This window comes from Priestia sp. AB (assembly GCF_028369225.1).
Taxonomy (GTDB): Bacteria; Bacillota; Bacilli; order Bacillales; family Bacillaceae_H; genus Priestia; species Priestia megaterium.
Genome location: NZ_JAQMYN010000009.1, coordinates 1 through 115,343 on the forward strand (window position 1 = coordinate 1; position 115,343 = coordinate 115,343).

Sequence of the window (115,343 nt, forward strand, 5' to 3'; positions counted from 1 at the left end):
TTTATCTTATCAGTTTATCTCTTTTTTGTCAACAACTTTTTTTAAGAAGTTTTTTCAAGTTTTTGATAAATTTAGTATCGCTCATTGGCGACGTATATAAATTTACCACGGATATTTTAAAGCGTCAATAGATTTTTTAAAATAAATCGTGTTTTTTTAGAAAAACCTTTTATCCAAGCTATAAAGTCATATGTCAGGGTATCTACACGTCATAACCGCACCGTATCAGATACCCTTTATCCTCTCTATCATTTCGCCACATAGTGTCTATGGTACAAACTCTTTCCTTTGGTTTCTACTTTTTTTACCATAATGATATCTTTTTCAATTAAAAACTCAAGAAGTATTCCTAAATCAATAGCATAAGGGCGTATTTCGGGATGATGAACCAGTTCATTAAACGTCCATTCCTGCTTTTCACTTTTCATAATATGAACAAGATGCTTGGCACCTAATTCAGTTTTTTTATTTACTAGAAATTCACTCGCTAAGAAAAGCAGCTCTAAACGCTTGCTAACCTCTTCTTGGCTAATAATTAGCTCTTCATAAAGACGATGAATTTCAGGTTCTATTTTTTTCACTTGGTTCCATACTGTCACTTCTGGGTGAAATCCATTTTCCAACACAGACAGTCGTGCTAAATGATGAAGAGCATGAATGACATGATTGAATGCATCTAAATAATGATTAGACGCATAAAAGTCTTTTCCTTCTTTAAATCGGCGAATCAACTTAGCAAACTCGACACCTATTCTCTTTGTCCGATCTTCTCTAGGAAAATCAATTAAGCGTTTCTTTAAGTTTTCCATATATTCGTTCCGATCAAATAGCACTTTACCATTTAAGATCCAATCAATAATACGGCGGTTCGTCCCATTCATAATCCATTCACTCATTTGCTGTTCAGAAGCCATATAAAGTGCCGCACGCTCATTTTCATATTCGTATTGTTTAATAAAAAGAGAAGTTTCTGTAGTTTTGGTCACAATAAATAAGATAGCATCCAAATTATCCGTCACTGGAGATTCTGATTTCTTTTTTTCAATCAGTAAAATACCTAGTGTCTCTTTATTGCTAGCTCTTTCTTGATATATTGGCCGTAAAACATCTTCCATTTTGAGCTCTCCTAACTGTAATAAACAAATATTTTTCAAAATTTTAAAGGCTATGGACTAAGATTTCTTTTTTTATTATATACGATGTATAACGGATATCCCACTCAGAATTATGGAAATCATTCAGAAAGCTCAAAAACCAACGATAATTTTCCGAAGATTCAATTTTTATTACCATTCATTATCTCACTCTATGATATATTGGTAACAGGGGGGATACTGATGGGGATAAAGTATTCAAATAAAATTAACAAGATTCGCACGTTTGCACTCAGTCTGATCTTTGTTGGTTTCATTGTTATGTATGGGGGAATTTTCTTTCGATCTTCAGTCTGGCTAATGACTATTTTTATGCTTTTGGGTTTGCTGTGCATCGTAGCTAGTACCGGCGTTTATTTCTGGATTGGCATGCTTTCTACAAAAGCGGTTCAAGTAACCTGCCCTACATGTCAAAAGCAAACCAAAATGCTAGGGCGCGTAGATATGTGTATGTATTGCAATGAGCCGCTTACGCTTGACCAGTCTCTTGAAGGAAAACAATTCGACGAAAAGTATAATAGAAAAAAACAAAAAGAAAGCTGATAGTATCACTACTATCAGCTTATTAATGCGCTTTTTTAGCCGTACAATCAGGACACGTTCCGTAAATTTCCATTCGGTGGTGACTAATATCAAAGTCAGTAATATGAGCAGCCAGCTTTTCTACTTCGTCTAAACCAGGATAATGAAAATCCACAATTTTTCCGCAGCTTTCGCAAATCACATGGTAATGCTCTGTTGTAACATAATCAAACCGGCTTGATGCATCACCGTATGTTAGTTCCTTTACAATACCTACTTCGCGAAATACTCTTAAATTATTGTAAACGGTCGCTACACTCATATTTGGAAACTTACCTTCCAGCGCTTTATAAATATCATCTGCTGTTGGATGTGTCATTGAATTGATTAAATACTCTAAAATAGCATGACGTTGTGGTGTGATACGAACGCCAGTACCTTTTAACGTTTCAAGGGCTTCTTGTAAATGATTTGACACGTCATGCACCCCTCTTCTGTAAGTATTATTACTTTATAATTCTTATAATTAGTCTACATGTTTTACCCACGTTTTGTCAACTTGATGCCTATTCCTATTTTATGTAATAAGTAGAAACTTTTCATATATTTTATGCAAAAAAAGAAGTGTGGAAATCAATCCACACTTTTAAATATATTAACATCTGAGGAGGTATGCCCTACACTGATATTGTATGTTCAAAGACTAAAACTGCTCTAGTTATCTGCCTGTTTTTATGTCATTTTTTCTTTAATAAATGATAAAGCTTCTTCCACATGTCCTTTCACTCGAACCTTGCGATATTCTTTTACGAGCATTCCTTCTTTATTAATGATAAAAGTGGAGCGTTCAATGCCCATATATTCTTTTCCAAAGTTTTTTTTCAGTGTCCATACTCCATACTCTTCAGCTACGCTGTGATCTTCGTCAGCTAAAAGTAAGAATGGAAGGCCGTGCTTATCAATAAACTTATGGTGTTTGTCGATTGGATCCGGACTCACTCCTAGAATCACCGCATCTAGCTCTTCAAAATTTTCATGCTGATCTCTGAAATCACAGGCTTCTGTTGTACAGCCTGGCGTCATATCTTTCGGATAAAAATACAGCACAACGTTTTTGCCTTTCATCGACGCTAGTGATACTTGCTCTCCATTTGTAGACATCAATACAAAATCGGGTGCTTTTTCTCCAACTACAGCTGTCATATTTATCTTCTCCTTTACGCTTTTCATTTTCTTTGAATAGCGTACCCAATATTAGATAAGATGACAAGTTTAAGTGCGGGTAACAGTTCGCATCACAAAGATTGCAGGCATAATATAGCCGATAAACGCTTCAAAAGTTGCAAATAATTTCCCAATTCCAACCGGATACATATCTCCGTATCCTACTGAAAATAACGTTGCTGCGCTGAAATACATGCTGTTAAACAGGGTATAAAAATAATGACCTTCATGTTCAAACCCTCCGCTTAATACTGGAATACTCCCCATCTCACACACTGTATAAATAAGGCTAAATCCCAATAAAACTGTAATATATGAATAAAACAAGACAAAGAAATGACCAATTGAGAAAAAATGAAATTCTCCAAGTTCTTTTTCAAAGAGAAACTTCATACTACCAATTACAAAAACGATGATAACGAGGATTAGAAAAATAACCATCATTCTACTCCTTTAATTTATACTCTATTACCACTATACGCGCGTTCTTGTCCATTCATTACTACTCCGAAGCCACGAAAAAGAGCAGACATTTAATTGCCTGCTCCTCTGTATTTTTTGACTCCTGTATTCCATAAGAAGATAGAGATCGTAAAAAAGATGATTCCCATAACTGGGGTTAAAAATGCATACCCGTACCATTCAGCCCTTCCTAGAAAATAAGCAGCTGGATATACGCCTACAAATGCAAAAGGAAGAATCCACGTTAAAACATAGCGGATGACATTATTGTAAATATCTACCGGGTACCTTCCGTAGTTTCCAATATTATAAATAGTAGGCATAATAGAGGTTCTTGCATCCGACCAGAAGCCTATACTTGCTAAGGCGATGAAAATTCCTGCGTATACAAGCGCTCCTCCTAAAATAAATAATAGAAAAATAAAAACATCATACCACTGGAAATGAAGATGTAAAGAAGACGCAGCGTAAGCCATTACGGCAATCCCAGTGACACCACCAAACAATGATTCTAGCTCCATTCGCTCCAAAATAACTTGAAACAAACTATAAATCGGCCGCGTTAAAATTCGGTCCATTTCTCCTTTAACAATGTAGCGCTCATTGAAATCCCAAATGTTAAAGAAAGACGAAAAAATAGCAAAAGGAACTAAAAAGAAACCATAAATAAAGATAATTTCCTCTCGTGACCATCCGTGCAGCGACTGAGTATGACCAAATACAACTAAAATAAAAATTAAGTTAACCGTTTGAAATAATAAGTCCGATATGATTTCAACTACCATGTCGGTACGATACTGAAGCCGTGTTTTCATATATTGACCGATGTACTGAAAGAAAATCGAAAAATAAAACATTTTCATAGACTACCCTCCTTGAATAACCATTTTTTTCTTCGCTATGTTCCACAAACATGCAATAGGGATGAATAGAAGTCCTGACCAAACTGCTTGTGTGATAAGAGCATTTATTACTTCCTGCCCTTTAAATCCATTTGTGAAAATCATGCTCGGAATATAACTAATGGCTTGAAAAGGGAAATAACTCATAATATGTTGCGCCCAGAAAGGATAGAAGCTGATGGGCAGAAGAAGTCCTGAAAACAAATCAATAACAACGCGCTTCGCTCGAATGAGTCCATCATTGTTAAAGAGAAAGAAAGTCGTAATACCCGTTAATAAATTAATTTGTGTATTGATAATGAAACTAAAAATTAAAGACAGTCCAAAATAAAGCCATGTTGCTGCATTTGCTGAGAACTGTACTGGAAATAAAAACGCGACAATAATCATGCCGGGCACTGAGAAAAACAGCAGCCGAAAAATCCCTTCTCCCAGTCCTTGCATCGTTTTCATACCAAGGTAGCTATAAGGCTTAATTAACTCTACAGCCACTTTGCCATCTTTAATTTCCGTTGCCATTTCACGGTCAATGTTATTAAAGTAAAAGGCTCTTGCCATCCATGAAACAGCTACATACGTTGTCATTTGAGTAATGGATAAACCTTGAATATTCTCTTTTCCTCCATAAATAGCGGACCATAAAAAATAGTAAGCACCAATATTAATTGCATAAATCAATATTCCGCTGTAATAATTCGTCCGATACGCTAGCATCATTAAAAAACGAATGCGTATCATCTCTATATATTTATCCATTCACAACACCTTCTTCATAAATGTTGCGAATAATTTCTTCCGTCGAAATTTCTTCAATGTTAATATCGCTGATTTCATGCTTTGCCACCACTTTAGCAATCAGCTGCGACATTAAGTCGCCTTTATTTTGAAGCTGTGCTGTCCACAAATATTTTTGATCACCTTCAATCCAGTTAACAGGCATTCCTTGCGTCAATAGCTTCAACTGCTCTTTATTTGGCGCAGTTCCGAATTCAAACGTAACCTGCTTAAGGTCGCCCCAGTTCGAACGCAACTTTTGTAGCGATCCGTCATAAATAATACTGCCTTCATCCAGCATTACAACGCGTTCACATAAAGCTTCAATATCTGCTAAATCATGTGTTGTAAGCAAAATTGTCGTGTTGTATTTTTCATTAATTTCTTTTAAAAATTGACGGATTTTTAATTTAACTAGTACATCTAAACCAATCGTCGGTTCATCTAAAAATAGAAGCGGCGGATTATGAATAAGAGCAGCAGCCAGCTCACAGCGCATTCTTTGACCTAAAGAAAGCTTTCGCACTGGCTTATCTAGCAGCGGCCCGATATCTAACGTTTGAATAACGTGCTCCATGTGAGCGTTATAATCTTCATCTGACACTTTGTATACTTTTTTTAACAGGCGAAAAGATTCTTGTACGGCAATATCCCACCACAGCTGAGAGCGTTGACCAAAAACAACACCAATCGTTTGGGCAAACTTTTCTCTTTCCTTATGGGGATTCATTCCATTTACGGTAATGTCGCCTGAAGTAGGAGTTAAGATTCCTGTCAGCATTTTGATTGTGGTCGATTTCCCCGCTCCGTTTTCTCCTATATACCCTACCATTTCCCCTTGTTTTACGGTAAACGATATATCGTTCACAGCTTTCATGACTCTATAATTACGGGTAAATAGATCCCGGAATGCCCCTTTAAGGCCAGAGCGGCTAGAATAGGCTTTAAATTCTTTCCGAAGTTGATTCACCTCAATAGCATTTTTCATTGTATTCCCTCCGTTACGTCGACGTATTAGTGGTTTCTTTTATTGTTTCCGGCGCCCTTGCTAGCAACTCCTCCAAGAGACCAGGAACTATTTTCTAGCAGTTAGCTCACAAATTTCTATCATACACGTTCTCGAATGTTTTTCAAGAAACAAATAAGTTTGATAGAATAAAGAAGTTGAACTTTTCATTAGGAGGCATACTATGCAATTTACAAAATCAGAACAATTACACGCTGAAGCGCTCGAGCATATTGTAGGCGGCGTTAACAGCCCTTCACGTTCATATAAAGCCGTAGGAGGCGGAGCGCCTGTTGCAATGGAGAAGGCAAGCGGAGCTTATTTCTGGGACGTTGATGGAAATAAATATATTGACTATTTAGCAGCTTACGGTCCTATTATTACGGGACACGCTCATCCTCATATCACGAAAGCTATTACAAAAGCAGCTGAAACCGGTGTTCTTTACGGTACGCCAACTGCTCATGAAGTCACATTTGCTAAAATGCTCAAAGAAGCGATGCCCGCATTAGATAAAGTGCGCTTCGTCAACTCTGGAACAGAAGCCGTTATGACAACGATCCGTGTAGCACGCGCTTATACTGGACGCGATAAAATTATTAAATTTGCAGGTTGCTACCACGGCCATTCTGACCTTGTATTAGTAGCAGCTGGATCTGGTCCTTCTACACTCGGCACTCCTGACTCTGCTGGTGTACCAAAAAGTATCGCTAACGAAGTCATCACAGTTCCTTTTAACGACATCGAGCCTTACAAGGAAGCAGTAGAAAAATGGGGCGATCAGATTGCAGCTGTTTTAGTAGAACCAATCGTTGGAAACTTCGGAATTGTTGAGCCGGAACCTGGCTTTTTAGAACAAGTTAATGAATTAACTCACGAAGCTGGAGCACTTGTTATTTACGATGAAGTTATTACAGCGTTTCGCTTTATGTACGGTGGAGCTCAAGATTTACTTGGTGTAAAACCTGATCTCACTGCATTTGGAAAAATCATCGGCGGCGGCCTTCCAATCGGAGCCTACGGCGGTAAAAAAGAAATCATGGAAAAAGTGGCGCCGCTTGGACCCGCTTATCAAGCAGGTACAATGGCAGGAAACCCAGCTTCTATTCTTTCTGGGATTGCTTGCCTAGAAGTACTAAAGCAAGAAGGTGTTTATGAACAGTTGGATAAGCTAGGGGCAATGCTCGAAGAAGGTATTTTAAAACATGCTCGTACATATAACATGCCTATTACTATCAATCGATTAAAAGGCGCTCTTACTGTCTATTTTACAACCGAAACGGTCAAAAACTATGAACAAGCAGAAAATACAGACGGCGAATTATTCGCACGCTTCTTTAAACTAATGCTCCACCAAGGTGTCAACTTAGCTCCTTCGAAATATGAAGCATGGTTCCTTACTACAGCTCATACAGAACAAGATATTACCGACACATTAGAAGCAGTCGAAAAAGCATTTAAACAATTAAGTGAAGAACGTTAATTGTTATTCTAAAGAGGCCGAAATAAAAGGATTTTAGACGAAGTGAAAAACGAACCATTGATCAAGATGTTTGATTAGTGGTTCGTTTTTTTTTGTTATGGTAAACGTAGGTTTCGTGTATGGAGGTCTTTCTAGCAGTTGATTGAAGAGCAAGTCGAAGACTACTGCGGAAATCAACTGCTGTGTCACAAGCGGTTCAGTTCATGTATCCCATTTGTTCGTCTTTAGATTGGATTTATTTCGTTATGTCTCGACCTCTTTTTCGTTTTACCTTCGGGTTTCCTTATAGAACATTCCCACCTTTCATAACCATTTCTTACGCGTCATCTCCTTTTTTTCAGCCTGTCGAAAAATCCCGAGAAATACCCTTATTTTTCTGCTTGTTTTCTCTTGATATCCATTCTTAAACCTTGTATAGTATGTTATTGTTTATATTATTTCCAACAGGTTATGTAATAAAGAAGGATTGATTTTTGCAATTTATCATTTGTTTTGGGGAACATTCTTCATAACGAAAAAACTTTTTTACAGAAAGGAACTACGAACGCACATGAAACTTGGTGCCCGCATCTTAAAAACGGGAATTGCCATTACACTTTCATTGTTATTAGGTGAATTTCTAAGTTTACCATCTCCAATATTTGCGGCAATTGCGGCAGTTTTTGCAATTCAACCGTCTATTTACAGATCTTATTTAACAATATTGGAGCAAATACAGGCGAATGTGATTGGAGCTGCTTCTGCAGTTTGTTTTGGACTTATTTTTGGTACCCATCCCATCATTATTGGTTTTACCGCTGTTGTTGTCATTGCAGTCAACTTAAAATTACGTATTAATAATACAATTGGGCTTGCGCTTGTGACAGTAATTGCAATCATGGAAAATCCAGGAGATAATTTCGTTGAATATGCACTTATACGCTTTGGTACAGTGTTACTTGGGGTATTCTCAGCATTTATTGTCAATCTTATTTTTATTCCGCCAAAGTATGAAACAAGATTGTATTATAAAATTGTAAGCACAACGGAAGAAATTATTAAATGGATTCGCATGAATCTTTATCACGCATCTGAGCACACATTGTTAAAAGAAGACATTGAAAAAATGAAAGACAATGTGGCTAAAATGAATCAAATCTTTGATTTTTACAAAGAAGAACGCACTTATTCAACCAAAAAACGTTTTGTTAAGTCACGCAAGCTCGTTTTATTTCGTCAAATGATTACCGTAACAACACGAGCTCTTACAACCTTGAAACTACTTCACCGAGTGGAAAATGATCTTCAAGTCATGCCGCAGCAATTTCAAGATTTAATCAAATCTGAAGTTGAGTGCCTGTTAATGTATCATGAGCAAGTATTATTAAAATTCATTGGGAAATTACGCGTACAGCCAACCACTACTGTACCAAACGAAGCCTGCGTTGGAAAACGAGCTTTAATCGATAAATTTATGCAGTACAAAATATACGATAATGATGAAGAGAATAAGGTTATTTATCATATCTTCCCTTTAATTTCTGTCATCATTGAGTATAGTGAAGAGTTAGAGCATCTTGATAAGCTGATTGATACGTTCCAAAACTATCACAAGGATGCTAACTCATTTGATATTAATCATCAGCGACAAGAAGATTAAAAACACCACCTATTGTTAGACAATAGGTGGTGTTTTTAAATTGTATCAAGCTGCTGAACGTTAAAGAGCTGATAGTAATGACCTTTTTTCTTAATTAACTCCTCATGAGAACCTCGTTCGACTACTCTTCCATTTTCTAAAAGTACAATTTCATCAACATGAGTAATTGTAGATAAACGATGGGCTACAATGAAAGTCGTACGGTCTTTTGCTAGTTCAGCTAATGCTTCTTGAATATAGTGCTCACTTTCCAAATCTAGAGCTGAAGTGGCTTCATCAAAAATAAGAATAGCTGGATTTTTTAAAAATACGCGCGAAATGGAAATACGCTGCTTCTGTCCTCCTGATAGCTTCATTCCCCGCTCTCCCACTTTTGTATCATATCCTTCGGGCAAATTCATAATAAAATCGTGGGCATTTGCGGCTTTTGCCGCAGCAATTACTTCTTTATCTGTCGCTCCTGGCTTTCCAAGCAGTATATTGTTTTTAACCGTGTCACTAAACAACACCGTATCCTGCAGGACGATTCCAATCTTATCTCGCAGGCTGCGTACTTTATAGGTTTTGATATCAATGTCATCAATGAGAATTTTACCCTCTGTCACATCATAAAAGCGCGGAATTAAGCTGATAAGCGTGGATTTCCCTCCTCCGCTCATTCCAACAAACGCAACGGATTTTCCTTTTTCTACATCTAAATTAATATCATGAATCACAGGTTTTTCTTCTTCTTCATAAGCAAATGAAACGTGCTCAAACTGCACCTTTCCATGAAGCTCAGTACATTCTTTTGCATCTTTCTTGTCTGTAATATCGTATTCTTCATCAATGAACTCAAACACCCGGTCCATAGATGCAACAGACTGCGTGAGCGTAGTCGATGAATTGACCAAGCGGCGGAGCGGATTATACAAGCGGTCAATATAGGCCACAAATGCTACCATCGTTCCTACGCTAAGACTTTCTGTGATGACTTGATATCCAGCAAATGTAATCACGATTAAAGGTGCCAAATCGGTAATGGTATTCACTACTGCAAATGTTTTTGCATTCCAATTCGTATGATTGATTGCTTTTTGTAGAAAATTTGAATTTTGCTTATCAAATTGCTTCTGCTCATGAGGCTCAATAGCAAAGCTGCGAATAACAGAGATCCCTTGAACCCTTTCATGTAAATGCCCCTGCACTTCCGCTAAAGCCTGCGAACGGACTCTTGTTAAATGGCGAAGACGACTGTAAAAATATTTTACAGAGAACGCATAAACCGGCAGCAAAATAATCGATACCAGTGTTAAAGGTACATTCATCGTAAACATAATCACAATGGCTATTACAATCGTCATCATATCAAGCCATACGTTCATTAAACCTGTGATAACAAAGTTTTTTGTTTGCTCTACATCATTAATGACTCGTGAAATCACTTCACCCGCTCGCGTATTTGCATAATAACGCAAGCTAAGCTTTTGAATATGGCTAAACAGCTGATCCCGTATATCATATAGTACTTTGCTGGATACCCACTGAGCATAATACTGCCTGTAATATTCAATGGGAGGTCTTAACACTAAAAATACAACAAACGAAATCCCCATAATCGTCACCATTTTATGAACTTTTTCAGAGGAGGACATGCCATGTCCATTTACGATATCGTCCAACACATATTTCAAAAGCAGCGGAATTAATAAAGGAATAGCAAATTTAATAATACCAATTAATACAGTACCGACAATTTGCCATTTGTATGGCTGTACAAACTTCATGTAGCGTCTTATACTTCCCATAAAATCTCCCCTTTCTATCTATGAGGGCAAGCTTTCTTAGTATATGTACACGCGTCGATTTTTTAGTGCTTTTATCTCTTCTAAAAGATGGTGAGCATAACGCCAAAAAGAACATTATATCAAACAGTCAGCTTTAGACGGCCTAACATAATGTTCTCTAGATCATTCATCAAGAATGCCGATATGTTAAAAAGCGCTCATACCAAATGTCAATGAAATCTGGAGCAAACGGGCCTTTTCGCTGTCGAATCCAACCTTTTAACTCCTCAACGTGATTATGTAAAATACGGTCAATCACTTCTGGATAATTCATTTCTTTTCGATGCTTCTCATATTCATCTTCATCAAGAAGGGTGTATGTCATATCTGGATAGACTTTGATATCTAAATCATAATCAATATATTTGAGCGCTTCATTGTCATCATAAATGAACGGCGAACTGATATTGCAGTAATAATAAATTCCATCTTCACGGATCATCCCAATGACATTAAACCACTGCTGAGCATGAAAATAACAAATTGCAGGCTCTCTTGTGACCCATGTTCGTCCATCTGATTCTGTAACGACCGTGCGATCATTTCCTCCAATCACTAAGTTATTGGTTGCTTTTAATACGGTTGTCCGATCCCACACGCGATGAATATGTCCATTATGCTTGTAGCTGTGTATTTGAATTGTTTCTCCTTCCACCGGAATTCCCATCTCCAATACCTACTTTCATTTTAGCACTTAAAAAAATTCATATAACGTCTCCATTTGTCTTATGTTTATTATAACGGTTTCTCTCTCATTTTAACACAAATGTGCTAACCTTCTTGAGTTCAAAAAAGTCACTCCCCCTACTTTTCCTTTGCTTGGCAGCCTTAAAAAAGAGAGGAAGTGACCCATCAATGTTCATTAAGCAAGTGTAGAGCAAGCCCCTTCACTTTTATATGTACGAATAATGTCTTCGGTTTGTGCTTCAAACGTCAATTGAATCTCTTTTAATTTTAGCTTCATTTCACTAATTTCATCTTGCACAGAATGCAGTTTTGCTTCTTCATGAAGTTTTATTAGTTCACCTTCAATTTCCTGACAGCGCTCAATCTCAGACTGCAAAAACAGAAGTTGATCCATGGTCTCCAATTGTTGAGTCACTAGCTGATCAAATTTTTTCATACGATAGCTCCTCCCTATTTGCTTTAACCATACACGCGGCACTTCTGTTAACATTCTGTTTAGGTGATCCAGATTCCTTTGACGAGCTGTGTAAAGTTTCAAGAAGTTTTGTCATACTTTGTTGCTTTTTATATAAGAAAAAGCGAACTTAACATCGCCGTATGAAAGACGTTAAGTTCGCTTTTGATATTAACCTTGGTATTTACCAGAGTTTTGGTTTTTCTTTGCTTCAGCTTGTGCGTTTTGTTGTCTCACTTCTTGAGCACTTGTTTCGCTAGCAAATTCAGTACCGAAGTTGTTTTTAGATGCTTGAGCATTTTGGCTTTTGTTTGCCGCTGCTTGAGCATTTTGTTGTTTCACTTCTTGTACATTTGTTTCGCTACCAAATTCAGTACCGAAATTGTTTTTAGATGCTTGAGCATTTTGTTGTTTCACGTGTTGTGTGCTTGTACCAGATGCTGTTTTGTTTGTTTGTTTTGCCATTGTAATCACCTCCACGAAAATTAATATGCCCGGGAGGTAAATAGGGTATGCAAACTTTTTTCAGTATTTTAAGGTGCAAGCAAAAAACACATTTACCTTACATTAAAAGTGAACGCCCTCCGTCAATAATAAGCGTTTGACCGCAAATCATATTTGCTTGATCGGACACTAAGAACATAACTGCATCTACCATGTCTTTTGGCTCCACCATACGACCAGCTGGAGTATGCTTGCGCGCATCATCTAGAAGCTCATCGCGATTTGGGAAATGTTTTAATGCTTCTGTATCCACAGCCCCTCCAGATACAGCATTTACCACAATATTCTTTGGAGCCAGCTCCACTGCTAAATAGCGGGTCAACGCTTCTACAGCAGCTTTTGACACGCCTACTGTTGTATAATTTTCTAAATAGCGAATAGACCCAAGCGAACTGATGGTAACAATCTTTCCTCCCCCTACTTTTTCCATACGTTTAGCCGCTTCTTGTGCACAGAATAAATATCCTTTACTATTGATGTCCATTGTCCAATTCCAGTGAGTTTCTTCTAATTCCATAATAGGACGTAAAACCCCTGAAGCCGCATTACTTACAAATACGTCTAAGCGACCGAATGCTTCATCAATTTGCTCAAACATTTCTTTAATTTTTTCTACTTTTCCTACGTTTGCTTTAACAACTAATGCTTCTCTGCCTAATGCTTTGATTTCTTCCGCTACTTCCTGAGCTGCACTTTTGCTTCGTGCATAGTTTAATACAATATCGTATCCTTCTTTAGCCAGACGTAAGGCAATCTCTTTACCAATACCTCTGCTGCTTCCCGTTACTAGTGCTACCTTTTGTGACATGATGTCATCTCCCTTATGTATCATATTATCTTTACATTGTACTGATTTTATCGCATAAGAAACAAGTAATATAGGGAAAATAGATAAAACTTGATAAAATGAACGAGGTGAATAGAATGTATGTAGGTAGAGACATGACGGCTCTTTCAATGATTTCTAAAAGCGAGTGGAAAGACAGCGAGCTTGCGTTTTTCCATCACTCTTTACAGCAAATGACGCCGTATTTAAATGCTGAAGGACAAAGTATTCATCAGCAAATTATTAAAGAAATTGAAGCACGGGGCGGGTTACAGCGCCACGAAGCAGATTATACACACGGCACGCATGTTTCATATGATTAAATAAAAGAAGCGCGGAGTTTATCCACGCTTCTTTTATTTAACAAGTAAATATTCTTTTAAGATTTTTTGATGGGAAACAGGAAATGCATATTGTTCTAAATCTTTTTCAGAAACTACTTTCAAGTTTTTTAATGCACTGATATCACTTACCAGCTCTGCTTCATATACTGTGACGTTCCAGACGATATGAGAAAACACGTGCTGAATTGTGGTAAACGGCGCATTAATTTTAATATCAGCTCCGTACTCATTTTGAATAAATGCCTGAAGCTGCTGATGATCTGGCGCTATACTAAGATCTACTTCTATATTTGGAAATTCCCATAGGTTAGCTAAAAGTCCTTTGCTTGGACGTTTATGAATCAGATAATTTCCATCCTCTTCTCTAATCACCGCTGCAGCAAGCTGAAGAGCACGCGGCGCTTTTTTCTTTGATTTAACAGGAAGCTCATTCTGCACTCCTTCTTCAAACGCGCGGCAGTGTTCGCGAACTGGACATAACAAACAGGAAGGAGAAGTTGGTGTACAGACAATGGCACCCAGTTCCATCATGCCTTGATTGAAATAGGAAGGATTATCTTTTGAAATAATTTCATGCACGATATCTTCAAACAGCTTTCTTGTTTTCGGTTTTGCAATATCATCCCAAACGGATAAAATGCGCGATAGCACACGCATGACATTTCCATCTACAGCAGGTTGCGGCACTCCGTATGCAATACTTAAAATAGCTCCTGTTGTATAAGGGCCTACTCCTTTTAGTTTAGAGATTTCTGCTGGCGTATTCGGAACTTCTCCCCCGTATTGTTCGTGAACTTCTCGAACGGCGGTTTGTAAATTACGGGCACGGGAATAATAGCCTAATCCTTCCCACGCTTTTAACACATCATCTTCATTTGCATAAGCTAAATCTTTAATAGTGGGAAATTTGCTAATAAAATTATTAAAATACGGAATGACCGTATCTACTCTCGTTTGTTGAAGCATAATTTCAGATACCCACACTTTATAAGGGTCCTGATCTTGACGCCAAGGTAGAATGCGTTGTTCCTGCTCAAACCAAGAGATTAAGTCATCTTGAAATGCTCGAATATCGAAATTTTGTACAATATCTTTACTTTGTTTCACGTCATAGCCTCCGAGGTATTAACTATACATATACAATGTGTTGCTTTTTGAATCTTAGTAACTTTATGATAACCTTATAACAACTACAAATATGAATAGTAAAATGAATTGTTCAAATAATGAATAAAAACAGCTAATTTGCTGCGTTAGTAATAAAGCGAGATTTTTCGCCCTGAATCCAGCTTCCATGCTGAATTAGGATAATCTAAGATTGTCATTTTACAAAGGAGGAGTTCGCTCTGGATACTGGTACACACATTGCAATGGGAATCGCTTTAGGCGGCCTTGCAACATTAGACCCCACTGTATCTGCGAATACAGCCACAATGGATGCTGTAATGATTGGCGTAATGGCCGGGTCATTAGCACCTGATTTAGACACTGTTTTAAAGTTGCGAAACAATGCACAGTATATCCGCAATCACCGTGGAATTACACACTCTATCCCGGCTGTTATTTTATGGCCTTTGCTTATCGTGCTCATTCTTTCGCTTCTGCTGCCAGGAGCTAACTTGCTGCATCTATGGATGTGGACCTTTGCAGGCGTCATTATTCATGTTTTTGTTGATATCTTTAATGCTTATGGCACGCAAGCTTTACGGCCTTTCACAAATAAATGGATTGCGCTTGGCGTAATCAACACGTTTGATTATGTGATTTTCTCAGCTCACGTACTCGCGATTTTAATCTGGTTTATTGGAGCAGAGCCAGGACCAACATTTATTACGCTGTATGTGTTATTGGCATTTTACTATGGATTGCGCTTTTATATGCGCCACCAAATTGCCAAGAAGCTTCGAAAACAGTTTCCTGATGTTATCAAGCTCAATATCTCTCCTACAATGCGTTTCACTCACTGGCACTTAGCTGTGACGACCGAAAAGTATTTTCATGTAGGAAGAGCAATCGGAGAAGAAATTTTTATTTATGATACGTTTGATAAAATTCCAATTCCCGAATCAGCCGTAATTGAAGTAGCAAAAAAAGATGAAAATTTATCTGCTTTTCTTTCATTTTCACCTATTTATAGATGGGAACTGGATGAATATAACGACCACATTGAAGTGCGCTTTATTGATTTACGCTACCGCAGCAAAGACTACTATCCATTTGTAGCCGTAGTCCAGCTTGATTACGATTTAAATATCATTTGTTCGTACACAGGTTGGATTTTCAGTGAGAAAAAATTGCGTAAAAAGCTTGATTATCTCCCGCACTAATCATAACAAGAACAAATATGAAACCCAAAAACGAACCGTCTGCTCAAGACGGTTCGTTTTTATTTAATGTTTTAAATAGTCATCGTTATTTAATAAATGCTGATATTTAGGGTTTTTAACCGCGATTTCATGAAGTTTGTCTCCGTAGCTGTTGATATACATCGTAACAACCTTTTCCGTCGCTTCTTTCCCTTTATAATCATATCCTGCTTTTGCGTAAGATGATTCAAAATCTTCCCAGAAAAGCTCGACCCACGTGCGTGCTTGAGCATATGAGAGCGAACTGTTTTTATTTAAGAGCTGATTCGTTAATCTTTCAAATATATCGTTCATAAGAACACCTCGATTACCAAAATTCTTTATGAGTATGTTTGCACTTTTAACTTACACTATAAATGCGGAGTTATTCACTCCCTCATGTACTATATCATAACCGCAACGCTTTCTGTTGTAAAAGGAGAGGTATCGATGCGCAATAAAGCAAAAGATTTTACAAACCAACATCATACTAAGCTTGAAGGCGAACCTCGAGCAAAAGCTGAGTACGCTTCAAAACGTGCAAATGGAACAATTAACACGCACCCTCAAGAACGTATGCATGCTTCTAATGAGCGCGAAGAATAACCGCTTGTTTTGTTTATTTGTTTAAAAATAAAGTAAATATAGAAATCAAACAAGCAGCACACTTCGTGCTGCTTGTTCGTCCCTTTATTTTTTCAACATGGAAATAGGCAATGCCTCTTCGTTTTGCGGCGAGCCAAGTCTAAACCCCCACGCAAAAACTCCGTTCATATAATCAATTTTAAAATACGAACCCGGATCTCCTTGAATTTCATATACTTCCCCTGCTTTAAACGTTTCGGGATCCAATAAATACGACCTAGCCATTGTTACTTTTCTTTCTAATACTGCATACTCATTGACCATGCCAAGCTGCTCAGCTTTTCGTGCTTTTTCTTGAAGAGACCCAATTTCTTGTTGAAGTTCATACGTCGTCATATCACTGTAACGTTTTTCAGACATGCTGTTTTCCCCCTTGTTTGCTTTCATTTTATTATAACAAAAGGTATAACTAAAGGGAGACTATGAAAAGGGAGTTTTGGGAATGAAAACAGTACTAATCACGGGCGGTGCGACGGGTCTTGGAAAAGAACTCGCTAAACTTTACGCAAAAGACTACAACGTCATTCTAGCTGGACGCAATCAACATAAATTAAAAGAGGCGCAGCATGAGCTAGGAGACAACGTATATACGATGTCTGTAGATATTACAAAGTATGAAGAAGTAGGAAAATCTGTAGAAAAACTGCTGATGCAGCATTCAGTAGATATCCTTATCAACAATGCAGGCATTGGACATTTTGGTCCTTTGACGGATTATACAAAACAAGCCATCGATGAAGTCATTGATACAAATGTAAAAGGAACTATTTTTTTAACACAAGCGCTTATTCCTCATCTCTTAACGAGACCTGAACCTAAAGTGATGAATATCATTTCAACTGCAGGACTTCGCGGGAAAGCTAATGAAAGCGTCTATGTAGCAAGTAAGTTTGGCGTAAGGGGATTTACAGAAAGTTTAAAAGTGGAGTATCAAGATACCAACCTTCATGTGATTGCAGCTTACATGGGAGGCATGAATACTCCTTTTTGGGATCACAACAACCACATTAAAGATAAAAGCCGATTACGCTCGGCTTCCGAAATCGCTGAGATTATTTATAAACAGCAGAATGACTCAGAAGATATTTTGTTTTAAAAAGATTGAAACATAACTGCATCAATTTAATCTAAAGATAAACACATTGTATAAATGTTCTTATAGTAATTGCTTATGACACGGCGGTTGATTTCCGTGCAGGACTTCGCTTTCCGCAGGAGTCTTCGTCTTGCCCTCCAATCAACCGCTAGAAGCAGCTAAATACATGAAGTTTACGTTTACCATCACAATAAAAAATCCGAACGAGTTGGATTCTCCATCAAGAATCTCGATTCATCGTTCGGATTTCTCTTCAACTAACATACTTTTGTCCCGCCTTTATTCCTCTTCAATGGAATCTAGAAATGATTGAATTTGGTCAATAGAGAATCCTTTTCTATAAAGAGCCTGCTTCATTTTTTGCTGATATTCCCAGCCTTCATACTTTGAAAAACGACGATGAGCTTTCATTCCTTGGTATTGCAGAGCTTCCCATGCCTCATCGCTTTCTTTTTCTGTATTCGTGCGCTGAAATGCTTCTTGAATAATAGAAAATGAATAGCCCTTCACTGCCAATGCTTGTTCCATTTTTTGTTTCATCATTACTTGAGATAATTTTTTATATTTCCCTTTTAACTTTTCAATTAATTTCACAGCAGTTTGAATTTGCTGTTCTTCGGGGTATTCACATAAACTAAGGGTAATAATGGAATCAGAAATTCCCTTTTCTTTTAATTCTCTTTGAATCACATTTGGTCCTTTTGATGTCGTGTTCATTTGAGTTAACACGAATGCTTTTGCAAACTCTTCATCATTTAAATAACGGTGGCTGACTAATTTCTGAATAACTTGTTGAATAATAGTAGAGTTAATTTCTTTTTTCTTTAAATAATCATGTACCTCTTTTTCAGAGCGCATTCGATAAGATAAGTAAGTGATCGCTAAATTATAAGCTTTTTTCTCATCATCTGCGTACTGAATTTCCGTTAATTCAAATTCATCAAGCTCACGACCTTTTTTCAAGTTATATTTGATGAGGACATTTTCGTCAACACCAAAGCCAAACTCTTCACCTTTACCATAATCTAAATACACATTATAACGTTCACCGCTATTCTTTTGCGTTGTGATCTTTGTGACAACAGGCATACACCTTCACCTCATATTTCTTATTAAATTAATGGCTGAAGAACCGCCAAACGTATCATACACATTTTTATTTATCTCAACAAAGGAGGAAGTTCGTATGAAAATTGTTATTGCTGGAGGAACTGGATTCGTAGGTAAAGCTTTAACAAAACATTTTTTAACACAAAAACATTATGTATATATTTTAACACGCAATGCAGATAAAGCTGCAAGAGATCCGAAACTTAAATATGTAGAGTGGATGCAAGAAAACAGCCAACCTGAAGAGCATGTAGAAGGAGCAGACGTTTTTATCAATTTAGCTGGCGTTTCACTTAACAGCGGCCGCTGGACGGACGAGCGCAAAAAAGCCATTGTGGAAAGTCGCCTTTCTTCTACTCAAGAAATCCTTCGTATTATGGCTGCCTTACCCGAAAAACCGTCCCTTTATGTAAATGCAAGCGCAGTTGGTTATTACGGGACATCAACTACAGAAACGTTCACAGAAGCTTCCCCATCCATCGGCACCGATTTTTTAGCTGAAACGGTAAAAAAATGGGAAAATGAAGCGCTAAAAGCGACGGAACTCAATATTCGTACTGTTTTAACAAGGTTCGGCGTTATATTAGGCAAAGATGGCGGGGCACTCCCTTCTACTGCCCTTCCTTATAAATTATTTGCGGGGGGAACAGTTGGTTCGGGAGAGCAGTGGATGTCTTGGGTGCATCTTCAAGACGTCGTCAAAATTATTGATTATTGTATTCATACCGAACAAATAGAAGGACCTGTTAACGTAACTGCCCCAAACCCCGTTCAAATGAAAGAGTTTGGAAAGACGATTGGCAAAGTGTTAAATCGCCCTCACTGGATGCCCGTACCTAGCTTTGGCTTTCAGATGCTGATGGGAGAAATGAGTATGATTATTTTGAAAGGACAGCGTGTTTTACCTGAAAAATTGATTCAACAGAATTACATTTTTACATATACTGTATTAGAAGATGCATTGCGAGATTTACTCTAGTTATTTTCTGATATTTACCTAAAACAGATGACTAAGCTGCCGATAGATAGGAGCATCCTTTATGAAAACCATTCTCTTGAAAAATGCAACGCTCTATCCTATTACGTCAAAACCTATTTATAATAATGATGTGCTCATTCAAGATGGAAAAATTGTTTTGATTGGGTCAAACTTGCAGCCTCCTCTTCAAGTAGAAGTCATTGACTGCAAACAGCGCTATTTATTCCCTGGATTTATTGATGTTCATACACATCTAGGACTATATGATGAAGGAACCGGCTGGGCCGGAAATGATGCTAACGAAACAATCGAGCCTATGACTCCCCATATCCGAGCTTTTGACAGCGTACATCCTTTAGATCCTGGGTTTAAAGATGCCATTGAAGCGGGTATTACGTCTGTACACATTATGCCTGGAAGTGCAAATGTGATCGGAGGTACAACGTCCGTTATTAAAACAGCCGGAACAAGTATTTCTCAAATGTTGATTCAAGAGACAGCTGGACTTAAGATTGCGCTAGGAGAAAATCCAAAACGAATCCACAGCCATGGCAACAAGGAATCCATTACACGAATGGGTATTATGGGGATGCTGAGAGAAGCCTTTTATCATGCAAAAAGCAGTGACAATAAAGATGATTTGCGAATCAAACCACTCATTCAAGCACTGAATAGAGAGATTCCCGTTCGAATTCATGCTCACCGAGCCGATGATATTCTATCAGCTCTGCGCTTGGCAGATGAATTTAATTTAGACGTTCGTATTGAACACTGTACAGAAGGTCACTTAATTGCTAAAGAGCTAGGCGGAAGAAACTTAAAAGTAAGCGTAGGACCAACTTTAACACGCCGCTCAAAGGTTGAACTGAAGAATAAAACATGGAAAACCTATCAAGCTCTCTGCAATGAAGGAGTAGAAGTTTCTATTACAACAGACCATCCTTATACGCCCATTCAGTACCTAAATATTTGTGCATCCATTGCCGTACGTGAAGGGCTCGAAGAACAAAAAGCATTAGAAGGCATCACGATTGCTGCTGCTCGAAATCTTCGTATTGATCAGCGAATCGGCAGTATCGAAGCAGGAAAAGACGCTGATTTAGTGCTATGGAGCCATCATCCCTTTCACTACTTAGCAAAGCCCCTTTTCACCATGATAGATGGTAAAATATTATTTAAAAAAAATTAACATTTTACCTATTTTCTTTTTTTATTTTTTTTAGTATGATACGTTTAGAAGCATGTGAATTTCACAAAAGCATAAACATCACACGTTGACTTTTTATGTTTGTTGACTTGTAATGGGAAGGCAAATGGTGCGCCACCAGGTAACTGGTTCTAGTGGGTTCGATTCCCACCCCGAAATTTTTTTAATTATTAAAAAATTTCGAGGGTGGGGACTTGATTGGAGTCTGTATATACCCTCGATCAGGAGGGAAAAGTTATGTTAAAAAAACGTGACCTAAATGACTGTCAATCTCTATACGAACTCATGGTACATCCTGATGTCTTCCCTTTTGTTCGTCATAAAGCCCATTCCTATGAAGAATTTTTATTTGTGACTAAACAAACGATGGAAGCAGAAGATCATGGAGAAATTATTTCTCGCACGATTTTAGACGAATGGGGTAACCCTATCGGCACCATTAATTTATTTGATGTACAGGACCAAGCTGGTTTTTTAGGCACTTGGCTTGGCAAACCGTTTCATGGAAAAGGATATAATCAAATTGCAAAAGAAGCGTTCTTTAATGAACTGTTCTTTGAGTTAAATATAGAGCGAATTTTTATGCGAATTCGTAAAATCAATATCAGGTCTATTAAGGCTGCAGAAAAACTGCCTTATGCAGTACTTGCAAATGAAACACACAAAGCTTTATACGATGAAATTAATCAACATGAAGACGTATATGATTTATACGAAATTCCAAAAGACTTGTATACATTATACTACTTGCGTCACGAACAAGACGTTCAAGAAGATCACCAGCTTAAAGAAGCGTAAGAGTCTCTCCGTGTAACGGAGAGCTTTTTTTATGATTAAAAACGAGAGATTCTGGAAAAAATAAGTAGCATGATCGAAAAACGTTAATTGGAGGTTTTTTTATGTCTGAAAAAAAACGAAAAGAAAACGCAAAAAATACGTTAAGTAGCGCTCAAGAAATCTATTACGGCCGCGAGTTTAAAAAAGCAGACCGTGCAGGCGGCTACACGAAAAAATAAGTGAGGCAAAACATCTCTATCCAACGCTTGATCATCTTAACGTCCTTTCTGTACAGTTTGTATCGGAAGGACGTTTTTATATTATGTAGACATAATAATACGAAGATTTTATAGATGTTATTGAAGTTTTTTTACTACTCTACTATATCCACAAAGTTTACCCACAATTATGTGGATAATGTGCATAACTTTATTGGATATGCATATTACCGCTTTCATAACTTGATATAACAGTGGGTAATTTTTATGTAAATTTTCTGAAAAAATGTGAATTGTGTGGATAAAATTGTGAATATCCTATATAATTCAGCAGTTAACTTCTTGTTAACCTGTGGATATCTTCTTTAGTACTTTCATTTATTTTAATACCATCAAGGCTTTCGATATATTATAAGTATAATAATAAAAAGTAGGGGAAACTTCCCCTACCTTTTTATTATTGGAAACAATATATCCACACTTGTTCCTTTATCTAACTGACTAGAAAACGTCATCTGCGCGTGGTGAGCTTTAATAATCCGATAGCTGACCATCAGTCCTAAACCTGTACCTTTTTCTTTTGTACTATAAAAAGGCTCACCTATCTTCGTTAACCGTTCAGGAGGAATACCCTGTCCTTCATCAGCAAGCTGCAGCCAAAGGTGGTTTTCTTTTACTTTAATCGTAATATGAATAGCGCCTCCTTCAGGCATTGCTTCGATAGAATTTTTAATAATATTAATAAATACTTGTTTTAACTGATTTTTATCTCCATACACCTTTGGTAACTGGTCGTCCCTTTCAAATATGAAAGCTACTTCATTTTCTACTGCTTCAGGTTCAAGAAGTGAGCACACTTCTTGAACAAGCGCTTGCATATTCAAAGATTCAACCTTCATTACCTGAGGTTTTCCTAACATCAAAAATTCTTCTACGATTCCATTCATTCGTTCTAATTCAGTTTCCATGATATCTATATACAAAGCATCTTTAGGATGTTGTTCTTTTAATAAGTGAACAAAACCTTTTAAAGAAGTTAAAGGATTTTTGATTTCATGAGCCACTCCAGCTGCAAGTTCTCCTACCACGGCAAGCTTCTCAGAAGTTCTAAGCTTCTCTTCTGCCTTTTTACGCTCCGTAATATCTGTCGATACACACAGCATTTGAATCACTTCCTGTTTTTCATTCATAATAGGAAGTTTTGCTGTTTCGACCCAGCGCCGGTTTCCTTTCGAATCTTTAAACTGTTCTTCTAATACCATCCCTTTTTGGGTACAGTTTGAAAACGCCCCTTTATATAAAAGATCTGATTGAAGGTTGAACTGATATTTATCAATTGATCGTCCAATTAAGTCATCAGATTTTTCACCTAAGAGCATCGCAAAAGATTCATTAACGAGAATGAATTCCCTTTTTTGATTGATAGCATAAATATAGCTTGGATTAATGTCAATAACTTGTCTTAAAAACGTTTTTTGTTCCTGCAGCTGATTTTCTTTTTGCTGTAAATTCGCTTTAGAATGGCGGATATAGCTAATCATTTCATTAAACTGTTTAGATAAAATACCGATTTCGCCCCGCTCAATTTCTCGTTCCGGAATTTTTTGATTAAAATTCCCGCGCGCTACTTGTCCCGCCAATTCATATAGTTTATGAATTGGATTCACAATTTGCCTTGCATATAACGCAGTAAAAAAAGAAAGCAGTAAAATCGTAACACCTGAAACGATCCAAAGCGTTTTTTCAAACATTTCATAAGGCCTGTAAATGTCTTCAACGGGTAATTCAGCGACAATTCCCCAATCTAAAACAGGAATATATTCGAAAGACGCAAAGAAATACTTACCTTCGGTGTTCACCACGCGCTGATATCCTGATTTATGATTCATCGTTTTCTGAACGATTTCGTTTTTCTTAGCATTTTCACCGATTCTCTGTTTCTCTGGGTGGGAAATAATTCTACCATTGCGGTCTACAATAAATGTATAGCCGTTCTCTCCTATATCGAACGTTTGAAAGATGGATTGAAAACTTTTATTTTCTTCAATTCGCAGCGCTAAATTTACGACCTTTTTTACATTTTGCTGCCCATCCAAAATAGGAATCGCCATCACTACAATGTAGTGCTTTGTATCTGCTGAAACGACATCGCTTAAATATATTTTTTTGGTTCGCAGCGCTTCTTGAAAATATTTTCTTTTACTTAAGTTCACATGTTTCATATTCTTTAAATCGTTCGGGTAATAATGCTCAACATACCCATTTACATTAAAAATGGTTCCGCTATCGATATACGGTGAAATATTAACTATTTTCTGCAATTCTTTGTCTATTTCTTGTTCATCATCCGATAAAAAAATAGGATCTTGCTGTACCTCGTCTCCTAGGCTCCAAATATCTTTAATGACGACGTTAATTTGCTCTTTCATTCTCTTGACGGTTTTATCAGTTACCTGCCGATATTGATCTTGAGAAATATTAGGCAGCATCACTCTTGAAACAATAAACATTAGCGTCAGTACGGTACAAATAAGAAGCACATTAATCGTGAAGATTTTCCAAAACGTATGAGATTTAAACCATTTCATGTTTGTTCACCTTAATCTAATGAAGTCTACCTCCATTGTACTGCAAAATGAAAGCTTTTCCATATAAATGACGGAATTCCATCTTTAGACACAGAAGAAAAGCAATTTGTTCTACATTCCTATCAGAAAACTACGAGCTTTCTCACTGTGTTTTCTGTTAGAACAAATTTTTAGTTTTCTTCTATAAACTTTGCTTCCTGCATTTTATTCATGCAGTAGAAATCAATTATTTATCCTCCACTAAAAAGACCTCATCACGAAGTGATGAAGTCAGAAATTTACTATATTCTTTTATAAAAAATTATGTTTGTTCCCTGCTGATTTTCTAGCCTTTAAAGATTTATTTTCTTTTTCCTTCTAGTCCAGTAAAAAATAAATAAGAGAATAAACCAAACGGGTGTCAACAATAAGGCTGGGCGCGTCGCGTCAGAAAACAGCATAATAACAAGAATCACCGCAAACAAAGCTAACACAACATAGTTTATGAATGGTGTTAACGGTGCTTTGAATGCTGATGCTGCATGCAGATGCGGACACTTCTTTTTATACCTTAGATGGCAAATGAGAATGATACTCCACACCCAAATAAAACAAATAGCGCTAATGGTCGTGACAATGCCGAAAGCTTGGTCTGGTATAAGTTTGCTTAAAAGAGCTCCCGCTGAGATGACCAGCGTAGATACAAACAATCCGTTGCTTGGTACGTGGTTTTTGTTCAGTTTTGCAAACTTAGATGGCCCTTGGTCATTTTTACTTAAATTATATAAGATACGGCTTGTTGAAAACATTCCGCTATTACAGGCAGAAGCGGCTGAAGTTAGTACAACAAAATTAATAATTCCAGCAGCAAGCGGAATTCCGACTAAACTAAAGGTTTTAACAAATGGGCTTTCTGCTGCATTTAATTCCATCCACGGATTAATAAACAACAGAACGATAAGCGCTCCAACATAGAAAAATAAGATTCGCAGAGGAATTTTATTAATGGCCGATGGAATATTTTTTTGGGGGTTTGATGTTTCTGCTGCCGATACCCCTACCAATTCAACCCCAACGTATGCGAATATAACCATTTGGAATGAAAGTAAGAAACCTGAAACCCCATTTGGAAACAGCCCTCCATGATTCCAAAGGTTTTGAACAGTAACGGATCCCGCGTCTGTTTTAAATCCCATTACCAGCAAAATAACGCCAATAATAATTAATGCAAGAATCGTAATAACCTTTATTAAAGCAAACCAAAACTCTAATTCTCCAAATAATTTTACGGTTAATAAGTTAAGACCTAATAAAATGATTACACAAATAAGTGCGGGAATCCACTGAGGAATATTGAACCAATATTTCACATATACGCCAACTGCAATGACATCAGCCATAGCTGTCATAATCCAGCAAAACCAGTAGGTCCATCCCGTTACAAATGACGCCCATGGTCCAAGATACTCTTCAGCAATATCAGTTAACGATTGATAACCTGCTTTAGACAGCAGTAGTTCTCCTAGCGCTCTCATCACAAAGAAAAGCGCAATACCAACAATTAAATAAGCAAAGATGATAGAGGGACCTGCAAGCTGTATTGCTTTACCAGAACCTAAAAACAAGCCCGTACCGATGGTTCCCCCAATCGCAATTAGCTGAACATGACGATTGGATAAATCCCTCTTTAATTCTCGTTGTTCCAACTCTAACTCCTCCTAACAATAAAACCTTTGATGCGATCGTGCGGACTACAAATAAAGTCCAATAAAAAAAGAGATTGGATGCGCTCCAATCTCATGGTCATAAGAATAACAAATATTAAGGTACATGCTACCAATTAGTAACATGCCAAATAAATATCCGGTACTCTTCTGTCCTTTTGCCTGAGATTGTGAACCCTTCGGCGTCGCGAAACTATCGCGATCTCTCCAGAAGCTGCTCCTGCTATAGTGTGATCCATAGCAATCATAGCTTTCTACGTATTCAATTTTTCAATCAATAGAATGACTGTCGAATAGTTGTTTATTCTAATACCAGTTGGATGCTTTGTCAACAGGAAAGATTACTTTCATTTATTTACCTTCTTCGAAAGAAGGTAATTGAACAGTTTCAATCGTCAACTTAGCATCCTTTTCCTCACGCTACCTGAGTCCTTGCGGGAACCTGAACACATTAAACGGATCATACTTTTTGTTGACTCTTTCTAATCTCTCTGCATTGTCTCCAAAATACTCACGCTCGTAGTTTCTAAGGTTGCTGATAGGAAAATTCACATAGGAACCTACCGTAATACTTTTAATATATTGAAATCGCTTATAAAGCCACTCTCTGTTGACTCTTGCAAATACATCTTCTGTCCATACAGACTGAACCCCTATAATATATCTGGCGCCCCTATAGAAAAAAGCCGTTTCTCTTTTACCAACACTGCGGATTTCTCCTCCTAGTGCATAAAAAGAAATCGCCGCATAAACAGAACCTTCTGCTGGACGCTGGATAAGATCTGTAAGATTTTCAAGCTCACCACGTGAATAGCTTCTGTGCACAAATCGTCCCGTTGACTTAAATTTTTCAGACGGAGGATAGGTTGCTTCTATTTTTTTTACAGCTTCAAGAAAAGATAATGATTCCAGCTCTACTCGAAACCCTTCTACTTTTGGAAAAGGCTGCAAAATCTTCCGGGCTCTTTCTGGGGAGCCGTAAAAGAAACCGTTCGCAAATATGCCTAACCCTTCTCCTTCAGCATTATAAAAGCTTGCAACTAGCGTCATACGTTTGTCCAGTTCAGGCAGCCAGTTTTGCCATATATTCATCACTTGCGCCTGCTTCTCTTTTGTAGTACCTACATAAAAGAATCGAACGAGCGTCACAGAGCTGTTCGTTGGCTTTGGAAGCTGAAACTTCATGCTCACCACAACGCCAAAGTTACCGCCACCGGATAGTTTATCTTAAAGGCATTAACCCTCTTATGTAATTTCTCTTTAGCGATGTAACACTTTCCAAGACTAGACTTTATGGGAATTTCATCTCACTATACTAAGATATTTTTTACACTAAAAGAACAGATGAAGAGTACAGCTCAAAAAAAAAGAGCAGAATCTAATCTGCCCTTTACTCTTTTTCTATTCATTTTTTTAACGTCAAACTCACCACATTCTCCACGTGCGCGGTATGAGGAAACATATCAACAGGCTGAATGTAATCAACATGATAAGCCTTCGACAGCTGCTGCACATCTTTCGCTAATGTGGATGGATTACAAGATACGTAAACCACTTTCTTTGGCTTTACTTGTAAAATCGTTTTTAGAAGCTTGTCATCACAGCCTGTTCGCGGCGGGTCAACAACGATAACGTCTGGCTTCCAGCCTTCTTTTACCCACTGCGGCATCCATTTTTCAGCTGGACCCGTCACATATGTGGCATGTTCAAATCCATGATCTTTGGCATTTTTTCGCGCGTCTACAATGGATTCTTCAATCGTGTCCATTCCGCGAATTTCTTTGGCATCTTTAGCAAGCCATAAGCCAATTGTCCCTACTCCGCAGTAAGCATCTACAATTTTTTCACTGCCTGTTAGCGCAGCTGCTTTTTTCACCTCGTCATACAGCTTCACTGTTTGAAGAGGATTCAACTGGAAAAATGCACGCGCTGAAAGTTCGAATGAAATATCGCCTAACGTTTCTTGAATCACCGATTTTCCAGATAGCGTAAACGTTTCGTCTCCAAAGATAAGCGATGTTTTTTGACCGTTTACGTTTTGTACGAGCGATTTCACTTCCGGTAGACGGCGCTTAATTTCTTTAATCAGCAGCTCTTTTTTCGGAATTTCTTGTTTGGCCGTAATCAAGACAACTTGCACTTCACCCGTTTCAAATCCTACTCGAGATACGATGGTACGTACAATACCACGGCGTTTGCGCTCATTGTAGATAGGAATTTGAAGATCTTGTAAAATTCGTTTTATTTCTTTTGTCACGTGATTTGTGGCTCTATGCTGAATCGGACAGTTTTCAATGTCAATCAGTCGATGAGAATTCAGTCCGTACAAACCAGCGATAACTTTTTGTTTATCCACACCTACTTGGAACTGTGATTTATTACGATAGCCCCAAGGATCTTCCATGCCAATTGTTTGGCGTGTTTTTTCCTCTACTTTTTTTAATGAACTGTGACGTTCGAACGCTTGCAGAACAATATCGCGCTTAGATTCTAGCTGACCTTCATAGGATAAGTGCTGAAGCTGACAGCCTCCGCACTGCTCGTAAATAGGACAGGGTGCTTCTACGCGGTGAGGAGATTTTTTGCGAATTCGCTTAATTTTCCCTTCGGCAAACTTTTGCTGAACATTTGTTGCTTCTACAACCACTTCTTCATTTGGTAAGGCTCCTGGTACAAAAACGACTTGGCGCTTAAAATATCCTACGCCTTCTCCATTAATACCAAGTCTTTTTATCGTCAACGGAAATGTTTGTCCTTTTTGAACTTTCATTTCAGTTTTTGGTTTATTCATGAGACCAACTCCGATTAGTTTAAATTCTTTATATAGTTATTAACGGTCTTTAGCTGCTTAAAACCTATTAGACCGTATCGCTTTAAAAAAGACATCAACGCATATTATAACACTTCAACAGCAAAAAACCGACAGGAGAAACATTCCCGTCGGTTTTTATCTTTATTTCTTTTTAGAAGGACTTTTCTTCGTTTGTTTGCGTTCGTTCATTAAATCATCAATGCTTTTAAACGTATAGCCCTGCTTTTTTAAATCCACAATCGCTTGATCTAACGCATCTGCGTTATCCTTTGAAACGGTATGCAGAAGCATGATCGCACCTGGATGTATTTGAGCCATCATATTGTCGTATGAGTAGCGCCAGCCTTTTTGTTCATTCACTTTCCAGTCAACGAATGCAAGTGACCAAAATACGTTTGTATAGCCCTCTTGCTTTGAAAGAGCTAGCGTTCGTTCGCTGAATACCCCTCTAGGTGAGCGAAGGTATTTCATTTCATCACGACCCGTAATATTCTTGTATTCATCTTTTACTTTTTGCAATTCCTCTTTAAAACGTGCGTCATCCACTTGAGTTAAGTCAGGGTGATGCCACGAATGATTCCCGACAATATGCCCTTCTTTTACCATTCGCTTAATAAGTTTAGGCTCTTCTTTTAAATAGTGTCCTGTTACAAAGAACGTGGCAGGAACTTTTCTTTTTTTGAGAACGTCTAATACCTGCGGTGTATAACCATTTTCATAACCGTTATCAAACGTTAAGTAAATATTTTTTTTATTTGTATCTCCAAGGTAAAAAGCATCATACTTAGCAAGAATTTGTTCATAAGCTGTACCTGCAGATGCGGGCTTGTGATTTTTACTTTTTTGAAATCCCCAGCTGATCGGAGTGTTTGGATACATTTGTGCTTCAACAGATGCTATGCCTGTTGACATCACGAATAAAAAAACGAGAAAAAAGGTGAACCGGCGCATAAGAAGCTCCTTTCGGAAGTCATTTTACGCTTAGTATCTACTCAATTTTCTCGTTCATGAACGTTACTTTTTACCATACGCTCCGGACGTATGATTATTTAAATACCGGTTCTTTAAATTGCTCAAGCTTTTCAAATGAAGACTTGTCTACATCTGCATGCAAGCTGTTTCCATGTGAATCCATCGTCACTACAGCTGTAAAGCCTTCTACTTTTAAATGCCACATTGCTTCAGGAATACCAAACTGCATCAAATCAACGCCTTCTACGCTCTTGATACAATCAGCATAGTACTGTGCAGCTCCTCCGATCGCATTTAAGTATACACCGCCATGCTCTTGAAGAGCAGCAAGCGTTTTAGGACCCATACCGCCTTTACCGATAACCGCGCGGATACCAAATTTCTTCATAATATCCCCTTGGTAAGGTTCTTCACGGATACTTGTTGTTGGTCCTGCAGCGGTTACGTGCCATTTTTCGTCTTCGTCCTTTAACATAACCGGACCACAGTGATAAATGATTTGTCCATTTAAATCAATTGGTGCATCGTGATCTGTTAAATGTTTATGGATAGCATCGCGTCCTGTATACATCATACCGTTGATGCGCACCACGTCACCAACTTTTAATTCACGAATTTGCTCTTCTGTAATAGGTGCTTGTAATACAACTTCTTTTGTTTCATCCGCATTTTGTTTCTCTTCGGCGCCTGCATTTTTATTAAAATCTACTTCTTCGCCTTCTTGATACAGCCACTCTTGAACACTTCCTGTATCAGCGTTGATTTTAATACCTAAGCGACGGTAAGCCCAGCAGTTATAGGCAACTGACACATAGAAGCTAGCAGGGATACGATTGATTACACCGACTTTACAGCCAAGTAATGTCGTTTCTCCACCGAAGCCCATCGTACCGATTCCTAACTTATTGGCATTTTCCATAATATACTCTTCTAATTCTTTCAGCTGAGCGTTTGGATTTTCGTCATCTAAGTTTCGGAACAGCTGCTCTTTTGCTAATTCATAGCCTGTTGTACGGTCGCCACCGATTCCAACACCAATGACGCCGGCACTACAGCCTTGACCTTGTGCTTGATACACAGAGTGCATCACACATTTACGAATGCCGTCTAAATCACGGCCAGCTCTACCTAAACCTTCTACTTCACAAGGCAGGCTGTACTGAATGTTTTTATTTTCACAGCCGCCGCCTTTTAGAATAAGACGCGCATCAATATAGTCATTTCCCCACTGTTCAAACTTAATAACCGGCGTGCCGCCGCCTAAATTATTACCGCTGTTTTCTCCCGTTAACGAATCTACGGAGTTAGGGCGAAGCTTTCCGTGCTTTGTTGCTTCTTCAATTGCCCAATAAATCGCTTCTTTAATTTGAAGCTGATTCACTCCTACAGGGGTTTTAATTTTAAATGTTGGCATACCCGTATCTTGACAAATTGGCGATAAATTATCATCCGCCATCTTAATATTATTGGTAATGGTCGCTAAAGACATTGCTGCACGCGTTCCTGCATTTTCACGCGCTTTTGCCTTTGCGATAGCACGTCGAACGTCTTTTGGCAATTTTGTAGATGTTTCAACAATTAAATCGTACATGCTTTGTTTTAAAGCTTCAATCATCACTTAATTCCTCCCATATCCCGCTAATGTATGTATTTATCTATCTGTCGTACAACTTTCAAAATTTATTATACTCCTTCAAAAATTGTTTCGAAAGACCTTTATAGGAGGATTTCCACTTCAAGCAAAAAAGCGCTAGTTTTTCTAGCGCTTTTTTCTTTGTTCATTCTTTATCTTTTTTAAACTGCTCACATTTTGCTTCGAGGTCATCAATCATCGTAATCAAACGGTCAATGTCTTCTAGGTCTGTGTTTTCAGGCTCCATAGAGTCTAATACGTGTACAAACATATTTAAACGATCTTTTAAATAACGTACTTGTGAATCTTTATCTCGAACGGCGTTTCCCATTTTAAACCCTCCTGATATAGCTTTTCATTCGTATTTCCTTATATCCTAACGAATACTTTCATATTTGACAACTAAAAGCAATAAAATCCATAATAGTCACTGGTGTCCGTTTTGAATGAGACGTATAATTTAGTCTAGCAGGACGGACCGTGAGATGTTTTCATCATCATTTCACTTTACGGAAAAATAAAAGGAGTTTTTTTATGGCCACTTTACAACGAATTACCCCGGAGTTCGATCCGTGGGAAGCGTATTTAGATATGAAACAATATGGCAAACCGACGCTTACAAACGTTGAATTCACCACAACGACGCTTTGTAATATGCGATGTGAGCATTGCGCAGTTGGATATACGCTGCAGCCAAAAGACCCAAAAGCACTGCCGCTTGATTTAATTTTAAAACGCCTCGATGAAATTCCAACTCTTCGAGCGTTAAGCATTACGGGCGGAGAGCCGATGATGTCTCTATCTTCTGTGAAAAATTATGTGGTGCCTTTATTAAAGTATGCACATGAACGAGGTGTCCGTACACAGATTAATTCAAATTTAACATTAGATCTTGCTCGTTACGAACAAATCATTCCTTATTTAGATGTTTTACATATTTCTCACAACTGGGGAACGATGGACGATTTTGTGGAAGCTGGCTTTGCAATGATGGAGCGAAAGCCTACTTATGAGCAGCGCGCCAAATATTTCGATCGTATGATTGAAAACAGCCGCGCGCTTGTAAAAGCGGGTGTAACCGTATCAGCTGAAACGATGTTAAATAAACGTACGCTTCCTCACATGGAAAAGATTCATCGTCAAATTGTTGATGAAATGCTTTGTCAGCGTCACGAAGTACACCCTATGTATCCAAGTGACTTTGCTAGCACTCTAGAAACATTATCTCTTCCTGAAATGCGTAAAGCTATTCATCACCTTCTTGATATTCGAGATGAAAATGTGTGGATGTTATTCGGCACGCTGCCGTTTTATGCATGCAGTAATAATGAGGAAGACTTATCGCTTTTACAGCGCTTGTATAGCAGTAAAAATGTAACCGTTCGAAACGATCCAGACGGGCGCTCTCGCCTAAATGTAAATATTTTCGACGGAGATATTATCGTAACGGACTTTGGTGATACGCCTCCTCTTGGCAACATTCAAGATACAAAGCTTACAGACGCTTTTGATATGTGGCAGCAAAGCACGATTTCTAAAGAACTTAGCTGTCATTGTTCAGCAGTGTCTTGTTTAGGACCTAATATTTTGGTGAAAAACAGCTATTATCAAGATACTGATTTTAGCAAACTCCAAGCGAGCATTACAAAATAACAAAAAAAGAGATTCCATCGTGGGAATCTCTTTTTTGTTATCTCGGCTGGTTATAAGCTCCAAAGCTTAAGGAAACATAATCTTGTACTGGAATCCATGCTCCAATTCCTTGAGACGTTACATTTCTCACCACAATTGAGCGCTTGCTGCCTTTTACTGTAACATACACTTCTCCATATGTTACTTTTCCCTTTTCACTTACAGCAGGCGTATACGCATACAGATAACCTACTTTTTTAGAAGCTACGTTATAGACCTGGTCTTTTTTCGTTCCGGCACCTACAAACGTTTGAAATGATAAAGTGAGCTTTGTTTTTTTAGCTGCTTCAATTAGCATCATTTGTTTAACATGATCAGGCTGAGGCACTTTTGCTGTTAATCCGCCTTTTACATGACTTTGATTTTCCTGACTGTACATCATTTTGTACTGAGTTTTTCCTGCTCTGTTATCATAATGATTTGTATTGATTCGCTGGTGTTGCCAGTTAACGTTTGTTTCTGTTGATTCGTAATTTAATGGCCACTGTCCTAAAAAGACGGTTGCTCTAAAACCAATTGCCCATGGAGTTTTAGAAATGTTTGATTCATTTAATATACGAATTAAATCAGGGTTTTCAATTTTTACATTTGATGTTTCAATGAGCTCTTTTGTAAACTCACTCGGCTGCAAATATGGCGTATCTTGACTAGCATTTGGATACGTATTTTCTTTTGAAATATTTAAAGCTGAAGAAGGCACGTTGATGGTAGGCTGAGCTGTTTTCGCAATAGCGATCTTCGTTGAACATGAAAATGAAATAATGATGGTAAACACAAATAAAAGCAATTTACGTAACATCTAGAAACTCCTTTCAACATCGTTAATGAATGCAACCATAGTTTTTTCAAACATCTCCTGTTTTATCCTGAATACCAAAAGGGAAATTCTTCTATTCACTTACACAAAAAGAATCCGAACGATTAATCGTTCGGATTCTTCCTTCAACTAAAACATGTTTGTCTCAGCCTCTTCTTTTTTAAATAAGATAAAAACCAATTCCCATAATAATATAAGCACCTAAAAGAGTTGCACCTTCGAACCAGTTTGTATCTCCGTCATTAGAAATAGCAATAGTTAAAAATACGGCCGTTACCATCGCAATCAACTCAGGCCAAGTAAAGACAAGAGACATTTGGTTTTCGAACATCAGCGAAACTAACACTAATATTGGTGCTACAAACATCGCGACTTGTAAAGTGGATCCCACAGCAATTTCAACAGCTACACCCATGCGGTTTTTAACGGCCATAATAATAGCCGAAGCGTGCTCTGCTGCGTTTCCAACAATCGCTACAATGATGACCCCGATGAACAGCTCACTCCACCCAAAACTTTCCGATACAATTTCGATTGTACTAACCAAGCTTTCGGATACGTAAGCTACAGCTAACGTAGATAAAAATAGAACAGTAATCGCTTTCCACATTGACCATTCTGGCTCCTCATGTTCTTCCACTTCTTCACTTTTATGCTGATACACCCCTCGGTGCGTTACCAGCTTAAAAAATAACGCCGCTAAGTACAAGATGATGAGAATAATGGATATCCCCACACTCAGGGACATGGTCTTCGCTTCGTCCATTTCGCTAGCAAACACTTCAGGAATAACAAACGCAACGATAACGGCAAAGATCAATAATCCAGAATTATGTCTTGCATCATAGACATTAAATTCTTGACGCTTAAATTTTAATCCCCCGATGAAGAATGAAAGACCGCCTACAAGAAGAAGATTTCCTAATACAGAACCGGTTAACGATGCAAGCACCACCGCTGTAAGACCTTCTTTTAGAGCAAAAATAGAAATAATTAATTCTACAGCGTTACCAAACGTAGCGTTTAATAGTCCGCCTATTCGAGGACCAGCTACAACAGCTAAACTCTCTGTTGCTCTCCCCATAAAAGCTGCGAGGGCAATGATTGTTAAACAGTAAATAATAAACATAAGAACATCTGACCAGTGCATCATGTGCCCAATAACAGATAGCGGCATCCCAAGAATAACCGCTATAAGAAAAATCCGATTGATCATCGATATGTACACCTACCTTATTCATTTTTTGACAACAAAATCAATCATATCAAATTAATGGAATTTGTATAGACTCACCGTCAATGTTAGTATTTTTAACCTATTTTTATAAATGATAAACCCTTAATTGATTTTTGATTAAGATAGTTAAAAATCAGCCAAACTACCAAGGGTGAAAAGATATAATAAGGAGTGAAAAAATGAGCAATAATGATGTAAAAAATCAAATTTTATCCGTACTGGATGACTATACAATTGGAACGTTAGCTACAATTCAAGATGGAAAGCCTTATTCACGCTTTATGATGTTTTTTCATGAAGATCTTGTGCTCTACACCGCCACCAATAAAGATACCCATAAAGTCGAAGAACTAGAAAAAAACCCTTATGTTCATATTTTGTTAGGCCATGATGGGCAAGGTTGGAGTGATCCGTATGTAGAGGTAGAAGCCAAAGTAAATGTAGAAACAAACGAAGAATTAAAAAAGAAATTTTGGAATAAAAAGTTAAAAGAGTGGATTAAAAGTCCAGATGACCCAAATTATTTGCTTCTTCAGCTGACTCCTGAACGCATGCGCTATTTTGATAAAGCCGGCAGCAAACCGAAGGACATATGAGATTGAGATGTAGCTAAGTCCATCCATCTAAAGACGAGCAAATGGGTGCAAAGAGCTGCACCGCTTGTAATAACACCATAAAAAATCCGAACGAGTTTGATTCATCGTTCGGATCTTCTTCAGCTAAAATACTTTTGTCCCAACCTCATTTAATTTCGAAGGTTTCTGTCACTTCAATGCTGTCAATAACCGACTGTAGCATCGAACAATTTTTTCGTGCTAGCTCAATTGATTTTTCAATTTTGTCTAATGGAAGCTCTTCTCCTGTAATGATATAGTGCAAATGAATTTTTTCGATTCGTCCCGCTTTTTCATCATTTCGCGTCACACCAGCTTGGATGCGTAAATCAGAAAAAGCAATTCTTTTTTTCTCTAGAATCTTTCTTAACACGCCTCCGCTGCAAACAGCAATGGACGATACCATTAGCTGATACGGACGAAAGCCATACTCTTCATCTCCGGCGATATGTAGCTCTCCATAAGGAAAATTTGTTGTAAATCCCGCCTCTTTTTTCATGTTAAATTCCATTTCCTTCACTCCTTTACTTCATTATAAACCGCTTTTTATATAACCAACTACTCTCAATGCGGATACTTGTTACACGGTCACCATAAAAAGATCCGAACGAATTTGATTCTCCATCAAGAATCTCGATTCATCGTTCGGATCTTCCTACAGCTAAAATACTTTTGTCTCAGTCTTTTTTATGACTCTGTGTTAAATTAATTTTCCGGCGCGAATATCATTTGTCATTCCTTCGTAAGGCGCTTGAGCGATAACTTCCTCATTGTTCGCTCCGACATTTTTGATAAATGTAATGTCAGCAAATTCGGGTACAATGTATTTAGGATATGTTTCGTATTTTTCACGGGATTCATGCATTAAATCAAGATGGTCATTTTGATAGCACACGGTAATTTCAGGATGTTCATGTACCCATTTTGGGAAGAAAATAATGCCGTGCATCCGTTTTTCATGAGGCATAAAGTTCAAAGATACATCTGTTCCAGTCGGTTCAGTCCACGATACTTTATATACACCTTCTGTTAATTTCACAATATCTACTTTCTGGTCGCGAACCCATCGTCCTGCCACCATTCCGCTATGAATACGGTAATCGATTGTATTTTCGTTTTTGATATAAATTTCATATTCCCATCCGTTTTCGTATGTGTAAATCATATGATTTCCAATAAATTTTTCCATTTTTATATCGCTCCTTTGATTTATAACACTTTGTATATGTCTGACACCACGCGATCTAAGTGTCTCACAGCAGTGCCTAGAAAAACGCAGTTGTGTAAGCGTTTATATTTTGCACTTCCTGTATGGCCAATGACACTCGTTGTACCGACATTGATTGTGAATGTCGCTATTTTCTTAAGCACTGTTTGTATTCTAGCGATCGACGTTTACTTGTAAATTAAAACATGTAACTATTTACATGTTTTATTCTACTTTCCTTATAAAAAGATGTCAAATTAACAGCACAGCACCTCTACATCCTTGTCAATAAAGCGTTTTCCTTGTACGATTAAACAGTTGGATTTACAAAATATAGATAAAAAGAGGTTGAATGCTATGAGTGCTACTCATAAACAACGTTTCTGGATTTTAGTTAGCCTTGTCGCCATTTCTGGATTCAGCCAAGGTATGCTGCTTCCTTTAATTGCTATTATTTTTGAGAAAGATGGTCTTTCTTCTACTATAAACGGATTAAACGCAACTGGATTGTATCTAGGTATTTTATTTATTTCTCCTTTCATGGAAGGGCCGCTTCGCAGATACGGATATAAACCAATTATCGCAGCAGGGGGACTTTTAGTTATTGTATCTTTAGCTTTGTTTCCCCTGTGGAAATCTGTTGTTTTTTGGTTTGTGCTCCGTTTATTTATTGGAATAGGAGATCACGCGCTGCACTTTGGTACTCAAACGTGGATTACATCGTCTTCACCTGCTGATAAACGAGGTCGAAACATTTCATTGTACGGGCTTTTTTTCGGTATTGGTTTTGCTATTGGCCCTTTAATGACGCCGTTAATTGAAATTAATCAAGCGCTTCCTTTTATGATTTCTTCAGCTCTTTGCCTCATAACATGGGTGTTTTTATTTTTGATAAAAAATGAATTTCCCCTACAGGAAGTGGAGGTTAATTCATTAAAAGAAACGGCTAAGCGATTTTCTAAGGCGGCTAAGTATGCTTGGATTGCTTTTTTGCCGCCTTTTGGATATGGATTTTTAGAATCATCACTGAACGGAAGCTTTCCTGTATATGGCTTACGAATTGGTTTGCAAGTAGAGTTTATTTCACTGTTGCTGACTTCCTTTGCAGTTGGAGCTATTGTATTTCAGCTTCCTCTCGGAATATTGAGCGATAAATTTGGACGGAAATTGGTATTAGGATGGATTTTATCCATTGGAGCCGTTACGTTTTTTACAGCAAGCCTCTTGGAAGAGACCGCTATTCCATTAGTAGCTTGTTTATTTATAGCTGGCATGGTTGTAGGCTCGACGTTTAGTTTAGGAATCAGCTATATGACGGATTTGATTCCTGCTCGTCTACTGCCTACAGGTAATTTACTATGCGGCATTGCTTTTAGTATCGGAAGCCTTGCCGGCCCTTACATAGGTGGCACGTTTATTCAGTTCTTTCACCATATCAGCTTTTTTAATATTATTAGCGGGATGCTGGGCTTTATTTTTATTATTCTTTTTGTATTCGGACAAAAGATGCCTATGCAGCAAAAAACGAGCGAGAACCTATAGGTTCTCGCTCGTTCTTTAAACTTTTAGCGTTCGATGCTGAAGAGCTGATTTTTCAATTTGTATCGTGGTATGCTCAATGCCGCAGTGATCATGTACTAAATCGATGGCTTTTTGCAAAATTTGCTGACAATCTTTTTCATCTTCTACGTGCATATGACAGCTGAATGAGTCCAGTCCTGAAGTAATCGTCCAAATGTGTAAATCATGCACACCTTTGACTCCTTCAATATTTTCAAGAAGGTTTTTTATTTCACTGTGATCTACCCTTTCAGGAGAGCCTTCCATCAAAATATGAACGCTATGAGCAAGCACGCCCCAAGCGCTTTTTAAAATTAATACAGACACAACTACAGAAATAATAGGATCAGCAATATACCATCCAAACAGCATCATAAGAAGTCCAGCTACAATAGCTCCAATAGATCCTAAAGCATCTCCCAATACGTGTAAGTAAGCGCTGCGTAAATTTACATTTCCTTTTACATCTCCTTGTCTCATAAGTGACCATGCGCTGATTAAATTAGCGAGTAAACCAACAGTAGCAATCAGCATCATGCTGCCGCTTGCTACAGACTGCGGCTCTAATACGCGCTGATAGGCTTCATAGATGATAAATCCTGCTATTACAAACAGTGCCACTCCGTTAAAAAGAGCCGCTAATATTTCAAAACGATAATAACCGTACGTTTTTTTAGCCGATGCAGCTCGGTTAGCAAACCATATCGCTACAAGGCTAAGAGCAAGTGAGCTTGTATCAGAAAGCATGTGTCCGCTATCGGATAATAACGCTAAACTATTTGTAAAAAGCCCTCCAACAAACTCAAGAACCATAATACCCGCGGTGATAATGAGTGCAATTAACAGACCTTTTTTGTTGCCTTCACGCTGTGTATCAAAATGGTGATGGTGACCATGATGGTGGTGATGATCATGACCCATGCAAAGCCCCTCCTTTTATTCGTTATGTGCGCATTCTACGTGCTGAATTACTTGATGCAGTATTCCAACGACGTGTTCATCATCGTACGTATAGAAATACGTATTCCCTTCACGGCGATATTTTACTAAACGTAAATGACGCAAGTGAGTTAACTGATGTGAAATAGCTGATTGTGAAACACCAAGCACTTCAACCATATGACCGACTGAACACTCTTCTTGAAATAGCAAATAAAGAATTTTCATTCTCGTAGGATCTGAAATAGCTTTTAGTATTCTTGACGCTTCTTCTACTGTTTGAGGCGATAAAAACGAATGTTCATCTTTTTTCATAATATCTCTCCGTTCATTATATGCAAGTATATGAGCATATGTTCATATATAAATTATAAAACACTTTTTTCTATATAGTCAATTATTTACGTCTTTTTAAATTTTTTTGCCTATTTTAAAAAAAAATCCACACAAAATACTTTTTCTGTTATATAATACAATTAAATATAATAAACTGTATTAAAACAGATGGAGAGGAGAATAATAAATGAGCAGACAAGAACGCAAAAACATGATTACATTTATTGAAACAATGAAGGGGATTGACCGTGAAACCTTAATGTACATGACGGATGCCGATATCGAGCACATTTACACTTCCGCTTATAAATATTATGAAGAACATTTAGATATGTAGTACGTTTTTTACAGAATGCAGACGTCCAGCTGCATTCTGTTTTTATTTTTTAGGCGTTAGTCGTTACCTCCTTGCTTGTTCCGTGCTATACTATACTAAATATCCCAATTTAAAAGAGAAGAACTGAAAAAATGTGCTGCTATCGCTGAGATGGCAGCTTTCGTGCTTTTTTAGGGGTAATGATTGTGATTATTCTTCTCAATTATCGTTCAAGGAGGATTTGTATGGAAAATGCGTTACCTAAAAAACAAGAACAAACGCCTCAAACATCTTCTGCTGTCAACGTATTAAAAACACATGGTGAACTCATTGCTGCACTGTTAAGCGGCGTGCTGATTTTAGCCGGCTGGCTGCTGTCAAAACAGCAGGATACTGCTGTGTCTATTACGCTCTTTGTATTAGCTTACGTGATAGGCGGATTTGCTAAAGCAAAAGAAGGCATTGAAGAAACGATTGAAAATAAAGAATTGAATGTCGAAATGTTAATGATTATTGCAGCCATTGGAGCGGCTGTAATTGGCTACTGGACAGAAGGTGCTATGCTTATTTTCATTTTTGCATTAAGCGGTGCATTAGAAACGTACACCATGAATAAAAGCAACCGAGAAATTAGCGCCTTGATGAATTTACAGCCGCAAGAAGCAACGCGTCTGATTGGAGATCAAGAAGAAATTGTATCCATTTCGGATTTACAAATCGGTGACTTGCTGTTAGTTAAGCCGGGTGAACGAGTGCCATCCGATGGTATTGTTGTCTCAGGTCAAACAACGATTGATCAGGCTGCTATTACAGGGGAATCTGTTCCTGTACTAAAACAGCTCGATGATGAAGTATTCGCGGGCACGGTGAATGTGAAAGGCGCCATTACCATTAAAATGACAAAGCCAAGTGCTGAGACGCTGTTTCAAAAGATCATTCAACTTGTTCAAACGGCTCAAAGTGAAAAGTCGCCTTCTCAATTGTTTATTGAACGATTTGAAGGCACATACGTAAAAATTGTTCTATCGGTTGTGGCAGTTATGCTATTCCTCCCACACTATGTGCTTGGATGGAGCTGGACCGAGACATTTTACCGTGCAATGATTCTCTTAGTTGTAGCGTCTCCTTGCGCTCTGGTTGCATCTATCACCCCTGCTTCGCTGTCTGCTATTTCAAATGGAGCAAAAAAAGGAATTTTGTTCAAAGGCGGCGTGCATTTGGAAAGGTTAAGCCATTTAAGCGCAATTGCTTTTGATAAAACAGGAACGTTAACAAAAGGAAAGCCAGAAGTGACAAATGTTATTGTACGTTCTGATATAAACGAACAGGAATTTCTTATTAAAATAGCATCCATTGAACGTCAGTCCAATCATCCGCTTGCTCAGTCCATTGTTGATTTTGTGAAAAACAAGCAGGAATTGACGCTCGTTCAGCCAGATTCACTTGAAGACGTTCCCGGATACGGTGTCATTGGGTCTCTTCAAGGAGATACGTGGAAAATAGGAAAAGCAGATTTTGTAGGTAAAGAAGATGCAGCTGAATTTGAAAATGGGATTTCATCTACGCTTGCCAGTGAAGGAAAAACGATTGTGTACGCAAAAGACCAGCATGGTATTGTGGGATTGCTTGCGCTAAAAGACGTTGTACGAACAGAAGCTGTAGAAGCTGTTAAATCGCTTAAAGAGCAGGGTATTCATACCGTCATGATTACAGGAGACAGCGAAAAAACAGCCGAGGCCATTTCAAAAGAATGTGCCGTCAATGAATACATTGCAGAATGTTTGCCCGAAGCGAAAGTAGATAAAATTAAAGCGTTAAAAGAAAAATTCCCTACCGTTTCAATGGTGGGAGATGGCATTAACGATGCACCAGCTCTCGCTACTGCTAACGTTGGAGTAGCCATGGGAGAAGGAACGGATGTGGCACTTGAAACAGCGGATATCGTTTTAATGAAAAATGATTTATCAAAAATTTCGGATGCAGTAGCTCTTTCCAGACGAATGAACTCAATTGTGAAGCAAAACGTTATTTTTTCTATTGCCGTCATCTTTTTATTAATTTGTTCGAATTTTTTCCAAGTGCTTGATATGCCATTTGGTGTTATTGGTCACGAAGGCAGCACCATTTTAGTTATCTTAAACGGCCTGCGTTTGTTAAAATCTTAACGCAAAAAAGAGGTTGAGACATAACGAAATAAATCCAATCGAAAGACGAACAAATGAGATACATGAGCTGGACTGCTTATGACACCGCAATTGATTTCCGTGCAAGGCTTCGCTTTCCGCGGGCGGCCGCTGAGCCTCCTCGTCGCTTTCGCTCCTGCGGGGTCTCACCTGTTCCGCTTTTCCCGCAGGAGTCTTCGCCTTGCCCTCCAATCAACTGCTAGAAGGAACGAAACAAATAAAACGATATGCACCATCACAAAAAAAAAACGAACCACTCATCAAACAGGTCGATGAATGGTTCGTTTTTTACTTGGACTCAACTACTTTTGTCCCAGCCTCTTTATTATGAAAACCCATGCCTTAATGGTAACCGTTTTGTCCATTTTGGCTGTTGCTTGTTTTATGCTTTGGTTGGCTCTTTTTATTTTGCTTTGTATTGCTTCCGTCTTTTTTTGTATGCTTTGTCATGATGTAAAACCTCCCTTTCACTTTGTTAGTATGCTCATATCTTGCGAATGATTTCATGCCAATTTGTGACTATGAAGATTTAACTCGACGGTCGTAGAAAATAGCGTTAATTTCTCCTCCAATAACGATAATCATCCCCGATAGGTACAGCCAAATAAGCAAGATAATAATTCCGCCCAAGCTTCCATATGTAGCTGTATAGTTATTGAAATGATTTACATAATACGCAAACAGCATCGATACCACTGTCCATCCGACCGTAGCAAAAGCCGCTCCTTTTACCACATTTCGAATCAGCAGCTTTTTATTAGGAGCAAAGTAATATAACCCCGTAAAAACAGTAAACAAAATGAGACCGCTGATAATCCAGCGGGAAGCAGACCATAAAGCGAGAAAAGTTTCTGAGAACCCAAACGTAGACGATAAATAAAGACCAATCATATGACCGAAAACCGGAAGTAAAAGCGCTACAATAATAACAAATATCATCGCAAAAGTAAGGAGAACTGCCATACCTCTTGCCACTAAAAAAGGCCGATTTTCTTGTACGTGGTACGCTCGGTTAAATGCTCTTACAATCGCATTGATTCCATTTGAAGCAGACCACATCGTGGCAATGATACCAAAGGACAATAGTTTTTCATTATGAGAACCAATGATATGAGAAACGTTGCTTTCAATCATGTGGAGCGTTTGCTGGGGCGCTACATTTTCGACCAAGTCAAGCAGATCTGTTGATTCCAATGGCAAAAATCCAATCAGCGTAATTAAGAAAATTAAAAAAGGAAATAGCGAGAGCAGCAAATAATAAGCCAATTCAGCTGATAAGCTGGGCAGCTCATCTCGATGAATGCGGCCCATCAGTTCTTTGCCAAACCTTACGATGTTATTTATGTATATTCCAGCCATATGTGCCTCCTTATTTATTTTTGTTCATCACCATACTTCTCCACAAATGCTTCTTTTGTATCGTTTACAATTTCCATCACCTGAGGCGTTGTTTCTTTTAACTTTTCTACTTTTCCTGTTACAAATGATACATCTTCAGAAACTTGCTCAATGGTCGTACGGATCGTTTCATATTTCTCTTTCACAGTATCCGTCACAAGTTCAGGGTGCTGAATAAGAGTTTTTGTTTTGTCTTTCAGTTTTTTACTTCCTTGAATGACGGAACTTCTGGTTTCTTTATCAAATAAAGAAACAGCTCCTCCTATAATTGCTCCAATGACAATACCTTCTACTAGCTTATTTCGTTTACCCATTTGTCGTTTCTCCTCCGTTTTTTATTTTTTAAGTATCACTTACTCTGAGAAATGCTTCTCTATAATTTCGTCTAAAAGAGCCTTGCATCCTTCTTGAACTAAGTCATATACTTCGTCAAAATTTCCCGTGAAATAAGGATCAGGCACATCTTCAATATGTAAATCGGGCACAAAATCCAAAAGTCTTGCAATATAACCTGTTTTAGTATGTCCAGCCATCCTTCTCAGATTTCCTACATTTTCGACATCCATTCCAATAATATAATGGAATTTAGCTACATCCTCTTGAATCACTTGTCTTGCTGTTTGCCCTTTAAAATTAATGTTGTTTTTCGTTAAAATAGATTGCGTCCCTTCATGAGGAGGATTTCCTTTATGCCAGCCTCCTGTGCCTGCAGAATCTACGTGAATTTGTCCTTCTAGTCCTTTTTTCTTCACCATATCTTTAAAGACCGCTTCTGCCATGGGTGAACGACAAATATTTCCCAAACAAACGAATAATACGTTAATCATAGTCTCGACTCCTTTCCCTTATTACAAACATTATATACAATCATTTTTAAACTAAAAAATAGTTTTCTTTTATTTATATCGTTTCCACTCTTCTGTGGATAAGAACCTGACATAAAAGTGTTCACACGATAAAAACATGTTACAATAAAAAAAACGCAACTGGAAGGATGAACAAAGTGGATTTATCAGTAAAATCTCCAGAGAATATTAAACATATGGTCGATAGCATTAGTGAAAAATTGCGCATGCTAAATATCGGAGCAATTAAAGCTGAAGCTTTTGACGAAGAAATGTATGAAGACTTAAAGTACTTATACGATATGGTAATGAGAAAAGATTCTTTTAGCCCAAGTGAAATGCAAGCGATCGCGGAAGAATTAGGTACACTGCGTAAACAAGCTTAATGACAACTCCGTCAATGACTAATAGCCATTGACGGTTTTTTCTACATTTTTTTCTATACATGAATGCTGCACCTTTTAGCGAGCAAATAAGAGTTAAATCGTTTACATACACATAGATGAAATATTCCCAAAAATCTTTCTTTTTTATTAGGAATTGACGTTTTTATTATTTGTCTATAGAATGTATCGAAATACCTAAAGCTCGTATAGTCTTGGAAATAGGGTCCAAGAGTTTCTACCGAACTACCGTAAATAGTTGGACTACGAGGGTTGAACATCATTCATACTGCATTTTTATTCTTCTTTATGTTCTCCCTTACATAGTCCTTCATTGTTATTCAGTTATACAATGAGAGGAGTCACATTCATGTCAAATACAAAAACAACCTTAAAAAAGCAGCTTGCTGTTGCCAATAAAAAAATACCTGCAGATCTTGTAGTGAAAAACGGGAAAATTATCGATGTCTTTACGCTTTCCATCATTGAAGCTGATATTGCGATTGCTGATGGAGTGATTGTTGGAATAGGTCAATACGATGGGGATAATGTCGTTGATGCAAAAGGAAAATACATTTCTCCTACGTTCATTGATGGACACGTTCACATTGAATCATCAATGGTTACACCTAAAGAGTTCTCAAAACTTCTTGTACCTAGAGGCGTCACAACTGTCGTAACGGATCCTCATGAAATTGCGAATGTTTCAGGGAAATCTGGCATTGAGTTTATGCTTCAAAACTCGGATTCCATTCCTTTAGACGTATTTGTGAACTTACCTTCAAGCGTGCCAGCAACTCCTTTTGAAAGCTCTGGAGCCGTCTTAAAAGCAGCTGACTTAGCGCCATTTTTCTCTCACCCTCGCGTACTTGGATTAGCAGAAGTGATGGATTTCCCTGCCGTTCGAGATGGAGATGACGATATGCTCGATAAATTGCAAGCAGCTAACGATGCAAACGGCGTAATTGATGGGCACGGCTCAGGGCTAGATGCCACGGGCGTTAATATTTATCGTACCGCTAACATTTCAACAGATCATGAATGCGTAACAGCAGAAGAAGCAATTGAGCGTATTCAGCGGGGGATGTATGTTCTGATCCGCCAAGGTTCTGTCGCTAAAGATTTGAAACAACTATTACCTGCTGTAAATGAACGTAACGCGCGCAGATTTTTATTCTGTACCGATGACAAACACCTAGATGATTTATTAACGGAAGGTTCTATTGATTACAATGTTCGTTTTGCTATTGAACTCGGGCTGGATCCGCTAATTGCGATTCAAATGGCTTCGTTAAATGCCGCTGAATGCTACGGGTTAAAAGATAGAGGTGCGGTTGCTCCTGGTTACAAAGCGGATTTTATTCTATTAGACGACTTAACCGATATATCTGCAGCACATGTTTATCAAAACGGAGAGCTCATTGCTGAAAATGGAGAGATGCTGTTTGTTCAAGAAGAACAAATTGATCTTCCGACAGAACTAATGAATTCTGTTCATCTGAAAGAGTTCTCTATTAACAAACTTACGATACCACTTCAGCACAATCGGGCTAATATTATTGAAATTAATCCAAACAGCCTGCTTACAAATCATATTGTCGAAGAAGTTCAAGTGAAGCAAAACGAATTTCAGTCTTCTGTAGAAAACGATCAGCTGAAAATGGCTGTTGTTGAGCGCCATCAGCTGACAGGAAATATTGGTCTTGGGATCGTAAAAGGCTTTCAGTTAAAAAACGGAGCGATTGCTACTACGATTGCTCACGATTCACATAATATCGTAGCCGTAGGAACAAATGATGAGGATTTAGCAAAAGCAATTGCGGCAATTGAAGAAATCGGCGGAGGTATTGTTATTGTAAAAGGCAATGAAGTGATTGGCTCCCTCCCTCTTTCCATCGGAGGATTAATGTCACCTCACCCTTACAATGAAGTAAACAGCTTACTTAAGCAGCTTCACGGGGCTCTTCATGAGCTTGATATTTCACAGAAATTCAATCCGCTGCTGACATTATCTTTCTTAAGCTTACCTGTTATCCCCTGTCTAAAATTAACCGACAAAGGATTATTTAACGTAAAAGAATTTAAGCATATCACCGTTCAAGCATAAAATAAAAAGGACTCTTTCGAGTCCTTTTTATTTATACCCTTTAGACGGCGTAGTTCGAGTTTTACGATTTTTATAATGACGATATCCTTCTTTTAAAAGGATAGGAAAAACAGCGACTAAAATTTTTTTTAATATACGTCCCAATTTAAGGCACTCCTTTACGTGTTCTTACTTTACTATACCCAAATTGGACAGCTAAAAACGCAAAAAAGAGCAGGTATATCCTGCTCTTTTTGTATTACTTACCGATAAATTGTTGAGTCCAGTACGTAGTATCGCCTTTTACGTATCCAACACCAATTTCAGTGAAATCAGGGTTTAGAATGTTTTTGCGGTGACCGTCACTATTCATCCAAGCATTCATTACATCTTCAGGAGATTGCTGACCTTTTGCAATGTTTTCACCTGCAGTTGTATATTCAATGCCGAATTGCTTCATCATATCAAATGGTGAACCATATGTTGGTGAATTGTGGTCAAAGTACCCTTTGTCCATCATATCTTTTGATTTAGTACGTGCAACGTCACTTAATTTTTTGTTAAGTGTTAGAGGTTTTAAACCTTGTTTTTCACGCTCTTGGTTCACTAAATCTACTACCTTTTGTTCGAATTGACTAGCATCTTTTGTTTGTTCTGTTTTGTCAGTATTTTCTGATTGTTGAGCTTTTGTGTTTTGCTGTGTTTGCTCTGGAGCTTTTGCTTCTTCACTTTGTTCTGGTGCTTGTGCTTGTTCCTGTGGAGCTGCTTCAGCTTGATCTGGTGCTTGTGTTTCTTGTTGTGGAGCTGCTGCTTGAGCAGATTGTCCTTGAGCGTTAAATTTCTTTAATAGCTCATCTACATTTATATTTTGTGCTGCTTGAGCATCTTTAATATTAATTTGTTTTGGAGTGTTGCAATCAGGAGCTGCTGCATTTGCTTGTCCTGCTGTTAGTAATCCTAATGATACGGCACCTGCGACAGTGGCAATACGAAACCTTTTCTTCATGTTTGAAATCCTCCTATGTGATAATAAAGTTTTTTTGTAAAACCGCAACGCATCCAAGCTTGTAGCAAGCCAATCTCGTGATGCACCCTCATTGTTGCATGAAAACTATGAAACTCGCAACGTCTTTTAAGCTACCAAAATTATACTTTCATTTATGTAAAAAATATTTCAATTGTGTTACGTGGCTTCTATCTATTGATAGTAAAAGGTTTTCATATTCTTTTAGAAACCGCTTCATCTAATGCAGTAATATAACTGTAAATTCCTCGTCAAAATCGTTACACACAAAAAAGGCGACAACGGAGTGATAAATCACCCTGTTATCGCCTTTTACAGAAAGTTTTACTAATATTATTTACTTATTTTAAGACGTTTACTGATTCACGTACGAATGCTTCCATATCGTCTGGTGTACGGCTTGTAACTAGTTGATTACCGCATACCACCACTTCTTTATCATGGAAGTTTGCGCCTGCATTTTTCAAATCAATAGCAATTGATTTGAAACCAGTTACGTCACGTCCTTTTAATGTTTCAGCATTGATTAGCAGCTGTGGTCCGTGACAGATAGCCATAACCGGTTTGCCTTCGTCCATAAATGATTTTGTGAAAGCTACGACTTGATCGTCCGCACGCAAGATATCTGGTGAGAAACCTCCCGGTAAAAACAATGCGTCAAAATCTTCTGGTTTTACATCCGCAATTGCTTTATCAATTGTTAATGTTGTTTCGCCTTGTTTACCTGTTACTTCACCTGTTTTAACATCGATTTTTGTTAGCGTATGGCCTTCTTCTTCAAAGGCTTTGGCTGGATCTGTATATTCCACATCTTCAAATAAATCTGTTACTAATACTGCAATTTTCTTACTCATTCTAAGCAACTCCTTAATTGATTTGTGTACTAATGTTCTATAAATAAAATACCCGTGCACTGTTCTTTTAAACATAGTTTATGAGTAAAAAACTTTTCTACAATAATCAAAAACTACATTGAAGGTTTTTACAAATCAGAAATTCAAAACAAATTAAATGTCTGGAAGGTCGTCTCTTCTGGAACTGGGTACACATCTCTCCCTGCAATTACGTTCAGAATACGCTGATTGCGCTGAACGGATAAACCAAGATTCGTTGCCCCAGATCCATGTGAATGTTCGATATTAGTTAACGTAAAAAAGTGGTGGTTACGAGGTTGTTTAAAGACAAGCCGGTAATCTTTTGTGACTTTGAAACGCTTGTCATCTTCCCATTCGATATCATCTTTTATCCGTTCGATGAACGGCGAAATCTTTGGCTTATAGCCCGTGGATAATATCAAACGATCCGCTTCGTATTGAAAAGAGCGTTCAGCCTTTAATTCTTTGCATTCCAGCTCATATCCATTGCCTTTTTTATGAATGTCACTTACTTCAGTCGAAGCTTGAATCGTAACGGGTACTTTTCCTTTAAGTGAACGATGATAGAGTAAATCATAGATTTTCGTTAAGGTAGAAGATTCAATTCCGTGACGTAAAGGATTTAAATCTTCTACCGTGCTTGTACGTTCCTCAAAAGCTAGCGAATGAAAGTAATCTACATAGTCTGGCGAAAATAACTCTTGAGCAAGCTTGGATTGATCAAGCCGAAAAAAATTAGAGGATCTTGTAAACCACGTAAGGTGGTAATCATGTTCAGTCTGTTCTTCTAGTAAATCAAGAAAAATCTCTGCAGCACTTTGTCCTGACCCAACGATCGTTACATGCTTTCCTTTTTGCATCTCTTCTTTTTTATGTAAATAGCCGCTGCTGTGTAAAATATGCTCATTCAGCTTTTCTTCAAAAGCCGGAGGCACAAGTGGAATGCTTCCTGTTCCCATTACAACGTGTTTAGCATTTACCGTTTGAATTCCCTCAGGTGTTTCTACCTTTACTTCATAATACTCTTCTTCATTTTTCGGTATCACGTCCACAACTTTTGAAGAAAAGTGGCAGGAAGATAGCTGCTCCGCTACCCATTTTGCGTACTCGTTGTATTCTTGACGCGGAATGTCAAAACGATTAAAGAAAAAGAACGGATACAAGCGTTTTTGCTTGTGAATATAATTTAGAAACGAATAGGGGCTTGTTGGATCCGCAAATGTAACTAAGTCTGCTAGAAACGGAATCTGCAAGTCCGTGCCGTCAATTAACATGCCCGGATGCCATTCAAATTTCTCTTCTTTATCAAAGAAGACGGCATCAATTTCATCAAGAGGCTCAGCAAGGGCCGCTAAGCCTAAGTTAAACGGTCCTATTCCTATTCCCACCATGTCATACTGCTTATTTGTCATCTTTAAACTCCCTTTCATAAAAAAAGCTAACAGTATTGTCTACTGTTAGCTTTTTACCCTTTTTCCATACATTTATGCGGAAGGAGTCATACTCATTTTCGGGCCAAACGATTCATACATGATATTTTCTTGGGAAATACCCATTTCAGCTAGGCCTTCTAACACCATTTGCGTAAATGAAGAAGATCCACAAACATAATAATATGCATGTTTATCGCCGGCATATTTAGCTAGCTCTTTTTTAGTTAAGCGACCATACGTTATATGTTCATCATGCTGGTCTGTTTGGGCTTGACTATAAAAAACGTGTTGTTCAAACTTATATGTCTCTGACAACAATTGAAGCTCTTGTTTCATTGCATGAAACTGCTCATTTTTAGCACTGTGAATAAATGTTACTTCTTGATTGTTTTCCAGTGCTTGATGAAGCATTGACATCATTGGAGTAATTCCTACACCTCCGCTGATAAATACTGATTTACTATTTTCTTTTAAGACAAAATCTCCTGCTGGAACGCTGACTTCAAGCAAGTCTCCTTCTTTCAATTGGTCATGTAAATAAGTTGACACAACCCCGTCTTCCATTTGCTTTTCTTTTTTCACCGTAATTTTATAGTATGGTTGGTTTGGATAGCCAGATAAGCTGTACTGACGAATGGATAAATACTCTTGACCAGGAATTCGTACACTCACATACTGACCTGGCAGAAAAGCAGGCAGCGCTTTTTGATCAGGTGATACTAAATAAAACGAGTACACGTCTTCTGCTTCTTTTACTTTTTTATGAACCATTAGTTTTTTATAATCTTTCCATCCTTTTTCTTCGGCTTCTTCATATAATTCTTGCTCCACACTTATGAACACGTCCGCAATGGCACCGTATGCTTCTTTCCAAGCTTCCATAATCTCATCGGTCGCAGCTTCTTTTAAAACATCTTTAATTGCTTTTAATAAGAACTCTCCGACAATTGGATAGTGCTCTGCTTTTACGCCAATACTGCGGTGTTTATGAGCGATTTGCTTTACAACTGGAAGCAGCGTTTCAAGCCGATCGATGTACTGCGCAGCGGCATAAACTGTATTAGCTAACGCTATTTGCTGACGGCCTGTTTTTTGATTTGTTTGGTTGAATACATTTTTTAAAGAAGGATACTGTTCAAAAAGCATCTCATAAAAACGAGTTGTAATTGCTTGACCATGCTGTTCTAAAACATGAACTGTACTTTTTACAATAGAAATAGTTGTTTGTTTCATAACTTTCGCCTCCGAAAGATTCATTTTTAAAAGATATATTTTTAATACATCTTTATAATACTCATACCCTACTTAAAAAGATATATTTTATATACATATTTAAAGAAATGTTCACAAATTCACCCTGTCAAAAATGAGAGCATTCTTTCTGTATTTCTTAGATATAGACATGCTATTATAGATATATCAGCTGCTGATAAGAGAAGAGGTAAAAAGATGAGGCTCACACAATATACAGATTACTCACTGCGAGTTTTATTATATTTAGGCGTTCGCGATAATAATAAACTAAGCAATATAAAAGAAATTGCTGAAGCGTATAATATTTCAAAAAACCATCTTATGAAAATCATTCACGAGCTTGGAAAACTTGGCTTAATTGAAACAATCCGAGGACGAAACGGCGGTATTCGTTTAGCTCAGCTTCCAAAAGACATTAATATTGGAAAAGTGGTACGTCAAACAGAAGAAGATTTTCATATCGTTGAATGTTTTGACCGTGAAGGAAACTTCTGCATTATTAGCCCCGTCTGTAAGTTAAAAAATGTTTTACATGAAGCCATGCAAGCCTTCATTAAGGTGTTAGATCAATATACGCTAGAAGATCTAATTCAAAATAAAGATGAATTAAACCTCCTCCTTCTATCTCAAAAAAACGAGGAATGAGTAAACTAAAATTCACTTGAAATCATTCTCGTTTTTTTAACCTTTTTCTCTTTCATCATAAAATAAAAGATGTTACAATGAGGCACGTATTGGAAAGACAAGATATCTCCATTCGAGCAGACAATGAACCTCATTCTGTTCATCCTAAAAAATGACGAAAGGGTGTTTGAGTATGCACGTAGGAAGCAAAGGTTGGTATGTTGAGGAACTTAAGAAACGAGGAGTTCGCAACCACGAAGGCCGCAAAGTAGAAAAGTACAAAACATATGTACTTGCTAACTTGCTTGATAAACACAAAAATTAATTAACGTGTAATAAGAGAGTACAAATGCGTACTCTCTTTTTTGTTCATTTAATAAGCAGCGTCTTGATAAAAATAATTTGGTGATAATACTTTATTTTTATAAGGCTTATGAAAAATATGCGTGGTAGCTGGCGAAACCGGCGGAATCAACCACGTCCAGTTCCCAGTCACTTCGCGGCCATTTTTTTGCTCTCTTTCTTCAAACAAGTGAAATTGCTGAGCAGCGGTGTGATGATCTACAATGCTAACGCCTTCTCGTTTAAAAGAAGAAAGCACTGCGACATTTAATTCAACAAGAGCTTTGTCCTTCCAAAGCGTCGCGTTGTAATCCATGTTCAATTCCATCATAGAAGCTATTTTGGGAAGTTGATTATAACGATACGTATCCGCTAAATTTCGCGCCCCAATCTCAGTCCCCATGTACCATCCATTAAACGGTGCTGCGACGTAATCAATCCCTCCAATTTCTAGCTTCATATCTGAAATCATCGGGACAGCGTACCATTTTAACTGTAAGTCTTCAAATTCAGGAAGTTCTGGATGCGTAATAGCTACTTCTTTCACTAAATGTTTTGGAATATCAAAACATCGAGGCGACCCTTCGTTCACTTGCAGGACTAGGGGAAGAACATCAAAGTGAGTTTTCTCACCTTCCCACCCCAAATTTCGGCAAACCTCCGTGAACGCAACAGAATCAGGATCTCCTATCGTACCGTCTTCCGTCTCATACCCCGCATAGCGGATTAGCTGATGATTCCATATTCTAACCGGCTCTTTTGCTTTCATTTTCGGTTTAAACACCGTAATAGTAGGCCGGATTTTCCCATCATTTGTTGCATATTCAATATGGTGAAACAGGGCGTCTCTTATCTCTTCAACTGTGTTCGCATCTCGCTTATCAAATACATTGAGCGAGTGCCAAAATAGTCGGCCGATACATTTATTGCTGTTTCTCCAAGCCATACGAGCTCCGTGCTCTAACTCTTCAAATGTATGATCATAATGTCCGAGTGACATAATTTGCTGATGGATTTCTTTTAACCGCTTGTTTTTATCCGCTTCGCTTTTTTCAAGTTCAGCGTAACACGTCTCTATAAATACACGTGCTTGTTCAAATAATTCTTCTTGCTTCAACGTTTGTTCCCCCCTAGAAGAACAGATTTCATTCTTTTCGTTCAAGAAAAGCAAGTTTCAGTATATCATTCTCATAGCGGAAACGCGCATCATAATGCTTTAATAGCCTCTTTCAATATTAACCAAGTTAGAAGGCAATCCGCCTTGCTCAACTTTTTGCAGCGTTTCAACAAAGCACTCGACGGCTTCTTCAGGCGTAGTCACCGCTGAAATATGAGGTGTTATGATGATGTTTGAATGATCCCACCAAGACGATTCTTTCGTTAACGGCTCATGCTCAAACACGTCTATGTATGCTTTTCGAATACGTTTTTGCTCAATAGCCTCTACTAACGCATTTTCATCTACAGTTGCTCCTCGTCCAACATTTATAAAGTATGCACTTTCAACTACATTCATCCATTTTGAATCAAAGTAGCTTTTTGTTTCATGTGTTAGCGGCATTGTACTAATAATCCAATCGGCTTCTTTTAACAATTCTTTTTCCTTCGAAATCGAGACCACATGATCAAATGACGGCTTTTCATTTCCACTTTTAGATACACCCATTACTCGTACACCAAAAGATTTTAAAACGGCTGCAAGACGCCCGCCGATTTCACCTGTTCCGTAAATTATGACTGTTTGAGTAGAAAGCTGCTTAGGCTCTACCACTTTCCACTGCTTTTGTTTTTGCTGATGCTGAAACTGTGCGTGGTGCTGAAGTTCAGCTAGCATATAGCTAAGACAATATTCACTGATTCGCTGACCGAATGAACAAATCGTACGTGTTAATATCACACTCTTTTTCCAATTACCGCTTTCTAAGAACTGATCGACTCCTGCGCCGAGAGAATGAATCCATTTAAAGCTATGATCTTCAAAGCAATTCGTTGGACCGAAGGATAAAAGCGCGTCAGCCCAGTTTAAATCTTCAATTGTAACGTCTTGCTCTTCCATAAATCGAAACGTCTGAGACAGCTGCTTTTGTTTGATTATCTCCTCCAGCTCTTTATGCATTCTTCCTGCCACTAGTATTGTATGAATGTTCATTTCTTTTCCCCTGCCTTTTTATTCTTTTATATACTCTATTTGAATGATTCGATATAACCGTCCCTTCGTCATGAAGGATTTTCTACATTGATATATATAGTATGAATGAAGTGAAAGGAAGACGCGAGTGAATTTTATATGACTTTCAAGGCTGGAAAACTCATATGGATTTATGTATATAAGTTCGCTATAATCGTTATGAATCAATTTGTTTATAACGAAACGTACGATAGATATTTTAAAAGAAAAGGTGTGTCAGCATGAGTGTATTAAACGTAAAAAATCTAAGCCACGGTTTTGGTGACCGTGCGATTTTTAACGATGTATCATTTCGATTGTTAAAAGGTGAACACGTCGGCTTAATTGGAGCAAACGGCGAAGGTAAATCAACATTTATGAACATCATTACAGGCAAGCTAGAACCGGATGCTGGAAAAGTAGAATGGTCTAAAAAAGTGCGCGTTGGCTATTTAGATCAGCACACAGCATTAGAGCGTGGCCTTTCTATTCGTGATGTACTAAAAAGTGCTTTTCAATACTTATTTGATTTAGAAGCTCAAATGAATGGCCTCTATGAGAAAATGGCGGATGTATCACCAGAAGAACTCGAAAAACTATTAGAAGAAGTCGGTACGCTTCAAGACCTCTTAACAAACAATGACTTTTATGTTATCGATGCGAAAGTCGAAGAAATTGCACGCGGATTAGGATTAGAAGATATCGGCTTAGATCGCGATGTACAGGATTTAAGCGGCGGACAGCGTACGAAAGTATTATTAGCCAAACTGCTGCTTGAAAAACCAGAAATTCTTTTACTTGATGAGCCTACAAACTACTTGGATGAACAGCATATTGAGTGGCTGCGACGCTACTTGCAAGAATATGAAAATGCCTTTATTTTAATTTCTCACGATCTTCCATTTTTAAATAGCGTGATCAATTTAATTTATCATATGGAAAACCAAGAGTTAAATCGCTATGTAGGAGACTACGACGATTTTATGAAAGTATATGAGATGAAAAAACAGCAGCTTGAAGCAGCCTATAAAAAACAACAGCAAGAAATGGCAGATTTAAAAGATTTCGTAGCGAGAAACAAAGCCCGTGTGTCGACACGAAATATGGCCATGTCCCGTCAAAAAAAGCTCGATAAAATGGAAGTAATTGAACTAGCTCAGGAGCGTCCAAAACCAGAGTTTAACTTTAAGGGTGCTCGTACTTCAAGCAAATTAATTTTTGAAACATCTGATTTAGTCATTGGATACGAAGAGCCGCTTTCTAAGCCACTGAATTTAAAAATGGAGCGAGGTCAAAAGATTGCCCTTGTAGGAGCAAATGGAATCGGGAAAACAACACTTTTAAAAAGTATTTTAGGAGAAATCAAACCGATTTCAGGCTCTGTAGAAAAAGGAGATTACCAGCATATTGGCTATTTTGAACAAGAAATCAAAACGGCTAATTACAATACGTGTATTGAAGAAGTATGGAATGAGTTTTCTCACTTTACCCAATACGAGATTCGTGCAGCTTTAGCTAAATGCGGCTTAACAACAAAACATATTGAAAGTAAAGTAGAAGTTCTAAGCGGTGGAGAAAAAGCAAAAGTTCGTCTATGTAAGCTAATTAACAATGAAACCAACATTCTTGTACTGGATGAGCCTACAAACCACTTAGATGTAGATGCAAAAGATGAATTAAAACGAGCTTTAAAAGAATACAAAGGAAGTATCTTAATTATTTGCCACGAACCTGAATTTTATCAAGATGTTGTCACAGACGTGTGGAACTGCGAATCTTGGACGACTAAATTATTTTAAAAAAACGGGTTAAAAGAGGCATATCTTTTAGAAAAAGTGGGAATGATAAGATTAAGTTCCCCCCCTTTGTGTGAGTAGCCATTTTTTAAATGGTTACTTTTTTTATGTATAATCCTTTAAGAAAATGGCTATATTGTATCTATACTCCCTAAACCCAAAAGGGCCGCTGCAGCGATGCAGCGGTCTTTTCGTTGTCACGGCTTCATCTGAAGCCAGCTATCAAAATAATGAACAGCTATACTGCTTGGAGGATTTTCAGCTTGACACTCCGTAAGCAACATATCCAGCTCTTGCATCATCTTTTCTTCTCCTTTAGCAGAAAAAGAAATGTATTCTCCTTCATCTGAAGCCATCGTTTCTACCCCTATTTCAATCGGAGTGGATAGTACACGTCCCCACCTGCGTTCATTTTCTGTTATTTCAGCAATACCGTTTTCTTTATCTGCGTGGTTTCGGTACGCCATAATTGTGACTTCATCAGCGTACTGAATAATCCACCGCCCCAGCGAACCGGAACCGTTGCTGTTTTTGAATGGAACTTCGTCAAACCAAAACGGTATATCTACAGCAAGCGGCAAGTGTAACTCATGAGACTGTACAGCGGCTTGAGAAATAACATATTGATACTGCAGAATACTTTTCGCTCGATTATTTTCCCAACTTTTATACAAATAAGGCTCTACATCCAAATGAACCCCTAAAAATTGCTGTGGCTCGTCTGCTTGTGCTTGGTAAGCTGTTATCCAATTAAAAAGTGCTTCCTGCTCTTCTATACCAGAAGGCCCTATCCAATAAGGAGCGCCGTCAAGTGCGTAAACACTTATGCCCTGGGCTTGTGCTTGTTGGATAAAATGCCGATATACGGAAGGTGAAAGATGAGTATCAATTTGTAAATAAACGTTTGTCACCTTTTTTTCTTGAAGCTTTTCGAGGATAGCTTCTTGGTTCAGCATCCATTTCTTTGTATCCCACACCCACGTCGACAGCGGTATATTTATCTCTGCATTCACCTTTGATCCACATCCTATTCCTTTCCCCATATTAAACAGCCATACAACCACCAGAAAAATAAGAACGCACTTGCTTTTCACACTCTTTTTCCTCCTTTATACGAGCCAGAACTCATATAAGGAGAGTCTGACGGCTTAGCACAACTTTATGGTGAATTTCCCCCTTAAATCTGTAGCTTTTAGCAAACTCCTCCTTATCAATTTTTTGCAGCTTAATCTCTATATGTTCTATCGGTTGCTTGATTTATTTCTCTATATCTTTCTTATTAAATAAATATGCCTGTTTTGGATGGTTTGGCTGATTTGGATATTTCAACTGTAATTGTCCTTTTCGTAATAGCTTTGTTAAATAATTATTACGTACTCCATCCGGCGTTCTTTCTAGTAAATAAGCAAATTCTTTAAGCATGAGCGGTTTTTCTTTACATAACTCAAGAATAATATGTTCCATCTGATTCGGCGAAAGCCGTTTTTTTTCACGAGCCAGCGCTGCAATATTCCATAGCTTCGTATCAATATTCTCTACATTTACCAAATTAGAAGAATCCTCTTCTTGCTCATTATTAAAGGAGTTATAGTTATTATTGTAGGAGTTAACATCTTTATTATATAAGTTACTCTCATTATTATAGTAGTTATCTTCATTATTATAGGAGTTAACATCTTTATTGTATGACTTAAACTCCTCTATTAATCCTTTATTATAGGAGTACTTATTTTTATTATAGGAGTCAATTTCGACATTGTTTTCAAATGTATTTTGATATTTTTCGACATCTTTAAAATTATTTCCCGGATCGGTTATGGACGTATTGTAAGTGTCTTTTTCAGAAGAACTTACCTGTCTTTCTTGAGTGGACAAAGATAACGTGACCACTGTACGATGCATAGAAACATCTTGATCAATAGCTGGCGTTTTATAATGATGCAGGCTCCAATTTTGCTTTACTTTTTTCAAACCAGAGCCCGAACGTTCACATAGCCCTAGTAAACTGAATAGCTTAACGATATTTGGGTTTCGAAGCTGACTAACGGTATTGCTAAAAACTGAATCTCTAGGTACTAACAAAAGACCTGGATTAGAAAAAACGTAATGAGAAGGTTGCTTTTCTAAAATAACGCCGCCCTCGCCATTATAATCTGCATGAATAAGCATATTAATCAAAACTTCTGTTAAAGAGGAAGCGATTGACGGCTGAGGTTCGCTATTACGAACAATTTCATGAATATGAAAATAAAAATCAAAAATATTTCCTGACCACGTCCCATCTTGAGAGGTAAAGCGCTCTGTCCATTCTTCGTTCCCTTTACTTTCCCGGTATTCTAAAAAGTATTGTGGTAAAACTTCTGTGATAATCCGTTCTTCACTGAATAAAAGCAGGCCTGCGAGTGTGACTCCTTCTTTATGGGTATCTCTAACCTTTCCCCAAGCTCCTACTTTGTATAAAAACTCCTTTGTTTCAAGCGCATTCCAAGGATGAGCTGGTTTTACTTCAGCAAACCGATCCCGATAGCTTTTGATCGTATCAAAATTTAATTCGTTTAATCCATAGTGCTCTAGGATGAGATTATCTTGTAACATATTCAACTCTCCTATTATCTTTGTATATTTATTTAACAGCGCGAATATGCTGTTTCTTACCTCTTGTTACTAACGTACTAACTTTATTTATCTAGATGCCATCAGCACCCCAAAGCCCAGTCCGTAGATTGTACTTCTGTTGTGCAATTTCTTCTAAAACGATATATGCATCTTATCTATTCTATCATTTTTTCTTTATTCTCTCCTTCATTTTTCAATCTTCAAAACAGTCGAGTTTATTGTGTAAAAGCTGTGGATATTCACCTTTATCCACAGCTTTTACACAGACTACAAACCCTTTTCTAGCTGTTTCAATATAAATTTGTTATAATACCCTTCATAACAACGGATTAAGTGAGGGATTACGTATGGAAAAAGCTACATTTGCAGGTGGATGTTTCTGGTGTATGGTTACACCTTTTGAAGAGCTAGAAGGTATTCACGGCATTGTATCAGGATATATGGGGGGAACTGTGGATAACCCTACTTATGAGCAAGTAAAATCTGGAACAAGCGGTTACTACGAAGTGGTTCAAATCACATTTGACCCCGAAGTGTTTCCGTATAAACGTTTATTAGATCTTTATTGGCCGCAAATTGATCCAACAGATGACGGAGGTCAATTTCAAGATCGCGGCTCGCAATATCGAACAGCAATTTTTTACCATAACGACAGCCAAAAACAAGCAGCTGAAGAGACGAAGCTAGAGGTCGCAGAAAGCGGACGTTTTAAAAAACCAATCGTAACAAGCATTCTTCCTGCCTCTACGTTTTATGAAGCCGAAGAGTATCACCAAGATTTTCACAAGAAAAATCCAAAGCATTATAAAGAAGACCGCGCTAAGTCTGGCCGAGATGAATTTATTGAAACGAACTGGAAATAATTCTTGTGTTCAAAACAAAGCCGCATAGCGTTTGCTATGCGGCTTTGTTTTACCACTTATCTGTATAAGTCGTTGTTGTTGACGGCACGCTCCAATATTGCTGCGAAGGCTGCCATGCTTTTAACGATCCATCAGCTCTCTTCACAATTGCTTTAAATTGAACATTTTGACTCGCAGGAAAATAGACAGTGCCTCTCCAATCAGCTGTAGATGAATTATATGTTAATTTAATTGGATAAATGGACGTATCCCACTGACCTAGCTCAGCTCTGTCTCCAACAATATAAACCGTTTCTCCTAATGCAGTTGGCGCATTTTTTACTACAACCGTTTGCGCAAGTGGTGTAACGCCCAACGTATTTTTAAATTGCCCCATCAGCGTATCATTGTTAATAACATCGTAGAAACGAAGCAAAGTAAATCCTGCAAAATTATAGTTAAAGGCCATTTCAGCTGCTTTTTTATATTGATCTTCACTGCCTATAGTTAAAGCATTTTCCCCGTTTAAAACAACTCCTTTTGCATTCGCAATACCCGCTACCTGGCGTACAAGCGTCTTTGGCATAGAATATTCTGGATAATTTCCGCTGTCCGTCATTTCTAAGCACGTAAACGTCATATCTAGCTTAGCTGTTTTAAACGCATCTAAAAGCGCGTTGTAATCATTATATCCAGCAGGTTTTTCTGCAGCATGAGGAATCGTGGGATTGTTATACTGCCAATGAATTCCTGCCACTTTTGCACCGATTGGTACGTTAAAGGTGGAATCAAAAGCCTGATGAGCTAACTGTCCAATACGTTTTGTATGATCCTCCAAAGCTCCTTGATACCATGCTAAGAAATCTTTTCCATAAGCTGTTGAATAACCATCTTTTAAGAACTGATAGCCATCTGATGGCGGTAAAATTTGCGATGCAGACGTTAAATTGGTTCCCCATGCTTGATTAATGCCGGCGAGTGAACCGTATTTAGTCAAAGCATATGATTGAAACTTGCTTTTGGCGAAGTTCGTATACACTTGAAATTTCCCTCTAGACGGATAGCCGGTTCCGTCTGCTGCTGTATAAGACGGATAACGAATTTCACCTGCAGGGCCTCCTGATAAATAGATTTTAGCAATCACGTCTTTATAAGGTGCTAACGCTTGCGCAAATGCAGTGTAGAGCTCTCCGTATTGCTTAGAAATAACGTCCGTTGCAAGCGGGCTTAGCGTTTCTTTATTTGTCGTACCTGTTTCAGATTTAAAGTAAAGGCTGTCATCACTTTTTAAGTTCCATACCCAAGATGGAAGCGGAACGTTACAATCATCTCCTACATTGCCTCCGCACTGATGAGTAGAAATAATAGGAACGATCTTTATACCTGCATTACGAGCTGCTTGAGCAAAGCGCTGCGCATAGGAAAAATCGAACTGCTGATCGCCGTTTTTCTCCATATCTCCCCACCAGAAGTCTACTGTCACTGCATAAAATCCATTTTGTTTCGCTTTGCGTAAATCGTTCTCAAACGCTTCCCATGTTGTATAGTCTGTTACCTTTTTTAAAGGCGCCATTAAATAGGTTTTGTAACCTGGATTCATTGATTTTCCATCTACGGCAGCCGATCCGTTAATTGGACTTAAAATGAAAGCGTTAACAAAAATAAACATCAAAACGAAAGCCAACCCTTTTTTACATAGCTGTTTCATATCTTCCCTCCATTTTTTCAAAATCACCTATAGGTATTCGGCGGATTTTAGTTTTTTCCTTTTTCTTTTATAAAAAAAAAGACGCCCCACCAGGACGCCTTCTTCATTAGTTCCAAATCTCATTCACCCATTCAGGATGGTCAATAAAAGGATTGCGGTTATGCTGATAGTCTGAATAAATAATGTCATTTCTACGTCGTTCTCGATCATCTACTGGGTCTTGGGCATTCCATTGAAGAAGCACAGATAATTTCCCGTGATAAGGAGCAGTGCCATTATTCACTGTGTTATTAAGTTCTAAGTCAGGCTCATCACTTACGTCGCCTTCATAGCGCACGGCCATATAAAACAACATACGAGCCACGTCGCCTTTTACTTCATCTCGAGGTTCCCATGAATCACTGTCAAAATAATTTCCGAGTGCTTCGCTATGTTCCATCCCTCCGTTATCAAAATCTAAGTTTCCTCTCGTACTGTTTACAGATACATCGGTTGGACGTAAGTGATGAAGATCTGTTCCAGGTCCCATAGCTGTTCCAAAATCCCCGTGAGACTTTGCCCAGACGTGCTCACGGTTCCAATCGTCCACTCCGCCTCCATTTGTACTCTTAGCCTGTGAACGCCCTGTGTAGAGCAAAATAACGTTATTTGCGTTAGCTGGATCTTCATCCGTTTTCTTTAAAGCTTCCCATACGGCTGAATACGACAGTTCTGTGTGATGATCAATAATGTTATGAAGCTCTGTCTTTAAGCTGTTTCCTGTTTTTTCAGCTGCAGTACGATAGTAGTCTTCTACTGGAACGGTTGGCTCTGTGGGATCTGGAGCCGGATCAGTTCCTCCTGTTTCTGTACTGATAGAAGTAACTGATTTTATTCCTGGGTGTGAAAAATAAGGAGTGAGTGTGCCCGTAACAGTAAGATTTTTCCCCCTTAACTCCGAGTGACTTTGAAGTCCAAATGTGCTTCGCAAATTTGAAGGAATTTGAACGTACACCATCTTGTCTGTATTGGTTTCATTTGAACTGTCAGCAAGAGCAAGTGCATAATCGTTTGGGTAATTGCTCGTAATAACTGTAGATGTGCCTGTAGGTTGACCTACTACATATCCTTTAACCGTTTGTACACTATTGTTTTGATTCTCAAGAGCTTGTGCAACAGATAAAAATGCGGCTGCTTGACTAACAGGAGTTAAGCTCACTAAAAGAACAAAAACAAGCAGGGATATTGCCCATGTTTTTTTATACAGAGCGTATAATTTCACTTTTTTATTCCTCCTATATGATAGGTTTGAAAACTAGTTTTCTTCCACCTCTTTATATTATTTTTTCACTGTGAATTCCCTGCCTCTTTTTTGTTAAGTTTTATAGTGAAAAAGATGTATTCTTCTTTACAGTGACGGCCACTTTATGCGAAGGGTTATATTTTTAAAAGTCCACATTGGAAAAAGCATTATGTGTCTTTCTTTATATATGGTATAATCAACCGAATCGTAAAAGAGCTTATACCATTTCAGAAAATGAAATGATTTAAATAGAAATGAGGATTGTGTATGCTTAGTTTTGACGAAAAATTAGCTATTATTTCATCGTTTCCAGAGCTGCATCGAAAAGATGTATCTTTAGGACGCGTGAATTTTCATTATGAAGAAAGCGTGTACGATAAAACGGTTGTTGTGCATCATCTGCATCCTAACGGAAATGGATTTGTATATGGAGGGTTTTTAAAAGGATATGAAACAAATGACAAAGGTCTTGTAAATATCCGTGATTATACAGAAGAAGAGCTCCGCTCAATTATTGAAGCTTCTATTGAATCTTTGTCAACCCTTCCTGATACAGCTAGAGAAGAAGCTATTGTAGGGAATGGAAATGAACAGCGCTGGAACGGCCCAGACAATGCAACGCTTTTACTTGTTCATGAAGATGATCTGTGGAATGTTTATTCTGGCTTGAATTTAGAGGCAGCATTTCTATCTTACGAAGAAGCAGAAGATTATTTGTTTGAAGAAGGCTTCCGCCGCCTATAAGCTTGCGTCTATACGCAAAAACCTCGCTGTTGATTAACAGCGAGGTTTTTTTATTTTTTCACAGAAGGCTGAGGGCTAATGCGCGGTATTAAAACCGCAAATAATACAACAACCCCCACACCAATCAATAATAAATAAAACCATTGTAGGTCTGATGACTTTTCAGAAGCAGTTTGTTCTGTTCGATCTTTCTTGTAGGAAGTGTTTTTAGAAGAAAACAAGTTATATTCTTTTGCTTTCGCAGAAATCGTATTATCTTCAGCTGATGCGTTCGCAAAAAGACTTTCTTTTAAGCTCTCTTTCTCTGCATCTTCCTCTTTTTCAAATGTAAGATCCTTTATTTCCTCCGGAATATTTCCTACTTCTTTTTTATTTTCTAGCAAAGATTCGGGGTCCAAGTTAATCGGATCATCCTTATATACATTTGGTTTAATCTCTTCAACGTTTCCGTCATCAGCTTCAGCCGCTGCTGCTATAGGGAAACAAAGAAGTGAAAAAATAAGAACAATACTTCCAATCTTTTTATTAAGCACTATAGGTTTCATCATTTTCAACCTCTTTAGTCGTCTTTAAAGCACGAATAATAGATGGCAGAACACTTAAAACGGCAGTCATTCCCAGTAATACAATAAGCGCCTGTCCAAACAGAGACTGCGTATCATATTGAATTGACATATATACTTTAGATACTGGATCTTCGTAATTAAAGTTTGGCATAGATAAGTTAAGAAGCGGGGTAATATAAAATAAAATCAACCCTACTGTCGTAACCCATCCAGCGAAGCTTCCTAATAAGAAAGCAATACGTACGAGTGTAGATGTAGCAAGCAATAAGACGATCGTAAAGATTGACCATTCCATTGCCCCGTCTCCCGATAACGAATAAATATTAAGGCTAAAGATACTTACCATTAACCCTACAATCAAATTCAATAACCCAAACAGCGTACCTTTCACAAGCATAGGTGCATGCCGGTAGTATTGACTGAAATAGCCAATTAGTAAGCTGCTGATTAAGATAATAACCAAAATGACAACTGGTGGAACCTCTTTTACTTTTTCAGCCGGCACTTCACCGCTTACTTGAAGAGGATTGGCTAAATAATGATAAACGTAATCATTATTCTGTCCATCTACTAATGTATTATTTAACAAACGGTATACCTGGCCGCGAACCAACTTCGTTGAATCCACGTTTTGGGCCCACTTGCTGTTAAGCGTGTCAGCTTTATCCTGGACTTCATTTACACGCTTCTGCAATTCATCTGTGTATGTGACAACATTCGCTTGTCTTTCACCTAAAGATGAAATGAGTTCGTTCATTCCCTTCAACTCTTGACCCATGCTTTGCTGCAGCGTCATTAAGCCCGTTACGTCCGGAGCTTCTTTCTTTTCTAATGCTTGATCTTCACCTGCGCTAGATTGAAGCTCTTGATTCATTGCATTTGCTTTTTCTTGAATAGCTGATAGCTCTTCCATAATAGATGCTTGTTCAGCATCAACTGTTTGTCCATATTGATCAGCAAAATCTTGCACTGAACTTTGGAACTGTGCTAACTCTTCTTTTGTGAGAGACAGGTTTTGTTGGATTTGCTTACGTGCATCTTGAGAAGAGACGGTGCCAGCTAACGCCTGCTGCAAACTTCCTTTAATAGAGTCATTGTTAAGGACGCTGTTCTGTATGTCTGTATTTCCTACCTGAGCTAAAGTCAAATCATACTGCGATAAATCACCGTAGTACTTTAGCAGATCTTCTGCACTGCTGCTTTGAATCTTACCTGAGAATGTATTGCTCAACTTTTCCTTGCGAGAAGCTGAAAGGTTTGGAGAAGATAAAATTTTATCTTCTTTGTTTGTAATCATCGTAATGAGATTGTCTACATTCACACTACCTTTAGAAGGCTTTTTGCCGTCTTCTTTCAACTTTTCATTCTCTTTTTTTAATCGTTCATTTTCTTCTTGAAGCTTAGCAATTTGACTGCTCGACGACTTGGTCGCTTCTTCTAAATCTTTCTCTGCTTTGTTTTTCTGTGCTGTCAAAGACTTAACGTCTGCTTCCAAACTGGCAATTTTTCGCTTCAGCTCATCCGTATTTTCTCCTGAAGCTTCCGGCTGAACTGTTACATTTTGCAGCTCATCTTTGACTGCTTGTACCTGTGTTTTCAGATTAGCCACTTTTTCAAGCGCACTTTTCACAGCATTGGATGTACCTGATGCATCCGATGTGTCCGGTGTTTCAGGCGTTTCCGTTCCCTCAGATGTCTCAGGTACTTCAGGCGCTTCAGGTGTTTCGTTCACCATTCCTTGGAGCTGCTGTTCTAAGTCTTCAAGCCCTTTTGATATATCATCAAGCTTTGCTGTTTGCTGAGATAAATCCACTTTAATTGGTTCTGACGTTCCTTCACCTTGACCGGAATCTGGCTGAGTTCCATCATCTTCTCCAGGATCCGTTGGCGTCTCTCCACCTTGATTCGGATCTGGCTGAGTTCCGTCACCTTCCCCAGGGTCCGTTGGCGTCTCTCCGCCTTGATTTGGATCTGGCTGAGTTTCGCCGTCTTCTCCTGGATCCGTTGAGCCTCCGCCACCCTCATTTGATGAAGCTGTCTCTAGCTGCGCACGAAGCGGCTTTAGCTTACTTTCAATTTGATTTAGGGTTGTTTGCTCAGACTGCTGTTTATATGAACTGACTATTTGGCCGTTCAAATCTTGCAGAGCTTTTTCTTGTTCACTGACGTTATCCGCTTGTTGGTCTCCAAGTTCTCCGACGGCTTTTTGATTTTGATCCAACTGCTGTTGAATGGAAGATAAGCCACTAAACACTTGATTGGCCTGCTCATTAAAATTTTGCTTAGAGCTTGGCTGATTAGATTCAAGGGAAGACAGCCCTTCTTGAATCGCAGTGACGCTTTGAGCCTGCGTTTTTTCAAGCATTTGTTTCTGTGTTTCTTGATATGTTTGATATTGATTTACATATTCAATAAAGCTGTTTAAATTCTTTTCAACCTGTTCTACGTCGCCTTGTCTGTCACTCGAACCTTTTTCTGCTTTATTTACATTATCTTGGATTTGCTGAAGAATTTTCTTTTGATCATTTAATTCACCTGCTAAATCTTTTGAATTCGGTTTATAAAAAGCGACCATTGTTTTTTGAAAGGCGATTTCTTTATTTAGAATTTTATCGAACTGTCCGCGTACCTTATCCACTTCCTGTGATACATAACTCCAGTACAAAGAGGACATTTCATTATTAACCTTTGTAGTAGCATCTTCTAATTCCCCTACTACTTTTTCCTTATTAACTGCGTTAAGCTGACTTTGAACTTTGTATTCCAAAGTAGCTTTTTCTGGCTTTTTTTCCTGATACGATAAAATATTTTGTGAGAAGGTCGAGGGAATATAGATAACCGCATCATATTTTCCATTCTGTAAACCGCTTGTAGCTGCGCTTCGTCCAAGCACGGTCCATTGATAATCCGACCCCTCCTGTAAAAGAGGAGTCACTTTTTCTCCAAACTCTATCGCTTTTTCACTATTTTCTTTTACTCCATTATCTTCGTTAACCACCGCAATCGTTCTTGTTGAGTTTTCTGTGACTTGCAGCGGGTTGTCTCCAATATACTGGAAAAAGAAAGAAGGAAGAGCCAAAATTAAAACAACAGCTAATATGACTTTAAGTGTATACTTACGCTGTTCGGTCATGTTAAGATCTTCCTTTCACTTACACATAGCGGGATTTGAATTCTTGTTTCTTTTCCACTTTTAATATAATAACCGAAGCCAGGGTTAATGTCGGCTTCTTTTCGGTCATAAGGAAGTGTAAATAAGCTTTGCTCTGTTTTCTTCATCAGCAACACAGCTTGGCTAATTTGCTTCACTTCTGTTGTTAACGCGTCAAATCCTTTTGAAAACTCATTGTTGTTCCCTGCAACAATCAAGTTAAAGCCCAGGTGACTATAATTTTTTATCAATTTTGTAATACGATCCTGCAGGACGCTATCTAAGTTTTGCTGGAATCGTACAAATCCGTCTACTACAAGCATGATCGGGGCAAATGAAAGACTGTGTACCGTTCCTTCCTGCACTGCTTCCAAATACTTAATTTCACGTCGCTGCAATCGTTCTTCAGTTAAATCAAGCCAGTCGATAATCTGTTCTTTTGTTTCCATGTACACAACTTGCTCTTCAGCTGCATAGCTTGATAAACCGCGGTCAACCGAATCAAATAGTCCGATTTGCTTCACGCCTTGTTCAAGCGCTGTTTGCAGTATAACCTTCACTACATTTGTCTTTCCTTTTTGCGTCTGCCCCATGACGATGCAATGCTTATTTTTCGTAAAGTTCATATGCACCGGTCGAACAAACTCTTCATCTAATCCAAGAGGAATGACTCCTTTTTCCCTAATAACCCTTCTGTCCGTCATAAACTCGACAAGTACAAGTTTCGATGACAGCATTGGTACAGGCTCCGGAACAATAGCATCAGCATATTGATTCTTTAATCGTTGAATGTGCAGCTTAACTGCATCAAAGATTTCAAAATCATCTTTTCCTTCCGCAGGTAAAAACAGCTGCGCAAAATAAGGTTGATCCGTTTTGATAATAGCCCGGCCTGGAATAGACTCTAGCGCATACGGCGTACGTCCTAAAATAGAATACGCTTCTGAATGATCCATTAAATAATGAACAACTTTCGTTTTCAAGTTATTCATAAGCGACTGACGAATAGAATTCACGCGCGTCGCGGTAAAGATCATATAAATTCCTAAAGACTGACCGTCACGCACGAGCTGTGTGAACTGCATTTCTAGATCTTGCATTTCTTCTTTGACAAGATCAAAATTATCAATCGTGATAAAAATTAGAGGAAGCTCTTCTGAACTTAGAGCATTATACATTTTGATATTGCTAACTTCCCGCTGTTGAAATAACTGCTTTCGCCTTGCGATTTCTTGTTTGATAATCGTCATGAATTTTTCAATTTTACGCATTTGATCCATTAAGAAATAATCCGCCGTATGAGGCAGCTGACGAAGCGGCAGCAGCGTGCCGTTTCCAAAGTCAAAAATGTAATAATGAAGCTGCTCCGGGCTCTTTCTTTCAGCTAGATTAAGAAGCAACATCATGACTGTAAACGATTTACCGTATCCTGACGAACCAAATATACCAATGTTTCCATCGTCCATCAGCTGATAGTTGTATACCGTTTGACTTTGCTTTTCCGGTTCATCAATCAAGCCAATTGGGAATACGCCGTCTCGCTTCTCTGTGTACTCACTGCGAAGCAATCTCTCTTTAAGAGGCGGCAGCCATGGACTATTTAATTTTTTGATAGCTAGTTCCTGCTGCGTTTTTTCAATTTTTTGCACCACAACATCAATTTCTGCTTCCGCTTGTTTAGATGAAGTCTGCTGAGTAGATACATCAGATAAAGGAATCAACCCGAGATCTGTGACAATGGAGACTTCATCTTCCGCCCCATACGTATCTTCCATGTACGGCGCGCCGCTCCAAGCTGACTGAAACAGTTCATACACTTCATTATTTCCAACCTGCAGATAGCCTCGACCCGTCACCGTAATAGAAGCAGCGTCCGCATTTTTTAAGATTTCTTTACTGTCAGCGGCATCTTGGACTTTTAAAGCTACTTTAAAGCGCGCATTACTCCAAATTTGATCGTCAATAACACCGCCTGGCTTTTGCGTCGCTAAAATTAAATGAACGCCCAGACTACGTCCAATGCGCGCCGCGCTGACTAATTCCCGAATGAACTCTGGTTCTTCACTTTTTAACTCGGCAAATTCATCCGAGATTAAGAATAAATGAGGCAGAGGTTCTTCTGCCATACCTTGCTTATATAAATCTGTATAATCATTAATGTGATTGACTTCATATCTATCAAACAAGCGCTGGCGTCGCTTTAATTCACTTTTAATAGAAGCTAGGGCTCTTGTACTAAAATTCTTACTTCCTTCAATGTTTGTAATAGTTCCAAGCAGATGAGGCATATTTTTAAACGGCTGAGCCATTCCTCCGCCCTTATAGTCAATCAATAAAAACGCAACTTCATGGGGGTGGAAATTCACCGCTAGAGAAAGAATGTACGTTTGTAAGAATTCACTTTTCCCTGACCCCGTCGTACCTGCAAGTAATCCATGAGGGCCGTGAGCTTTTTCATGAAGATTTAGTTCAACAATATCTTCTTTTCCTTTTAAACCAATGGGAACTGCTAGCGACTTAGCTGATTCATTGCTTTGCCACCTTTGCACGATATCCAACTCACCAATTTCTCTTGCTTTAAATAATTCTAAGAATGAAACGCTATTTGGAATTGAGTTGGTCATACCAACTTGGTGATCCAATGTCCGCAGCATCCTTGCAAATCTTTCATTATAGTCAAGCGTGTGTTTATCAAGCTGAAATGGAATATTCACAGCTTTTTGCTTTTGAATTAATATATCCCCCTCGGATTCGTTAATATAACGGACGAGTGTATGAACATGCTCCGTTAAGCTTTCCTTTGTCTCTGCCGCAAATATCGCAGAAAACCCAAGGTGAGGGTGATATCCTTCTAAATACTCTAAGATAACGTGATCTGCAATTAACTGCTGATTCGTAATAATAAAAACAAAGTGAGGCAAGAAAACCCCTTCTCCTTTTGCTTCATCTAAATCGCGTTCTCTCAGCATTTCATAAATAGAAGATAAAAGCTGATCTCTCGTTTGTTCATTATAGATGAAACCTTTCGCAAAAGAATGCGGAAGCTGAAAATGAGGAAGCCATTTCATCCATTCCCACTCTTTATATTCTTCTTCATCAAAAATGAATACGAATCTTACGTCATGATAACTGTGGGAAAATGCCAGCTGTCCTACAAGCTGATGCAGTTCATTCTTCACCGTTTTCATCTTTCCTACCAGACCGATAGAGCCTAAACCTAAATGAGCGGTAACAGGGGCATTTTTCACTTCTCGATAGACCTTTTCCATGTGCTGAGACTGCTCAAGCAAATCATCAATTTCTCGATTAGCCATATCTCCGCTATTCAAAGAAATTTGGTAGCTTCCCGGAACTGTTCCTGTTCCAAGGCGCACCTGTAAAAAATCACTGCTTTCTACAGTTCGTTCCCAAATTCGATCAGAAATCTGTTCTGTTAAATATTTCATTCGTTCAAACGTCGGAAAATGATAAGATAATACATCTCGTTGAACTGATACTAGTTCTTGTAATTCCTCGCGCTTATTCTCTAAATACTTGGTATAAATTCGACGACGACGCTCCTGCCGCTTCTTGCGCTGTTTTTTATCTTTGAAGTATTGAACGGTAGATACAATCAGCGTGGTCGTAAACATCATGACAGATATAATAATAAAAATTCCCCTAGGCTGAATAATCGAGACCGTACCCATGACTAAAAGCATGACTAATGGCGGTAAAATGGTAAGCCACAAGCTTCGGTTATTTTCATCATTGTCTTGAGACGGAAAGGACAAGCTCACCTTATCATTAGGCAAATCATATATCATGCGCGGTGTCCGTCTATAAACCGGGTACTTCTTTTTCATTTCAGAAATAGGCTGTGCCGTAGTTGGAAGCTTAGATGCATAATCATAGCAGCTTTGAATCTTCAGCAAATCTTTTTCGATCAATTGAATCGTCATAGAAGACCATAAAATAAGATCTCCAGGCTGAAGGTTCGTATTCTCTTCTAGTCGGTGTCCGTTAAGATAAAGCGGTTCTTGGTTATAAAAGACCTTCCACTTCCCGTTTATCTTTGATAAGTAAAATCCTTCTTTTGGCTCTACTACACACTTTTCTTTCTGCTGATACACATCAGCTGTTTCATCACTTGTGGAAAACGAGACTTCTGATCCGTAATCAATATAATAGACAGCTTCTTTAACAGCCGTGTCTGTAAGGACAAAGGTTAAAGCATGTCCTTGTTCTCGCCATACAAACGACTCAGAAACAGATAGCTCTGCTATCCTTTTTTCTCCGTAGGAAATCAAGAGCCGGCCGTTCTTTTCAGATGACAGCGTCATTTGCCCTTTCTCAAACGGATAGGAAAACGTAAAAGTTTGATGCTGAGTGTTTCCTACCGTTGCTTGGCGAAAGGTTTTAAAATCTACAGGCAGCTGCTGATACGTTTGCCCACTAACTACCCAAAGCATATTCATACAACTACCTCCCTACTTCGATTGATCTTCCTGCTGTTTTTTCTGCTCTTCTTGTTTCTTTTTCTCGGCTTCTGCAGCTTTCTGTTCTTCTTCCTGCTGTTTGGCCGCCTGTGCCTCCTCAGCTTGTTTCTCTTCTTGCTGCTTGGCTGCTTCAGCTTCTTGCTGATCATTTTCTTTCTTAAATTCTTCAAGTTCGTTCGCTACTTTATCAAGCTCCTCTTGCTTTTTATCAGCCGCTAAATCGTTGTCTGTCTTTAGCTGACCTTCGTATTTCATTAGTGCATAGATAATTAACGAACGTTCTTCTAACAACCTGCTGACTTCTAGCGCTTTTTTGTTGTCTCCTCGGCCAATGTAAAACCAATAGGCAAAATACTGAGGATCTGACTGAAGCGTAATAGTCTTTAAAGCATTTGCTTTTTGCTCCTCCCCTAACTTTTCATTAACAAGATAGGAAGTTGCTATTTCGTACTGCACAATTTTAGGCATGCTTTCAATGTCATAATCTTCAAGTGTGTCGACTACTTTGCTGTAGTTTTTTTCAAGAAAGTATTCGTTGCTTTCTACAAATGCTTCTTGTTTCGGCTGAGCAAAAAAGTAAGAGTAAAAAGTATAAATAAGAGCTGGAATTAATAAGACAAGTATACCCACACATGAAAACTTAAAAATGGTCCAGCGTTTTTGAGGAAGTTGAACGAGTGTCTTTTGATGCTTTTCAATTTGAGTTAGCTTATGCTGAACAAAGTGACTCAACTCTTCCTCATTGCTGATATGCATTATTTTTTTAGCGTCTTCTTTTAATTGCAAGGTCTCATATAACTTAAAATACTGTTCAAATGTATGCGATGAGTCAACGGCCGCTGCTATCGTAGCCTTTAACTCTTGAAAACTTTGTTCCCCGTTAGACTCATAAGGAGGTAAACTTTCTTTGACTCCATAATGTAAAAAAGCCGGACTTAAACTTTTATCAAAAATGATATTTTCTGGACAAATCAACAAATACAGCCTTGAAAAAGAATGCTGCTTTACCTGTTTGATAAGCTGATCTGCAAACAGCCACTTTTGCTGTTCTTCTTTTCCTCTTAATGCTGTAAAAGGTTGAAATTCAGAGGTAGGCTTAATTGTTATTTTAAGTTCATCATCGCTCATCATGATTTCTTTTTGAAAAGCCGTGTTTACATCCTTTAACATTTCAATTTCAACAGAACGATTAAGTCGAATTTTTTCTTTTTGAAAAACAAATGTATATTCATTATTATGACGTGTCATTACAGCTTCGAGCTGTTCTTCTAAGTAAGTCGGTTTCTTCTCTGACATTCTAATAGACTCCTTTAGAGAATTTCGATACAATCACCTGTGGTAATTCCGCAGTTAATCATCGTCTCATTTCCCGAGAAAATAAGATTTTTATTTGAAACACGTATCCACGCACCGTCCTTTGGTGATTGAGTAATCTTTTTAGCTTGCCAAACGATCTCGACTACTTTTTTGAGTGAATGATAGTTTGATAGTCGCAAATCGAACCGATCACCTGTATAGTGCTTTAAGTCTACTGTTACTTCTATATACATAGGGTTTCATCACCTCAAAACATAGAAAAAGCGCCTTCATCTTTTGAGAATAGGGCGCTCCTTTTATTACTTCACTTAGATTATTAGATGAAGTTAACCGCGGATTTGGCTAGCGATTTGGTTATCTGTATCTTCAAGAACGTTTGCAGAGTCATCTAATTGCTTAGCAATCTTTGTAAGTAGGTTAGACATTTCAACGAAAGAAGGCTTTAATTCTTCGTATTGAGCAGCAAACGCTTCGCTTGAAGCACCTTCCCACATGTCTTGAAGTTGATTTTTCATTGTATCAAGACGACTTACTAATTCTTGAACTTGACCGCTTTCGTTAGTATAACGACCTGCCATGTCGCGAAGCTCTGCTGGTGTTACGCGAATAATTCCTGACATACATCTCTCTCCTTCGGTTTATATATTTACTATTATTGTAAGAAACTCTAATGATAAGGTCAAAGGTTACTTGCAAAAGCCTCCAAAAATGAGAATATGTATCTACAAATACCCCTAAAAAATGCAAATAAAACCTAAATAACCAAGATTTTATTCTCATTTAAATCTTTTCCATCTGATCTATAGGTACCTATTTAAAGGAAAATAAAAACTATAAGTCTATTAAATTACATTTTTGTTCATTATCTATAGAACTATTTACTAGTAATAAAAAAGCAGCAGCCTATTTAAGGCCCTGCCTCTTTATATATCTTCTATTTAAGATTCAGACATGCTTGGGAAAAGCACATGCGCTTTTTATTTTTTGGCTACTGCTTAAAATAATTTTGAGCTTCTTTTAACATCCTTATTTCTTCGGGGATGAATAATTTTGAGAGAGGCGTGTCAGGGTTAAGTAATATCGCTATTTCTTCATTTAATACAGGCAGCATATCCTTAAATGATACGCATACGGTCTTTTCATCTTTCAGCATCTGTTCAATCGGATATTTTGACGAAAAAACAGGTAAATATCGGTACGCTGCGCTTTTCATCGTCTGAACGTAGTGCTCTGCAATTAATATATCTGATGCTCCATGCTCTGAACTAACAACTAGCCATAAATTGCTATTCATTAAAGTCTTATAAAATTGAGCAATCTTCTTATTATCTTTCATTGCTTCAATTAATGATTTTTCTAATAAGTTAAATGTATATTTCATTGCCGAGACAACCCTGTAAGGAACTGTACCATTTCACTTCCAGCGCCATCATATACTTCATTCATTCTCTCTTCACTTCCTCTGTGCTGTCACTAAACATAATGTTTGAAGGATTCATTTCCTGACTTAAAATGCCCAACCCCATTTGAATAACGCCATAAGTAAAAAATTCGGTTCGACTGCATGTAGAACCATTCACTACTTTTTCTTCCCAAGACATAGAAAGCGAATTCCACATAACATTAAGAGTACCTAAAGGTTTTTCAATCGTTCTATGCATATTGTCATACGTATTCCATTCTTTTAAGTTCTTTATGTCATTCCACGTATCTTGTGAATGTGTGCCCCCATTGCTCCACACGCTCGACCAAAACTCCGTCCAGCCTGAAGAGCCTTCTAGCTCTCCATCTGCTTTTCTCATTTGTTCTGCAGTGTCTTTTACTAATAAATGTGCGTTTTCCGTTAGCGAATCAAGTTTGCGAATCATATGCTGTAACTCTTCCTGCAAGTCCAGCACTTTATCAATATCTGCAACAGACAAGAAATGTAGATTTGTAGCTTCCCAGCTTAGTTTTTGAAGTGCATCAGCCGTCTGTGAATGAGAGCGCTGAATTCGCTCTGCAAATGTCCGCAGCACCTCTGGATTTACTTTTATCTCCATGTATGTCCGTCCCCCTATCTCTTGTAAGCCTTCAGTCATCATCCAAACATTTTTTAAGCCTATACGGAAAGACTCACTTTCTAAAGGAGTGAGTCGATAATGTTATTTATTACGCCGATGCTAACTCTCTTAATCGTGAAATTTCTAAGCGTAAAGTTTGAAACAATTCATCCCTTACGTCGTACAGATGAAAAGTAGATTGCGTAATATCATTATAAATATCCTCATATGAGCTCTTAGAACGCCCTGACCAATCTGACGCATATTGTTGGTGCGAATTTTGAAACAGATAGATACCCTCTTCAAGAAATTCCATGATACGTTGAACTTCATGTAAATATGATTCTAATTGATCCGCATCTCGACTATATTCTTTACTTTTTCTTCTTCGCTCTATGTCGTCAAAGAGATCATCAATTGCATCCATAAAATGTCCCCACGTCCTTCTTCCTCTTTTATTAGAAGTCTCTTAAAGTAATGTTAAAATAAGGTTACAAAAAACAAAATCCATCATTCAAACTATTTTCATACCTAGGAAAAAATATCTACATTTCTCTTTTTTTACTTATTTATACAGGTAAAATAGAGAAAATAAACAACGCCAGGCTGCTGTAATAAAGCAGTAGACGTTGCTTTTTAGGTTGTGACACTGCTGTTATAAAAGGAAGAATACCTAGTTTACATTCGACCTTTTTGTTTCTTTTTCTTGTTAAATGGCTTTTTTGAAGGTTTTTTAGCTGTACGGGACTGCTCTTTTGTTCCGTCATCCACGATTTCACCCATATAAAGCTCTTTTTTCACTAATGAAAGTTGAAGTTCACGTGCGATTTGTTTTAAATTTCGCTCTTCACGTTCAGTCACAAGAGAAATGACTGTACCTTCTGCTCCCGATCTGCCTGTTCTACCTGAGCGATGGACGTATTGATCTGCATCTTGAGGAACATCGATGTGAATTACATGCGTCAACCCCTTAATGTCTAATCCTCTAGCTGCGACATCCGTTGCTAATAAGACAGGGAAATCTCCTTTTCGAAACCCTTTAATCGTCGTAGCACGATCTTCTTTTTTCGTTTCACTGTGTAAAGAGCCTGCTTCTACACGCTTAAATATTAATTTTTCTTCAAACTCGATTAGAGTATCAATTCCTTTAAAAAAGGCTAAAGCTTTCATTTGTTCTTGACGAACTAGTTTTCTAAGCACGTCCACTTTATCTCTAGCTTCACTTTTGATGTATACATGCTCTACCTTTGAAGCCGGAAGTTCATCTCTTCCTACCTCTATTTCAAGAGGGTGGTTCATCATATCTTTCGCTAGCGATTTGGTACGTTCTGATACAGTAGCTGAGAAGACTAGGATTTGACGATCACTTAACGCCATTTTTACAATCTGTTGAACCGTTTGAACATGCTCAGGTACAAACAATTGATCCGCTTCATCAATCACAATTGTTTTGACTTCGTGCATCTTTAATTTCTTCATTTTAATTAGCTCGTTCAAACGTCCTGGGGTACCAACAATGATATTGGGACGTTTTTTGAGTTTTTCTAATTGCCGTTTCATATTTGCTCCGCCAATAAACGCAGCGCTTGAAATACCGCTTCCCTGCGACCAAGTTTGAATTTCACCATGAATTTGCATAACCAATTCATGGGAAGATGCTAAAATAACAGCTTGAATATGAGATGGTCCCGGCTGAATGCGATGTAAGACAGGCAACAAATATGCCAGCGTCTTTCCTGTTCCCGTTGGGGATTCTCCTATTACATCTTTATTAGCTAAAATCTCTGAAATAGCTTTCGTTTGAATAGCAGTAGGCTCATTGAACCTTGCTTTTTTCCACGCCTCTTGTAAAAAAGGCTGTAAAGTCTCTATAAACTGACTCATATCTATCTCCTTTTCCATGCTTTTCTCGATATTATAAACGATTTTTTTCATTTCAATTAAACGAATGTATCAGTGGCCATGTGCGTTAATACTGACCTTAATTTCTATTTATAAATAAACCTTTCTTATCCCAAGGGACCCTGTCAATGCGTCAGTAGAAAAATCGGTTGTTACCTTAACTTTTCTACATCAATAAACATAGCTTCAACTATGATACACTATTGCTTCTATAGAAAACAATATGATCCTCTTTATTATGGACGAAAACTTGTATAAGAAGGAGGTTTTATGTCCTATATGGATCTAGACGCAAAGGGTTCAGCTGCTTACTTCCTCTTTTCCAAGAAAACAGCCGCCTCTCTGAGCTACGAGAGGCGGCTGTTTCGTTCTATAATTGGCATATCAATAATAACCGTTGTCCCTTTTCCTTTACCGCTTTTAAAGTGCATGGTACCTTGATGACGCTCCATGATTTTGTAACATACGGCCAGCCCTAAGCCAGTGCCAGCTTCTTTTGTAGAATAAAACGGCGTTCCTACTTGTTCAATCCTCTCTTGACTCATTCCGATTCCATTGTCTTCAAAGTGAATCAATGCTCGTGTATCTTTTTCTTCAACTGTTATTGTAATATGACCTTTCTCCATAATAGCTTCTACACCGTTTTTAATCACATTGATGAAAACTTGTTTCAACTGATTTGAATCAGCAGAAACATAAATAGGCCTTTTGGCTGTTTCTTTCAATAAAATAGAAACATTATTTAAATTGGCCTGCGCTTCCATTAGCGTAACAACTTGTTTTAAAATTCCGCATAAATTGGTCTTTTCAAAAGATACATGCTGCTTTTTTCCAAGAATGAGCATTTCACTGGAGATTAAGTTGATGCGGTCGATTTCAGACATCATAATATCTAAATATGTGTCATTTGTTTCCTTAGAGGCTTGCATAACCTGTACAAAGCCTTTTAAAGAAGTAAGCGGGTTTCTAATTTCATGTGCGACGGCACCTGCCATTTGTCCAATAACGGACATTTTTTCCGAGGTTATCATAAGCTCTTCATCTTGACGGTATGTAGTAATATCGCGTGCAATCATAAATACACCTACTACCTGCTTATGAACGATGATGGGAAGCAAAGAACACCTAAGCAACCGTCTTTCTCGCTTTCTATTGATCACATTCATTTCGAACTTAGCACCTTTTCCATTCAGCACTTCTTTAAAATACTCTTTACACATATCAAACTCTTCAGCTGCGATAAGAGCTGAAGGTTTCATCTTTTGCAATTCTTCACTGGAGTATCCAACGATTGCTTCACCTTCTGGATTAGCAAGAAGAACTTCACCCGTTTTACTGATTTCAAAAACGCCATCGGGATTATGTTTAAATAAAGATTGATAGTGCTGATTGCTCGTTTGAAGTTCGTGTTCTTTTACTACGAGCTCTTGCTGGGACTCCACTAGTTTATAAGCTCTCCTATATACCAACCCATACAAAATAATCCCCGTAGCTAAAATAAAAAGCCAACCTTTGTATTGTTGAAAAAAAATATATACTTCAAAACGACCTTGGGCTAATGTTCTAGATATATTATCAGATATCAAGATCCATACAGCGCCAATAATGATATATATAATTGAAATTCTTAAAGCTACTTTACGCGCGTGTTTCACCAAATTTTAATCACCTGTTTATCAATATTGATCCCCTGTCTTATTGTCTTTATATGAAGTGTTCACTTTTTGTAGCCATTTCATGCCGTTGTAAAAAATTGATAAATGGCCTGACCTAAGTTACTAATAGATTTTACATTTGCTTGAAAATGATACTGGTGAAGCCATTGACTATGATCGGGTGTCACACCTGTTAAATAAATCTGTACACCCATTAGCTGAAATTCCCATATTAAATGTTCTAGGGCTGCAACACCTCGTTCATCAATTTGACCTATTCCATTAAAGTCAATGATAACTCGATCAACCGTGTCTTCATCTATTTGTCTGAGCAGCCGATGTTCATTTTTCATGATGACTTCCTCAAATAAATCACCAAACAGAGGTATAAGCACCATGTTGTTCGATAAATGAATAAACGGTCCCGACAGTTCTATAACTCGGTTCATTGCTTTTTCTAATCGTTCTTTTTGCAGCAGCAGTTCTAAGTCTGTTTCAGATAAACGCGCTGTATGTTGTTGGATTTTTTCTGAAAGAATTCTAATTTGAGAATCTTCCTCTACACATATCACATGCGCCTTATCTTGCTCCCATTTGCAATTCACGGTATAAAGAGACATCTTAGCTTTGCGCGAATGCATGACTAATTCTGTTTTTATTTTTTTCTTCTGCCCTAATCGTTTTCTAGCTTTGATCTGACTATCTTCGTCAACAATTTCTAAAAAATGTTGAACCTCTCCAAATAAAGCGGCTGCTTCATCAGATTGCGCTAGAATATTCATTTTCTCATCCATAATAAAAACAGGAAGCGGAGCATATTTAATAGTCGACAACCTTAATCCCCCTAATCGATTGATAATGAAAAAACTCTTTCAACTCCTTTAACTGTGCAATAAACCGAACTTGATTTGTTTGAGCAAGAGGAAACTTATAGTTTGAAACTACTCGACCTCCAACTAAAATAAGCGGCTGATGTTTTGTCTTTTGTAATCCTTCTATATATTCGTTTGCTTTTTCTATATGATGAGTTAAACTGAACGAGATTCCTACTAAATCAGGTTTCCATTGTTCAACAGCGTGCGTTGCATGTAAAAGCGGAGAATCTGCTCCTAAAAGTTTCGTCTGCCAGCCGTGCTCTTCAAAGAGAATGGAAATCATTTTTAAACCTAAAAAATGCTGTTCATTTTCTATACACAAAAATAGACCTTTTTTTTCATTTTTAATAACTTCTTGTTCTATACACAATTGATAGCGTGACAAAACATAGTCACAGGTAGTAGTAGCTAAATGTTCATCAGCCACTGAAATTTCATCTTCTTCCCACATCATACCGATTTGAGCCATCGACACTGAAATGAATTGCTGAAAAATATAAAATGTATCGAAACCCTGCTGTCTTTTTCCCCACACAATATTCCAAGCTTCATCTTGATTCCCTGATAACAGTAATTCAGTCAAGCGTTCTATGCTTTCAATCAAGAAACCACCTCTTTTTCAGTCAAACGACTTGTTTTTTCCTTTATTATTATCAACCATACCACTTAACTCACCCGCACTCTACAGTAAAATATTCTCACACTGACAAAATAGCACCGGACGTCTCTGACAGGTCAATCTCTTTATTTTTCAAAGTCAACGAGGTAGTGATGCAGCAAGTGACGGTTTTGTTCATTGTATAAGTACGCATACACAGGTCGTCCTATTGTGCCGTAAGTCATTCTTTCTCCAAGAAGACCTATATCTGTTAGAAATTTTAAATATTTCCGAATAGACACTCTTGAAATTCCCGTTTTTTCAGCTACATCATCAGTCGAAAAAGGGTGATCTTTAAGATGCTCAATGGCTTCTACGATAACTTCTAATGTTCCTGTCGTTAAACCCTTAGGCAACGGCTCTACCCGAGCTTCTTTTATTTTTTTATTAGACAGCAGCCCGTCTAATTCCTGTTGGTTAAGCTGAGGTTGCTGTTTTAACGTACGAAATGTTTGTTTGTAAGCCGAAAGTGCTTGATAAAAGCGTTCAAATGTAAAAGGCTTAATCAAATAATCAATCGCTCCGTAGCGTAGAGCTTGCTGAATCGTTTGGGCATCCGAAGCAGCGGTGATAAAAATGACATCTATTTCCTCTTGTTTTGTTCGAATCTCTTGTAAAACTTTCAAACCATTTTGTCCAGGCATAAAGACATCAAGCAGCACTAAATCAACTTGATATTCATTTACCTTCACCAAGGCTTCATGACCCGAATCAGCAACAGCGACCACTGTAAACCCCTCTATCTCTTCAATGTACTTTTGATTAAACTGAGCAACCATTGGGTCATCTTCAACAATTAATACTTTAATCAACTTGATCTCTCCTTGTTTCGTACGGAATATCAATATAGAATGTGGTACCGCTATTTATAAATGAGTCAATGACGATTTGGCCACCTAGTTCATCAATCGTTTGCTTCACTAAATGCAGCCCAAACCCTCTGCTCGTGCCTTTTGTAGAAAAGCCTTTCTTGAAAATCTGATTCATTGTATCGGAAGGAATGCCGCAGCCTGTATCCGTGACTTGAATTGTAAGTTTATTGTTTTCATACACAAGCATAACGGACACTTTTTTAGAGGCTTGATGACGAACTGAATCAATTGCATTATCAATTAAATTTCCAATAATGGTAATGAGATGATGAGTAACGTGTGGATCTGAAAGTTCTGGAATAACTTCATCAGCGGAAAACGTCAGTTCTACGCTTTCCTCTCTAGCATAACTCATTTTGCCCATGAGGAACCCTGCCAACGCATGATCTTTAATAGATTTAGTCACTGAACTAGATTCATCGACACGATGATTAACAAGCTGATGAATATACGTTTTTAGCTCATCATAATAATTCATCTGTACCATTCCTAAAATCACATGAAGTTTATTCATAAATTCATGCGATTGTGCTCGAAGCGCTTCCACATACATTTTAACACCTGTTAGCTGTTCTGCTAAGATGTTAACTTCTGTTTTATCCCGAAACGTAGAAAGTGCCCCTACAATCTCTTCGTTTACTACTAGCGGAACCCTGTTAACCACAATGGCTACTCCATTTATGAATTGCTCTTCATCGTAATGAGATTCCCCCGTAGACAAAACGTCGTCCAGCCTGGAGGTGGGCATATATTCTCGAATAGACAAACCGATTGGCTCTGGTGCTAACCCTGCTTTAACAAATAAGCGGCGTGCAGAACGATTAGCAAGTGTAATATTACCTTCTTTATCAACAGCTATCACTCCTTCACGAACCGACTGCAGCATGGTACTTCTCTCTTCTAGAATTTTAGCAATTTCAGAAGGTTCCAAGCCAAATAAAATTTTCTTTATGTAATTCGCTAATAAAATAGCACCAAGAATGCCTACAAATAAACCAATTAATGAACCTAAAACAATTCGACGATGCCCATCTCTAATTGCTTCATTTACATTATTCAAAGAAATCCCCACAGCTACTGCGCCAATTTGTTGATTTTTTTCATTATAAATAGGTGCAAAAGCGCGCAGAGATTTATCGAGCGTTCCTTTTGATACAGATACATAAGATTTCCCGTGCAATGATTTTTGCTCATCGCCTCCGGCAAACCTCTTTCCTATCTTTTTAGGATCTGGGTGAGATTGCCGAATTCCATTCATATCCATAACAACGATAAACAAGACGCTTGATTTTTTACGAATTCGTTTAGTGAATTCTTGAATTGACTGAGGTGTTTTTGTCTCTAGTCCTTCTTTCACGTTCGTTGATTCTGAAATAATCGTAGCAATAGTCCGAGCTTTTTCAGCCTGTTGATCCCGAATATTTTTTCCAATTGAACTGCTAACTAATAAATCCGTTAACAATAGCGATAGAATCACCACCATGCATACAAGCAGCACCGTGATGCTTCGCAGACCCATTCTTCCGTGTTTCACATTCTTCCCTCGCTTCCCTGCTTTTCTTGTTTATAGCACAAGAAAAAGATCTTATCTAGAGTCAGATAAGATCTTCGCTTATTTATTTCATTTTTACTGAGTTGATTAACATTTATACAGGAAGGTTAACAATCTACTTTATAGTTTCGGTCCTTTTCGATATTTAAACCATCCCATTTTATAAAAGGCAAAGACCATTACGCCTACAAGCCCAATCATAATGCCAAGTACAATAAAATAATTATATTTCCCCGTCAGTTCCGGCATATATGAAAAGTTCATGCCATAGAGGCCAGCAATAAACGTCAACGGTAAGAAAATAGCTGACATAAGCGTTAGCGTAAACATGATTGAATTCATACGATCCGAGTTAATGGACATAAAGCTTTCTCGAATATCATTTGACAAATCCCTGCTTGCTTGCATAATTTCAATCATATTTAATAAGTGGTCATAAATGTCATTAAAATAGCGAACCTGCTCTTTTGCTTTTAACGCATTAGTTGACATAATACGATACATTAAATCTCTCATGGGGTTTAAAATGCGGCGCATTCGTGACAAATCACTTCGGATGTCATAAAGCTGCCTCATTAATTCATCCATAGGTTCGTCTTTTGCATTGTCTTCAATGTCGTCTATGTGATCTTCAAATTTATAAAGCACGGGGAAGTATTCGTCAACGGTATGATCTAAGAGTTCATACATGATATCCCATGTTCCATCTTCGGTAGCCTCAGGGTCTTTTTTGATAAGCTCCCATACCCTAGCCACGCTCGTTAGCTTATCCATATGGTAAGTGACTAAAAAGTTATCCCCTACAAACGCAGATACTTCTAAGTGCTCAAGCTCTTCTTTATGAAGGGCATAATAGACTAAAAAATAATGCTCATCATACAACTCAAATTTAGCGCGCTGACCTTGATTTAAACAGTCCTCAACTGCTAAAGGATGAAAATTAAATTGTTCAAGCTGCTTTTTTTCTTCCTCGGTGGGATTGTAAAAATCAACCCAATACCATTGAAAGTCATGGCTTGAACGAATCTCATTCATTTCTATTTCTTTAATAGCTCCTTCTTTGGTTTTAGCTACAATTTTAATCATAAGATAACCTCTGTCTTTTTTGATACTATTCTCTGCACATACCCTTTTTACCATTTTGTTAAACTTTTTTCTTTTAATGTACGTCTTTTCTCGTCTATACATACGATGATGGTGACGACAAGAGAACAAAACGGTGAGGAGGTATATCCATATGTATGAATTTTACTCCCGGCATGAAGAATATTGGGAAGATGATACAAGGCTAGACGAACAGCTTCTAAGAGATATAAACAAAGCTGTAAACGATGAGTTTTCCGCTATTCACTACTATACACGCTTAGCAGAACTGGCTCCTAATAATGAGGTTCAACAAGCTATATTAGGTATTCGGCAGGATGAAATTAAACACTTTGACTGGTTTTCTAAGGCCTATTATGATTTATCAGGCAGCTACCCACAAATTTCATTAAACATAAAACTGCCAAATACTTTTCAAGAAGGGGTCTCTGAATCCATTAAAGATGAAGTAGAAACCGTTCCATTTTATCAATCAATCGCTAGAAGAATCACAAATGCTCGAATTCAAAGCCGCATTGTTCGAGCCGCGAGCGATGAACAGCGCCACGGTCAAATTTTCCGGACCATTCAGTCCCACTTCTCATACTAAATAATACGCTTGCAGTCGCAAGCGTATTATTTGGTATGGTTTTATCATTACCTCTTACTTTGTAGCATTAAATTCTTCTTTGATTTTTTGGAGCAGCGTTTGATTTGTTAATACGTCATACCCTGTTAATGCCATTGTTTGTGCCCCGAGTATCATTGCTTCTCTTCCTTGCTCACTTAAAGCTGCTTCTCTAAATTCGTGCGTATGACAAACAAAATAATCATCACAAATTTGAATATACGGATGAATAGCCGGAACGACCTGACTTACATTCCCCATATCTAAAGATCCATGATCGCCTTGGTCTTCCGTAATGCTTTGTTCGCTCACGCCTAATGAGATGAGATTATTTGTATAGACATCGGATAATGTTTGATTCGTTTGCATATCATCATAAGAAAACTCATAGTTTGAGATTTTTAATTTTGTTCCCGTGGCTAGAGCAGCGCCGTTTGCACATGCCTTCACCTTCTCTGTCACTTCATCTACATATGCACGAGTTGAAGCGCGGACATAAAATTGTGCTACTGCATAATCCGGTACAACGTTGGCCGCCTTGCCTCCCTCTGTAATCACTCCATGAATGCGTACATCCGGCTTCACATGCTGGCGAAGCGCATTAATGCTGTTGAACGTTTGTAATACGCCGTCTAACGCGTTGATTCCTTCATGAGGAGCAGCAGCTGCGTGCGCGGATTTTCCGAAGAACTCAAACTGAATGGCATCCATCGCAAGAGAACGTCCGCTTTTTTGGTGACAGTAATAAGGATGTACCATCATAGCTACGTCTAAATGATTAAAAGTGCCTTGCTCGGCCATCGTTACCTTGCCGCCTCGTGTTTCCTCTGCAGGCGTTCCATATACGTATACTTTACCGCCTGTTTCTGCAACTGCTTTACTAAGACCAATACCAGCTGCAATCGACATGGTTCCAATTAAGTTATGTCCGCATGCATGTCCGAGATCCGGCAAAGCATCGTACTCAGCCATAAACCCAATCGACGGACCTGGCTTTTGACTGTCATAAACAGCAGTAAAAGCCGTTGGCAAGTCACATGTACCAATTTCAACTGTGAACCCTTGTTCTTTTAAAACATCCGTTAATGCTTTGCACGCTTTGAATTCTTCGTGGCCAAGTTCAGGGTTTTGTCCAATATATTTGCTTACATCATAAAATGTATCCTGTAATTTATTAATTGCTTCATTTATTAATTGTTTCATTAGTCGTACTCCTCTTTTAAATATTTAAACAAATTATAGTATATTTATTCGTTTTTTAAAAGCTAGTTTTTAAGACGTGTTTTCCTATCACCTTAATATGCCTTATAATTAAACTACTAACTGTTTTAAAGAAGGTATGCATAATGATTTACATAAAAAAATTCAATTTTTTAGGCGGTCGTATTATTAAAACAAGCATTGCCGTTTTTTTTGACTGCACTCATTTGCCAGTCTATCGGCTGGCTATATATGCTCGCTGTTATTACAGCTATTGTTACGATTGAACCAACAGCTGCCGATTCTATTAAAAAAGCGTTCATCCGCTTTCCTGCTTCAGCAATCGGAGCTGCTTTTGCCATGCTTTACACATTTCTATTAGGAGTAACGCCGCTTACCTATATGCTTGTTGCTGTTTCTACTATTATATCCTGTTCTAAATTGCGTTTGCATGCAGGAACACTCGTTGCCACGCTAACAGGAGTGGCTATGCTGACGATTGTGCACGATCATTATTTCATCTCGTTTTTAATTCGCTTAGCGACCACCAGCATTGGGCTGCTTACTTCTTCACTTGTGAATATCATCGTTCTTCCTCCTAATTATACACCGATTATTACGAGGAAAATTCAAAATCTCTCAAAACAAATGAGCAGCGTTTTACAGCAAAGAGGAAGCGAACTTTCCCAAGTACATGCTTGTCATAAACAAACAAAGCTTCAATTTCAGCAGCTTTCCGCTGAAATTGAAAAAATTGAGACGCTTTGTGAGTATCAGCGAAAAGAATGGAAGTTTCATCATTTCACTCGTACAGCTATGAGAAAATTCCACTATGAATATAAGAAACTTTCTCTTATGAGGCAGCCTGTCTACTATATTGGTAATTTAATTTACTTGCCTGCTCATCAGCTGCAAAGTGCAAGACATCAAGTAATATGGGATACATTCACTTCCTTTCATAACGTCTTACAAAATGAACAATATAAAAGCTCTTTGCAGCATCAAACGCTTGTTTTGACTTTAAAACAAAGATTTTGGGCACATAAGCAGGAAGAAAACAGAGGGGATCACCCTTTTTCAACGGAAACAACAATGCTTTACGAACTGCTTGCAATTCACCATCTGCTTGAAGAACTACACCGTATTCATTGTTTGAAGGATCGATATAACTTAAATAACTCATCTGTCTCACTTTCTTCATAAAAAAATCCTCACATATGTGAGGATTTTCTTGTTTACGAAACTTGTGACTCATCTTTCTTATATTCTTTCTCCCAGTAGTCTGCATTTTTAATTCCTAGTTTAACGGGATCAAACACAGGGTCTACCCCTTGTTTTTTCTGAGCTTCATAGTCTTTTAATGCAACTAACGCAGGCTTAGCTAAAATTAAGATAGCAATTAAATTTAGCCATACCATGATACCAAGTCCTACATCTCCTAACGCCCAAGCTAGTGATGCTTGTTTAACTGACCCGTAGAACGTAGCTCCTAGAAGGACAAGCTTTAATGCAAACATAGCCCACTTTCCGTTCTTTCCGCGAGTTAGGTAAGCAATATTTGTTTCAGCAATGTAATAATAAGCCATAATCGTTGTAAACGCGAAAAAGAATAGGGCTACTGCCACGAAGCCAGCTCCGAATCCCGGCAACACTGTTTCAATAGCAGCTTGTGTAAATCCAGGCCCGGCTTCTACACCTGGTAAATTTGAAATAATAAATGAACCGCCTGGCCCTTCCGTGTTGTACATGCCTGTGAATAAAATCATAAACGCTGTTGCTGAACAAACGAACAGTGTGTCAATATAAACCGAAAAAGCTTGTACAAGGCCTTGTTTCGCCGGATGTGAAACTTCTGCTGCAGCTGCTGCGTGTGCACCCGTCCCTTGTCCTGCTTCGTTTGAATAAATGCCGCGCTTAACTCCCCAAGAAACAGCTAAACCAACGATTCCTCCAAAAGCAGAATCTAATGCAAAAGCACTTTTAAAAATAAGAGCGATAACTCCCGGCAACTCTGAAATGTTCATGGCAATAATAATAAGAGCTAAAATAATATACCCAAGTGCCATAAAAGGTACAACGAATTGGGCCACCCCTGCAATACGCTTAACGCCTCCAAAGATAATAAAAGCAAGAATAATAACTAATCCTACTGCTGTAACCGTTGGACTAACGCCAAATGCGTTGTCGATGCCAAGCGCGATGGAGTTAGACTGAACGCCCGGCATTAAGATACTCATCGCAACAAGTGCTGCAATAGCAAATAAAATGCCATACCATTTCATACCTGTTCCTTTTTCAATATAGTACGCTGGACCACCTCGATATTGGCCATCTTGTTTAACTTTATAAATTTGAGCAAGTGTTGATTCGATGAATGCGCTAGAAGCACCAATAAAAGCAACTGCCCACATCCAAAATACAGCTCCTGGACCTCCAAAAGCGATAGCTGTTGCAACTCCAGCAATATTTCCTGTTCCGACTCGTCCCGACAGTGCTAAAGACAGGGCTTGGAAGGAAGAAACTCCTGCTTCTGAGCTTTTACCCTGAAACATCAGCATAACCATGTCTTTTAAGTGTCTTACCTGCAAAAACCTCGTTAAAATTGAGAAAAACAGGCCGATCGCAAGACACCCATAAATAACAGGTGTGCTCCATAGCACATTATTCAAACTCGTTACAAATTGCTCCAAACGATAACCCCCTTGTTTTTTCATTCAGACTATTTTAAATTATAAGTTAAGTTATAAGTTTTAACAATAAAACTCTAAATTAAAACTCATTTTTAGTTAAAATACACAAAAAATTTTATAAAACCCTCAAAAACACCTAACGATAAACCGTTTACATTCCGTAATTATCGCTTTCAAAAGAGAGGTATCTGCACCTTTCTTCTCAGGAACACATAGGCTATAGGAGTTATTTTCTATTAGAAGGTGTGAAAAACAATGATGAGAATAGAGCCTTTATTTTATCGTCCTTTAGCTCTAGACCTTCTTTATGCGTGCGTCTTAGCTTATAAGCAATACGCACAGGGAGGCACATTTGATGTACCTGAAGGCTACCGGCTTATTAAATCGTTTAAAGCTTCTGCCGTAGGGGTGCAAGAATGGTTTGGTTTTATTTTAGAATCTGATGACTCTATCGTAATTGCCTTTCGAGGAACTCAATCTGAGGCAGACTGGATTGCTGATGCTCGCATTCGGCAGCGCCCTTATCCATACAATCAACAAGCCGGTCTCGTCCACGAAGGTTTTTTAGCCGTTTACGAATCATGCCGTGATGAAATTTTTGAAACATATCAGTCCCTTACCCCCAAGCCACTTTATATAACAGGGCATAGCCTAGGTGGTGCACTCGCTGCTCTTCATGCCTTAGATGTCGCCACAAACGCATCTTTTCCGGAAGTTACAATGTACAACTACGGAGCTCCTCGAGTAGGTGATCCTCAATTCATTCAAACATACACAAATCTTGTTTCAAATAGCCGCTGTTTTGTTAACACGACGGATACGGTTCCTAAAATCCCTCCGAAGCGCCTTTATTCCCCTTCCACCAAGCAAACTATTTATTACGATCAAGATCCTCTGCAACTCTCGTTTACGATTCAAACAGGCTCTACCGTAGGGAATCATAATCCCCAAACATATAGTGTTGGTATTTGGATGATGTCGGACTATCCTATTTTGGTCCAAAAATAAAAAAACAGGCGGACTGCCTGTTTTTTTATGCACCAATTGCTGTTTTGATTTCTTCTATTTGTTCTTGATGACGCTTTTCATGATAGCCAATAAAATCAATCCACTGCTTTAAATCCATTAACCCAAACACAGGGTGTGGAAATGATTTTTGCTTTAGCTTGTCTTCACTTGCTGTTTCTTCTAGCTCTATTAAAGCTGCTCTTGATTCTGCCAGCTTACTCTTCATTTCTTCTAATGTCTGCTTTTCATTAGAAGGCGTAACTTGAGCCGGTGCATCTACTTTTCGCGAACGGTCTACCGCTAAATGAAACGGCTTATCTTCAGTCGGCTGATCCACACCGTTTTCTAACTGATCCTTTACACGTGAAACAATCATGCGCTCCATCAAATATAAATGTTCTAATACTTGCATAACGCTCCATGTATTAGATGCTGGCTGTTGATTTAATTGTTCATATGTTAATGATTCTACACTTCTCAATACATCATTTCGAAACTGTTCATTTTTATTCATTTTTCATCCTCCTCTAGGATTCCTCTAACTTATCGTATCAAAAAACTCTTCCATATAAAAAAGATATCCCTTTATTTAACCATGTTTTAGCTGCAATTGTTTCACGTGAAAAAATCACATTTTCTATTTGACATAGATCAACTGAGGTGTTATATTTAGATTTCCGGCTTTTCTTTAAGAGCTGGACATAGTGAAAGTAACTTGAAAGGATGTATCGTACAATGCAAGGTAAAAATACTGGCATTCGACACATGTCTTTGAACAAAACTTATTCACACTGGATCGGCTTCGGAGCCGTAAGGATGCAAGAGAGGTAGGGCTTGCGTCGTTTAGGTTAATCGATCATGTGGAAAAACAAACCGCGGCAATGGATGAAATCCATGCAAGCACAATCAATGCTAATTGTGCCCTAACAACAACGAAACATACAAAAACCGTAATCATGGATTTTATAAAGAAAGTAATCATTTTGTTTTTACACTTGCAAAAGCAAGTTACTGATAAGAAACACGAACAAAAGCGAGCAGATGCATCTGCTCGCTTTTTTAATGATACTTTTTTATTTACTTTATCATTTCTTTTTTTAGCGGATCTTATAAAAAAGCCAAAACCAATGTGGTTTCGGCTTTTTTCTTATTGCTCTGCTAGTACATCAGCAAATGCTTTTGCATAAGGAGGAAGGTCTGGCGGACGGCGGCTTGAAATAATGTGGCCGTCGATTACGACTGCTTCATCATGCCAAATAGCTCCCGCATTTTCCATATCATCTTTGATTCCTGGCGTACTTGTTACGTTTCGGCCATCTAAGATTTTTGCAGAAATTAATACCCATCCTGCATGGCAGATTTGGCCGATTGGCTTTTGCTGTTCATCCATATGACGAACCATTTCAATTACTTCAGGATAGCGGCGCAGTTTATCCGGCGCCCAGCCCCCAGGTACTAAAATAGCGTCATATTCAGCTGGATCAACATCTTTAAACGCGTAGTCCGCTACGGCTGGAACACCATATTTCCCCATGTACGTTTCGTTTGCTTTTTCTCCAACTAAGTGTACTTCTGCTCCTTCTTCTCGAAGACGCATCACTGGATACCATAGTTCTAGATCTTCAAAGTCTGCACTAACAAGCGCAATAACTCTTTTATTTTCTAAACGCATCGTAACACCTCCGCCATCAGTATAGCATGTTGGAGAATAAGATTGAAAATAAGGGACTAAATTGTACATAATTAAAGGATTTTTCAAGTGCTCTTCAGAAAATTTTCGTATGCCAAATGGTCTAATTTTATATTTTCACTTGACTGAGGACAAACATCACACTACAATTTGTAGTGTGATGTTCATAATGTTGTAAAATTATCCAAATAAGAAAGACTTTCTGATTTAATTGCTACATTTCTTTTTTCGGGCTTTTACACTACATAATGTAGTGTTTTTCAAATACACTTAAAGGGGGAAGTAAAGTGAATAAAAACGTCGAAATTGGTTCACTTATTATTCGTTTAGTATTAGGTTTTACATTTTTAGTACACGGCTTTCAAAAATGGCAAGGCGGGATTGAAAATACAGTAGGGTTCTTCGATAGCTTAGGAATCCCTGGTTTCATGGCATATATTGTTGCAACCATTGAACTCGTAGGTGGGATTCTTATTATTCTTGGCCTAGCAACAAGAGTCGTATCTGCTTTATTTGTGGCAGTTATGCTTGGCGCCATTTTTACAGCCAAGCTTAAAAGCGGATTTGTTGGCGGGTTTGAGTTTGATATTGCCTTAATTGCCATGTCTGCTCACTTATTTCTTGCAGGAAGCCAGTTCCTTGCTCTTGATGCAGTGGTATTCAAAAAGAAAGAAACTGCCTTTTCTCTTCAAGAAGAAAGCAGTAAATAAAAAAAGAAAGCTTATACTCTCCCAATATAAGCTTTGAGATTAGTCCCCGCCGTTTGAGGCGGGCTTTTTTTATATTTGCAGCAGCAAATTCGCAAATAAAGAAGAACGCTCGGACAACGTATCAATTTGAATATGTTCATATTCCGCATGTATTCCTTTTCCGCATGCTCCTAATCCATCCAAGGTGGGAACACCAATGGCCGCTGTAAAATTGCCATCACTTCCGCCGCCCACAGCTGCTTCTTCCAATTTCATACCCAGTTTCGCCGCGATTGACTGAGCGCATTCAAATAGCTCTTCCGTTTGTTTAGACTTGACCATCGGAGGACGATTCATACCTCCCGTTACTTCGAGCTTAATCCCTTTTAAAATGGGTGTTAAATTCAAAATAATATCCGTCATGCGTTTTGCTTCTTCTTCTGTAGAAACACGTAAATCCACGTGCGCTTCTGCATATTCCGGCACTACATTTGTACCGCTGCCTCCCGTAAATGTCCCAACGTTCACCGTTGTACCTTTTTCATAATCTGTTAAGCCCTGCAAGAAAATCACTTGGCGCGCCAGCTCTTCAATCGCATTGATTCCTTCTTTGTGGTGATTACCCGCGTGTGCTGCTCGTCCCCATACTTTTACGGTGAAAATCCCCGCTCCTTTGCGCGACGTTTTTAACGCACCTGAACCCGCCACCGCCGGTTCCGCTACTAGCACTGCTTCACTTCTTTGTGCTTCTTCTTCAATGTATTTTTTAGAAGAAATTGACCCAATCTCTTCATCCGAATTGCAGAAAAACACAATTTTTTTATCGAGCGATAAGCCAAGCTCTTGAATCGCTTTAATCGCCCATATAGATTGGACAATGCCGCCTTTCATGTCTAAAATTCCCGGACCGTACAGCTTGTTTCCCTCTGTTCTTAGACTCAGCCTTCCCTTTTCCCATACCGTGTCAAAGTGACCGATAATTAAAAGCTGCTTTTCTCCTTCTCCAATCGTAAATTTCAAATGGTTTCCTACTTCTTTTTCTTCTATGATTTCGTACCCTACCCCTAAACGCTTTTGAAATAGCTGCGTTAGATACATTCCACACTGATCTACTAACTCTTTGCTGTAGGACGGTGATTCTTTTTTCACAAATCCGACTAAATCTTCAAGCATCTCTTGTTCGTGTTCTTTTAAATAACTAAATACATTTTGTTCTACCATTACCTGACTCAAATCAATTCCTCCTCCAAACAACCCCTGCTGCTTGCATTAAATGCTTTTATTTATCGTACGTATAACTATGTTCTACGTTTCACATAACGATCTTAAATTATCCTTAATTATAATGGTTTTCAGACAATTTTCCATCCTTTAAATACAGATAATACTTTAACTTATTCATAACCGACCGAAAATAGCCATAAACTTCAACAAATTCATACAAAAAAGCTTCAATCTTCAACAGATTAAAGCTTTCGTTTGACTAATTGACATTTATTTTAATATTTTTCCCTTTTGACTTCACACTCACAAAAACAAACATAGACACTAAAAAAACAAACAGAATAACGCCAACCATTTCAAAGTTTACTTCGGCCCATGGGTTAAAGAAAGTGAATGCTAAATAGAACGACACACCATACGCGAGGACAACAATAACCCAGCCCATCAAGCGAGAAGCAGATTGTCCAAATTTACTCGATTCATTCACCATTTTATGTACAATCAATGAATCGATTGTATCTGTTAGCATCATACCAAACATAAACACTAGTCCCAACAAAAGCGGCGTATACTTGCCTGCGTTCCCTACAGCTAGAGACCACACGGCCGTTTGACTGACCGTTTCGGCTGCTAAAGCGAACAATGCTCCTACAAGAATAATTAAAAAAGGATTCGTTGTTCCTTTTGCGATTTTTGGAATAAACTTCCCTTTTAACCCGCTCAGCTGAAACTCTTCCTCTTTATTTTTGGTTCGAAGCAAATGATATGTGTTTAATGTCCCGATTAGAAAGAGAGAGATAATGGATACCCAAGATGCAAAATGATCGAAATACGATGGAAACGTAAAATTCTTCATCACTACGCCCAGCACCCCGGCCGTGACGGCCACCATTCCTCCGTGACCTAGTGAAAACAGCGTTCCGACCCACGGGGCAAAACGGCTGCCCATTCGCCAATTATATCGAGTTTGGCCATCAATAAAAGCTAAGTGATCTGCATCCAATCCGTGCCTGATTCCTAATAAAAAGACAAGTAAAAAAACTGATAAACCTTCCATTTCCTACACTCCTTTTTTTAAAATAAAACGTAAAAAAGCCTCAATTCTATAGAAATTGAGGATGTGTCGGCATATGAAAATAAACAGCAATTGCTCACTGCGTACCTTGATACACCGCCTCTTTCCTAGAAGAGTCAAGTGTACAGAATAGGTAGGTCTCCTGGCTTGAGATCATCATTTTCTACCGCCTTCCCCGTTTTGAGTGACGATAAGATAGAAAACTCCCTGCTTACAGTGGCTGGACCGCTCGAGATTTGCACTCGATTCCCTGTTACCTCTTACGCTATGTAAGAGCACCTAAACTGTGCGAATAATTCATTTTCTTCTTCATTATACTAGTACCGCTTACAAATGAATAGAGAAAATTCAAATAGAAAAGCCCTGCTAAACTTTACATGCTTAGCAGGGCTTTTTAAAGCAATTAAACTACTTCTACCGTTACGTCTACGTTACCGCTGATTGCTTTTGAATACGGGCAGTATGAGTGAGCTAGGTCTACATATTTTTTCGCTGTTTCTAAATCTAAACCTTCGATATGAGCTTCAAGCGCTACTCCAATTTTCACTCCTTGATCAGCTTTATCGGGAAGCAGCTGAACAGTAGCTTTTACTTCACTGCTTTTGATTTCTACGTTATGTTTTTTTAACATAAATTCTAACGCGCTGTTGAAACAAGCACTGTATCCAGCTGCAAACAGCTGCTCTGGGTTTGTTGCTGTTGTTGCTTCTCCACCAAGCGCTGGAGGTGTTGCAACGTCTAAGTTAAAGATGTTATCTAAAGAGTGAACTTCTCCTGTTCTTCCACCTGTGTTAACGACTGTTGTTTCGTATAAAGCTTTCATGTATAAACCGCTCCTCTTTTTCATTAATTTTATTAAAAGTTTTTTATTTATCATTTCTGTAATTTAATTTTACACAATTTAATTTTAAAAAACAAGTATTAAATACATTAAAAATTTCCCAATAAAAAAAGCCGCGTATTTGCGACTTTTTCTTAATAATATTGAGACTGTTCGTCATAAGCAGATTTCCGAAAAATAGACAAGTTGGTAATAGCTCTCATCAGTTTCGTATTAAAAATAACATAATGAATAAACAGCGCCAGCACGCAGCCTAAAACGGCTCCTGTTAACACATCGAATGGATAGTGAACGCCAACCCATACGCGTGAAAAGGCAATGAGTACGCCCATGACAACCCACATGCGCCCTGAACGTTTGAAATGCAGCCAAATGGTAAAAGTGATAACTAATGCAGATGTAGCATGATCGCTTGGAAATGAAGAATTTGCGGCGTGATCAATAAGCTGATTCACGTGGTGAGAGATAAACGGACGATCTCGATAAGCAAATAAACTAATCACTTTATTGATAATGACTCCTGTGGCACAAGCACACAAAGCTTGAAATGCTACAACACGGCTGCCGTTTTTATTAATAAGTAAAAACAAGCCGAGTAAAACGATAAGTACATACTGGGCATAATCTGCAAAGAATACCATCAGCGAATCTAGAGGCTTTACGTGTGAGGCATACTGATTCACCGTCTGGAAGATGGTATAATCTACTGAATTAATAGCTGATAACATAATCGAAATCCTTTCTTATTTTTAAATGTCATTAGCTATCTTATCAGTTTCTTGAGAAAATGAACATGTTTTTGTCAGAAGCTTCCTAACTGGTATTTATAAATAATGTATTCAGGCTCAATAGTAAATCAACGCCTTTCGCCCATTAACTCACCTGTGAGTGATCCACAATATTTTTTTGCAAAAAGATCTCTTCTAAAGAAGGTTCTTCGACGTGAACTTGATAAATGTCAATGCCGCATTGAATCAATTCGCGAATAATAAGAGGAATATTTCTTTCTTTTTGAAGCATCACTTTTGTGTACATGCGATGGTATTCAACTTCGGGACTCAACGTACGGAAAAACTGTTGAATGTATTCTTTTTGACTGTTTGGATAAGGATCATGTTTGATCATCACCGTTTTTTTCGCTTGATATTGAAAGCGCAGCTCTTCCATTGTACCTTCTATTAAAATGACCCCATTTTTCATAATCGCTACACGCGTACAAATCTTCTCAACTTCATTTAAATTATGAGACGTCATAAAAATCGTCTTGCCTTGATTTTGGAGTTCTCTTATTAGTTCATGAATGTGGAGAGCAGATTCAATATCTACTCCAGAAGTTGGTTCATCTAAAAAGATAAGATCTGGGTCTGTTACAATTGCTTGAGCAATTCCTAACTTCTTTTTCATTCCAAATGAAAACTTTCCAATTTTCTGATGGTCATGTCCTTCTAATCCTACTTTCTTCAGTACATTACTACAGTGTTCTTTCGAAAAACGTTGGCCGTTTATCTTTAAAAAATAGCGCAAATGATTGAGCGCCGTCATCTCATCATAAAAGTTAGCACAGTCAGGAAGCACACCTATTTTCTTCTGAAGGTCTAAATCAATATCACTCTGTCCCAGCAGCGTAAATTCTCCTGCTGAAGGAAATGAAACACCGGTAAGTATATTAATAAATGTAGACTTTCCCGCACCGTTTCTTCCTAAAAACCCGTAAATTTCTCCTTGTGGCACCTGTAAATTAATACCGTTAACAACTGTATTAGATCCATATTTTTTAGTTAACTTACTTGTTTCAATAGCATACATATTATACTTCTCTCCTTTTAAAACTCCAAAGTGCCGTACCTAAACAAAGTGCTGCAAAAATAAGAAGAACTGTTAGATACCCTTTCTCCAGCTTTAAATAGTAGTAGGGTGTCACATACTTAAACCATGCAATGTACGCTTTTGATGAAAATATGCTCCATCCACTCAGTACCGGTAGAACAAACGATAAAATAATTGATAAAAACATAGTATGAGTTGGGCTTGGCATTAAAGCTGAAAGCATTAAAACAAATGAAATGATACAAACGGTAAATAGCAGGCACTCTAAAAATATATAAAAAGAAAAATGATGCGAAATAAACGCAATCAGTAGAAATGAAATAGAGATACAAACAAGCCAGAAACAGCAAATACCTAAGAATTTCCCTAGTACAATACGCTCTCTTGATGTTTTGGTAACTAAAAACCTTGCTGTTCTTGTTTTAATTTCTTGATTAATAACATTATGAGAAAGACTTGAAATAAATAAAGGTCCGAACCCGAGAAGCATCACCAAAATTCCCCCGTTGGCTCCATCTTGAATCTGTGCACTCGTCAGTTGACCTCCAAGTTGACTAACTATATGGGCTATTCCATAGGAAGCACCGCATACGATTAAAATAACGATAATTGATTTAATACTTTTAAATAAGCTTTGAAACTCTTTTACACTAATAGCCCACATTTCCAAAATCTCCTTTTAAATAAGTTTGACTGCTATCATCCAACAAAAGGATGATTTACTTCCGCCGGTAAAGCTTTTTTTTCTTTGGGCTTTCCACTCCAAGAAAAATTTGTCCATATACGCAGTAGCTTCTCCACCGGTCCAGTTTGAAATTTTTGTACGTACATATAGCTGCCGATAAGCTGAATTCCGTAAATACCTATGCAGACAAAAATCCCTGCAATCATGCCGAGTTTTCCGAAATAACCTAATCCATAACCGTAAAAAATCGTCGTGCATATGACCGTTTGCATTAAATAATTACTAAGCGATATCCTGCCTACACTTTCAAAAGCCTTTATCAAAAATGACTTCTCGTATTTCGCATATAGCCAAGCAAAGCCTGCAATATAACCAAGAGATAGAAGACTCCCACCTAACATATGTGTAGAACCAGCCCAATTAGCATCCGGCCACAGGTACATAGTTCCTTTTAACAGCAAGCCAAGCGGAATCAGCGCAGCCGCCCAACGGCCATACTGTTTTTGATTAGCTGAAACGTCGTAAAACCATTTTTTCTTTCCTGCATACATACCAAATAAAAACAAAGCGCCCATTATAAATGGTGTAAACAAGAAGGCAAAAGCAAATTTATATCCTGCCACATTCATCGGATCAACATTGTTACGGTGGTCTTTAATCTGTTCATAAGTTCCGCTTCCATACACATGAATCGTATCTTTTACATATGTCGTAAGCGTTTGTTTATCACTAAGAAGATACATATTATCGTTTAATGAACCGTATCCGGCTGCTCCTGTAAGGACCAGCAAAATCGATGCCCACACCAAAAGTGTTTTGGCTTTACGCTTTAAGAAGAAAAGTAGTAAAAATACTCCCATCATTCCGTAAAACGTAAGAATATCTCCTTCCCATAAAAACACTCCATGCAGTAAGCCAAACCCTAGAAGTAGAAGAAAACGGCGAAAGAAATGCCTTTTTACGCCTAGCTTCCTTCTTTCTAAGCTTTCTTTCATCTTTACCATTGAATAGCCAAATAAAAAGGTGAAAATCGGCATAAAACTTTCCTCTACCGCAACTTTTAAAAAGACATAGGCTGCTGAATCACTTGGTGATAGCGAGAAGAGATGAATCATATCCTTTCCGTAAATGCCATATTGAAAAATCAGCATATTCGCTAGTAAAATACCAAACAAGCTGAATCCTCTCATACTATCAATTACTTTAACCCGCCTAAAATCATTACTCATCCTTTTAACTCCTTTACTATGTGTCTGTGCATATAGTATATGAAATGAAGTTTTCAAGAAAATAACCAGGAGATTATCTTTTCCTTAACATTTTCCAATTTTGTTAATCTTTTCGTAATGTTCTTATGCTAAAATCGAATACGTATGAAATGAAACAGAGGTGATTTACGTTGGAAGATGCGTCTATATTGCTAGTTGATGATGAAATTGCCATCGTCAAAATGCTGGAGACAGTATTAAAAAAAGAAGGATTCAACCAAATTTATAAAGCTCACACCGCTCAAGAAGCGCTGGATGTTTTACATAATCAAACAATTGATATTATTTTGTTGGACGTAATGCTTCCCGATCAAAGCGGATTTGATATCTGTCCTAAAATTCGTGAGCTCTCAAACGCGTATATTTTATTCATAACAGCCAAAGTATCCGACTTGGATGTACTAACGGGTTTCGCCATGGGAGGAGACGACTACGTAACTAAGCCGTTTAATCCTTTAGAAATTGCAGCACGAATTAAAGCACGGCTGCGCAGAAAGCAAGCGCTGACTGAAGGAACTTCTATAAGAACGGAACCACAATCTTCAAATCGCTATGAGTTTGATCGTTTTACTGTAGATGAATCGGCAGGAGAACTCATTGTGGACGGTCAAACGGTTTCTTGCCCCGCACAAGTGTTTTTATTGCTTCTTCACTTTTGTAAAAATATGAATATTGTTCTTTCTAAATCACAGCTGCTTGAAGCCGTCTGGGGATATAATCAGTTTGTAGACGACAATACAGTAACTGTACATATTCGAAGAATTCGAGAACGAATCGAAGATAATCCTAGCAGTCCAAAACATTTAGTTACGGTACGAGGTCTTGGGTATAAATTAGTGAACGGAAAAGCGATATGAAATCAATTAAAAGAAGGTTGACCTTTCATTTTTCATTTCAGTTTATCGCAGTTATTGCATGTGTTTGCTGCATTCTTTTTTGTGCTTTAATATTTCTAGGCTATTACCTTACAAAGCAAGACATCAAAAGAGACTTGCCCTCTGGATCACTTAGCGTATTAACTACGGACACAACAGTTAAAAATGGGAAAGCAACCATTTCAGCAGATTTAGAAAAACGGTTGAAACAAGAAGGATTATGGTACCAAGTACTGAACAAACAAGGAGATGTAATTGGAGAAGTCAATACTCCTAAGAATATCCCTAAGCATTATACAGTTGCTCAACTTCTCGATATTGAAAAACAGAAAAAATTTCGAGACTATCATATCGTCACAGAACTGGACACATTTCTTGTACAACCCACATATTACATACTAGGCTATAAAAATAAATTAAAAGACCAGCTATACGATTTATATAAAAATTACAGCCAAGGCGGCCTTCCAATAACGGAAAAAGTACCTCAATTAGAAAAGCAGTTATTAAGTAAAGGTGCTTCTCTGCAAGTTATTAATAACCAAGGCGAAGTTGTCTCTTCCTTTCGAATGTCCCAAAAAAAACAGCAGTATGAGCCTTTAGACATTATTTCCCGCAAAATAGAAAAAGATAAATATGAATCTACAGCTACAATTTTTCATGATTCAAAGAAAAATTATTCATGGGTTTTTCATACCCCTAACAAACATCAAACTATTTCTGACTACTCAATTATTAAAAAAACAGTAGTTGGCGCAGTTATAGTTGCTGCTTTAGTTCTTTTAGCAACTATCTCTATTTCAATCTGGAACGCTTTTCGCTACGGCGGACCCTTACTTCTCTTCACCAGCTGGCTCGGGCGCATGGGAAGCGGAAACTATTCAGAAGTGCTAACAGAAAAAGAGCGGAAGCGCGTCTTTCGGAAGAATGGAAAAGTACGCTTTCAATATCGCCTATATTCAGAAGTAATCACCGCTTTTTATGAGATGGCGGAGCAACTTAGTTTAGCTGAAAAAGAACGAAAGCAGCTAGAATCCACTCGCGAAGAATGGATGACGGGAATATCCCATGATTTGCGGACACCTCTTTCGACGATTCAAGGATATGGCCATATGCTTGAAAGCGGCCATTACAATTGGAACGAAGAAGAGTTAAAAGAAATTGGCCAAACGCTGCGTGATAAAAGTGAATACATGGTGGAGCTTGTAGAAGATTTTTCATTGGCCTTTAAGCTTAAAAATAACGTAGTTGTTTTAGAAACAAAAAAAGTGGATGTTCATCAATTACTTCAGCATATTGCTTTAAAATTCGTTAACGATCGAACCATTGAAAATGTTCACTTCTCTTATGTGCCAGCTCCTCTTCAACCTTTTACTCAAGCTGATCCGCGCTGGTTTGAACGAATGCTTGATAATTTAATTTTTAATGCTATTAAGCATAACCCTAAGAACACTACCATTACGATTTCAACCGCGATAAAAAGTGACCGCGTCTTGATTACGATTCAAGATGATGGAATTGGAATGGATGAAGAAACGCAGAAAAATTTATTTGACCGCTATTACCGCGGCACAAATACAACCGAAAAAACAGAAGGTGCTGGACTTGGCATGAGCATCGCAAAAGCTATTTGTGAACTTCATAAAGGCCATATCGAAGTAAGATCTACTCTTCACGAAGGCACTTCCATTATCTTGCACCTTCCTCTTTCAGCAGATCAACAGCCGGACTAACCTCCGGCTGTTTTTATACACCTCCAATCTCTCCGTGCTATAATGTACGCAACTATACATAGACACAAGGGGGAATTTTTGTTGAGTAAAGGCAGAATTTTAATAGTAGAAGATGAGCGCAAAATTGCTCGTTTAATTCAGCTCGAGCTTGAACATGAAGGGTACGAAACGGGCATGGCTTACACTGGAACAGAAGGATTGGCAGAGTTTCAAGAACACGATTGGGATTTGCTGCTTTTAGATGTGATGCTTCCTGAACTGAGCGGACTCGAAGTACTTCGTCGCATTCGAGCAAATGATGATCAAACGCCCGTTATCTTATTAACAGCTCGAGACGCCCTTCCTGATAAGGTAAGCGGACTGGATTTAGGAGCAAACGACTACATTACAAAACCTTTTCAAATTGAAGAGCTTTTTGCCCGCATTCGCGTATGGCTTCGCCATCCTGCATCAACATCGACTGCTGAACAAGAAACAGCCACTCTTCAACTAGGCAATTTAGTCGTTAACGAAAAAACGCGAGAAGTTACGCGTGAAAATGAAGCTATTGAGCTGACCCCTAAAGAATATGATTTACTTGTCTATATGCTTCAAAACAAAAATCAAGTGCTGAGCTTTGAACAGCTTCTTACAAACGTTTGGGGATTTGATTATTACGGAGACACAAATATTGTATACGTATACATCCGTTATTTACGTAAAAAGATTGATGCTTCATTTTCAACTCCTTACATTCAAACAGTGCGCGGCGTTGGCTACATGCTGAAGGAGTAGCTTATGAAACTACAAACAAAGATTATTCTTACATCAACTGCGCTGCTTTTTATTCTGCTAGTAATTGCAAACAGTTCGATTTACTTCATCTTCAAGAAGACCATGGAAGACAACGCAATTGAACGTTTGCAAGCAGAAACAAGCAATGTAACAAATGGGCTAAAGCAAACGAGTGCGACGGTTAAACAATCCAATTTGCTTCGTGCCTATTTGCCTCCTAACGGAATGATTCGTATTTTACCTAAATCCGGCAGTCCTTTAGTTGTATCCGTTACGGATCAAACGAAAGAGCTTCAGGACTTACCTTATTCCTATTATTCAAATGAACAAACAAGCATCAAAGAAGAGGACGGCCATCTATACGCGGTTTCACACACCCCTGTCATTTGGACGAACAGTGAAGTTGTTTCTTTGGAAGTCACGGAACAACTGGCAGATGTGGAACAATCTCTGCAGACATTAAAATTTATCTTGCTCATTGCCTCTCTTGTTATATTAATTCCAACTATATTTGCTGGACGGCTTTTAAGTAAAATTATTTTGCGGCCTATCAAATCTCTTATTCATACTATGGAAGAAATTCAAGTGTCTCGCACATTCAAAAAAATTGACCTCTCTTCTCCTTCTAAAGATGAGTTAGATCAAATGGCCAACACCTTCAATAATATGATGGATTTATTAGAGGAAAACTATAAAAAACAAGAGCAGTTCGTATCCGATGCTTCTCATGAATTAAAAACACCCCTGACCGTTGTAGAAAGCTATGCCAATATGCTAAAACGATGGGGAATGAAGCGGCCTGATATTTTAGAAGAAGCCATCGAAGCTATTCACTCTGAGTCTTTACGCATGAAACAGCTTACGTCTCAAATGCTGGTGCTTGCGAAAGATGAGTCGCAGCGGGAGCTTCACATGGAACACGTAGATGCGGCGGCCGTCTGTAACCAAACAATTAAGCATCTAGAACGAGCTTTTGAACGAACCATTTATTTAAATATAAAAACGGATCATCCCGTCGTAACAGCGGATGAAAAACGCTTAAAGCAGCTGCTGTACATCCTCTTAGATAATGCCATTAAATATAGTGAAAAAGCGGTAGAGGTAACCATAACAAGAAGCGAAAGCTTTATGATTACGGTCACAGATCAAGGAATTGGTATTGCAAAAGAAGACTTATCAAACGTGTATGAACGCTTTTTTCGCGTAGATAAAGCAAGAAATCGAGAAACCGGTGGTTCTGGACTTGGATTATCCATTGCTCGAAAGATTGTAGAAGCTCATAGCGGGCGTATTGAGATTAACAGCCAAGAAGGAAAAGGGACATCAGTAACGGTTTCCTTTCCTCTTTGATTTCTCGCCTTTTCTTAGAGATTTTTAAGAATGGCCTGCTATACTACTTTTTAAGATACTGGAGGTGAATGTATGAAGAAAACGGTGCTTTTTATACTTATTTTTCTTGCTGTTGGTTCAGCTTGCTTTTACGGAATAGCAAAAGCAGTGAATCGGCCTGATACAATTTTATCGGAATCGGACGTCAGCAGTATGATTCAGCAAAAATATGGCGGCACTATTGAAAATGCAAGCTTTTCCCAAAAAGATGATGAACCGATTTATCGAATCACTTTGCTTAAAAATGATATTCCATACCACATCACAGTAAATGGAGAAAATGGAGAAGTCCAGTCATTAATCAAACAAAGAGTAGAGAAACAAACGTCTACTCAAACTAAAAATAATATAGAAGAAGAGCAAAAAAAGAGCGAGCAGCCACCAGTTTCTCCTACATCCGACGAGCCTCTCATTTCAATGGAACAAGCAAGAGACATTGCTTTACAAAAAGTAAAAGGAACGTTTTCCTCAGTTGAAATAGAAGAGGAAGAAGGCCAAACCTTCTACGAAGTCGAAATTGATCAGTCTAAAACAAGAGAAGCTAAAGTGATGATCAATGCTTACTCTGGACATGTAGATTCCATCACCTATGAAACTGACGATGATTAAAAGTACAGCGGAAAGCTGTGCTTTTTTTATCTATTTTTATTTATTTCTAAGAAAATTTTAAACTTCTTCTTCTTTCCCTTTAAAGTTCATTGGCTAAGATAGTCTTAACAATAAATCGAGGAGGCCATAACATATGAAAGTTATTACAACCGTTTTAGCCAGTGCAGTACTAGTCGGTGGATTAGGTGCAAGCGCATATGCAATGACAGACCAGTCCAAAAGCAATGATAAGAAGCAAACCACAACGATTGAAGAAGCAAAGGCAAAAGACATTGCCCTTCAAAAAACAGACGGCGGCGACATTACAAATATCCAATTAGCCATAGATGACGGCGTTAAACAATATGAAGTAGACGTCACAAAAGGTAATAAAGAATACGATGTAGACATTGACAGCAGCAGCGGTAAAATCATTGAATTTGATGAAGAGCAAAAAGACGATGAAGATGAGAAAGAAGAGGAACTTCAAAACATTTCCCCTGCTATTTCATTAGATCAAGCGATAAAAACAGCTTTAAAGAGTGCTAAAGGAACCGTCAATGAAACGGATCTAGACCAAGAAAACAACCGTTTAGTATATGAAATTGAAATTGACACAGCTGATAAACGTGAAGCAACTGTTTCAGTAGATGCCAAAAACGGTGACGTAATCAGTGTAGAACTAGATGATTAATAGAAAAAGCACACTCCAAAAGGAGCGTGCTTCTTTTTTTACACCGCTAATTTAATAACCGTTAATACAATACCAATCAAGAATCCACATAGAGCTCCGTTCACTCGAATCCACTGCAAATCTTTTCCGACATTGTTTTCCATCATATCCACAAGTGTTTCATCATCTAATTTATCTAAGTTTTCTTGAACAAGCTGTCCAATTTTCGAATGATTCTCTTCTACAAAGCTCATGATTTGCTTTTGAATAGCCGTATCAATTGCTCCTTGACGCTGTGCATCCTTTTCAAGAGCATTCAGCCAGCTCTCTACGTAAGGAACCGCGTAGCTTTTCATAAATTCAGGGCTTTCAATGAATACTGTCACTTTCGCTTTCATTTTATCGACGATTTCTGTTAATTTATTCGTTACATTTAATTCATTAATCGTTTTTTGTTTCCATGCTTCTAATTTTTCAAGAAGTTCTTCATTCTGCTCCAAGCCTTGCAGCTCTTTTCTAATTCCATTTACCAAAGCAAGGCGGTATTCATCCTCTTCGTTACGAAGACGCCCTGTAATAGAAAGCAATAAATTTTGCAAAATAGACCCTAGCTTCTCTTCATTAATCATGCTTTGAAATGATTTGAGAGCAAATTGTAAAATCCCATCAAGCTCAATATTATCAAGCGCATTTTTAGCAATACTTCCGAGCTGATACTGCGTTTCTTCTTTTTTAATCCAGCTCTCTCCTTTATTTAAAAGAACATCAAGCGCTTTTTCATCATACTGATTTTTTACCACTTCTCCAACAATCGAATGCACAATAGGCTTTAACTCTATTACTGAAAGCGATGATTTAAGCTCTTTTTCAATAATAGGAACGACTTTCTCTGTATCCACACGATTAATGGCATCAACAAGCAGCGCTGTTCCTTTTGTTTGAATCGTTTCCGAATGAGCACCTTTTCGAACAATTGGAAGCAAACGCTTTGTAAACGCAATTCTTTTTACTTTTTCTTGAATACTTTCTTTTGACAGCCAGTCATTTTCAAGCGTTGAGACTAACCCTCTTGTAATACGCTGTCTGTTTTTAGGAAGCAACGCAGTGTGTGGAATAGGAATACCTAAAGGGTGACGAAAAAGAGCCGTAACAGCAAACCAATCCGCTAGTCCTCCGACTAATCCAGCTTCGAACCCGCCTTGAAGCAAACGTCCCCAAATCGAATCACCAAAAGGCATTGTGGCAACGAAGCCCACTCCCATAATCGCCAAAGAAATCACGGCTAAGTGCTTTGATTTCTTCTTTGGGTTTGTTGTAAATACATTATTTGATTCCATTATAGTCCTCATCCTTTATTTATTTAACTAAACATTTCATCTAGAAATATGTAACGTGATACAGAAACTTCCGCAAAAAAAAGAAAGACAAGCTTTTACCCTCGTCTTTCTAGTATATTGCCTTTTTGCTATACTTCAAACTTTTTTTCTTTTCGACTTTTATTAATAAATGAAAAAATGAGGAGTACAACGAGAATAACTGCACATACGCTTGATCCAATCACATTGTTTTTATTAAACATAAACGATACAAAAATAACAAGCAGTGCTGCTGTTGCAAAAAGCGTTGTATAAGGAAACCACTTCAAGGCAAAAAACGGCTTTTCTTTATACCCTTTACGCAACTTTAATTGAGCTAAACAAATGCTTACCCAAATAAGAATAATCGTGAAACCCGGAATAGTCATTAAATAACTAATTACATTATCCGGCGTCTTATACGCTAAAAACACACCCATTAAAATACAAACAGCCGTAATCATCAAACCATTAATCGGAATACCGTTTTTCGAAACTTTCAAGAAGCGCTTTGATGCTTCTCCGCTTTGAGCCATAGCATAGAGCGTACGAGAAGTTGCATACATTCCTGAATTCGCTGCTGATAAAACGGCCGTCAATAAAACGAAGTTCATAATATGAGCCGCACCCGGCAGTCCGGTGATACTAAAAACTTGGACAAATGGACTATCCTGTCCGGATACAGAATTCCAGGGCATAAGGCCGCAAATAATTAAAATAGGCAAAATATAAAAACCAATCACTCTCCATACTGTGCCTTTGATCACTTTCGGTAAGACGTTTTTCACATCTTTTGTTTCCGTTACGGCCACACCAATTAATTCAGCTCCGCCGTAAGAGAACATTACAATTAAAAAGGCACTCAGCACACCGCTCATGCCGTGAGGGAAAAAGCCTCCATGAGCCGTATAATTTGCCCAAGGGTTTTGCACATCACTTGGAATTACAACGAATAAAATGAAAGCTCCCAAAATGATAAAAGCAGTAAGAGCAATTACTTTAATACCGGCAAACCAAAACTCAATTTCTCCGTAATACTTCACTTGAAATAAATTCATTCCTACAATCAGCACTGCACAGAGAAAGCTTAAGAGCCAAAGAGGTACAGAAGGGAACCAAAACTTCAAAAAGCTTCCCCCCGCAAGCAGTTCAACAACTGTCACGACAATCCAGTTCACCCAGTACAACCACCCTACAATAAAAGAGGTTTGCGTACCGAATGCCTTATGCACTAAATTTTGTACGTTCATATTCGGATAGACAATTGCCATCTCCGCCAATGCTGTCATTACAATAAATAAGATAAGACCGCCAAATAAATACGCCAGTACAACACTTGGCCCTGCAATACCTAGCGTATCAGCACTGCCTTTAAAAATGCCTGTCCCAATCATACCGGCAAGCGCAATGAGCTGCACATGGCGAGGCAACAGACCTTTTTTTAAATTTTGATCTTGTTTTTCCATGATGCCCGTCCCTTCTGTTCATTTTACGTGTTAGTTTAACCAAATCACTTCTTGCGCAAAAACCCCTACCGGATATTCAGTAGGGGGTGAACCAACACTGTTTTTCTTCTCTATGATGAATGAAAATGATCTGATTTTACCACTGTTACTTTAGTCATTTTATGCGTTGAATCAATACATTGTCAATGTTATTTATTTTCCAAAAATAAAGTCAAAAGAGTATCTATACCCTTTTGACTTCTAGTCTTCGTGCAATGATGGATAAAGCATAGTTTACAATAAAATACATCATCGCGATGATTAGAAACATCGGCACCACGTAACTTTGTTTCTGGCCGTAAATGATTTGAGCGTTATGCAGCAAATCTGGAAGTGCGATCACTACTGCAAGCGACGTATCTTTCAATAAGGAAATAAATTGACTAACTAAAGGAGGTACCATTCTCCGCAAAGCTTGGGGCAGCACAACGAAACGAAGCGTTTGATAATAATTTAAACCTGATGATCGCGCCGCTTCGATTTGTCCTTTTTCAATTGATTTTAATCCGCTTCGGATAATCTCTGAAATCATAGCAGATTCAAATACAGTGAGGGCCACAATCGCTGCTGACGTAATTTCCATATCAATTCCGATTTCAGGTAAAGCAAAGTATGTAAAAAAGATGATTAAAAGCAGCGGCAAATTCCGGATAATTTCTACGATAAAAGCGAGTACATGAGACAGAACTGGAATGCGGGCATACCTTAAAATACCTACTATACTTCCAGTAAGAAAACTTAATACAATCGAAATGAATGCTACTTTTAAAGTGACCCAAAATCCTTCCATTAAGAAGGAAAGATGATCGGGAGAATAAGCACCCATAAAATCCATCACTTTCACTCCTTTCAGCTTGCTTTACCAAGGCGTTTCTCAAGATAACCCACTCCTAAACTCAACGGAATGGTTAGAACTAAATAGAACAAAGCCACAAAAATATACACATCAAACACTACGTACGTTCGAGAGGAAACAAGATCTGCCTGATACATTAAGTCAAAACCAGCAACAATCCCTAACACGGATGAGTTTTTCACTAAATTAATAAATTGATTCCCTAGAGGAGGAATGACGATTTTAATGGCTTGAGGCAATATAATGAATCGCATCGCCTGACCGTACGTAAGGCCGGATGAACGTGCCGCTTCAAGTTGCCCTTTTGGAACCGCCATAATTCCTGCTCGTATAGCTTCGGCGATAAAAGCTGCCGTATAAATAGTTAGTCCCAGCACTCCGGCCGCTGTACCGCTGATTCCCGCCACGATAAAAATAAAAAAAACGATAACCACAAGTGGAATATTACGAATGAACTCTACGTAGACCGTACCAATTACATTTACTATTTTGAGAGGGGCTATTCGCATTACCGCAATGATTGTACCAAGTACAAAACTGGCCACTAAAGCAATCAGACTGGCGATAATGGTGTACTTAAAACCTTCTAAATAAAGATCCATATTGTTCGTCAGAATTGAAAAATCCAACAATTTTCTTCCTCCTTTCAACTAAACAAGCAGGATGAGCATAATGCTGCTCATCCTGAGAAAAGAAAACTGTACACTTATTGTTTGATCCACTTGTCGTGAATTTCATCATATTTTCCAGAGTCTTTTATCTTTTTAAGCGCATCGTTTAATGCATCTACTAGCTCTTTGTTTCCTTTTTTCACAGCAATGCCATAAGGCTCTTCTGTGAACGGCTTTCCTACCAATTCATAAGAAGGATCTTCATCAGCCATTCCATAAAGAATAGCATCATCAGTTGTTAAAGCATCTCCTTGCTTAGATTTTAAAGCTGTAAATGCTTCTGCATAGTTTTCAAATTCTAATACCGTTGTCTCTGGTGCTTTTTCGCGAATATTAATAGCTGAAGTTGATCCTTTAACAGCCAACACTTTAGTACCTTTCTTCAAATCATCAACGCTTTTAATTTTACTGCCTTTTTTCACAAGCAGAGACTGTCCAGCTTGGAAATATACATCCGTAAAGTCTACTTCTTTTTTACGTTCATCTGTAATAGTCATTGTCGCAACAACAGCATCAATATCTCCTTTTTGAAGAAGAGGAACCCTTGTTTTAGACGTAACTTCTTTAAATTCCACCTTGTTTTCATCACCTAAAATCTCTTTAGCCAGCTGCTTAGAAATATCAACATCAAAACCTTCTACTTCACCCGTCTTTGGATTCTTTAAGCCAAACAAACGCGTATCATTTTTAACTCCGATGACGATTTTTCCTCGGTCCTTGATTTCAGTGAGCGCATCTTTTTTAGCTGATGATCCACTCGTTTCTTCACTTTTCCCTCCACAAGCTGCTAACATCATAGCCGCTGCTAATGAAAGCACAGCTGCCTTTAAAAACGTTTTTGATTTCTTCATATTACTCCCCCTATTAAACAATTAATGATTTAAAATACGGCTAAGAAATAAACGTGCCCTTTCTTCTTGCGGGTTTTCGTAAAACTCAGCCGGAGTTGCCTCTTCTAAGATTTTTCCTTGATCCATAAATACAATGCGGTCCGCTACTTCTTTTGCAAACCCCATTTCATGAGTTACAACTACCATGGTCATTCCTTCTTTAGCCAATGTTTTCATGACATCCAGCACTTCTCCAATCATTTCTGGATCAAGAGCAGAGGTAGGCTCATCAAAAAGCATAATTTCTGGTTTCATCGCAAGTCCCCTCGCAATAGCTACACGCTGCTGCTGGCCGCCTGAAAGCTGGGACGGGTAGGCGTTAGCTTTTTCACCGATTCCGACTTTATTTAAATAGTATAGGGCTGTCTTCTTAGCTTCTTCTGACGACTGTCCCAATACCTTCATAGGTGCTAAAGTGATATTTTCTAAAACTGTTTTATGCGGATATAAATAAAAATGCTGAAACACCATACCTATATTGCGGCGCAGTTTATTAATATTTGTTTTTTTATCCGCAACCAATATATTATTTACTATTAACTGCCCATTAGATATTGTTTCTAAATAATTTATGCAGCGCAGCATCGTACTTTTCCCCGAACCCGAAGGGCCAATTACAACGACTACTTCGCCTTTTTTAATTGTTAAATTGATATCTTTTAGTACGTGAAAATCACCGTAATATTTATTCACTCCCTCAAAAACAATCATTTTCTCCCTCCTAATCTGTAAAAGTTTAAATATTAAAAATTTTTAAAATATGTTAAAAATTATATTCTTACCCTTAGAATAAAGTCAATAGTTGACAAATTATCTCTTTTTTGTAATCGAAATGAACTATCTTCAAATAAAATATGCTAGAAAAACAAAAGGTTTTGTCGGTAGCTGCCGATATGTAAGTATACGTTCGCTAGGCTGAAGGTACTTGTATAAGCTTAATCAATAGATTATATTAGTTAACGCGTATCTTTATACGAATTGTCTTTCGTTTTTATGAAACAGTTCTCTACAATCCTACCTCTTACTAACTTCCTATCGGCATTTTTGTTATAGTGATATATAAAAACCTAGTATCTATAAATTAACAAAAAAAGAAAGTACAAGCCTTAAGTCGTGTTAGAGGTTCTGACATAAATATAGCGAAATTATATCACCCCTCAAAAAAACACACGCTTTATTAGCGTGTGCGGTTTGTTATATTTTCCGGACTCATTTGAAAATGCGGATAGTCTTTAAAACCTTGCCAATCTCCTCCCCATTCGAATCCTAAATTTTTTGCGATATCTACAACCTCCATCCAATCAGACTGATTGTTATTGTTACCGTCATATTCCATGTCCCAAATAACTCGTCCGTCTTTTAACTGAATAGCAAAATCAATAGCTAGTCCATAGTTATGATAAGACTGGCCGCCCTTTGAGTAGGTAACAATGTTACCTTCTTCTGTCCTGCCTTTTGCATAAAGCTTATCTTGTTCTTCTTTTGAACGGAAACCTTCCGTAATGACAATTGAGATTCCTTGGTCACTTGCTTGTTGAACAAGTTTATTTTTCTTTTCTTCTACCACAGGATGCAACTCAGTTGCTCCTGAAAAATCTTCTAGCGTTGGACCAGGCTTTAACTCATCGCGAAACAAAAATACCAGGCTTACCGCTATCGCAACTATCAAAGCTATTCCCAATTTTTTAAGAATGTTCATCTATATAAAGTCTCCATTCTTTTTTGCTGCTGTTTAGATAAAATCATATCGAATTTCATTTTGTTATCCAATAAAAGAGCCGTAGTGTTCAACACACGTCTATATTTTTTCGTTTTTTATCTATTTTCACCATTTTTTCACTATTGGTGGTTACATTAACAATTGTGGACAGCTCTGTACCACACCCCTATAACTTTTAAGGAGTGACAACAGCATGAAAAAGAAACTATTCGGTTATATCATGGCAAGCGGTTTAACACTAGGAGTTATGGCAGCTGCAAATTCCACGGCATTTGCAGCAAGCAAAAATGAAACAAGCTCTTCAACAGTTGTAGAGCGAACAAATGGCAGTACAACAAATATGGATGATGCAACACAACAAAAAGTTGATGATATTATGAAAAAAGCACAGGAAAAATTACAGAAACTCGGCGTAAACTTGCCTCAGCACAAAGACAGCCCCTTCAGCAATTTAGATGCGGCTACAAAGAAAAAAGCGAAAGCTATTATGGATCAGCTTCGCGACGGCACGCTGACTAAAGAACAAGCGGAAGCAAAATTAAAGGAACTTGGCGTGAACTTGCCTGAACATAAAGGCGGTCCTTTTAACAATTTAGATGCGGCTACAAAGAAAAAAGCGAAAGCTATTATGGATCAGCTTCGCGACGGCACGCTGACTAAAGAACAAGCGGAAGCAAAATTAAAGGAACTTGGCGTGAATTTTCCTGCTAAAAAGAAAGATTTCCTAAGCGGGGTAGATGCTGAAACAAAAGCGAAAGCTGAAACCATTTTGGAAAATGCAAAAAAAGAAATTCAAAAGCTTGGCGTTACAATGCCGTTTGAAAATCACGAGCACAAAGCTCAATAACTAAAAAAGCTACTTGGCTGTTGAAAGCCAAGTAGCTTTTTTATGATGCAGTTTTCCTTCTCACTAACGTCATGTACACACCTAATGCTAATAAATCACAGACCATAATCACAATACCCATCGGCAGAGCATTTTGCCCTCCTCCAAGACCAACAAGAGGAGCTACGGCTGCTCCGAGCAAGAACGGAAGCAACCCTAGAAGCGCTGAAGCACTTCCCGCGTTCGAAGCTTGATTTTCCATAGCGAGTGAAAAAACGGTTGTGTTCACAATTCCTACGCTCGATACTACAAAGAAAAGCAAGATGCAGACCAAAATAACGGACATGTGAGTAGCAATCACGGCCACTAAAAGCACGCTTCCAACAGCTGCTTGAAGCAACCCATACATAAGAAGAGTAGCTTCTTTTATTTTACCCGCTAAACGTCCTGTCACTTGAGTAGCTATAATGAGTCCAAAACCGTTAATAGCAAAAACAAAGCTGAACATCTGCGGAGACAGGCCATAAATGTCTTGAAGGACAAATGTAGAACCTGAAATATAAGCAAACATGGCACTCATAATAAAACCTTGCGCCAGCGCATATCCCACAAAGACACCATCTTTTAGCAATACGCCAAATGTACGCAGTACTTCTGTTAATCCGCCTTCTTTACGGCGTTCGAGCGGAAGCGTTTCTTTTAAACCAAATAAAACGGCAAAAAACATTAGTGCACCAATCACTGCTAGCACACCAAATACTCCTCGCCACGACATAATCGTCAGCAGCTGTCCGCCAGCAACCGGAGCCAAAATAGGAGCTAACCCATTTACGAGCATAAGCATAGAGAAAAACTTTGTTAAATCCGAACCTGAAAACAAGTCTCGCACGCTTGCTCTTGAAATAACCATTCCTGCTGCTCCTGCCATACCTTGAATAAATCGCAAAACGATAAAAATCCAAATAGACGGTGCAAACACGCATAAAACAGATGCAACTGCATAGGTGATTAATGCTGCTACAAGCGGCTTTTTCCTTCCGCGAATATCACTGAATGGCCCCATGACCACTTGCCCAAATGCTAAGCCCAATAAGCAAGCTGTCAGACTGACCTGCGCTAAAGAAGCTGAAGTATGCAATTCTTTCGCAAGCGTCGGCAGCGCTGGCAAATACATATCGATTGATAACGGTCCAAATGCGCTCAGTGAACCCAAAATTAAAATAAATAAAATGCGATTTCCTCGGCTTAAAGACATTCCTTGGGAAATACTTTGCTGATTCATCTATTGTTGTCTCTCCCTTCAGCAGTTCTACAATAGTCTCATCTTAAACCCTCCAGCTACTGGATAGTCAAGACGTAATTCGAATTTGAATTTCAGTCAGCCGCTCTTCTTCATGATGAGAAATAAAGGAATCTACAATTCGCCGAATTAAAAAAGGTCCTTCTGCTTTGTATCCTTCCGCTTTAATAAAGTTCAGTAACGCATCGTAATAGACTCCTGTGGTATCTCTCTTTTCTCTCATATAAATAGATGCGTAATCGCCTTCAGGTATTAACGTAACGAGTTCATGCTTAAAAGAAATATCGCTTTCGACCAATAAAAAAATGCCATCGTAATCTGTAAACTGTTGTTTTTTCGTGTTTTCTACCGATAGCATAAACCCTACTTTCCCAATCATAATCGGGGTAATATGACTAATTTTCTTTTTTAAATCACGCAGAACACTTTCAGTCCCGTCTAACGTGCCTACCTCCGCTTTTACTTGAACAACCTCACGAGAAGAAAGGTGTTTGATGAACGGGGCTCCTATTTGGTTAATATGTCTCGTCTGTTCTAATTCCTTCATTCGAGTTGTTAACTGCGCATTCACTCTTTGAAGGTGACGAATTTTTTCTTTTGTTACCTGCTGATATTCCGCTAAAGTTTCAATAAATTCATCCAAGCTACTGTGCTCCATCTTTCTTTTAATTTCTTTTAACGGAACTCCCATCAGCTTTAAATAGACAATGATATCTAATTTCTTAAATTGTTCTAACGTATAATATCGATAACCGGTTTGTGGATCAACTTCGTAAGGCTCAAATAGACCAATTTCATCATAATAGCGAAGTGTTTTAACCGGAATATCATGCAGTCTAGCCATTTGTCCAATCGTAAATTTGTTTTGCACTATAAGTTCACCTTCTTTATGTAAAGCTGCCTGCGCTTAAAGCAAGCAACACCTTAATTCTCATCATTCATTTAGTTCTTGTACAAGCTCTTCCACAATAAGATGTGCAGGCAGTTCTTTTGCCAGCGT

At 38.2% G+C, this 115,343-nt stretch carries 115 protein-coding genes, 1 pseudogene and 3 riboswitches (1 of these 119 running past the window's edge); of the genes and pseudogenes, 36 read left to right on the forward strand and 80 right to left on the reverse strand.

Annotation, left to right across the window (positions count from 1 at the left end):
- Positions 1–248: 248 nt before the first annotated feature.
- Positions 249–1,115 carry a nucleotidyltransferase-like protein gene (locus tag POF52_RS22715; RefSeq protein ID WP_271995123.1) on the reverse strand — a complete coding sequence of 289 codons (867 nt, stop codon included), beginning with the start codon at positions 1,113–1,115 and terminating at the stop codon, positions 249–251.
- A gap of 222 nt (positions 1,116–1,337) precedes the next feature.
- Between POF52_RS22715 and POF52_RS22720 the strand changes: the two genes are divergently transcribed.
- The gene (locus tag POF52_RS22720) at positions 1,338–1,697 is read left to right on the forward strand and encodes a YgzB family protein (RefSeq protein WP_013055173.1); all 360 of its coding nucleotides are present in this window, start codon (positions 1,338–1,340) and stop codon (positions 1,695–1,697) included.
- 22 nt (positions 1,698–1,719) lie between these two features.
- On the opposite strand, the gene perR is transcribed toward POF52_RS22720, so the two are convergent.
- The 6 genes from perR to POF52_RS22750 form a co-directional block, all read right to left on the reverse strand.
- On the reverse strand, positions 1,720–2,154 hold the full coding sequence (perR, locus tag POF52_RS22725; protein ID WP_013055172.1) for a peroxide-responsive transcriptional repressor PerR: 435 nt from the start codon (positions 2,152–2,154) through the stop codon (positions 1,720–1,722).
- A gap of 254 nt (positions 2,155–2,408) precedes the next feature.
- On the reverse strand, positions 2,409–2,879 hold the full coding sequence (gene bcp / locus POF52_RS22730) for a thioredoxin-dependent thiol peroxidase (protein ID WP_271995137.1): 471 nt from the start codon (positions 2,877–2,879) through the stop codon (positions 2,409–2,411).
- 69 nt (positions 2,880–2,948) lie between these two features.
- Positions 2,949–3,341 carry an ion channel gene (locus POF52_RS22735; RefSeq protein ID WP_013081554.1) on the reverse strand — a complete coding sequence of 131 codons (393 nt, stop codon included), beginning with the start codon at positions 3,339–3,341 and terminating at the stop codon, positions 2,949–2,951.
- Between the two features lie 92 nt (positions 3,342–3,433).
- Positions 3,434–4,219 (reverse strand): ABC transporter permease, encoded by a 786-nt coding sequence (locus tag POF52_RS22740; RefSeq protein WP_271995308.1) that lies wholly within the window; start codon positions 4,217–4,219, stop codon positions 3,434–3,436.
- A 9-nt stretch (positions 4,220–4,228) separates the two neighbouring features.
- On the reverse strand, positions 4,229–5,020 hold the full coding sequence (locus POF52_RS22745) for an ABC transporter permease (RefSeq protein WP_013081552.1): 792 nt from the start codon (positions 5,018–5,020) through the stop codon (positions 4,229–4,231).
- Positions 5,013–6,026, reverse strand: a complete 1,014-nt coding sequence (locus POF52_RS22750; RefSeq protein ID WP_013055167.1) for an ABC transporter ATP-binding protein — start codon at positions 6,024–6,026, stop codon at positions 5,013–5,015. Before POF52_RS22750 ends, POF52_RS22745 begins: the two co-directional genes overlap by 8 nt.
- 202 nt (positions 6,027–6,228) lie before the next feature.
- Here POF52_RS22750 and POF52_RS22755 point away from each other — a divergent pair, with 202 nt between their 5' ends.
- Positions 6,229–7,527 carry a glutamate-1-semialdehyde 2,1-aminomutase gene (locus POF52_RS22755; protein ID WP_271995141.1) on the forward strand — a complete coding sequence of 433 codons (1,299 nt, stop codon included), beginning with the start codon at positions 6,229–6,231 and terminating at the stop codon, positions 7,525–7,527.
- Positions 7,528–8,077: 550 nt separating this feature from the next.
- Positions 8,078–9,166: an FUSC family protein gene (locus tag POF52_RS22760; protein ID WP_013081550.1), complete on the forward strand. Its 1,089-nt coding sequence runs from the start codon at positions 8,078–8,080 to the stop codon at positions 9,164–9,166.
- Positions 9,167–9,201: 35 nt separating this feature from the next.
- Here POF52_RS22760 and POF52_RS22765 read toward each other — a convergent pair whose 3' ends face one another.
- The 5 genes from POF52_RS22765 to fabL form a co-directional block, all read right to left on the reverse strand.
- Positions 9,202–10,953, reverse strand: coding sequence for an ABC transporter ATP-binding protein (locus tag POF52_RS22765; protein ID WP_271995143.1), 1,752 nt, complete (start codon positions 10,951–10,953; stop codon positions 9,202–9,204).
- A 169-nt stretch (positions 10,954–11,122) separates the two neighbouring features.
- Positions 11,123–11,659 carry a nucleoside tri-diphosphate phosphatase gene (gene ntdP, locus POF52_RS22770; RefSeq protein WP_013055163.1) on the reverse strand — a complete coding sequence of 179 codons (537 nt, stop codon included), beginning with the start codon at positions 11,657–11,659 and terminating at the stop codon, positions 11,123–11,125.
- 195 nt (positions 11,660–11,854) lie between these two features.
- On the reverse strand, positions 11,855–12,115 hold the full coding sequence (locus POF52_RS22775; protein WP_013081548.1) for a YgaB family protein: 261 nt from the start codon (positions 12,113–12,115) through the stop codon (positions 11,855–11,857).
- 189 nt (positions 12,116–12,304) lie between these two features.
- Complete coding sequence (locus POF52_RS22780) at positions 12,305–12,598, reverse strand: gamma-type small acid-soluble spore protein (RefSeq protein ID WP_013081547.1); 294 nt, start codon at positions 12,596–12,598, stop codon at positions 12,305–12,307.
- 97 nt (positions 12,599–12,695) lie between these two features.
- On the reverse strand, positions 12,696–13,445 hold the full coding sequence (gene fabL, locus POF52_RS22785; RefSeq protein ID WP_016762867.1) for an enoyl-[acyl-carrier-protein] reductase FabL: 750 nt from the start codon (positions 13,443–13,445) through the stop codon (positions 12,696–12,698).
- A gap of 116 nt (positions 13,446–13,561) precedes the next feature.
- Between fabL and POF52_RS22790 the strand changes: the two genes are divergently transcribed.
- Positions 13,562–13,786: a hypothetical protein gene (locus POF52_RS22790; RefSeq protein WP_014461827.1), complete on the forward strand. Its 225-nt coding sequence runs from the start codon at positions 13,562–13,564 to the stop codon at positions 13,784–13,786.
- Positions 13,787–13,819: 33 nt separating this feature from the next.
- On the opposite strand, the gene mutY is transcribed toward POF52_RS22790, so the two are convergent.
- Complete coding sequence (mutY, locus tag POF52_RS22795) at positions 13,820–14,914, reverse strand: A/G-specific adenine glycosylase (protein WP_013081544.1); 1,095 nt, start codon at positions 14,912–14,914, stop codon at positions 13,820–13,822.
- A 239-nt stretch (positions 14,915–15,153) separates the two neighbouring features.
- Here mutY and POF52_RS22800 point away from each other — a divergent pair, with 239 nt between their 5' ends.
- Positions 15,154–16,134, forward strand: coding sequence for a metal-dependent hydrolase (locus tag POF52_RS22800; protein ID WP_271995309.1), 981 nt, complete (start codon positions 15,154–15,156; stop codon positions 16,132–16,134).
- 63 nt (positions 16,135–16,197) lie between these two features.
- Here POF52_RS22800 and POF52_RS22805 read toward each other — a convergent pair whose 3' ends face one another.
- The gene (locus POF52_RS22805; protein ID WP_013055156.1) at positions 16,198–16,467 is read right to left on the reverse strand and encodes a YfhJ family protein; all 270 of its coding nucleotides are present in this window, start codon (positions 16,465–16,467) and stop codon (positions 16,198–16,200) included.
- A gap of 135 nt (positions 16,468–16,602) precedes the next feature.
- Between POF52_RS22805 and POF52_RS22810 the strand changes: the two genes are divergently transcribed.
- The gene (locus POF52_RS22810; RefSeq protein ID WP_016762865.1) at positions 16,603–16,758 is read left to right on the forward strand and encodes a small, acid-soluble spore protein K; all 156 of its coding nucleotides are present in this window, start codon (positions 16,603–16,605) and stop codon (positions 16,756–16,758) included.
- Positions 16,759–16,842: 84 nt separating this feature from the next.
- Here the strand turns inward: POF52_RS22810 and POF52_RS22815 are convergent, their stop codons facing one another.
- Positions 16,843–17,157 carry a YfhH family protein gene (locus POF52_RS22815; protein ID WP_013055154.1) on the reverse strand — a complete coding sequence of 105 codons (315 nt, stop codon included), beginning with the start codon at positions 17,155–17,157 and terminating at the stop codon, positions 16,843–16,845.
- A gap of 82 nt (positions 17,158–17,239) precedes the next feature.
- On the opposite strand from POF52_RS22815, the gene POF52_RS22820 reads away from it, so the two are divergent.
- Positions 17,240–17,893, forward strand: a complete 654-nt coding sequence (locus POF52_RS22820; RefSeq protein WP_271995151.1) for an SDR family NAD(P)-dependent oxidoreductase — start codon at positions 17,240–17,242, stop codon at positions 17,891–17,893.
- A 279-nt stretch (positions 17,894–18,172) separates the two neighbouring features.
- Here the strand turns inward: POF52_RS22820 and recX are convergent, their stop codons facing one another.
- A complete protein-coding gene (recX, locus tag POF52_RS22825; protein WP_271995152.1) occupies positions 18,173–18,982 on the reverse strand; it encodes a recombination regulator RecX in 810 nt (269 codons plus the stop codon).
- 97 nt (positions 18,983–19,079) lie between these two features.
- Here recX and POF52_RS22830 point away from each other — a divergent pair, with 97 nt between their 5' ends.
- The 4 genes from POF52_RS22830 (at position 19,080) to POF52_RS22845 (ending at position 22,205) form a co-directional block, all read left to right on the forward strand.
- Positions 19,080–19,982, forward strand: a complete 903-nt coding sequence (locus POF52_RS22830; RefSeq protein ID WP_271995153.1) for a TIGR01777 family oxidoreductase — start codon at positions 19,080–19,082, stop codon at positions 19,980–19,982.
- A gap of 61 nt (positions 19,983–20,043) precedes the next feature.
- The gene (locus POF52_RS22835) at positions 20,044–21,171 is read left to right on the forward strand and encodes an amidohydrolase (RefSeq protein ID WP_271995155.1); all 1,128 of its coding nucleotides are present in this window, start codon (positions 20,044–20,046) and stop codon (positions 21,169–21,171) included.
- A 255-nt stretch (positions 21,172–21,426) separates the two neighbouring features.
- Positions 21,427–21,987 (forward strand): GNAT family N-acetyltransferase, encoded by a 561-nt coding sequence (locus POF52_RS22840; protein ID WP_013055149.1) that lies wholly within the window; start codon positions 21,427–21,429, stop codon positions 21,985–21,987.
- A 101-nt stretch (positions 21,988–22,088) separates the two neighbouring features.
- Positions 22,089–22,205, forward strand: a complete 117-nt coding sequence (locus POF52_RS22845) for a YfhE family protein (RefSeq protein WP_013055148.1) — start codon at positions 22,089–22,091, stop codon at positions 22,203–22,205.
- Positions 22,206–22,630: 425 nt separating this feature from the next.
- Here POF52_RS22845 and POF52_RS22850 read toward each other — a convergent pair whose 3' ends face one another.
- From POF52_RS22850 to POF52_RS22880, 7 genes are all read right to left on the reverse strand, one after another.
- Entirely contained in the window at positions 22,631–24,772 is a 2,142-nt protein-coding gene (locus POF52_RS22850; RefSeq protein ID WP_271995158.1) for a PAS domain-containing sensor histidine kinase, read from the reverse strand.
- A 332-nt stretch (positions 24,773–25,104) separates the two neighbouring features.
- A complete protein-coding gene (locus POF52_RS22855; RefSeq protein ID WP_271995160.1) occupies positions 25,105–26,457 on the reverse strand; it encodes an amino acid permease in 1,353 nt (450 codons plus the stop codon).
- A gap of 158 nt (positions 26,458–26,615) precedes the next feature.
- A riboswitch (glycine riboswitch) is annotated at positions 26,616–26,696 on the reverse strand.
- 199 nt (positions 26,697–26,895) lie between these two features.
- Positions 26,896–27,660, reverse strand: a complete 765-nt coding sequence (locus tag POF52_RS22860; RefSeq protein ID WP_271995164.1) for a BBE domain-containing protein — start codon at positions 27,658–27,660, stop codon at positions 26,896–26,898.
- Between the two features lie 220 nt (positions 27,661–27,880).
- Positions 27,881–29,266 (reverse strand): 23S rRNA (uracil(1939)-C(5))-methyltransferase RlmD, encoded by a 1,386-nt coding sequence (rlmD, locus tag POF52_RS22865; protein WP_271995166.1) that lies wholly within the window; start codon positions 29,264–29,266, stop codon positions 27,881–27,883.
- 162 nt (positions 29,267–29,428) lie between these two features.
- Positions 29,429–30,238, reverse strand: a complete 810-nt coding sequence (gene pdaA / locus POF52_RS22870) for a delta-lactam-biosynthetic de-N-acetylase (RefSeq protein WP_176585491.1) — start codon at positions 30,236–30,238, stop codon at positions 29,429–29,431.
- 94 nt (positions 30,239–30,332) lie between these two features.
- Positions 30,333–31,874 (reverse strand): fumarate hydratase, encoded by a 1,542-nt coding sequence (locus tag POF52_RS22875; RefSeq protein ID WP_271995311.1) that lies wholly within the window; start codon positions 31,872–31,874, stop codon positions 30,333–30,335.
- A 163-nt stretch (positions 31,875–32,037) separates the two neighbouring features.
- Positions 32,038–32,223, reverse strand: a complete 186-nt coding sequence (locus POF52_RS22880; RefSeq protein WP_013081532.1) for an SE1561 family protein — start codon at positions 32,221–32,223, stop codon at positions 32,038–32,040.
- A 203-nt stretch (positions 32,224–32,426) separates the two neighbouring features.
- On the opposite strand from POF52_RS22880, the gene yfkAB reads away from it, so the two are divergent.
- The gene (yfkAB, locus tag POF52_RS22885; protein ID WP_271995170.1) at positions 32,427–33,545 is read left to right on the forward strand and encodes a radical SAM/CxCxxxxC motif protein YfkAB; all 1,119 of its coding nucleotides are present in this window, start codon (positions 32,427–32,429) and stop codon (positions 33,543–33,545) included.
- Positions 33,546–33,582: 37 nt separating this feature from the next.
- On the opposite strand, the gene POF52_RS22890 is transcribed toward yfkAB, so the two are convergent.
- Together POF52_RS22890 and cax are read right to left on the reverse strand one after the other, a co-directional pair.
- On the reverse strand, positions 33,583–34,383 hold the full coding sequence (locus tag POF52_RS22890) for a YfkD family protein (RefSeq protein WP_271995172.1): 801 nt from the start codon (positions 34,381–34,383) through the stop codon (positions 33,583–33,585).
- Positions 34,384–34,561: 178 nt separating this feature from the next.
- Positions 34,562–35,617, reverse strand: coding sequence for a calcium/proton exchanger (gene cax / locus POF52_RS22895; RefSeq protein WP_271995174.1), 1,056 nt, complete (start codon positions 35,615–35,617; stop codon positions 34,562–34,564).
- 200 nt (positions 35,618–35,817) lie between these two features.
- Between cax and POF52_RS22900 the strand changes: the two genes are divergently transcribed.
- Positions 35,818–36,234, forward strand: coding sequence for a pyridoxamine 5'-phosphate oxidase family protein (locus tag POF52_RS22900; protein ID WP_271995176.1), 417 nt, complete (start codon positions 35,818–35,820; stop codon positions 36,232–36,234).
- A gap of 145 nt (positions 36,235–36,379) precedes the next feature.
- On the opposite strand, the gene POF52_RS22905 is transcribed toward POF52_RS22900, so the two are convergent.
- Together POF52_RS22905 and POF52_RS22910 are read right to left on the reverse strand one after the other, a co-directional pair.
- Positions 36,380–36,763, reverse strand: a complete 384-nt coding sequence (locus POF52_RS22905; protein ID WP_271995178.1) for an OsmC family protein — start codon at positions 36,761–36,763, stop codon at positions 36,380–36,382.
- Between the two features lie 189 nt (positions 36,764–36,952).
- A complete protein-coding gene (locus POF52_RS22910; RefSeq protein ID WP_013081526.1) occupies positions 36,953–37,441 on the reverse strand; it encodes a phenolic acid decarboxylase in 489 nt (162 codons plus the stop codon).
- A 366-nt stretch (positions 37,442–37,807) separates the two neighbouring features.
- Here POF52_RS22910 and POF52_RS22920 point away from each other — a divergent pair, with 366 nt between their 5' ends.
- Positions 37,808–39,001, forward strand: a complete 1,194-nt coding sequence (locus POF52_RS22920; RefSeq protein ID WP_334314414.1) for an MFS transporter — start codon at positions 37,808–37,810, stop codon at positions 38,999–39,001.
- A 15-nt stretch (positions 39,002–39,016) separates the two neighbouring features.
- On the opposite strand, the gene POF52_RS22925 is transcribed toward POF52_RS22920, so the two are convergent.
- Positions 39,017–39,940, reverse strand: coding sequence for a cation diffusion facilitator family transporter (locus POF52_RS22925; RefSeq protein WP_271995184.1), 924 nt, complete (start codon positions 39,938–39,940; stop codon positions 39,017–39,019).
- A gap of 15 nt (positions 39,941–39,955) precedes the next feature.
- Positions 39,956–40,273 carry an ArsR/SmtB family transcription factor gene (locus tag POF52_RS22930; RefSeq protein WP_013081523.1) on the reverse strand — a complete coding sequence of 106 codons (318 nt, stop codon included), beginning with the start codon at positions 40,271–40,273 and terminating at the stop codon, positions 39,956–39,958.
- A 208-nt stretch (positions 40,274–40,481) separates the two neighbouring features.
- Here POF52_RS22930 and POF52_RS22935 point away from each other — a divergent pair, with 208 nt between their 5' ends.
- Positions 40,482–40,631, forward strand: a complete 150-nt coding sequence (locus tag POF52_RS22935) for a BH0509 family protein (protein ID WP_013055132.1) — start codon at positions 40,482–40,484, stop codon at positions 40,629–40,631.
- A gap of 224 nt (positions 40,632–40,855) precedes the next feature.
- A complete protein-coding gene (locus POF52_RS22940; RefSeq protein ID WP_271995187.1) occupies positions 40,856–42,775 on the forward strand; it encodes a heavy metal translocating P-type ATPase in 1,920 nt (639 codons plus the stop codon).
- A gap of 76 nt (positions 42,776–42,851) precedes the next feature.
- Here the strand turns inward: POF52_RS22940 and POF52_RS22945 are convergent, their stop codons facing one another.
- The 4 genes from POF52_RS22945 to POF52_RS22960 form a co-directional block, all read right to left on the reverse strand.
- Positions 42,852–42,989: a hypothetical protein gene (locus POF52_RS22945; RefSeq protein ID WP_165573317.1), complete on the reverse strand. Its 138-nt coding sequence runs from the start codon at positions 42,987–42,989 to the stop codon at positions 42,852–42,854.
- 323 nt (positions 42,990–43,312) lie between these two features.
- Positions 43,313–44,152, reverse strand: a complete 840-nt coding sequence (locus POF52_RS22950) for a YihY/virulence factor BrkB family protein (protein ID WP_045291980.1) — start codon at positions 44,150–44,152, stop codon at positions 43,313–43,315.
- Between the two features lie 14 nt (positions 44,153–44,166).
- Positions 44,167–44,505 carry a YtxH domain-containing protein gene (locus POF52_RS22955; RefSeq protein WP_271995191.1) on the reverse strand — a complete coding sequence of 113 codons (339 nt, stop codon included), beginning with the start codon at positions 44,503–44,505 and terminating at the stop codon, positions 44,167–44,169.
- 39 nt (positions 44,506–44,544) lie between these two features.
- Positions 44,545–45,018 carry a low molecular weight protein-tyrosine-phosphatase gene (locus tag POF52_RS22960; RefSeq protein WP_074682651.1) on the reverse strand — a complete coding sequence of 158 codons (474 nt, stop codon included), beginning with the start codon at positions 45,016–45,018 and terminating at the stop codon, positions 44,545–44,547.
- A gap of 176 nt (positions 45,019–45,194) precedes the next feature.
- Between POF52_RS22960 and POF52_RS22965 the strand changes: the two genes are divergently transcribed.
- Together POF52_RS22965 and ade are read left to right on the forward strand one after the other, a co-directional pair.
- Entirely contained in the window at positions 45,195–45,422 is a 228-nt protein-coding gene (locus POF52_RS22965) for a DUF1128 domain-containing protein (protein WP_013055127.1), read from the forward strand.
- A gap of 182 nt (positions 45,423–45,604) precedes the next feature.
- Positions 45,605–45,706, forward strand: a riboswitch (purine riboswitch).
- Between the two features lie 83 nt (positions 45,707–45,789).
- Positions 45,790–47,526 (forward strand): adenine deaminase, encoded by a 1,737-nt coding sequence (gene ade, locus POF52_RS22970; RefSeq protein ID WP_271995195.1) that lies wholly within the window; start codon positions 45,790–45,792, stop codon positions 47,524–47,526.
- Between the two features lie 238 nt (positions 47,527–47,764).
- On the opposite strand, the gene POF52_RS22975 is transcribed toward ade, so the two are convergent.
- The 4 genes from POF52_RS22975 to hmpA all read right to left on the reverse strand — a co-directional run bounded on the left by POF52_RS22975 (position 47,765) and on the right by hmpA (position 52,070).
- Complete coding sequence (locus POF52_RS22975) at positions 47,765–48,511, reverse strand: CAP domain-containing protein (RefSeq protein ID WP_074682647.1); 747 nt, start codon at positions 48,509–48,511, stop codon at positions 47,765–47,767.
- A gap of 359 nt (positions 48,512–48,870) precedes the next feature.
- Entirely contained in the window at positions 48,871–49,383 is a 513-nt protein-coding gene (locus POF52_RS22980; RefSeq protein ID WP_013081517.1) for a type 1 glutamine amidotransferase domain-containing protein, read from the reverse strand.
- Positions 49,384–49,526: 143 nt separating this feature from the next.
- On the reverse strand, positions 49,527–50,816 hold the full coding sequence (locus POF52_RS22985; RefSeq protein WP_271995197.1) for a lysine N(6)-hydroxylase/L-ornithine N(5)-oxygenase family protein: 1,290 nt from the start codon (positions 50,814–50,816) through the stop codon (positions 49,527–49,529).
- A gap of 72 nt (positions 50,817–50,888) precedes the next feature.
- Entirely contained in the window at positions 50,889–52,070 is a 1,182-nt protein-coding gene (gene hmpA, locus POF52_RS22990) for an NO-inducible flavohemoprotein (protein ID WP_176585498.1), read from the reverse strand.
- A gap of 216 nt (positions 52,071–52,286) precedes the next feature.
- Between hmpA and POF52_RS22995 the strand changes: the two genes are divergently transcribed.
- Together POF52_RS22995 and POF52_RS23000 are read left to right on the forward strand one after the other, a co-directional pair.
- Positions 52,287–52,736, forward strand: a complete 450-nt coding sequence (locus POF52_RS22995) for an RrF2 family transcriptional regulator (protein ID WP_074896894.1) — start codon at positions 52,287–52,289, stop codon at positions 52,734–52,736.
- A 172-nt stretch (positions 52,737–52,908) separates the two neighbouring features.
- A complete protein-coding gene (locus POF52_RS23000) occupies positions 52,909–53,040 on the forward strand; it encodes a YflJ family protein (RefSeq protein ID WP_016762840.1) in 132 nt (43 codons plus the stop codon).
- Positions 53,041–53,088: 48 nt separating this feature from the next.
- Here POF52_RS23000 and POF52_RS23005 read toward each other — a convergent pair whose 3' ends face one another.
- Together POF52_RS23005 and POF52_RS23010 are read right to left on the reverse strand one after the other, a co-directional pair.
- Positions 53,089–54,174 (reverse strand): nitric oxide synthase oxygenase, encoded by a 1,086-nt coding sequence (locus POF52_RS23005; protein WP_013081512.1) that lies wholly within the window; start codon positions 54,172–54,174, stop codon positions 53,089–53,091.
- Between the two features lie 99 nt (positions 54,175–54,273).
- Positions 54,274–55,206, reverse strand: coding sequence for a D-2-hydroxyacid dehydrogenase (locus POF52_RS23010; protein ID WP_271995202.1), 933 nt, complete (start codon positions 55,204–55,206; stop codon positions 54,274–54,276).
- A gap of 260 nt (positions 55,207–55,466) precedes the next feature.
- Here POF52_RS23010 and POF52_RS23015 point away from each other — a divergent pair, with 260 nt between their 5' ends.
- Positions 55,467–57,023 carry an ABC-F family ATP-binding cassette domain-containing protein gene (locus POF52_RS23015; RefSeq protein WP_074896889.1) on the forward strand — a complete coding sequence of 519 codons (1,557 nt, stop codon included), beginning with the start codon at positions 55,467–55,469 and terminating at the stop codon, positions 57,021–57,023.
- A gap of 194 nt (positions 57,024–57,217) precedes the next feature.
- Here POF52_RS23015 and POF52_RS23020 read toward each other — a convergent pair whose 3' ends face one another.
- A complete protein-coding gene (locus POF52_RS23020; protein ID WP_271995205.1) occupies positions 57,218–58,114 on the reverse strand; it encodes an amidase in 897 nt (298 codons plus the stop codon).
- Between the two features lie 163 nt (positions 58,115–58,277).
- Positions 58,278–59,615, reverse strand: coding sequence for an ATP-binding protein (locus POF52_RS23025; protein ID WP_271995206.1), 1,338 nt, complete (start codon positions 59,613–59,615; stop codon positions 58,278–58,280).
- A gap of 368 nt (positions 59,616–59,983) precedes the next feature.
- Between POF52_RS23025 and msrA the strand changes: the two genes are divergently transcribed.
- Positions 59,984–60,499 (forward strand): peptide-methionine (S)-S-oxide reductase MsrA, encoded by a 516-nt coding sequence (gene msrA, locus POF52_RS23030; RefSeq protein WP_016762833.1) that lies wholly within the window; start codon positions 59,984–59,986, stop codon positions 60,497–60,499.
- A 49-nt stretch (positions 60,500–60,548) separates the two neighbouring features.
- Here msrA and POF52_RS23035 read toward each other — a convergent pair whose 3' ends face one another.
- Both POF52_RS23035 and POF52_RS23040 read right to left on the reverse strand, forming a co-directional pair.
- Entirely contained in the window at positions 60,549–62,186 is a 1,638-nt protein-coding gene (locus POF52_RS23035; protein ID WP_271995208.1) for a family 14 glycosylhydrolase, read from the reverse strand.
- Between the two features lie 106 nt (positions 62,187–62,292).
- Complete coding sequence (locus POF52_RS23040) at positions 62,293–63,447, reverse strand: endonuclease (RefSeq protein WP_271995210.1); 1,155 nt, start codon at positions 63,445–63,447, stop codon at positions 62,293–62,295.
- A 288-nt stretch (positions 63,448–63,735) separates the two neighbouring features.
- Here POF52_RS23040 and POF52_RS23045 point away from each other — a divergent pair, with 288 nt between their 5' ends.
- On the forward strand, positions 63,736–64,212 hold the full coding sequence (locus POF52_RS23045; protein ID WP_013081504.1) for a hypothetical protein: 477 nt from the start codon (positions 63,736–63,738) through the stop codon (positions 64,210–64,212).
- Between the two features lie 50 nt (positions 64,213–64,262).
- Here the strand turns inward: POF52_RS23045 and essA are convergent, their stop codons facing one another.
- The 13 genes from essA to POF52_RS23110 all read right to left on the reverse strand — a co-directional run bounded on the left by essA (position 64,263) and on the right by POF52_RS23110 (position 80,802).
- Positions 64,263–64,760 (reverse strand): type VII secretion protein EssA, encoded by a 498-nt coding sequence (essA, locus tag POF52_RS23050; RefSeq protein ID WP_098622131.1) that lies wholly within the window; start codon positions 64,758–64,760, stop codon positions 64,263–64,265.
- A complete protein-coding gene (gene esaA / locus POF52_RS23055) occupies positions 64,738–67,911 on the reverse strand; it encodes a type VII secretion protein EsaA (protein WP_271995213.1) in 3,174 nt (1,057 codons plus the stop codon). The genes essA and esaA overlap by 23 nt, the downstream gene beginning before the upstream one ends.
- Entirely contained in the window at positions 67,908–72,386 is a 4,479-nt protein-coding gene (gene essC / locus POF52_RS23060) for a type VII secretion protein EssC (RefSeq protein WP_271995215.1), read from the reverse strand. Before essC ends, esaA begins: the two co-directional genes overlap by 4 nt.
- A 12-nt stretch (positions 72,387–72,398) precedes the next feature.
- Positions 72,399–73,703 carry a type VII secretion protein EssB gene (essB, locus tag POF52_RS23065; protein ID WP_271995217.1) on the reverse strand — a complete coding sequence of 435 codons (1,305 nt, stop codon included), beginning with the start codon at positions 73,701–73,703 and terminating at the stop codon, positions 72,399–72,401.
- Positions 73,704–73,717: 14 nt separating this feature from the next.
- On the reverse strand, positions 73,718–73,957 hold the full coding sequence (locus POF52_RS23070) for an EsaB/YukD family protein (RefSeq protein ID WP_013055106.1): 240 nt from the start codon (positions 73,955–73,957) through the stop codon (positions 73,718–73,720).
- Between the two features lie 93 nt (positions 73,958–74,050).
- The gene (locus POF52_RS23075; protein ID WP_013055105.1) at positions 74,051–74,344 is read right to left on the reverse strand and encodes a WXG100 family type VII secretion target; all 294 of its coding nucleotides are present in this window, start codon (positions 74,342–74,344) and stop codon (positions 74,051–74,053) included.
- Between the two features lie 368 nt (positions 74,345–74,712).
- On the reverse strand, positions 74,713–75,105 hold the full coding sequence (locus POF52_RS23080) for an SseB family protein (protein ID WP_176585511.1): 393 nt from the start codon (positions 75,103–75,105) through the stop codon (positions 74,713–74,715).
- 61 nt (positions 75,106–75,166) lie between these two features.
- Positions 75,167–75,766, reverse strand: a complete 600-nt coding sequence (locus POF52_RS23085; protein WP_271995223.1) for a WXG100 family type VII secretion target — start codon at positions 75,764–75,766, stop codon at positions 75,167–75,169.
- A gap of 109 nt (positions 75,767–75,875) precedes the next feature.
- Positions 75,876–76,193 carry a hypothetical protein gene (locus POF52_RS23090; protein WP_013055102.1) on the reverse strand — a complete coding sequence of 106 codons (318 nt, stop codon included), beginning with the start codon at positions 76,191–76,193 and terminating at the stop codon, positions 75,876–75,878.
- A gap of 251 nt (positions 76,194–76,444) precedes the next feature.
- A complete protein-coding gene (locus POF52_RS23095) occupies positions 76,445–77,650 on the reverse strand; it encodes a DEAD/DEAH box helicase (RefSeq protein WP_271995225.1) in 1,206 nt (401 codons plus the stop codon).
- 365 nt (positions 77,651–78,015) lie between these two features.
- Positions 78,016–79,323, reverse strand: coding sequence for an ATP-binding protein (locus POF52_RS23100; RefSeq protein WP_271995313.1), 1,308 nt, complete (start codon positions 79,321–79,323; stop codon positions 78,016–78,018).
- Between the two features lie 80 nt (positions 79,324–79,403).
- A complete protein-coding gene (locus tag POF52_RS23105) occupies positions 79,404–80,105 on the reverse strand; it encodes an STAS domain-containing protein (protein ID WP_416434975.1) in 702 nt (233 codons plus the stop codon).
- A gap of 37 nt (positions 80,106–80,142) precedes the next feature.
- A complete protein-coding gene (locus tag POF52_RS23110; protein ID WP_271995229.1) occupies positions 80,143–80,802 on the reverse strand; it encodes a cobalamin B12-binding domain-containing protein in 660 nt (219 codons plus the stop codon).
- A 196-nt stretch (positions 80,803–80,998) separates the two neighbouring features.
- On the opposite strand from POF52_RS23110, the gene POF52_RS31185 reads away from it, so the two are divergent.
- The gene (locus tag POF52_RS31185; protein ID WP_349816864.1) at positions 80,999–81,094 is read left to right on the forward strand and encodes a hypothetical protein; all 96 of its coding nucleotides are present in this window, start codon (positions 80,999–81,001) and stop codon (positions 81,092–81,094) included.
- A gap of 241 nt (positions 81,095–81,335) precedes the next feature.
- On the opposite strand, the pseudogene POF52_RS31190 reads toward POF52_RS31185, so the two are convergent.
- From POF52_RS31190 to corA, 3 genes and pseudogenes are all read right to left on the reverse strand, one after another.
- A pseudogene (locus tag POF52_RS31190) lies at positions 81,336–81,701 on the reverse strand (response regulator); the annotation flags it as partial.
- The gene (dcuS, locus tag POF52_RS23120; protein WP_271995315.1) at positions 81,661–83,247 is read right to left on the reverse strand and encodes a DcuS/MalK family sensor histidine kinase; all 1,587 of its coding nucleotides are present in this window, start codon (positions 83,245–83,247) and stop codon (positions 81,661–81,663) included. The gene dcuS and the pseudogene POF52_RS31190, both read right to left, overlap by 41 nt.
- 153 nt (positions 83,248–83,400) lie before the next feature.
- A complete protein-coding gene (gene corA, locus POF52_RS23125; protein ID WP_013055095.1) occupies positions 83,401–84,366 on the reverse strand; it encodes a magnesium/cobalt transporter CorA in 966 nt (321 codons plus the stop codon).
- 151 nt (positions 84,367–84,517) lie between these two features.
- On the opposite strand from corA, the gene POF52_RS23130 reads away from it, so the two are divergent.
- Positions 84,518–84,973: a ferritin-like domain-containing protein gene (locus tag POF52_RS23130; RefSeq protein WP_271995233.1), complete on the forward strand. Its 456-nt coding sequence runs from the start codon at positions 84,518–84,520 to the stop codon at positions 84,971–84,973.
- 54 nt (positions 84,974–85,027) lie between these two features.
- On the opposite strand, the gene POF52_RS23135 is transcribed toward POF52_RS23130, so the two are convergent.
- Entirely contained in the window at positions 85,028–86,194 is a 1,167-nt protein-coding gene (locus tag POF52_RS23135) for a M20 family metallopeptidase (RefSeq protein ID WP_271995235.1), read from the reverse strand.
- A gap of 210 nt (positions 86,195–86,404) precedes the next feature.
- On the opposite strand from POF52_RS23135, the gene POF52_RS23140 reads away from it, so the two are divergent.
- Positions 86,405–87,394, forward strand: a complete 990-nt coding sequence (locus POF52_RS23140) for an aromatic acid exporter family protein (protein ID WP_271995237.1) — start codon at positions 86,405–86,407, stop codon at positions 87,392–87,394.
- A 32-nt stretch (positions 87,395–87,426) separates the two neighbouring features.
- On the opposite strand, the gene POF52_RS23145 is transcribed toward POF52_RS23140, so the two are convergent.
- Positions 87,427–88,881, reverse strand: a complete 1,455-nt coding sequence (locus POF52_RS23145) for an alanine/glycine:cation symporter family protein (RefSeq protein ID WP_063248473.1) — start codon at positions 88,879–88,881, stop codon at positions 87,427–87,429.
- A 255-nt stretch (positions 88,882–89,136) separates the two neighbouring features.
- Here POF52_RS23145 and POF52_RS23150 point away from each other — a divergent pair, with 255 nt between their 5' ends.
- Complete coding sequence (locus POF52_RS23150) at positions 89,137–89,889, forward strand: lipase family protein (RefSeq protein ID WP_271995240.1); 753 nt, start codon at positions 89,137–89,139, stop codon at positions 89,887–89,889.
- 25 nt (positions 89,890–89,914) lie between these two features.
- Here POF52_RS23150 and POF52_RS23155 read toward each other — a convergent pair whose 3' ends face one another.
- A complete protein-coding gene (locus POF52_RS23155; RefSeq protein ID WP_013081487.1) occupies positions 89,915–90,403 on the reverse strand; it encodes a DinB family protein in 489 nt (162 codons plus the stop codon).
- Positions 90,404–90,749: 346 nt separating this feature from the next.
- On the opposite strand from POF52_RS23155, the gene POF52_RS23160 reads away from it, so the two are divergent.
- The gene (locus tag POF52_RS23160) at positions 90,750–91,076 is read left to right on the forward strand and encodes a hypothetical protein (RefSeq protein WP_013081486.1); all 327 of its coding nucleotides are present in this window, start codon (positions 90,750–90,752) and stop codon (positions 91,074–91,076) included.
- On the opposite strand, the gene POF52_RS23165 is transcribed toward POF52_RS23160, so the two are convergent.
- Positions 91,037–91,561 (reverse strand): type 1 glutamine amidotransferase domain-containing protein, encoded by a 525-nt coding sequence (locus tag POF52_RS23165; protein WP_176585520.1) that lies wholly within the window; start codon positions 91,559–91,561, stop codon positions 91,037–91,039. The genes POF52_RS23160 and POF52_RS23165 overlap by 40 nt on opposite strands.
- A 305-nt stretch (positions 91,562–91,866) precedes the next feature.
- Between POF52_RS23165 and POF52_RS23170 the strand changes: the two genes are divergently transcribed.
- Entirely contained in the window at positions 91,867–92,289 is a 423-nt protein-coding gene (locus tag POF52_RS23170) for a DoxX family protein (protein ID WP_016762814.1), read from the forward strand.
- A 69-nt stretch (positions 92,290–92,358) separates the two neighbouring features.
- Here POF52_RS23170 and POF52_RS23175 read toward each other — a convergent pair whose 3' ends face one another.
- From POF52_RS23175 to POF52_RS23205, 7 genes are all read right to left on the reverse strand, one after another.
- Positions 92,359–93,522 (reverse strand): M20 family metallopeptidase, encoded by a 1,164-nt coding sequence (locus POF52_RS23175; protein ID WP_271995244.1) that lies wholly within the window; start codon positions 93,520–93,522, stop codon positions 92,359–92,361.
- Positions 93,523–93,751: 229 nt separating this feature from the next.
- Positions 93,752–94,549 carry a HoxN/HupN/NixA family nickel/cobalt transporter gene (locus POF52_RS23180; protein WP_013081483.1) on the reverse strand — a complete coding sequence of 266 codons (798 nt, stop codon included), beginning with the start codon at positions 94,547–94,549 and terminating at the stop codon, positions 93,752–93,754.
- 133 nt (positions 94,550–94,682) lie between these two features.
- A riboswitch (cobalamin riboswitch) is annotated at positions 94,683–94,865 on the reverse strand.
- Positions 94,866–94,970: 105 nt separating this feature from the next.
- Positions 94,971–95,390, reverse strand: a complete 420-nt coding sequence (locus POF52_RS23185) for an organic hydroperoxide resistance protein (protein WP_013055083.1) — start codon at positions 95,388–95,390, stop codon at positions 94,971–94,973.
- 152 nt (positions 95,391–95,542) lie between these two features.
- On the reverse strand, positions 95,543–96,136 hold the full coding sequence (locus POF52_RS23190) for an undecaprenyl-diphosphatase (RefSeq protein ID WP_016762810.1): 594 nt from the start codon (positions 96,134–96,136) through the stop codon (positions 95,543–95,545).
- Positions 96,137–96,281: 145 nt separating this feature from the next.
- Positions 96,282–97,214, reverse strand: a complete 933-nt coding sequence (locus POF52_RS23195) for an ABC transporter ATP-binding protein (protein ID WP_271995247.1) — start codon at positions 97,212–97,214, stop codon at positions 96,282–96,284.
- Between the two features lies 1 nt (position 97,215).
- A complete protein-coding gene (locus tag POF52_RS23200) occupies positions 97,216–97,899 on the reverse strand; it encodes an ABC transporter permease (protein WP_176585522.1) in 684 nt (227 codons plus the stop codon).
- Positions 97,900–97,934: 35 nt separating this feature from the next.
- The gene (locus tag POF52_RS23205; RefSeq protein WP_074896859.1) at positions 97,935–99,149 is read right to left on the reverse strand and encodes a DUF418 domain-containing protein; all 1,215 of its coding nucleotides are present in this window, start codon (positions 99,147–99,149) and stop codon (positions 97,935–97,937) included.
- A gap of 170 nt (positions 99,150–99,319) precedes the next feature.
- Between POF52_RS23205 and POF52_RS23210 the strand changes: the two genes are divergently transcribed.
- The 6 genes from POF52_RS23210 (at position 99,320) to POF52_RS23235 (ending at position 105,241) form a co-directional block, all read left to right on the forward strand.
- Positions 99,320–100,045, forward strand: a complete 726-nt coding sequence (locus tag POF52_RS23210) for a response regulator transcription factor (protein WP_074896857.1) — start codon at positions 99,320–99,322, stop codon at positions 100,043–100,045.
- Positions 100,042–101,796 carry a sensor histidine kinase gene (locus POF52_RS23215; protein ID WP_074896854.1) on the forward strand — a complete coding sequence of 585 codons (1,755 nt, stop codon included), beginning with the start codon at positions 100,042–100,044 and terminating at the stop codon, positions 101,794–101,796. The genes POF52_RS23210 and POF52_RS23215 overlap by 4 nt, the downstream gene beginning before the upstream one ends.
- A gap of 42 nt (positions 101,797–101,838) precedes the next feature.
- Positions 101,839–102,570, forward strand: coding sequence for a response regulator transcription factor (locus tag POF52_RS23220; RefSeq protein ID WP_271995252.1), 732 nt, complete (start codon positions 101,839–101,841; stop codon positions 102,568–102,570).
- Positions 102,571–102,573: 3 nt separating this feature from the next.
- Positions 102,574–103,920 (forward strand): HAMP domain-containing sensor histidine kinase, encoded by a 1,347-nt coding sequence (locus tag POF52_RS23225; protein WP_271995254.1) that lies wholly within the window; start codon positions 102,574–102,576, stop codon positions 103,918–103,920.
- Between the two features lie 72 nt (positions 103,921–103,992).
- Positions 103,993–104,568, forward strand: coding sequence for a PepSY domain-containing protein (locus tag POF52_RS23230; protein ID WP_013081474.1), 576 nt, complete (start codon positions 103,993–103,995; stop codon positions 104,566–104,568).
- A gap of 133 nt (positions 104,569–104,701) precedes the next feature.
- Positions 104,702–105,241 carry a PepSY domain-containing protein gene (locus POF52_RS23235; RefSeq protein ID WP_271995256.1) on the forward strand — a complete coding sequence of 180 codons (540 nt, stop codon included), beginning with the start codon at positions 104,702–104,704 and terminating at the stop codon, positions 105,239–105,241.
- Between the two features lie 38 nt (positions 105,242–105,279).
- Here the strand turns inward: POF52_RS23235 and POF52_RS23240 are convergent, their stop codons facing one another.
- From POF52_RS23240 to POF52_RS23270, 7 genes are all read right to left on the reverse strand, one after another.
- Positions 105,280–106,557 carry a DUF445 domain-containing protein gene (locus POF52_RS23240; protein WP_271995258.1) on the reverse strand — a complete coding sequence of 426 codons (1,278 nt, stop codon included), beginning with the start codon at positions 106,555–106,557 and terminating at the stop codon, positions 105,280–105,282.
- A gap of 128 nt (positions 106,558–106,685) precedes the next feature.
- Positions 106,686–108,041, reverse strand: a complete 1,356-nt coding sequence (locus tag POF52_RS23245; protein WP_271995260.1) for an amino acid permease — start codon at positions 108,039–108,041, stop codon at positions 106,686–106,688.
- A gap of 223 nt (positions 108,042–108,264) precedes the next feature.
- A complete protein-coding gene (locus tag POF52_RS23250) occupies positions 108,265–108,915 on the reverse strand; it encodes an amino acid ABC transporter permease (RefSeq protein ID WP_271995262.1) in 651 nt (216 codons plus the stop codon).
- 14 nt (positions 108,916–108,929) lie between these two features.
- Positions 108,930–109,568 (reverse strand): amino acid ABC transporter permease, encoded by a 639-nt coding sequence (locus POF52_RS23255; protein WP_034654709.1) that lies wholly within the window; start codon positions 109,566–109,568, stop codon positions 108,930–108,932.
- A gap of 74 nt (positions 109,569–109,642) precedes the next feature.
- On the reverse strand, positions 109,643–110,458 hold the full coding sequence (locus tag POF52_RS23260) for a transporter substrate-binding domain-containing protein (RefSeq protein ID WP_013055073.1): 816 nt from the start codon (positions 110,456–110,458) through the stop codon (positions 109,643–109,645).
- A gap of 21 nt (positions 110,459–110,479) precedes the next feature.
- Complete coding sequence (locus tag POF52_RS23265) at positions 110,480–111,208, reverse strand: amino acid ABC transporter ATP-binding protein (protein ID WP_013081468.1); 729 nt, start codon at positions 111,206–111,208, stop codon at positions 110,480–110,482.
- Between the two features lie 466 nt (positions 111,209–111,674).
- Positions 111,675–112,196: a M15 family metallopeptidase gene (locus tag POF52_RS23270; protein WP_034654703.1), complete on the reverse strand. Its 522-nt coding sequence runs from the start codon at positions 112,194–112,196 to the stop codon at positions 111,675–111,677.
- A gap of 214 nt (positions 112,197–112,410) precedes the next feature.
- On the opposite strand from POF52_RS23270, the gene POF52_RS23275 reads away from it, so the two are divergent.
- Positions 112,411–113,064: a hypothetical protein gene (locus POF52_RS23275; protein ID WP_233335219.1), complete on the forward strand. Its 654-nt coding sequence runs from the start codon at positions 112,411–112,413 to the stop codon at positions 113,062–113,064.
- Positions 113,065–113,104: 40 nt separating this feature from the next.
- On the opposite strand, the gene POF52_RS23280 is transcribed toward POF52_RS23275, so the two are convergent.
- The 3 genes from POF52_RS23280 to POF52_RS23290 all read right to left on the reverse strand — a co-directional run.
- The gene (locus tag POF52_RS23280) at positions 113,105–114,325 is read right to left on the reverse strand and encodes a multidrug effflux MFS transporter (RefSeq protein WP_013081465.1); all 1,221 of its coding nucleotides are present in this window, start codon (positions 114,323–114,325) and stop codon (positions 113,105–113,107) included.
- A 67-nt stretch (positions 114,326–114,392) separates the two neighbouring features.
- The gene (locus tag POF52_RS23285) at positions 114,393–115,214 is read right to left on the reverse strand and encodes a MerR family transcriptional regulator (RefSeq protein WP_074896836.1); all 822 of its coding nucleotides are present in this window, start codon (positions 115,212–115,214) and stop codon (positions 114,393–114,395) included.
- A 63-nt stretch (positions 115,215–115,277) separates the two neighbouring features.
- A protein-coding gene (locus POF52_RS23290; protein ID WP_271995269.1) for a nitronate monooxygenase crosses the window boundary here: on the reverse strand, positions 115,278–115,343 show its 3' end. The gene runs 948 nt beyond the window's last position; the window shows 66 of its 1,014 coding nt (coding positions 949–1,014); the start codon falls outside the window, past its right edge — the gene reads right to left on this strand; its stop codon occupies positions 115,278–115,280.

What these genes read in the sequence shown, in the direction of transcription:
- POF52_RS22715 (WP_271995123.1), bottom strand. Translation starts at nt 1,115, where the DNA reads ATGGAAGATGTTTTACGGCCAATATATCAAGAAAGAGCTAGCAATAAA.
- POF52_RS22720 (WP_013055173.1), top strand. Translation starts at nt 1,338, where the DNA reads ATGGGGATAAAGTATTCAAATAAAATTAACAAGATTCGCACGTTTGCA.
- bcp (WP_271995137.1), bottom strand. Translation starts at nt 2,879, where the DNA reads ATGACAGCTGTAGTTGGAGAAAAAGCACCCGATTTTGTATTGATGTCT.
- POF52_RS22735 (WP_013081554.1), bottom strand. Translation starts at nt 3,341, where the DNA reads ATGGTTATTTTTCTAATCCTCGTTATCATCGTTTTTGTAATTGGTAGT.
- POF52_RS22740 (WP_271995308.1), bottom strand. Translation starts at nt 4,219, where the DNA reads ATGTTTTATTTTTCGATTTTCTTTCAGTACATCGGTCAATATATGAAA.
- POF52_RS22745 (WP_013081552.1), bottom strand. Translation starts at nt 5,020, where the DNA reads ATGGATAAATATATAGAGATGATACGCATTCGTTTTTTAATGATGCTA.
- POF52_RS22750 (WP_013055167.1), bottom strand. Translation starts at nt 6,026, where the DNA reads ATGAAAAATGCTATTGAGGTGAATCAACTTCGGAAAGAATTTAAAGCC.
- POF52_RS22755 (WP_271995141.1), top strand. Translation starts at nt 6,229, where the DNA reads ATGCAATTTACAAAATCAGAACAATTACACGCTGAAGCGCTCGAGCAT.
- POF52_RS22760 (WP_013081550.1), top strand. Translation starts at nt 8,078, where the DNA reads ATGAAACTTGGTGCCCGCATCTTAAAAACGGGAATTGCCATTACACTT.
- POF52_RS22765 (WP_271995143.1), bottom strand. Translation starts at nt 10,953, where the DNA reads ATGGGAAGTATAAGACGCTACATGAAGTTTGTACAGCCATACAAATGG.
- ntdP (WP_013055163.1), bottom strand. Translation starts at nt 11,659, where the DNA reads ATGGGAATTCCGGTGGAAGGAGAAACAATTCAAATACACAGCTACAAG.
- POF52_RS22775 (WP_013081548.1), bottom strand. Translation starts at nt 12,115, where the DNA reads ATGAAAAAATTTGATCAGCTAGTGACTCAACAATTGGAGACCATGGAT.
- POF52_RS22780 (WP_013081547.1), bottom strand. Translation starts at nt 12,598, where the DNA reads ATGGCAAAACAAACAAACAAAACAGCATCTGGTACAAGCACACAACAC.
- fabL (WP_016762867.1), bottom strand. Translation starts at nt 13,445, where the DNA reads ATGTCACAAAAGGTAGCACTAGTAACGGGAAGCAGCAGAGGTATTGGT.
- POF52_RS22790 (WP_014461827.1), top strand. Translation starts at nt 13,562, where the DNA reads ATGTATGTAGGTAGAGACATGACGGCTCTTTCAATGATTTCTAAAAGC.
- POF52_RS22805 (WP_013055156.1), bottom strand. Translation starts at nt 16,467, where the DNA reads ATGAACGATATATTTGAAAGATTAACGAATCAGCTCTTAAATAAAAAC.
- POF52_RS22810 (WP_016762865.1), top strand. Translation starts at nt 16,603, where the DNA reads ATGCGCAATAAAGCAAAAGATTTTACAAACCAACATCATACTAAGCTT.
- POF52_RS22815 (WP_013055154.1), bottom strand. Translation starts at nt 17,157, where the DNA reads ATGTCTGAAAAACGTTACAGTGATATGACGACGTATGAACTTCAACAA.
- POF52_RS22820 (WP_271995151.1), top strand. Translation starts at nt 17,240, where the DNA reads ATGAAAACAGTACTAATCACGGGCGGTGCGACGGGTCTTGGAAAAGAA.
- recX (WP_271995152.1), bottom strand. Translation starts at nt 18,982, where the DNA reads ATGCCTGTTGTCACAAAGATCACAACGCAAAAGAATAGCGGTGAACGT.
- POF52_RS22830 (WP_271995153.1), top strand. Translation starts at nt 19,080, where the DNA reads ATGAAAATTGTTATTGCTGGAGGAACTGGATTCGTAGGTAAAGCTTTA.
- POF52_RS22835 (WP_271995155.1), top strand. Translation starts at nt 20,044, where the DNA reads ATGAAAACCATTCTCTTGAAAAATGCAACGCTCTATCCTATTACGTCA.
- POF52_RS22840 (WP_013055149.1), top strand. Translation starts at nt 21,427, where the DNA reads ATGTTAAAAAAACGTGACCTAAATGACTGTCAATCTCTATACGAACTC.
- POF52_RS22845 (WP_013055148.1), top strand. Translation starts at nt 22,089, where the DNA reads ATGTCTGAAAAAAAACGAAAAGAAAACGCAAAAAATACGTTAAGTAGC.
- POF52_RS22850 (WP_271995158.1), bottom strand. Translation starts at nt 24,772, where the DNA reads ATGAAATGGTTTAAATCTCATACGTTTTGGAAAATCTTCACGATTAAT.
- POF52_RS22860 (WP_271995164.1), bottom strand. Translation starts at nt 27,660, where the DNA reads ATGAAGTTTCAGCTTCCAAAGCCAACGAACAGCTCTGTGACGCTCGTT.
- rlmD (WP_271995166.1), bottom strand. Translation starts at nt 29,266, where the DNA reads ATGAATAAACCAAAAACTGAAATGAAAGTTCAAAAAGGACAAACATTT.
- pdaA (WP_176585491.1), bottom strand. Translation starts at nt 30,238, where the DNA reads ATGCGCCGGTTCACCTTTTTTCTCGTTTTTTTATTCGTGATGTCAACA.
- POF52_RS22875 (WP_271995311.1), bottom strand. Translation starts at nt 31,874, where the DNA reads ATGATTGAAGCTTTAAAACAAAGCATGTACGATTTAATTGTTGAAACA.
- POF52_RS22880 (WP_013081532.1), bottom strand. Translation starts at nt 32,223, where the DNA reads ATGGGAAACGCCGTTCGAGATAAAGATTCACAAGTACGTTATTTAAAA.
- yfkAB (WP_271995170.1), top strand. Translation starts at nt 32,427, where the DNA reads ATGGCCACTTTACAACGAATTACCCCGGAGTTCGATCCGTGGGAAGCG.
- POF52_RS22890 (WP_271995172.1), bottom strand. Translation starts at nt 34,383, where the DNA reads ATGTTACGTAAATTGCTTTTATTTGTGTTTACCATCATTATTTCATTT.
- cax (WP_271995174.1), bottom strand. Translation starts at nt 35,617, where the DNA reads ATGATCAATCGGATTTTTCTTATAGCGGTTATTCTTGGGATGCCGCTA.
- POF52_RS22900 (WP_271995176.1), top strand. Translation starts at nt 35,818, where the DNA reads ATGAGCAATAATGATGTAAAAAATCAAATTTTATCCGTACTGGATGAC.
- POF52_RS22905 (WP_271995178.1), bottom strand. Translation starts at nt 36,763, where the DNA reads ATGGAATTTAACATGAAAAAAGAGGCGGGATTTACAACAAATTTTCCT.
- POF52_RS22910 (WP_013081526.1), bottom strand. Translation starts at nt 37,441, where the DNA reads ATGGAAAAATTTATTGGAAATCATATGATTTACACATACGAAAACGGA.
- POF52_RS22925 (WP_271995184.1), bottom strand. Translation starts at nt 39,940, where the DNA reads ATGGGTCATGATCATCACCACCATCATGGTCACCATCACCATTTTGAT.
- POF52_RS22930 (WP_013081523.1), bottom strand. Translation starts at nt 40,273, where the DNA reads ATGAAAAAAGATGAACATTCGTTTTTATCGCCTCAAACAGTAGAAGAA.
- POF52_RS22935 (WP_013055132.1), top strand. Translation starts at nt 40,482, where the DNA reads ATGAGCAGACAAGAACGCAAAAACATGATTACATTTATTGAAACAATG.
- POF52_RS22940 (WP_271995187.1), top strand. Translation starts at nt 40,856, where the DNA reads ATGGAAAATGCGTTACCTAAAAAACAAGAACAAACGCCTCAAACATCT.
- POF52_RS22950 (WP_045291980.1), bottom strand. Translation starts at nt 44,152, where the DNA reads ATGGCTGGAATATACATAAATAACATCGTAAGGTTTGGCAAAGAACTG.
- POF52_RS22955 (WP_271995191.1), bottom strand. Translation starts at nt 44,505, where the DNA reads ATGGGTAAACGAAATAAGCTAGTAGAAGGTATTGTCATTGGAGCAATT.
- POF52_RS22960 (WP_074682651.1), bottom strand. Translation starts at nt 45,018, where the DNA reads ATGATTAACGTATTATTCGTTTGTTTGGGAAATATTTGTCGTTCACCC.
- ade (WP_271995195.1), top strand. Translation starts at nt 45,790, where the DNA reads ATGTCAAATACAAAAACAACCTTAAAAAAGCAGCTTGCTGTTGCCAAT.
- POF52_RS22975 (WP_074682647.1), bottom strand. Translation starts at nt 48,511, where the DNA reads ATGAAGAAAAGGTTTCGTATTGCCACTGTCGCAGGTGCCGTATCATTA.
- POF52_RS22980 (WP_013081517.1), bottom strand. Translation starts at nt 49,383, where the DNA reads ATGAGTAAGAAAATTGCAGTATTAGTAACAGATTTATTTGAAGATGTG.
- POF52_RS22985 (WP_271995197.1), bottom strand. Translation starts at nt 50,816, where the DNA reads ATGACAAATAAGCAGTATGACATGGTGGGAATAGGAATAGGACCGTTT.
- hmpA (WP_176585498.1), bottom strand. Translation starts at nt 52,070, where the DNA reads ATGAAACAAACAACTATTTCTATTGTAAAAAGTACAGTTCATGTTTTA.
- POF52_RS22995 (WP_074896894.1), top strand. Translation starts at nt 52,287, where the DNA reads ATGAGGCTCACACAATATACAGATTACTCACTGCGAGTTTTATTATAT.
- POF52_RS23000 (WP_016762840.1), top strand. Translation starts at nt 52,909, where the DNA reads ATGCACGTAGGAAGCAAAGGTTGGTATGTTGAGGAACTTAAGAAACGA.
- POF52_RS23010 (WP_271995202.1), bottom strand. Translation starts at nt 55,206, where the DNA reads ATGAACATTCATACAATACTAGTGGCAGGAAGAATGCATAAAGAGCTG.
- POF52_RS23015 (WP_074896889.1), top strand. Translation starts at nt 55,467, where the DNA reads ATGAGTGTATTAAACGTAAAAAATCTAAGCCACGGTTTTGGTGACCGT.
- POF52_RS23025 (WP_271995206.1), bottom strand. Translation starts at nt 59,615, where the DNA reads ATGTTACAAGATAATCTCATCCTAGAGCACTATGGATTAAACGAATTA.
- msrA (WP_016762833.1), top strand. Translation starts at nt 59,984, where the DNA reads ATGGAAAAAGCTACATTTGCAGGTGGATGTTTCTGGTGTATGGTTACA.
- POF52_RS23035 (WP_271995208.1), bottom strand. Translation starts at nt 62,186, where the DNA reads ATGAAACAGCTATGTAAAAAAGGGTTGGCTTTCGTTTTGATGTTTATT.
- POF52_RS23045 (WP_013081504.1), top strand. Translation starts at nt 63,736, where the DNA reads ATGCTTAGTTTTGACGAAAAATTAGCTATTATTTCATCGTTTCCAGAG.
- essA (WP_098622131.1), bottom strand. Translation starts at nt 64,760, where the DNA reads ATGATGAAACCTATAGTGCTTAATAAAAAGATTGGAAGTATTGTTCTT.
- esaA (WP_271995213.1), bottom strand. Translation starts at nt 67,911, where the DNA reads ATGACCGAACAGCGTAAGTATACACTTAAAGTCATATTAGCTGTTGTT.
- essC (WP_271995215.1), bottom strand. Translation starts at nt 72,386, where the DNA reads ATGAATATGCTTTGGGTAGTTAGTGGGCAAACGTATCAGCAGCTGCCT.
- essB (WP_271995217.1), bottom strand. Translation starts at nt 73,703, where the DNA reads ATGTCAGAGAAGAAACCGACTTACTTAGAAGAACAGCTCGAAGCTGTA.
- POF52_RS23070 (WP_013055106.1), bottom strand. Translation starts at nt 73,957, where the DNA reads ATGTATATAGAAGTAACAGTAGACTTAAAGCACTATACAGGTGATCGG.
- POF52_RS23075 (WP_013055105.1), bottom strand. Translation starts at nt 74,344, where the DNA reads ATGTCAGGAATTATTCGCGTAACACCAGCAGAGCTTCGCGACATGGCA.
- POF52_RS23080 (WP_176585511.1), bottom strand. Translation starts at nt 75,105, where the DNA reads ATGAAATATACATTTAACTTATTAGAAAAATCATTAATTGAAGCAATG.
- POF52_RS23085 (WP_271995223.1), bottom strand. Translation starts at nt 75,766, where the DNA reads ATGGAGATAAAAGTAAATCCAGAGGTGCTGCGGACATTTGCAGAGCGA.
- POF52_RS23090 (WP_013055102.1), bottom strand. Translation starts at nt 76,193, where the DNA reads ATGGATGCAATTGATGATCTCTTTGACGACATAGAGCGAAGAAGAAAA.
- POF52_RS23095 (WP_271995225.1), bottom strand. Translation starts at nt 77,650, where the DNA reads ATGAGTCAGTTTATAGAGACTTTACAGCCTTTTTTACAAGAGGCGTGG.
- POF52_RS23105 (WP_416434975.1), bottom strand. Translation starts at nt 80,105, where the DNA reads ATGAATATTCTAGCGCAATCTGATGAAGCAGCCGCTTTATTTGGAGAG.
- dcuS (WP_271995315.1), bottom strand. Translation starts at nt 83,247, where the DNA reads ATGGGTCTGCGAAGCATCACGGTGCTGCTTGTATGCATGGTGGTGATT.
- corA (WP_013055095.1), bottom strand. Translation starts at nt 84,366, where the DNA reads ATGATTAAAATTGTAGCTAAAACCAAAGAAGGAGCTATTAAAGAAATA.
- POF52_RS23130 (WP_271995233.1), top strand. Translation starts at nt 84,518, where the DNA reads ATGTATGAATTTTACTCCCGGCATGAAGAATATTGGGAAGATGATACA.
- POF52_RS23135 (WP_271995235.1), bottom strand. Translation starts at nt 86,194, where the DNA reads ATGAAACAATTAATAAATGAAGCAATTAATAAATTACAGGATACATTT.
- POF52_RS23150 (WP_271995240.1), top strand. Translation starts at nt 89,137, where the DNA reads ATGATGAGAATAGAGCCTTTATTTTATCGTCCTTTAGCTCTAGACCTT.
- POF52_RS23155 (WP_013081487.1), bottom strand. Translation starts at nt 90,403, where the DNA reads ATGAATAAAAATGAACAGTTTCGAAATGATGTATTGAGAAGTGTAGAA.
- POF52_RS23165 (WP_176585520.1), bottom strand. Translation starts at nt 91,561, where the DNA reads ATGCGTTTAGAAAATAAAAGAGTTATTGCGCTTGTTAGTGCAGACTTT.
- POF52_RS23180 (WP_013081483.1), bottom strand. Translation starts at nt 94,549, where the DNA reads ATGGAAGGTTTATCAGTTTTTTTACTTGTCTTTTTATTAGGAATCAGG.
- POF52_RS23185 (WP_013055083.1), bottom strand. Translation starts at nt 95,390, where the DNA reads ATGAAAGCTTTATACGAAACAACAGTCGTTAACACAGGTGGAAGAACA.
- POF52_RS23190 (WP_016762810.1), bottom strand. Translation starts at nt 96,136, where the DNA reads ATGTTATCAGCTATTAATTCAGTAGATTATACCATCTTCCAGACGGTG.
- POF52_RS23195 (WP_271995247.1), bottom strand. Translation starts at nt 97,214, where the DNA reads ATGTATGCTATTGAAACAAGTAAGTTAACTAAAAAATATGGATCTAAT.
- POF52_RS23200 (WP_176585522.1), bottom strand. Translation starts at nt 97,899, where the DNA reads ATGTGGGCTATTAGTGTAAAAGAGTTTCAAAGCTTATTTAAAAGTATT.
- POF52_RS23205 (WP_074896859.1), bottom strand. Translation starts at nt 99,149, where the DNA reads ATGAGTAATGATTTTAGGCGGGTTAAAGTAATTGATAGTATGAGAGGA.
- POF52_RS23215 (WP_074896854.1), top strand. Translation starts at nt 100,042, where the DNA reads ATGAAATCAATTAAAAGAAGGTTGACCTTTCATTTTTCATTTCAGTTT.
- POF52_RS23220 (WP_271995252.1), top strand. Translation starts at nt 101,839, where the DNA reads ATGTACGCAACTATACATAGACACAAGGGGGAATTTTTGTTGAGTAAA.
- POF52_RS23225 (WP_271995254.1), top strand. Translation starts at nt 102,574, where the DNA reads ATGAAACTACAAACAAAGATTATTCTTACATCAACTGCGCTGCTTTTT.
- POF52_RS23230 (WP_013081474.1), top strand. Translation starts at nt 103,993, where the DNA reads ATGAAGAAAACGGTGCTTTTTATACTTATTTTTCTTGCTGTTGGTTCA.
- POF52_RS23235 (WP_271995256.1), top strand. Translation starts at nt 104,702, where the DNA reads ATGAAAGTTATTACAACCGTTTTAGCCAGTGCAGTACTAGTCGGTGGA.
- POF52_RS23240 (WP_271995258.1), bottom strand. Translation starts at nt 106,557, where the DNA reads ATGGAATCAAATAATGTATTTACAACAAACCCAAAGAAGAAATCAAAG.
- POF52_RS23245 (WP_271995260.1), bottom strand. Translation starts at nt 108,041, where the DNA reads ATGGAAAAACAAGATCAAAATTTAAAAAAAGGTCTGTTGCCTCGCCAT.
- POF52_RS23250 (WP_271995262.1), bottom strand. Translation starts at nt 108,915, where the DNA reads ATGGATTTTATGGGTGCTTATTCTCCCGATCATCTTTCCTTCTTAATG.
- POF52_RS23260 (WP_013055073.1), bottom strand. Translation starts at nt 110,458, where the DNA reads ATGAAGAAATCAAAAACGTTTTTAAAGGCAGCTGTGCTTTCATTAGCA.
- POF52_RS23265 (WP_013081468.1), bottom strand. Translation starts at nt 111,208, where the DNA reads ATGATTGTTTTTGAGGGAGTGAATAAATATTACGGTGATTTTCACGTA.
- POF52_RS23270 (WP_034654703.1), bottom strand. Translation starts at nt 112,196, where the DNA reads ATGAACATTCTTAAAAAATTGGGAATAGCTTTGATAGTTGCGATAGCG.
- POF52_RS23275 (WP_233335219.1), top strand. Translation starts at nt 112,411, where the DNA reads ATGAAAAAGAAACTATTCGGTTATATCATGGCAAGCGGTTTAACACTA.
- POF52_RS23280 (WP_013081465.1), bottom strand. Translation starts at nt 114,325, where the DNA reads ATGAATCAGCAAAGTATTTCCCAAGGAATGTCTTTAAGCCGAGGAAAT.